Genomic DNA, 82,271 nt, shown 5'->3' with positions numbered 1-82,271 from the left:
GTCCATATGCGAGGTTATGTGGCCTTCGTCGGGGATGACGACGTCCATATGCGAGGTTATGCGGCCTTCGTCGAGGACGACGATGTCCATATGATAGATTATGCTGTCATTGCTCAGGCTAACGGCGGTCAGAAATCTGTGTTTACAGATCTTTATTTATATAATCAGTAAAATATAAGTGTTAATTTACAATATGATTTGTTGATTTAACAGGCTTTTCAATAAAGATGTTACTTTTTACTATTTTATTTCACCGAACAAAAAATCAAATCAGCTGTTTTTACCTATATATAGGAAAGGAGTTTTTTATTTAAGGGGGGGCAAAGCCGATGTTTTTAAATGAAAGATTGAAATCCAAAGAGTTGCATTATTACGAAGCGCTTAACCGAAGGTGTGAATTAACCAGGGAAGAAGCCAGAAAATTATCGATTTTAAGAAAAGGATTTGACGGCGAAGTAGGGTATGATCGGATTTTTGATGAAGCCGGACATGACAATTTATTAATTTATAGGGATTTATGGATGAAAATTGAAGGAGGCATTCTCCAGATCGACTCATTAATCATCACGGAAAATAAACTTATAGTGCATGAAATAAAAAATTACAGCGGTCTTTATTCTTACGAAAACGATGGATGGTTCATAAATGGCATACAAATTTCAGAAGAGCCTGTGGCCCAGGCGGTGCGAACTGGTAATAAACTGTTGAAGCTTCGATCTTTGCTCCATCATAATTTTGAACGGGATTACAAAGTGATTTTTGTGAATCCTAATTTTAATCTGGAGATTAAACAGGAAAAGCCAAAAAATATTGTACAACGATCAATGCTTCGTCATTATATGAAGGAATTGAATAAAATGCATGTCGGCCCCCGCGCACACGAAACGGCTTTAAGATTAAAAGACTATTTTATAGATAATCCCATGGAATTACCGGAAGTGGATCCTGAAAGAGTGAAAGCTGGTAACTACTGCTGTGCCTGTGGAAAATTTGAAATGATATTTGGAAGGTATCATACGAAATGTGTTCAGTGTGGTAATAAGGAAACGATAGAGAAAATGATCGTGCGGGCAATGGTAGATTTTAATATTATATTTCATAATACGCCAATGACTAAAGAGAAATTAAAACGGTTCGCAGGAATGGACAAGAATGAAAGGTCAATACGGAGACTGCTGAATAAATATGCTGAAAAAGTGGGAGCTGGAAGAAAAACTGCATATACTTTAGAAATGCAGGATCTGATCACACTTTTAAATAGAAAAAATTATAAATCCAGATATGATACTGATAATAAGTTGAAAACTCAATGATATATCTATTAATGGCTGTCGTCGCCCAAACTAATGCCAGCACCCGCGCCATATGGCCATCGTCACCCAAACGAATGCCAGAAACTGCGTCATATGGCCATCGTTGCCTCCGCGAATGCCAGTAACCACGCCATATGGCCATCGTCGCCCAAACGAATGCCAGAAACTGCGTCATCCGGCCATCGTCGCCTCCGACGAATGCCAGCACCCGCGCCATATGGCCATCGTCGCCCAAACGAATGCCAGAAACTGCGTCACATGGCCATCGTTGCCTCCGCGAATGCCAGTAACCACGCCATATGGCCATCGTCGCCCAAACGAATGCCAGAAACTGCATCATCCGGCCATCGTCGCCCCTGACGAATGCCAGAAACTGCGTCACACGGCCATCGTCGCCTCCGACGAATGCCAGCACCCGCGCCATATGGCCATCGTCACCCAAGACAAACATCCCCTGTAAAAAAACAACCCCTCCACACCGTGGAGGGGTTTTCAAATCAAATATGAATAATTATTATTCACCGCTGCCGAGTCTGAATGTCTCGGAAACCTGCCACATACCGTTTTCCAACTGGAAGCAGAGGCTGATTTTATTGAGTGTTTCTGAATGGTCGATGCCGATCATGCTCAAGTGTCCGAACATGTCTTCATATTCCTGTGAAGTCTGGCCCTGTGCGATAGTGAAGTGGGGAACGAATGGATGCTGGTTTTCGCCGTAGAAGTCCCCTTTGTTAAGGTCGTCATGGATGGCGTTCAACTTTTCGTTCTTTTCAACTTTGAAGTAGATTACCTGTGAATTCGGCACAAAGCTCGAAACCTTTTTGATTTCGATATCAACAGGATCGTGTTTTTTAGCCACATCTTTCAGATATTCGATGATTTTTTCTTTTTCCGACTCATCGGCTTCGAAGCTTTCTTTCACCGTGATGTGCGGCGGGATGAGTGCATAATGCGCATCATATCTTTTTCTGTACTGGTTTACTTTGTCTTGCAGTTGTTTGGATGGAAACATTGCTACCCCAAAATTCATCTTGATTCCTCCCGTTTATTTTAATTCAATTATATCAGACTTTTTGGAAAAATACATAATATTCTAACCCAGGTAGTGTTTCAGTATCGTGTCGAGCTCTGGTTTCCACACTTTCCAGATGTGCCCGCCGTCAAGCTCATGGTATTCATATTCGAGCGGTTCGCCCTCAAGATATTCATTCAGCCTGCGGTTCGGCGTCAGGAAATCGGCCTGATTGCCCGAGATTGTCTTAAAGTCGTCCTCTTCCAAACCGATCGTATGATACAGGTCCAGATGCATCAGCATCATCTGATCCTTGAATTTCTGAATAAAGTCATCATCGACAAACGGGCTGAACGCCACTGCCTGCGAGAACGTCGCCGGATAGGTGACCGCCACCGAGAACGCAAAGCTTCCTGCCAGCGATTCACCCATTAACAGGCGTGAAGTACCAACCTTCAAAGTAGGGAAGGTGTTGTCGACCCAGTGGATCAGCTCGCGGGAGACGAATGAAACGAATGCTTCATGATGTTCGCCGTTCGGGCTGAAATAGTCGTTGCGCCATTCGACCGACGGATACGGCACGCCGACGATGATGGCGCGTTCGACCTCGCCCGCCTCCCACAGCTTCTCATACTGGCGCTCAATCTGCCCGAATTTGAAGAAATCCTGGGAATCGAAAGTGAGCACCACATGATGCTTGTAAAGATCAGAAAAATTTTTAGGAAGATAATATTGTATTTCATAAGTTTCACCAAGTGTCTCCGATTCGAAATCGATCGTGTGCACTTTGCCTGGTGTCATGTCCATAAGAAAACCCCCTCATGATGATTCTACCAATAAGGGGGCGTGGATTAAACAATTTTATAATTTCGGATCCCGGCCATTATCCGGCTTGGGAATCTCCTCGCCGGGATACTGGTAGTTTTCCTGTCTCAGGCGTTCCGGATAGTCATAGTGCCAGAAATCGGCATTTTTGACTTCGCCGGGTTCAGGCCTGTAGATCGCAAACTTCCCGGAGCCCTTCTCCTTCTTCTGCCGCTCGTAATCTTTGAGTGCCTGGAGTGCCGGTTTCTGCAGGATGAGTATGGCAATCAGGTTCAGCCATGCCATCATGCCGACACCGAGGTCACCCATATCCCAGGCGAGCTGGGCGGTGCTGACCGTCCCCACATAGACGGATCCGATGAGCACCAGACCCAGAACAATCTTCAGCCAGCCAAATCTTCCCTTCGTCAGATAGACCAGGTTGGTCTCGGCCATATAATAGTAGGCGAGTATGGTCGTATAACAGAAGAACAGCAGCGCAAAAGCGATGAAGTAGGAACCGAATCCTACGAAAGTCTCGTCAAAAGTGGATTGGCCGTGGAATGCGGCATCAATACCGCCCTGCGTAAATGCGGTCGTGCCGGAAACATCCTGCTCACCCTCGGCATTCGTCACATACACGCCATTATCGACAAGAAGGCCGCCTTCGCCGTCAGACACGTTATACATGCCGGTCATAAGGATCATGAGGGCTGTCGCCGTACAGACAAAAAGTGTATCGATATACACCGAGAATGCCTGCACAAGCCCCTGTTTCGCCGGATGCGACACTTCAGCGGCACCCGCCGGATGGGCCCCTGTACCCTGACCTGCTTCGTTGGAATAAAGACCGCGTCTGACCCCGATGGCGATCATCGCACCGATAATACCGGCATACTGTGCCTCGAGCCCGAATGCACTGCGGAAAATCAGACCAAGCAGCGGAAGCACTTCATCGATATTGATAAATACTATGATAACTGCAACTATAATGTAGATGATTGCCATTATCGGAACGACTGCAGTGGCGACGTTGGCGATGGACCTGATGCCGCCGAAAATTACAAGGCCGACGAAAACCACCATCATGACGCCGACCATCCATGAATCGACCGGAAAGGCATGGATGAATGAACTTGCCACCGAGTTGGATTGGATACTCGGCAGGAGAAGCCCTGTTGCAACGACCGTTACAAGGGCGAAAATTGCGGCATAGATCTTGCCGAATTTATTCCCGAACCCCTTTTCAATGTAGTATGCGGGACCTCCGCGATACTGGTTATCCTCATTCTGCTTGTAGATCTGGGCGAGAGTGGATTCGACGAACGCGCTCCCTGCGCCGATGAACGCAATCAGCCACATCCAGAAAACCGCCCCCGGCCCCCCTATGAAGATTGCTGTGGATACACCGACGATATTACCGGTTCCCACACGGCCCGCAAGCGATACTGCGATCGCCTGGAAACTTGAGATTCCGACAGGTGAGCGTTCACCCTGGAACATCAGGCGGATCATTTCCTTGAAGTGACGGATCTGGAAGAAGCGCATACGGATTGTAAAGTATGCCCCTACGATGATGAGCAGAATAACAAGCGCGTTACTCCACACCAGTCCCATCATGAAATCAACGATACTCTGCATATTTAATTTTCCCCTTTCCCCTTCGTCCCGAACATTCGGACAATATAATATTACTTCGAATGTCACCATTTGTCCACATATTTATGAAAGCGTTTTCTGTCGCATATATTTTCTTGCTGAATAAAAATTATGGTACACTGTAAACAACTTTAAATTAGTGAGAAGGAGAACGTGAGAATGACTAGAAAAGTTTGGTTCCAGACCGGTATCGCAATCATCATCACACTTTTGATCATCATGCTGACGATCAGGGTACAGGTGATTTTCGAACCGATCTTCACAATTATCGCAACCATATTCATCCCGCTTCTGATCGGCGGACTCCTGTATTACATTACAGAACCCATACAGCGCTTCCTCGAAAAGCGGAAGGCCGGGCGGATTACGAGCATATTTGCGATTTTCATCATCATACTGCTCGTCATTACGCTGCTTTCTATGATCATCGTTCCGATGGTCACCCAGCAGGTGCAGAACCTGGTGGCAAGGGCGCCGATGATCCAGAGGGAAATCCAGGAACTCTTCAATTACCTGCTGTCCCAGCGCGACAGGCTGCCTTTCAATCCGGATACGTACGTGCAGGATGCCCTGAACCAGGGGTCCGAGATGATCTCCAATCTGATGGGCAATGCGATCACGATCGTCTCCGGTACAGTAAGCGTGCTGCTCACGATCGTCCTGGTGCCGTTCTTCTACTTCTTCCTGTTGAAAGACCATGAGAAGTTCATTCCATCAATGACTTCTCCGTTCAAGGGGACGTTCAAGCAGTTCCTCACCGAACTGCTCAGTGACATCGACAACACGCTCCGGGCGTTCATCCAGGGTCAGATGCTGGTCAGCTCGATCCTGTGTGTCATTCTCTATATCGGCTACGCAATCGTCGGACTCGATTATGCGCTGCTGCTCGCAATCTTCGCACTGTTCATGAACCTGATACCATTCATCGGGCCGTGGATGGCATTCGTGCCTGCGGCACTCCTCGCAGTCATCCAGGATCCGATCATGCTTGTATGGGTATCACTGATCACCCTGATCGCGCAGCAGATCGAAAGTAACCTCATCACGCCGAACGTCATGGGTCAGACGCTCAAACTGCACCCGCTCACAGTCATTACAGTGGTGCTTGCAGCGGGGAACATCGCCGGATTCATCGGCATGCTGATCGCGATCCCGACATATGCAGTCACGAAAACGATCATCCAGAATATCTGGCGGTACCGCCGCAACATCGGCAAGACGATGTTCGCAGATGCGGGAGGACCGTCCTCCGAATAACAAAAATATCCGCAGCTCCCGAATCAGGGGGCTGCGGATTTTCTATTAGCCGATATCTCTCTGTTTGAAGAGTGCCGCACCCGCGATGCCAAGAGCAATCCCGATTGCAGTGATGGCGGCCCATGCAATCCAGTCCATCTCCTCAGCCGGCATTTCCGCCAGGAAATGGAACGGCGTCACGATGCGCCATGCATCATCAAGGCCGATGATGAGGCCCAGATAGTTGACGAAGAACGAATAGAGGTAATACACCCATATCAGCGTATGGAGTTTTTTTGAAATCCCTATCAGCAGCATGGAAAGTCCGGTGAACAGGACGACAGCGGCTGTGTAGTTCAGTGCAGTAAGCATATATTCACCGATTGTCACCCCGATATCCTCGACTCCGATGCTCGCAGCATACATACCAATGACAGCAAGCACAAGACCGAGCGCACCGGTGACGACGCCGAAAATGCCATGAGTGAGCAGCATACGCCCACGGCTGATATCCGCACTCACAAGCATTTCCAGCCTTTCGGATTTCTCCTCACGCAATATACGCGCTGACACCATCAATGCAGGGATGATGCCGACCACAGCCGTCACCATCATCAAAGTACTCAGAAACTGCAGAATCGGATCCATGCCCGACTCACTTTCCATTGCCTGAGCCAAAAACTGATTCTCATTGATGAAAGTATCCAGTTCACCGAAAATCGACCCGTATGACAGGCCGATCAGCAGCATCCCGGCCAGCCAGCTCGTAATCAGCACCTTCATCCCAGTCAGTTGCAGGCGGGGGTAAGAACCGATACGCCGTGTTTTATTCTTGAAGTCAAGCGTAATATAAGCATCATCCAGATCCCTTTTGGCAAATAAAAACCAAGCGAGCCAGGCGAACACGGCAATGATTAAGAACGGTGACAGCCAGACAAAGTCATTCACACCGAAGGGTTCTATCCGTGAGAGCCAGTGGTATGGGAAAATCACAGAATAGTCGGTATTGACGACATCAGTGATGGCCCGGCCCAGATAAAAGAGCAGCAGGAGTGAAAGTGCAATGCCGAATGACCAGTCGGAAGACGGCAGAAGCTGGGCGAGCACCAGTGTCACCATATAGAACAGGAGACCGAACAGCGCTGTGCCGAGTGCGTAGAGCATGCTGCCTTCCAGACCGAAGGATTCAATATCCATCACAACTAATCCGGTGAATATCACGGCACCGAGCGCAATATTCATCAGTATGCCGATCAAAAGCTGCGTGCCGAAAATATTGCTGCGCGTGATGCCTGTGCTGCTGACATATTCCAAAAGTCCCTGGTCTTCCATTTTGCGGCTTACTGCATTGGCAATCATGACGCCGAAAAGGCCGTGGACAATCGCCATGAACACGAGCATTTCATGGGAGAACATTACAGCAATGGTATACGTGCCTTCAGGTACCGGACCGACCATCGCAACCATGGCCGGATTGGCCAGTGTTTCCTTCAGGACTTCACGGTCAGCTGCTTCGCCGTAGAGGTTCGCGAACGCAGGAGGGACGATGAGCGTCAGTGCCGAGATGCCGATGATCCACATGAGTATGCGGAACCGCACATCCCGGAGTACTATCCCGAAAAATTGTTTCATGATTGATCACTCCGGTCTTCATAATAGCGCATGAAGATATCTTCCAGACGGGGCGGCCGTGTTTCCAGCTGCATGGGCTGGAGCGGGTGAAGCGCCTCAAGGAACTCAGGTGCCTTGTCGTTGTCCACAAGAATATGTGTGCTGTCATGATCTTGTGTGAATTCGTGGACAAAAGGCAGTGATTTCAATGTTTCCAAATCACCTTTGGCCTGTACAACATATTCGATCCGGGTGATATGGCGGAGATCCGCCAGTTGTCCCGTTTCGATAATCTGTCCGTCACGGATGATGGCAATTCTGTCCGCCAGTTTTTCTACTTCGGAGAGGATATGGCTGGACAGAAGGATGCTTTTACCTTCATTTTTGGCGCGTATGACTTCTTCATGGAATGAACGCTCCATCAAAGGATCGAGTCCCGTCGTCGGTTCATCGAAGATCAGCAGATCTGCATTTGAAAGGAATGCACTGATGAGCGCCACTTTCTGACGGTTCCCTTTGGAGTACGCCTTACATTTCTTTTTAGGATCCAGTCTGAACTTTTCTATCAGCTCATCTTTGCGGTCCGTATTTGTGTAGCCCCGCGTTTTCATGAAGAAATTGATCACTTCATCCCCTGTGAGATTCCCCCACAGGTTGACGTCGCCCGGGACATAGGTGAGTTTATTCTTGTAGTGCGGGTCTTTCGAAATGGGCTGATCGTCTACGAAAATCTCCCCGGAATCAGGTGTCAGTGCCCCGATGATCATGCGGATCGTTGTGGATTTTCCGGCACCATTCGGTCCGATGAATCCAAAAATCTCTCCTTTTTCTATATGAAAAGAGACTTCATGCGCAGCGATCGTATCACCGAAAGTTTTAGTCGTATTTTTCAGTTCGAGTATGCTCATTGATATTCCTCCTTATAATAAAGTTTGCGTAAAGCTGCAAGATAGTGGTCAAAATCCTCAAAATATTCATCAAAATGCTCGAAGTCCAGTCCTTCGGCTTTCATCATATGTTCCATTTCCTGGGTATAGCCGTTTATCGTCCATGACACGAGTTTTATGGCTGTCTGATGATCAATGTCATCGCGGAAGCGGTCCATGTCCAGATTGTCGAAAAGAATGCGCTGCCGATTTTCAAGGAAAGCCGCATTCCGTTCCTGCTGTACTTCATTTAGATCGTCAGAAAAATAAACGGATGTGATGAATTTCGAGATTTCTGGGTGCGCCTTGAAGTATACATATTTGATATGGGACAGCCGGGCACATCTTTCGATGAAACCTTCTTTCTTTGTCGTAATGTCATACAGCATATAGTTTTCGATATGGTCGAGGGCAAAATCAAGTGCATCGTCAAATATCGACTGCTTGTTGTCAAAATAATAGTAGAGCATCCCTTTGCTCATGCCCGCGCGCTTTACGATGCGGTTCGTCGAAGCCTTCTTGAAGCCGTGCTCACCGAATTCAGCCATTGCCGCGGCAAAGATTTCATACTGCCTCGAGCCATCCAGTGATTTGAACGCTTCTTTCATGGAATGTCCCCCTTTTACTCATGATTTGAATTCATATTGACCACCCTGGTCAATCCCATTCTATTCTCTTTGACCGGAGTGGTCAATAGCTTTTTTGAGATTTTACACGATATATCAATTGGACGTGATAAAACATGGGGAGTGATCATTTTGAATCCAATTGAATATTTGAAAAAACAGGGTTTCCGGGTGACGTCGGATCCGACCCGTTACAAAAGCGGCATCTGGGGCAAGCGGGATTATACCGTCGGCGGCTACAACTACGATACCTACTGCGGCGGCTATCACCGTGCGTACGATCTGGCAAAACAGCATCTCGCTCCGGTGCCGTCGGTGTGCGACGGAGAGGTCGTTGCGGGCACGTCGGCATACGGAAACTTCGGCGGCACAGTCGTCGTTGCGAACAAAACGCTCGGCATCCAGGTGATCTACGGACATCTTGCGCGCAATCTGCCGGTGAAAATCGGGAATAAAGTGCGGCAGGGCACAACGGTCGGACATCAGTCGAACACCAATTACGACAACGTGCATATGGCATCACACCTCCATATCCAGTTTCAGAAATACGGCTATCTTGCGAGCGAACGGGCATTTGTGTGCAACGGAATCAGCCCCCTTTCGATCGATATCGGAGGCGGATCTTTATTGAAACAGAAAACAAGTTATGAGGCGGCCTGGTTCTGGAAAGGGAAATTCAGGGCAGCGGCGAGAATAAAGAAGCGCTCGTTCCCGTCGCTGGGAGCAGGCGTTGAGGGGATTGCAGGAATAGGTGATGTATACAGTTTCGACAAACTTTATTACAATGACGGCCACTGGTGGATCCGGATACTGGATGGAAACACACGGCTGTTCATCGCCGCCGGTAAAAAGGAGACAGGCGTCACATTCAGGGCCGCCGCCTCCCGTGGAAAATTGTGGGGTGCCGTCACCCGACTCGACGTCAGCGGCGGAAAGGAAAAAGGGGAGAAAGCATTGTAGTCGCGCCGACGAAGGCCAGATGATGACGCATCCGGCCTTCGTCCGGGGTGACGACGTCCACAAGACACGGTATCCGGCCTTCGTCCGGGGTGACGATGTCCACAAGACACGGTATCCGGCCTTCGTCCGGGGTGACGATGTTCACAAGACACGGTATCCGGCCTTCGTCCGGGGTGACGACGTCCATATAAACAACAATCGATATATATTTCAATAAAATAACCGCTCGACCCAAAAATTTTACAGGGTCCAGCGGTTTTTATTTGCTAATGTCCCCCAAGATAGTCATCCATCTTGTAAAGGAGTTTGTTGATCTCGACCTGATTGACAGTCTCGACGATGAAATAGACGAAGATGGTGAATACGAAAATGCTGCCGAGAAGTAAAATATTGTTTTGGAATACGCTGATCAGGATGGCCGGAAGGAAAACGAACACCATGTAGAAAATCAGCATGACGAGTCGGTTTCCGTTGATGGAACGCTGGGCATCGCGGAGGTCGTCGCGGTATTTTTTGTTAACTGCTTCCAAATCGACTTCAGGTCCGTCATCATACACTTTCGTGATTGTGGGTTTCGCATCGTACTTGTTTTCTGTGTACCGTAGATCCATATGCTTATTGTCCCAGAACAAATACTTGAAAAAAGCCAAATAAACCACATCCCCTTCTTTAATTTTCTAAATATTATGATATCATTATATAATGAAAGTATGTTTTATTCAAAGGGGGATTATCATATGGCTAAAGAAGATCAGAAAGAGAAAAAGTTTTCCAGGCGTGATTTCCTGAAAACGACTGGTGTGGCAACCGGGGGGATCATTGGTGGATCCCTGCTTGGCGGCTCAGTCGGAATGAACCTCAATTCTGTCATGCCTGCACAGGAGGAGGAAACCTCGCAAACCGAAGAAACCGGCGGAGAAGAGACTGGCGGCAATGAAAATCCGGGCAGGATGTTCTTTCACAATGATGCCGATTTCGAAACGATTTCTCAGGCGATGGAAAGGATATTCCCCGAGGATGACCTCGGTCCGGGCGCCATCAAACTTGGCGTGCCCTATTTTCTCGACATGCAGCTCGCAGGTGCCTACGGAAACAACACCAAAGAGTATATGCAGGCGCCTTTCTACGAAGGCGAAACGACGCAGGGCTACCAGTCGCGCCTGACACGGGCTGAATTGTTTACGCTCGGCATCAAGGCGCTGAACACAGAGTCGCAGAATGATTTCGACAACGATTTCTCAAGTATCGAAGACGGGCAGAAGGATGAGATTCTGACGAAATTCCAGGATGGGGATGCAGATCTCGGCATCCCGAGAGCGGCAGGGAAGCCCGAGGATTTCTTCAGGCTGCTGCGTTCTGCGACGCTGCAGGGTGCATATGCAGATCCACTGTATCGTGGAAACCGGGGCATGGAAGGCTGGAAGATGAAGAACTTTCCGGGCCACCAGCATGCCTACATCCAGCAGATCGATACAGACAGCTTCCAGGAAATCGAACCACAATCACTTTACGGGGGGAAATAGCATATGGTGACAGAGTTGGATAAAGTAGACGTTGTAACTGTAGGAGTCGGCTGGACCGGCGGCATCATCGCTGCGGAAGCGGCGAAGGCCGGCCTCAATGTGATGGGGCTTGAACGCGGACATGAGCGCGGCACTGAGGATTATCAGAATGTCCACGATGAATATAAATATGCAATACGCTATGAACTGATGCAGAATATGTCGAAGGAGACCATTACCTTCAGGAATACGCGGGACCAGCGTGCGCTGCCGATGCGGGAGATGGGTTCTTTCCTTCTCGGCGACAACCTCGGCGGGGCGGGGACGCACTGGAACGGACAGACGTGGCGGTTCCTGCCGTATGATTTCGAAATCCGTTCGATGACCGAAGAGAAATACGGCGAAGAGAAACTGAAAGATGATGAAGGCTACCGCATCCAGAACTGGGGAATTACTTATGATGAACTGGAGCCGTACTTCGATAAATTTGAAAAGACCGCCGGCATTTCCGGCGAACCCAACCCGCTTGGCGGCGACCGCTCGGATGACTATCCGACACCGCCGATGATCAAGACGCGGTCTCTCAAGATGTTCGAAGAGGCCGCGAACAGCATGGGCTACAGCCCGATCATGATGCCTTCGGCCAACTTGAGCGAAGCATATGAAAATCCGGACGGCCAGTCGATCCAGGCATGCCAGTACTGTGCATTCTGTGAACGCTTCGGCTGTGAATACGGTGCGAAATCCTCGCCGGAAGTGACCGTTATCCCTGCAGCCAGGGAAACCGGCAATTTCGAAGTGCGCCCGCACTCAAACGTCGTCGAAGTCATGAAGGATGAAGATGATGACAGCAAAGTCACAGGCGTGCGCTTCATCGACACGCAGACAGGGGAAGAGTTCTTCCAGCCGGCGGATGTCGTCGTGCTCACGAGCTATTTATTCAACAACTACAAGCTGCTCAGAGTGTCCGAAATCGGCGAGCAGTACGATCCGGAGACGGAAGAGGGTACACTTGGCCGCAACTACTGCTACCAGATTTTCGGCGGTGCAGTCGGATTCTTCGACGAGCAGTTCAATACATTCATGGGAGCGGGCGCACTCGGTATGGCGTTTGACGACTTCAACGGCGATAACTATGACCATTCCGACCTCGACTTCCTCCACGGCGGCAACATGGCGATCACCCAGACCGGTGCACGCCCGATCGCGACCAACACAACGCGCGAGGGGACGCCGTCATGGGGCGCCGAGTTCAAAAAGGAGTCGATCGAGAATTATACACGCACGCTCCGGGTCCAGGCCCAGTGTGCAACTTTGCCGCATAAAAATAACTATCTCGATCTCGATGAGGAGTACACGGATGCATACGATATCCCGCTCGTCCAGCTGACATACAACTTCACAGATCAGGACAGGAGTGTCCAGAAGTATACAATCGACCGTGCAGCGGAAGTGATGGAGGAAATGGGCGCGAATGAAATCAAGAAGGACACCGTGGTCGAGGACTACGACATCGTGCCTTACCAGTCCACACACAACACCGGCGGCACCGTCATGGGCGATGATCCGGAGAAAAGCGTCGTGAACAATTATCTGCAGCACTGGGACCGCGACAATCTTTTCGTTGTCGGCGCTGGAAATTTCGCGCATAATGGAGGATATAACCCGACAGCAACAGTAGGGGCGCTTGCCTACAGATGTGCAGAAGGCGTCATCGAGTATGCGGAGGACAACAGGCGCCTCGAATAGGAACAGGTGATTTAAATGGATCCATATGAGGATTTGAGCATCAGTCCGGTGCATAAGCGTACGAAGGAAAATGATAATGGGAATAAAAACCCGTCAGCCGGTGGAGCGGGCGGCGACCCGGGTGGTCCGGGGAAGCCGGAAAAATGGGAGGAAGAGGATCCGTTCGAGCCTCTGACAGAGCAGCTTGAAGCGCTGCGCAGCCTCCTTATAAAATCCGCAGTCACGCTGGCACTGTGGTTCGTCGTCATTTTCTTCACAGTGGAATGGTGGTTCCCGTTTGTGTCAAAAGGATATGAAATCGTGATGATGGGGCCGTTTGAAGTGATCCGGTTCTATGTAAGGACCGCGGCTGCGATCGCTCTGGGTGTCTCCATTCCGTTCATCTTGTACTATTTATGGCAGTATGTCCGGAAGGTGACGGGCCTCGGGGGCATGAAAGTCAACATCAAGATGCTCAGGGGATCGGTGCCGATGATGATTGGCCTGTTCCTAGGCGGGCTTGCCTTCGGATATTTCGTCGTCCATCCGATCAGTTATTTCTTTTTGATGCAGATGGGTGAACAGAACTTCGATGTGCTGGTGACGGCGGACGAATATATGTCTTTCCTTCTGATGTCGACAATACCGATGGGGCTGATATTCCAGCTGCCGATGGTCGTTTTATTCCTGAACCATATCGAGCTCCTGGATTCGGCGCTGATGATCAAATTCAGGAAATATTCCTATTTTGGACTCATGGTGCTCACGGCATTGATTGCGCCGCCGGACTTGTTTACGCACATCATCATCCTCTCACCGATGATCGTCTTATATGAATTCAGCATCATACTTGTAAAAAGAAAAGAAAAAAGAGAGGCACGGAAAGAGGGCCGGGAGTAGATTCCGGCCTTCTTTTTGTTATAGTAGTGTCTAGAGGGACAGTAGGAGGAAAACTTATGCAAAAAGTGAAGAAAGCAGTCATTCCGGCAGCCGGGCTCGGCACCCGTTTCCTGCCTGCAACAAAAGCGATGCCGAAGGAAATGCTGCCGATCCTGGACAAGCCGACAATCCAGTATATCGTCGAAGAAGCGGTGGCGGCGGGCATCGAGGATATCATCATCGTGACCGGCAAGCATAAACGGGCGATCGAGGATCATTTCGACCAGTCGATGGAACTCGAGACTATCCTTGAGAATAAAGGGAAGCATGACCTGCTTGAAAAAGTCGAGCATGCGACAGGCCTCGCTAATATATTCTACGTCAGACAGAAGAAGCCGAAAGGTCTGGGGCACGCGATACATACAGCCAGACAGTTCATCGGCGAAGAACCGTTCGCAGTGCTGCTCGGCGATGACATCGTCGATAACGAGGGCGGCACACCGGCCATCGGCCAGCTGATCGAGCATTATGAGAAGCATCAGAGCTCGGTCATCGGTGTGAAAACTGTTCCGGAAAAAGACGTTTCAAGGTATGGAATCGTCGAGTACGACAGCCATGAAGGCAACTGTTACCATCTGAACACCATGTATGAAAAACCGGATCCGGGTATGACGGACTCAAGGCTTGCAATCATGGGCCGCTACGTCCTGACACCGTCGGTATTCGACCACCTGGAAAAAGGCGAGATCGGTGCCGGCGGCGAAATCCAGCTCACCGACGCCATCCGTGCAATCGGTGACAGCGGCGAAGACGTCTATGCCGTCGATTTCGAAGGCCGCCGCCATGACGTCGGTGCCAAGCGCGGCTTCGTGAAGACGACGATCGAATATGCGCTCAAATCCGATATGAAAGAAGAGCTGCTCGATTTCATGGAAGAGATGACGAAGAAGCACCGGGGCTAGTGCTGGTTTTATTCCAATTTTCTTTTGACGTGAACCAACAGCACCTCCTGGAAAAAAAGCTGCCGTCTTTTCAGTTTATCGGGGTCTGCCTTTCCCGCCAAAAGTTTTCTCGGCATAAAAGAATTTAAGAATTATTACACCTCCTGTTATTGATATATAAGGGTTTATGTGCTGGTGGTTTCTTTTTACAACATTATGTAAAATCAAATCGGCACTTTTCCCCTATATATAGTAAAGGAGGTTTTTTAATGTTTTTGAACAACAGGGAAAAACCAAGGGAACTTCTGTACTATGAAGTGCTGTCCCGGCGTGCTGATCTGACCCGCGATGAGCAGTGGCGCATGCGGAATCTCGCGAGAGGTTTCGCCGGTGAGGCCGAGTATGACAGACTATTCGATGCCGCGGGCCACGGGCGTTTATTAATATACAGAGATCTGTGGATGAAGATTGATAAAGCGGTGCTGCAGGTGGACAGTCTGATTGTGACGGATGATACGCTGATCGTGAATGAAATCAAGAATTACAGCGGAAATTATTTATATAGAGACGGCCGGTGGTTCCAAAACGGCAGGCCGGGCGGCGAGGATCCGTTGGCGCAGGTGTCCCGCACCGCCGGTAAGCTGGTGAGGATGGCCTTCCATCTTCCGTACCGGGTGGCGGTGGAAAAGAAGGTTGTTTTCGTAAATCCGAATCTTGATTTGGAGGTCGGTTCCGACGATGCCGCACAGTTTGCAGTGGGGCGTCCAAAACTGATGCGTTACTTTTCGGACCTCAATCAGATGTACGCGGGAGCTGCAGCTTATAAAAATGCGAATGCACTGCGGAAGTTCTTCATCGACGATCCGATGCCGCTGCCGGTGACGGATGTCCGCCGGCTTAGGGCGGGGAATTATTGTTACGGGTGCGGGAGTTATGAGCTGGAGCATTCGAGATATACAGCAATCTGCAGTCAATGTAATTATGAGGAAACACTGGAAAGGCTTGTGGTGAGGGCTTTAATTGATTTCACTATACTGTTTCCCAAAGAAAAAATGACCAAAGCGAAGATGATTTCATTTACTGACAACCAAATTCATGAAAAACTGCTGAGAAAAGCACTTGTTAAATACTGCAGTAAAACAGGAAGCAGCAGGTCTACATCTTATATTGTGAAAAATCGGGATCTGCACCAATTATTAAAAAATAATGGCTACTCATCAAAATATGAAAAGGATATCGTTTTTAAATTAGGTGAAAATGCTGTTGGCGGGTCTTTTTAAACATATTGGGCAGTTTGCCGGACGTCGGAATTTCCGCGAAGTACAGCAACGTCATTTGCCGGACGTCGGAACAACTGCGAAGTACAGCAACGTCGTTTCCTGGACGTCGGGACATGTGCGACGTCCACATAATCGCAAAACACACAAAACCCCCTGCAAATTTTGCAGGGGGTACACTTTTTATTTTGCGGCTTTCGCAGCCTTCTCTTTTTTCGCAGCTTTCTTCGCCGCACGCCGCTCACGGATCATGACGATGTAGATGCTGATTTCATACAGCACAATCATCGGGCTGACTGTTATCAGATGAGTGAAGAAATCGGGCGGTGCAATCAGTGCGGTGACCACCAGCAGTCCGAAGTATACATATTTCCTCACTTTTTTCATGAGCTGGGCGTCGAGCAGCTCGATGTGATGCAGGAACAGCACGATGACGGGCAGCTGGAATATGAGTCCCATCGGCATCGTCGATATGAGCAGGAAGGCCATGTATTCGTCCGCCGTCACCAGCACCTCGAAGTTCTGTTCGCCCATCTGGATCAGGAAGTAGTAGCTGATCGGGTGGACGACGAAATAGCCGAATGACAATCCGCCGAGGAATAAAATGAACATCAGCGGGAAATAGGCTTTTAAAAACTGCGTCTCTTTTTCAACGAGGCCCGGCCGCATGAACTGCCAGAGGAAGCGGCAGATGAACGGCAGGCTGAGACCAATGCCGAGGGCGCCGGCTGTCCGTATGTAGAACCGGATGACTTCGAACGGTCCCCGCACGATCAGATCATGTCCCTTCGATAGATAGGGGAACCAGTACTGGATGGTCAGAAATATAAGCAGAAAGAAAAACACAAATACGACTGCCGACTTGATCAGCATGCCGCGCAGATCATCCAGGTGTTCAACCAGCGTGGCGTCCGGATCGTCCACAGTGACCCTGCTCCGCTCTTTCGTCTCTTCATAGCCGTCATCGCTGATGGCTTTTATCGTCTCTTTCCTATCATGTCCATTGTCATTTTCATTCGATGCCATTACGTTCACCTTCTTTATCCGTTAAGTTAGCAAAAAGGCATATACGAAAATCTTACGTATATGCCTCACTATACACTATTCCATTTTACTAAATAAAGTTAAGCCTCTACAAGGGGCCGTTATCATCGAGATATCTTTCAATGCCTTCTGCTGCACGGTAGGAGAGTGCACCCACGGTGCCCGTCGGGTTATAGCCGCCGTTGTGCGGGAAGTTCGATCCGCCAATGACGAAAACGTTATCCTCGTCCCACATCTGCAGATAGTTGTTCACAACACTCGTCTCGGGATCCGCACCCATGATGGTACCGCCGACGATGTGATCATTGTGCGCCGGAAGGATGTCGAAATGTTCGCCTAGCGTGGAACGTGTTTTGGCCACCGGATTCATCTGATCGATGACCTCTTCGATGCGGTCTGCGATGAATTCATGCACATTCCTGTCATGATCTGTAATATCATACGTCAGACGCAGAAGCGGCCGGCCGTATTCATCCTTGTAAGTAGGGTCGAGGGACAGGTAGTTGTTCACATACGGCAGTGTGATCATCTGAGCCCATGCACCTGCTGAGCGGTTGTATGCCTTGATGGATTCTGCCTTGAATTCCGCCCCCCAGTTCTTGACGCCGTCAGGGACCGCGTTTTCCAGTATCGGGCGTTTACCCTGCTGCTTCATGGAAATCGAACCGCCGTGGATGAAGTCATGGTCCGTATGGTCGAAATTATCATTGTTGTAGTCATCGATCGTCACGCCGAGTGCACCGGCACCCATTGACATGTTGTACTCCTTATCAAAGAAGCCTGTAACGGACGGCGTGATGTGAAGGCAGTAGTTCTTGCCGACAGATCCTTCTCCGGTTTCCGGGTCATATGCCGTACCGAGGTCGGAGTGAAGGAGCAGTTTCGTGTTGTTCGTCGTATGGCTCGTGATGACGACAACATCCGCCGGCTGGATGTATTCCTTATGCGTGGCCGTATCCACATACAGCACACCGGTCACCCTGCCGCCTTCTTTGATGATCTCAACGACATTGGCACCGGTCTTTATTTCAAAGTTGCCTGTCTCTTTGGCAGTAGGGATCGTCGTGACAATCGGTGAAGCCTTCGCGCCCCATTCACAGCCGAACTTCTCACAGAAACCGCAGTACTGGCACGCAGCGAGCGTCTGTCCGTCGGGATTCGTGTATTCCTCGGACAGGTTGCCGGACGGCGTTCTGAACGGTGTTGCACCCGCCGCCTCACAGGCTGCCTTGAAGTCGGATAATAAAGGCGTCATCTTCATCGGTGGAGTGGGGTACGGTATTTTGCGTTCCGGTCCCATCGGGTTCTGTTCACCGCTGACCCCTGTCGTCTGTTCATACTTTTCATAGTAGGGTTCCAGTTCCTCGTATGTAATGCCCCAATCCTGGATCAGGTAGTCATCCGACAGTTTATCTTCCCCATACTTTTCATCGGTCATGGATTTTATTTCAAAATCATATGGATTGTAGCGCCATGTGTCACCATTCCAGTGGACACCGCCGCCGCCGACATCCGTACCGATCAGGAATGCTCCGAAGCGGCGCATCGGAAGTGCTTCCTCATCCAGTGTATTGCGGTAGGTGATGGTCTCTTTGGAGAGATCCTGCATCATCTCATGGCCGACCACATATCTGTATTCATCGTGGGCGGTCAGGTAATCCTCAGTCGTCTTCTCCTGTCCGCGCTCAAGGCCCAGTACATCTTTGCCCGCTTTGGCAAGCTCAGCCGCAACAATGCTGCCGGCCCAGCCGAGTCCGACAACGACGACTTCTCTTTTATCCAGCGTTTCAGCCATTCATTCGTCCTCCAGTCAATTTTAGTGTGAGATATGTGAAGAAAGGGGTTGCTGCTCTTTGTCGATGAATTCTTCGCTCTCGATTTCGTTTGCATAGCTCATGTAGGCACCCGGGAATTTCTTCATTTCCCAGCCCTTCATGTCGATGTTGCCGCGATACAGCGGGTCTGCATAGGCACCGGACAGTGTGACAAGTCGGAGTTCTTCGAAGAAGTCGCTCGCCTTGAGCCCCGGAATTTCGATTTCATCCTGCTCTATCTGGGTCAGTATATCATCCTGCTGCCCTCCGTCGAGCTCAGGGAACGTTGCATCGAACTGTTCCTGTGCCTGTTCGTTCATCACGCGGATGCCCTCGGAGAATATGTCCATGCGGAGCATCGCATACTGCGGCCCCTGGAAGTCTGTGCCTTCCTTGAAAGGTCCCTTCATATACTCCCGGCTGTTCGAACCGTACCCGGCGGAAAGTTCATGGTCGATGAACCATGCCACGCCGAGTGTTTTGGCACCGGGACCGTTGTCATCCTCAGGGAATATGCGTTCAGCCGCCGCTTCAATCGTCGCAAAGTCCTCCTGCCTCTGGAAGAATTTATATGCTCGTGTATAGTCCGGTGATTCAGCCGCCTGTTCGCCGCCTTCAGATTGCTGGCCTTCGGTGTCTGTTGCGGCCTGCTCCGGTGCTGCCGGATCTTCTTTCAGCAGGGAGCCCAAATATGTCCCGGCAACAAGTGTACCCGTAGCCACACCCGACATCTTCAGGAAATTCCTTCTGGAAAATGATTTTTCCGTTTCATTGTTAGACATATCTTCACCTCTTTAAAATATTGAAATTTTGTGTCATAATAAAGTTGGATACTAAACTAATAATAAATCAATATACTTTTGTAAGCAAGGAGAGAACGAGATGAGAGTGCCGTTGACAAAGATCTCCCGTTATCTTTTCAAGCCGAATCCGAATGTCGACATCAGATATCTGGAAAATGATATTGACGGCCGGATAAAAACCACGGAATTCCTGACGAGGGACGCTGCGGAAGGACTTGATGAGGCCGGCCGTGAGAAGCACCAGGAGTTCATAAGGGACATCGACGAAGAGGTCCAAAAGCAGATGAGACAGGCGAGCTTCTACCGCTATTTCAGCATCGCAGTGATCCTCCTACTGCTGATCCTGCCGACCGTCATACTCGGTTTCTTCGGTGCAGGCAACCTGACGATCATCGTTGGCATCTACTATGCATTCTTCACATACCTGATTGTCGAAGGCTACATCCAGGCCAACCGGAATTATTTCGAAGACCAGCTTTACGCCAAGTTCCAAAAAGAATATTTATAAAAATAAAACCACTTTCCTGCATAACACGGGGAAGTGGTTTTTTGAAAGCTTACATGAAACAGGTATATCACACTGAAAATACCGACAAAAAAACCGGAGCCCCTTCAAAAAAGGATTCCGGTTTCCGCATTTCCACGGCTATTCCGCAGCACTCCGCCATCTCAGTCCGAACAGCACGGCGTAATAGACAAACAGCAGCACGAAGATCAGTCCGCTTGCGAGCAGTGTGGCGTCGACGGTGCCGAACAGGTCGGCCGTCAGTCCGCCGAGCGCCGGGCCGATCATCGCACCGATGCCCTGCACGGAACTGATGACGCCCCATGATTCGGCGCTCTTGTCCTGCATGATCGTGCCGGCGAGATATTTATTCCAAGCAGGCAGCATGATGCCGTAGGACAGCCCGATGAAGCTCGCGATCGCAAAGATCAGCCAGATCGTCTCAAGCGTCGAAAACCACATGATGCCGACGGCATATATCAGGAATCCGCCGCAGATCACAGCAAACGTCAGCCGCACCGAATTGGTGTCGAGCGCCCGGCTCAGCACGGTCATGCTGAAGCCGACCAGGCCGAACACGATGAGGATGAAGAACGTGTACTGGAAATAGTTCAGCGACAATTCAGAAGTGATGTATGTCGGCAGCACAGGCAGCAGCATGCCGACGCCGAGACCCTGCAGCATGATGCCCGGCATGTTTTTCGCATGGTGTTTCAGGATGAACCACGTATCACGGAGCGGCAGACGCTTCTTCCGGCCGCTTCTGTCACGGCGTTTCGAAGATGAGCCGCTATCTTCCGGATCGACGCTGTACACATCATTGCCGACTTTCGCACCCACCGTGTCATCGGCGACCGCCTCCACGACTTCCTTCCGGTTGCCCGGCAGCACGAGGAAGACGAGCAGATTGACGACGAACACGCCGGCCATCGAGAACACCGCTTCTTCCGCGAATATGCCGATCAGGAAGTTCATCGTCACCATCCCGGCGCCGAGCCCGGTCAGCCACGAGAAGAACACGAGACCCATATCGCGCCCGCGGCTCTTCTCCTCGACATTGGACAGTGCCATGATCCATATCGGACAGACGCTGATGCCGAGCAGGCACGCTGCAGCGAGCAGCGTCCAGAAACTCTGGTCGAAGCCGACCGCAACCATTGCGCCGATGCCGATGAAATAGCTCAGCAGCATCGTCCAGACCTCACCGATCTTCCGTATCAGGAAACCGAGCCAGACGTTCGTGACCGAATCGAGCACATAGTGCATCGTGATCACGATCGAGCTCAGTCCGATCGAAATCAGCCCGATCGTCGGCAGGGCGGGCAGATAGCTCAGAATGAACATCCCCCGCACCATCTCGGTCAGGAATAATATTAAAGCGAGTTTCCAAAATCTTTTTTTCTTCAAGTCATTTTTCATCATTTTCACCTTCGTCAATCAGAATTGACACCCCAATCAGATCATGTATAACAATACTTTCCATAAACCGCATCTGTCAATTATCTCTGTCAAACACACCATTAATATTGTATAATATAAAAGTTGAAAGGTGGCAGGAAACATGAATTCGAAGACGCTGATTTCTTTACTGAAAATAAAAACCGCATATGGCGAATTTCCGGACACTGTGACGAACATTACGACGGACTCGCGGGAAGCGGATGCCCGTTCCGTTTTCGTTGCACTGCGCGGACACCAGGTCGACGGATACAACTTCATCCCGAAAGCAGTCGAAGCCGGATGCCGCTTCATCGTGACGGACCGCTACATCGGCCTGCCTGAAGATGCAGGACTGCTCATCGTCAAAGATCCGTCCAAAGTGGCGGCGCTTTTTGCCGAGTACATCTTCGGCTTCCCGCACGAGAGCCAGACGATGATCGGCGTGACGGGCACGAACGGCAAGACGACCGTGGCGACGATGATCCACAACCTGAGCCGCTCGCTCGGCAAGAACAGCGCGTACCTCGGGACGAACGGATTCATGATCAATGAAGACCGCTACGACAGCATCAATACGACGCCGGAAACGACGAAGCTGCACAAGCGCTTAAAAGAAGCCAACGACGCAGAGACGGAAGTCTTCACGATGGAAGTCTCATCGCATGCACTGAAGCTCGGCCGGACGTTCGGCATCGATTACGACATCACCATCTTCACGAACCTTACCCAGGATCACCTGGACTTCCATAACACCATGGATGAGTACGGCTACGTGAAAGGGCTGCTGTTCTCCCAGATGGGGCAGAACGTGCGCGACCGTAAATACATCATAGTGAACAACGACGACCCGTGGTCGGAACGCTACAGCGCCATGACGCCGCATGAAGTCATCTCCTACGGCATGGACAGCGGGGCGGACTTCTGGCCGTCGGACATCGAAGGGACGCTCGAAGGGTTCAACTTTACACTCAATACCCCGGACGGGCCGTTCCATATCAATTCGCCGTTCATCGGCTACTTCAACATCCAGAACCTGATGTGTGCCGTCATCAGCGAATGGCTGCAGGGCTATAAGCTCGCCCGCATCGCGGGGGCGGTCGCCCATATGGAACCGGTCGAGGGCCGGCTTGAAGTGCTCGATCCGGAACTGCCGGTCGACATCGTCATCGATTTCGCCCATACACCGGACGCGCTGGATAAAATCATCGACACGATAGAACCCTTCGTCACCGGCCGCCTGATCTTCCTTGTCGGCATGACGGGGGAGCGGGACATGACGAAAGCAAAAGAGATGGGACAGATCTCAACCCGCGCCGACTATGCGATATTCACACCGGACAATCCGGCCAACGATGACCCGGAAATGCTGGTCAAAGCGCTTGAAGCAGGCGCGGTGCACGAGAACTACCGTTCCTTCACCGACCGGGAGGCGGGCATCCGGCACGCCGTGGAAATCTCCGCACCCGGAGACACGATCGTGCTGGCTTGCAAGGGCCGCGAACCGTACCAAATCATGGAAGATTACGTTAAAGTGCCGCACCGCGATGACCTGATAGCACTGGACGCCGCGTACCGCAGATACAGGAGCGATGAATATGCAGCAGACGAAGATTGACATCGGCGGCGCGACCGCACCCGCCTATATATACGACAATGATAAAGAGACATACATCATCAGCATACCGTACATCAATTTCAGCCTGGAACTGAGCCAGGCACTGCCGCGTGAAGACGCCGAGGACGAAATCATCGCACATCTCTTCCATATGATGGACGAGGACGAGTGCGCCGAAATCGCCGGCACGCTCATGGACGCAGCAGACAAACAGTAAGGAGATTTTTATGAATTTGACACAGGAAATAGAAAAAAGGAAGACGTTTGCCATCATCTCCCACCCGGATGCCGGGAAGACGACGCTCACGGAGAAGCTCCTCCTGTTCGGCGGCGCCATCCGCGAAGCGGGGACCGTGAAGGGCAAGAAATCGAACAAGTTCGCAACTTCCGACTGGATGAAAGTCGAGCAGGAACGCGGCATCAGTGTGACAAGTTCCGTCATGCAGTTTGATTTCGACGGCTACAAGATCAACATCCTCGATACCCCGGGGCACGAGGACTTCTCGGAGGATACATACCGTACACTCATGGCGGTGGACTCCGCCGTCATGGTCATCGATGCGGCCAAGGGAATCGAGCCCCAGACGCTCAAGCTCTTCAAAGTATGTAAAATGCGCGGTATCCCGATCTTCACGTTCATCAACAAGCTCGACCGCATGGGCAAAGAGCCGTTCGAACTGCTTGAGGAGATCGAATCGACACTCGAGATCGAAACGTATCCGATGACATGGCCGGTCGGAATGGGCCAGAGCTTCTTCGGCATCATCAACCGCAAGGATCGTACCATCAACCCGTACAGGGAGGAAGAAAAGCTCCAGTTGACGGATGACTACGGACTAAAAGAAAATCATCCGATCGAAGCGGATGAAGCATTCCAGACAGCAGTGGAGGAATTCATGCTGGTTGAGGAAGCGGGCGACGACTTCGATAAGGAGAAAATCTCGACAGGGGACCTGACACCGGTCTTCTTCGGTTCCGCACTCTCCACGTTCGGCATCGAGGAATTCCTCGGTACGTATGTCGACTTCGCACCGATGCCGACGTCAAGGCAGACGAAGGAGGATACTGAAATCGAACCGCTGGATGATGCATTCACCGGCTTCATCTTCAAGATCCAGGCCAACATGGACCCGCGCCACCGCGACAGGCTCGCATTCATGCGCATCGTGTCCGGGAAATTCACGCGCGGCATGGACGCCACACTCGCGCGGACCGGCAGGAAGTCGAAAGTGTCGAGAGCCACGATGTTCATGGCCGACGACACCGAAACGGTGAACGAAGCCTACGCGGGCGACATCATCGGCCTCTATGATACGGGCACCTACCAGATCGGCGATACGCTGTACGGCCCGGGTGCCAAAAAGGTCGAGTTCGAGGCACTGCCGCAGTTCACGCCGGAACTGTTCATGAAAGTGTCAGCCAAGAACGTCATGAAGCAGAAGCACTTCTACAAGGGCATCGAACAGCTCGTGCAGGAAGGGACCATCCAGTACTACAAGACGATGCATACGAATCAGCCGATACTGGGCGCGGTCGGACAGCTCCAGTTCGAGGTGTTCGAACACCGCATGAAGAACGAGTACAACACGGACGTCATCATGGAGCCGGTCGGCAAGAAGATCGCCCGCTGGGTCGAAAACGAGGAAGACATCAGGGAATCGATGAATTCGCCTCGGTCCAACCTGGTGCTCGACCGCTACGACCGGAAGGTATTTTTATTCGAAAATGAATTCGCCACACGGTGGTTCACGGACAAATATCCTGAAATAAAATTATACAGCATGCTGTAGTGAATTCACTTTACTTTTATGGGCGTTTGCTTTATATTAAATGATGACTTATGAAAGTGACAAAAATAAGCACAGCACCTTTCCCGGCAGCGGACGGAAACCACGGGTTTTCAAAACCTGCCATCGGAGAAGGGGAGTAACGGATGGGGCGACCCATCAATGCATCGTCATTACGGAGAAATCCCGGTGCATTGAGCAATGTTGATGCATTGTATCGTGAGACCTTGGCCGAATCTGCACGCAGACGTGCGCGGATTCCGGCTCCGGGTCTCTTTTTTGTTGCAGTCAATAATTTTTCAGGAGGAATTTTTATGGATTTTGCAGTATTACTCGAGTATTCATGGGTACTTATCGTTCTTATCGTGCTCGAAGGCCTGCTCGCGGCGGACAACGCTGTCGTCCTTGCAGTGATGGTCAAGCACCTGGATCCGGAAAAGCGTAAAAAGGCGCTCTTCTACGGACTTTTCGGTGCGTTCGTATTCCGTATGATCGCAATTCTTTTACTTGTCTTTCTCGTACAGTGGTGGTGGATGCAGGCACTCGGTGCACTGTACCTCTTCTACGTATCAATATCGCATCTCGTCAAGATAAAACAGGGGCAGACCGATCAGGAAGAACTGGAGGAAGTTGCGCAGAAGCAAAAAGGCAGCGGCTTCTGGATGACAGTGTTCAAAGTCGAACTCGCCGACATCGCGTTTGCGATCGACTCCATCCTGGCAGCCGCGGCAATCGCGCTTGCACTGCCTGAAATCGGCGGCGACATCTTCGGCGTCAATGCCGGACAGTATACGGTCATGCTCATCGGCGGTCTGATCGGTGTCATCATCATGAGGTTCTTTGCGACATGGTTCGTCGAGATCCTCCAGAAAAAACCGGGCCTCGAGATAGCGGCATTCGTCATTGTCGGGTGGGTCGGCGTAAAACTGGCAGTGCTTACACTGGCGCATGATCAGATTGGCATCCTCCCGCATGACTTCCCGCATTCCACAACATGGAAGCTCATCTTCTGGGCAGTCATGATCATCATCATCGCTGTCGGCTGGTTCTCAAGCAAGAATGACGACGGTGGCGGCAAAACAGTGGAAAGCAACTATTAAAGCCTTTATAATGTAACTTAAGTTCATTTTTTTGACAGGAGGCGTCGCACTTGGAAAGAGGAGAGAAACACATTATTCCGAGAGAACAGTATCGCCGCAAACGCAGAGTGTTTTCAGAAGAAGATAGCCGTCCGGCGGACGGAAGGGAATTCGGACCGGATGAATCCCCCCGGGAGCAGGCGCGCCGCCAGCAGGAAGCAGAGCGCATGCGTGAATCCCAGAGCGGCCCCGAAGCCCGCAGGAATGGTAACGGGAATGAAGACCGTACAGCCGGAGACAGCGCATCTGCCGGCAGTTCCGGAAGGCCCGGAGATGACGATCTGAACCCGCCGCTCGGCACCGGCAATGCACGCGGTGACAACCCGGACGGGCGTGGGAGCGCTATTCCGGAGGAGGATCCGAATCTGGAGCCATATACCGATCCGGACTTGAACCCGAACCAGAATCCGCAGCCGAACCCGGATGCGGGTCCTGACCGGGAACCCGGCACGGATCCTGCAAAGAACGCGAGTCCGACCCCCGACCCGAATCGGCCGACCCAGGAGCAGAAGGGCGAAGCTGATCCCGATCGTGACTACGGTCCGGGGGAGAGCGGCTACGAAGACCGCTCCGCACCGGCCGGCGGCGTTGGTGTGATACCGGCGGGCAACGACGGCGGGGACAATATCGGCCCGAACGAGCCGGACCGCACCCAGAGAGACGGCGACGGCAATCCGCCGGGGAATGACGGAAAAGGCTCAGGCGGCGGACGACGCAAAGGCTGCCTCGGTGCACTGCTGCTTCCGCTCATCATGGGGGCGCTCGGCGCCCTCGCTGTAATCCTTTTATTCAACTTCTTCGGTGACGGGGGCGAAGACGGCGGCACCGGCATCCAGGAAGGCGAGCAGACGGCCGTCGAATCTGACCAGGAGGCAATGTCGGATCAGGCCCGCGAAGAGATCGACAACATCAAGGAGCAGATCCAGGAAGACAGCGGCAACACTGAAAAAGAAGTGACGGATACGACTGCTGCCATCCAGAAGGCGAAGCAGTCCGTAGTTTCGGTCATCAATCTGCAGAAGGCCGGCCAGTTCATGCCGGGGATGACGGAAAATTCGGAAGCAGAACCGGAGGAAGCGGGCACAGGCTCGGGTGTCATCTACAAACTGACGGATGACAAGGCATACATCGTCACGAACAACCACGTTGTGGAAGGTGCCGAAGAGCTCCAGGTCAACCTGGAATCCGGTGAACAGCTTTCCGCGTCAATCGTCGGCGCTGACGTATGGACCGATCTTGCGGTGCTTGAAGTCGACCGCGGTGAGATCGACAGCGCGATCGAGTTTGCCAACAGCGATGAACTGCTCGTCGGCGAAACTGCCATCGCAATCGGTTCACCGCTCGGAGAAGCGTTCTCCGGCTCCGTATCCCGCGGCATCGTTTCCGGCCTTGACCGCAGCGTGCCTGTCGATATCGACGGCGACGGCAACTATGACTGGGAAGCCAACGTTATCCAGACCGACGCGGCGATCAACCCGGGTAACTCCGGCGGTGCACTCGTCAACGCCAGCGGCAACCTGATCGGCATCAACTCGATGAAGATCAGCATGCCGACCGTTGAAGGCATCGGATTCGCGATCCCGTCCAACGAAGTCAAGGAGATCGTGACGCAGCTCGAGGAGAACGGCGAAGTCACACGCCCTTATCTCGGCATCCAGCTGCAGGACCTGTACACGGTGCCGGCTGAAATACTGGTCGGTGAGATGAACCTCCCTGAAGACGTCACAGAAGGCGTCATCGTGAGCAACGTCCAGGAAGGCACACCGGCGGCAGACGCCGGACTCCAGCAGTATGACGTCATCGTGAGCCTAGACGGCGAAGCGATACCGAACATGCTGGAACTCCGTAAATACCTGTACTATGAAAAGGAAAAAGGCGAAGAAATGACGATAGAGTACTACAGAAACGGTGAACTCCAGGAGACGACAGTCACTCTGGAGTAAGCTTTCAGACCGGCCGGGAGGCCGGTTTTTTCTTTTGTTGAAGAAAATCCGGGTATCCGCGCGAAAACGGGTATGGATGTAATTAGCGGGATGTCCAGGTTCTCTTCAAAATTGGGATGTTTTTTGAAATTATTTTTTGTATACTGGATGTAATCGAAAGAAGGTGCATCGATGCTTAAATGGTTTAAAGAGTTTTTCTACAAGATGAGTCCCCAGCGATGGATATTCGTCTACTACCTGCTGGCTCTGTTCATCGCCACGATATTTTTAAGTTTTCCTCTATTCTACCGTGGTATAAAAGACATCCAGCTGATCGACACAGTATTCGTGGCCGCCTCGGCATTATCCGTGACAGGGCTCACTCCGGTGAGCATTTCGGAAACATTCAACGGCGGCGGATACATCGTGATCATGCTGATCATGAACCTCGGCGGCATCGGCATCATGGCGCTCGGCACACTCATCTGGGTGTTCTTCGGCCGCCGCATTGGTCTCCGTGAACGCATGCAGATCATGGTCGACAACAACCAGGTAAAGATGGCCGGCGCCGTCAAACTGGTCGTGGAAATATTCAAGACACTGATTTTCATCGAGGTCGTCGGCGCATTCATATATGTCATCTATTTCATGAATATTTCCGGCGACATCGGCTATTCACTCATGACGGGAATCTTCCTGTCCGTTTCCGCCACGACCAATGCCGGTATGGCACTGTTCGATAATTCATTGATAGAATATACGGAAAGCTATTTTCTGCAGTTCGTCGTCATGCTGCAGATCATGTCAGGCGCCATCGGGTTCCCCGTGCTGATAGAACTCCGCGAGTATTTCAGCAGGCGGCAGAAAAAGTTCCGCTTCTCGCTGTTCACCAAGGTGACGACATCGACATACGGCCTGCTGCTCGCGGTCGGTACGTTCTTCATATTCGTCATGGAATCACAGAATTATTTTCAAAACGATTCATGGTTCAAAACGCTCTCGAACAGCTTCTTCGCCTCGTCCACCACCCGGAGCGGGGGACTGACGACGGTCGATCCTGCATTTTTCGCCGACGGCACACAGGTCGTCATGAGCGGACTCATGTTCATCGGCGCGAGCCCGAGCTCCGCCGGAGGCGGCATCCGGACGACGACATTTGCGCTGCTGATTTTGTTCCTGATCGCATTCAGCCGTGGCCGCGAGCGGGTTAACGTATTCAACCGGGAGATTGCACAGGAGGATATGCGTCGCGCATTCGCCGTCGTATCACTCGCAGTGCTGCTCGTATTTTCAGGCATCGTGTCCATCGTCGTGATTGAGGACAGCAGATTCGACCTGATCGATGTCATATTCGAAGTCACCAGCGCCTTCGGGACATGCGGACTGTCCACCGGCATCACCGATGACTTGAGCGCACCGAGCAAAGTCATCATCATGATGTTCATGTTCATCGGGCGCATCGGCTTCATCTCATTCCTGTTCAGCATCGGCGGCCGCCAGCACGAACTGCCTTACCACTACCCGAAAGAGCGGATTTTGATCGGCTAGGGGTTTTTATTGGCAGAATGGGTTTTGGATGAATAAAAGTCCCGCAGGAAACGGGACGTAGTTTTGAATGAAAGTTTCGGAATACGAAGTCAGGAAAGGAGCATTCCATGCAGGAGTTTTTCAGCATCAGCCTCATCATCACCCAGCACCTGAACCGGTCGCTCGGCGGCCGGCAGGGGGTCAGCCTGTCCAAAGTGTCGAGGTACAAACGCGGTTTGTCGCACGAAGAGAATACGCACATTCTGCTGTGTGATCTGGGCGGCTCGCTCGGCATCGACCAGGATTTTTCAAAACCCCGCAATCCGGCCATCACATGCATGAACTATATGATGTACGATTTCGGCGTGTTCAACCATCAGGATCTCTCAAACGTGTCGAAGCTGCGGCGCGCGCTGAGTTTTTCCAGTTTCCCCTGGATGAACTGCAACGTCACCCATCCGATGACAAAAGAGCCCTTTTTCGGCGAACCGTATAATGTTTTCAACATCAACGGCATGAAACTCGTCGTCCTCTCCGGCTACGGCGGGACATTCATTCCCGAGGAGAAGGCCAAAAATCCGAACCTGCACATCTCAGGCCTCGGCAGTTCTGTGAAGCGGTGGCTCCGTTATATATATGACTCGGTCGACCCCGACTATGTCATCGTCTGCATCTCTGACTGGAGCGATGAAATCGACGAAGTCCTCCAGGATATGGAAGGCGTCGGCATGCTCGTCACCGGCAGCCATCTTCAGGAAGCGGGCGGTGATGGTGAGGAATCCAGTGACGCCGGCGGTAATGGCATGACCGGCAATGCCGTCCTCAGCCCGAGGATCAGCGCCTCCCAGTACGAAACATACAGTGTACCGGAAGAGGGAACCGTCCCGCTTTACCACCACCGTCACAACAGCCAGGTCATGCACATCTCATTGAACTTCAAAACCCGCACCAGCACATACGAATACTTAGGCCACTCCGTTTCCCTGATCGACCAGGAAGTCTCTCAGCTCAGCGAAGACTATAACCTCCTCGATCTGGTGCATTACCATCTGTAGGAGTGGGGCGACCGCAGACATCCTTATGGAGTCTGCGGTTTTTTGGTGTTCAGGCTTCGAGCGCGGCAGGGTGTGCGGAATTTGCAGGTTTTGATGCAGGGCGTGGGGGGTTGTTTCCTGGAAATCCCGAAAAAACGGCGTGCCTTACTATCGATTTTTGATCGAAACTAAGAGCAATGCTCTCTCTTATTATTGATTGCAGATCGACAATAAGACAATGGGCGCTCTTATCATGGAAAACTGACCGATAATAAGAGGCACTCTCTCAATTGTTATTGATTTTGAATCGACGATAAGGCAGACGTTTCTCTTATGATGGAAAGCCAATCGATAATAAGAGACGCTATCCCAATTGCCTTTGATTTTAAATCGAAGATAAGCGGGAGTCATCTCTTATCATTGAATAAAAATCGTCAATAAGAGAAAGCTTGTACCTCATCAAAGATCTTAAATCGATAATAAGGCAGCATTCCTTTACAGGAAATTCGCCTGCAGTTTATGCGCTCTGGGATGCGTTTCGAACATAAAGTCGGGGTCATGTTCATAATACGAAGAATAACCGCCTGCCTTTAAAATTTTCTTTGAATCTTTGTCCGTAATCTGATAGTAGGTACGGGAACTGTTAGGCACAATTGAAAAATATTTCTTCATCAGCCGCTGTGTTCTCTGCAAATTAACTGAACCACCCAAAAAATCTGCAATCCTTTTCTTAGTCACCACTTCATCCGGAAATAAAACGGCATACTCAACGACAGAACGCACAATCAGCCTTTCCACTGTTTCGGAATATCCGCATTCCCGGCATACGGTATTGAATCTTTTCATTTCAATATCATATCCCCCGCATTTCCAACAGTTCACCCCAGGTTTCAACCGGGTATAATCAGTTTCCGGAACAGGGTAGGGATCCTCTATGATACGCCCCGAAATTTCTTCGGCGAGAACTTTGGCGGAGCGCCCGGATGTATTATTCCCCAGGCTGCGGAAGTACTGTTTCAGCCGGTTCCGCATTACAAATAGATTCATGCTGCCGGCGCCGGCGTCACCGGAACTGAAGATGAAATACGGATTGATGAAAATGATCTCTTTTTGAATTACAAACTGGAAGCCGGATTCATTGCGAAGCTTCACAAGCTTGCCGGCGGCACGGTTAACCTGGCTGACCGGATCCTCGGAGATCTGACGCCCCCGCACTTTCCAGACCGAATTTTCATATGAGTAATTGCCGCTGTAATTTTTGATTTCGTTGACGATGATGGTCGCATCGGCAATAATCAGCGTATCGAATTGGACATCGCTATTGTCAATGCGGAGCCAGATATCGCGGAAAACATGCAGACTATCGTGTCCCACTTCATCCAGCACGCCATCATAATCACACTCGCCCCGGAATCCGGAGCGGTACCGCGCAAGATCCGCCGCCTCTTTCTTATCGAGTTTCGTCCTGCCTGCCAAAGTTTCCAAGTATAGATGCTGTTTCGATTTGTTCCTCTCTGTGATAAACATGACTGCCTCCCTGATTTTCAGAATAAAAAACCCTTCACCCTATATATAGGTAAAATTGGCCAATTTGATCTTTTCAGAAATAAAAAAGCAGATTTCGCAAATCCGCTACACTTTCGACCGATGATCGCGGGGTTTTTGAAAAATCTGGAAAACATCACAGGAACCCCGCTATTGACAAATGCAATCCAATATAAAAACACCCCGGCCTCTCACTTAAGAGAAACCGGGGCGGTCATCAGAATCACAGATGCAAAGACTACATCCATGAATAACTTCAATATAAGAAAATATTAATTACTCTTCTATGATAGTGTAGCGCTTATGGTTGACTACTGTCTTTTCGAACATCTCATGCTCGTCGAAGTTATCGTTGATCGTGATGTCGACAATAACGGAATTGTCGTTCACTTTATCAACCTTTCCTTTCATACCATCAAATTCAACTATGTTGCCAACTTTAGCTGCAATGATTTCTTCTTCATCTTTTACATCTGCCATGCGTCATACCTCCACAACAATGATGTAAGACATTATACTACTTTTTGCGTCTTTTGTAATCAACATTCTGACGGATTTACAAAATAAATAGTAGCCACTTACACTTTGAGTTCGCAAAATCCAAACTACCGTGAGGATAAAAACCCCTCGCCGCATGATACCACACCGTCCTTTACCCGCGCAGCGCACCCAGTTTCGCACGGGCACTCTTCCGCCAGTTCTTCACGCTCGACACGCTGAATCCGGAGGCTGCTGCGATTTCGACAACGGTGTAGCCGTCAAGCGTCAGCAGCAGCCATTTCAGTTCACGGTCGTCGAGCGTCCCCAGCATATCGCGGAGCTCGGCACGAAGTTCGGTGTCCGCACCACATCCGCCGGCACTCTCGATCAGCAGGTCGTCCTCCGTTGCACTGACAGTGCTTGTATAGCGGGAGACCCGGCGGATTTCGTCGATCATCCGCTGATAGATTCGCGTATACACAAACTGGGATTCCGTTGCGCCGCGGGCGGCTATGTCGTCATAGGTGGACAGTGCATTGTACACAGCAAGCCTGCCGACCTGCATATAATCGTCCTGATCGAAGCGGATGCTGAGTCTGCCGATGATGCTCTGGATCATCGGTTCGTAATTTTCAATGCGTGTGTCGAATTCCGGATTTTCATTTCCGGTCTCCTCGACTAACTCCTCATTTTTTCTTCTACTATCAATCTTGCCGTCAAATTTCACATTTTCATTATCTTCTATTGCTTTGAAACGTGTCATCACAATCACCCTGTGATGTATCGATACATCTGAAAGTATTTCCGGATGCATCCATCATAGCCGCGGTCGGCACACAAAAACGAACGCAGCAGCAATCCAAAATAACACCTAACTCTCAATTAAGTTAACTATTTAAAATATTTTGTTAATAATGTGTTAAATAACTTTAAGTTGGGTTATAATAAATTCGAGTATAGGGTTAGACATAACGACATAGAGGTGAACCATGAATCTAGAAAATCCGTTGAACGCCGGCGTCTTCTACATCGAACCGGTGCAGCATCCCGAATTCCTCTGCCACATGGTGTATCAGAAAGGCCGCACCCTGCCATCCGCCAAACCGTCCGAAGCACTGATCGACACGCTTTTGCTCCATACATACGGCACAACCATCAAAGCACGCCGCACGCAGCTTAAAAAAGCACACGACATCCACAGGCTCGGTCCCATCATCATCGATGAACAGCTGCACTTCGTTTTATTCCCGATTACAGTGAACAGACAGAAAAATCCTTTCTGGGTGAATCTGCACCATTGCTTGAAGTTTACACCGGGAGACGCGCGCGACACATCCATCATCCATTTCAGCGACGGGTCACAAAAGCAGGTGGCGGCCGATTTCGCATTCTGCGAAAAGCAGTACGGCAAGGCGCTCGTCGTCGCGGACCGTTCACGGAAGATAAAGGCACAGAGCGCGATGTACCTGACTTCAAATTCATACAGCCTGCCGCTGCATCAGCGATATACATAGACCAAGTATTAATATCGTGTAAAAAATATTAAACTTTCTGTCAAATTGCGTGTAAACTCTTTCATTTTTCCGGCTTGTTTAGGATAATGGGAGCATGAACGGGGGAAGTGCGATGAAGATACTGACAGCCGGCGGCATCTATGTAAATACGGAACACGCGCGGCACATCGAACTTGCCGGCGGATTCAAAATAGCAGGCCTCGTCGGCAGCCATTCCCGTCACGACGTTTATATACATACGAATTTCAGCACTGAGGAAACGAAGATCACGTCAGCCGTCAAAAAGTCCCTCCGGTCACAGGGTGTGGATCCGCGCTATGCCGGCAAGGTGTCGGCAGCATACGGGCGCATTTCAAAAGAGGGTTTCGAGTCCGGCAGCAACCTGTATGAAACGGTGAAGGCTGACGTAAGGTTCCGCAAAAAACTCGAAGCTTTCGACCTGTTCATACTGACGACGGACATCGCCGAACGGGATTTCAGATGGCTGCTGGCATTTGCGAATAACCATCAGATCGAGACGCACGTCTTCACCTGCGGTGAATACAGTATCCGAAGCGGTGGTGATATGGTACATGTGCATCCACTTTACGACACAGAGGCAGAGGACGCGGAACGCACGCCGCACCCCGACTACCACGCCCGCATCGACACCATAAAGGATATACTGACAGCCGGCGGAGTAATCGAACGCGCACCTGTCGAGCGTACATTCACAGAACAGCCGAAGACGCCGCTGTATGACGCGGGGCGGTTCATCGCCCAGATTGCGGCACTTGCGGCAGCTGCGGCACTCATCATCGGCGGTGCGGTATTTCTGCTGCAGAAGCTCAGCGGTCCCGGAGAAGAGTACGAAACCGATATCGACTGGCAGGCGCCGGTTGATCACGGTGGCTGTGCCACAGTGGAAGAGTGCCGGGACCTTGGTGACCGGTACCTCAGGGAACTCGGGGAATACGTCGACATACAGGACGAGCCGCACGTCTTCATTGAAAACAGGAACCGCTATGACTACATCACCTACGCGGTCGATGATGATTTCGAGCTTGTAAATGCGGAGCATGAAAACGAGCTGCCGATAGGCACTGAGGAAGAGTTCATGGAAATCTGGGAACGGTTCACGGCAATCATTCCTGGTGAGCGGATCACTTCCGTCAGCCATTTCAATCTTTTTTCAGACGGGGAGGGCAATACGCTGGCCTATGTCGACATACAGCCGGAAGGGACGACGCTTGGGGTCGACATCCGGGACAATACGAACCGCGCGAGCCAGTACCGCACGCTCATCCATGAGTACGGGCATATCCATTCGCTGCCTGCAGAGGATTTCACCGAAGGGTGCGGGGGCACGGAGCTCGACTGTCTGAAGGATGGTACACTGATGGCGGAGTATACAGAGCGCTTCTGGAGCCAGTACGGTGAGAAATGGATTGAGAATAAATTCAAGTCGGATCCGGAAAAAGAGGCGTTCTTCAACAACAACGCCGGTGATTTCTATGTGCCTTACCAGGCACTGAACCCGAAAGAGGACTTTGCCGTGACGTTCGTCGCATTCATCACGGATCGGATACCGCAGGGGGAGGGACAGCTGAAAGATGTGAAAGTGCGTGCATTCTATGAAGATCCCGACCTTGTGGCACTCCGTGTGGATATACTGGAAAATCTTTTAGCATACGAAAAAGAGAGGGCATCAGATGAAGCTTAAAGTGAAGATCAAAGATACAGGGCTGACAATCGAAAAGATAAAGATTCCGTCTGACGCAACAGTGGAAACACTCATCAAAGAGCTGATCCAAAAAGACCTGATGAATACCAATTTCGCTGAAGGACTGACTGTCAAGGGGCACGGATCAGCTCCACTTGCCGCGCTCAGGCTGCAAAGTTTGTTTGCAGAGGACGGGAAAATGGAAATACACAATACGGATATGAAGATCACAGTGACACATAAGAAAGAGGAACAGAACACGCTTGCCGGCCAGAAACTCCTGGATTACTCGAAAGTCATACTGACGACGGGAAAACTCTGCGGGATGACTGAAGAAATATGCGTCAATGAGGGGACTTTATTCTATATTCAGCAGCACCATCAACAGTATCTGGTGCGGTGGGAGGATACGGGCATCGAGTTCTTCCATTTCAGGAACCAGTACGATGATGCGTTCCGGGAAGCGGACAGGGAGCCTTTCCTCAGGGTGGAACTGAAAACACGCGCGGCCCTGACACCTGAAGAGCTGAAATGGATCCGGTCCATCATGTTCCCTTCCCGGGAGAAGCGGAATCCGCTTATCCATATCGACAGGAATCTTCTCAGCCAGGAACTGCTCGATGACATCGCCATGCTCATCCACCGGCTCGTCGTCATCACTGGGAAGTTCAAAACCAATGAGGAAGCCCTGGACGGACGTGTTCATCATATGCCTGCATATGTCCAGGTCGGGGAACAGTGTTCGGTAGGATACATAACACGAGAACAGCTGGACGCAATTAGAGGGTAAATTGACTGAAATTTTTAAAAGATTTCGGATATAAGTGTTTTTTTGTGTATACAGGTTGTGTATAATGATAGTAGAGTTATCACTAGTAATAAGTAAAGAAAGTCGGGAAGCACATGGACGCTACTAATACGCGCAATGTATGCAGATACATTTATCTGCTGAACGCTAAAATTGACCATCTGGCGGAATTTGAAACAGAAGAAGGCACCCTTACAAGGGATCAATTGTACATCATAGAAATGATTGCCGAAGAGCCCGGCATCACACAGAAGACACTGGTGGAACGGTTCAAGAAGAAACAGACATCCGTTTCCCGTGCCATCACGAGGCTGATTGAGAGAGGCTTCCTGTTGAAAGAGCAGGATCCGAGTGATATGCGGGCAGCTCATTTGAATCTGACGAAGCTCGCTGCAAGATCATTGGACGAGCTTGAAGATTCAATATGCAGCTTGTCGGATGAGATTGTGGAGCAGCTGAATGAGGAAGAAAAAGAAGTTTTCATCAAAGCATTGAAAAAGATCCATCTATAATGCAGTACCCCGGGAATAAAATTCCCGGGATTTTTTTATTACTTTTACACAAAATTCATTTAATGTTGATTAATTTTAATTGTATTTTCATTCACTGGCGTTGCATAAATAGAGTCACGATGTTCAGATGCCAGCCTTTCTTGAAAAGTGACCAAAAAGCAGGTGTATGAATAAAGGAGACTGCCCATTTGGTGATGATTTCCAATTAGACTTGAGTGACATGTTTGTTTGCGTGTCAGGGAGCGGTTCTGCCTTTGATCTTCCGTCACCAGAGATGGACAGGCTGCCATAAAGCGGCCCGCAGGCAGCGGCTGATCTGCAGGAGTGTCCGTCTGCTGCCTGTCTCGATATCAGTGACATTTGCTTCGAGTGGCTATATCAGAGCACCTGTCCACAGATTGACGGATAAAGCGATTGGAATACGGTGTGCCCAGCTTGAAGAGAAAGAATTGATTTAACCTCTGACCAATGACTGGATACCCATTTGTCAGTTTCTTCTCTATTAAAAATGTGATACAATGTGTTACACAGTATAGGAAATCAGAAAGGATGACTGATGATGGGTACAATTACAGTGCGATTGAATGAAATGGAACAAAAAGTATTTGAGGAATACGCAAAAATGTACGATGTGCCTTTATCCACCCTTATGAAGCAGACGCTCGAAGAAAGAATAGAAGATGAATTGGATTTAGACGCGATTAAAGCGTATGAAAATCAGCTTGAGACCGATGATGTCACGGTTTATGAGCATGATGAAATGAAGAAAATGCTGGGTCTGTAACATGATGTATCGTGTGGTATACGAGAAAAAAGCCGTTAAGAGCCTGTCGAAAATTGACAAACGTCAGCAACGCATGATTGTCTCTTGGATTGAAAAGAATCTGCAAAACGCCACCAATCCGAAGCAACACGGGAAAGCATTGCAAGGTCAATTAAAGGATTACTGGCGCTACCGTGTCGGGAATTATCGAATCCTGGCAGATATTGACCAGGATGAAATCAAAATCATAATTGTTAATATTGGACATCGTAAAGATATTTATAAACCATAGCCGATCCCTTTAACTAGGAGATCGGTCTTTTTTTGACACCAGACCTCCATTTTCCTAAACCACCAGATATCCACTCCGTGCCGACTCCCCGGCGCGTCAAAGGTCTTTGTTGTCCGTTTCCGTCACCGTCAACCACAAATGAAAATGTTCCCCTTTTCTATGGGTTGTGGTGACTTCATTTATTATAGAGCTTGAAAATAGAACTCAGAAATTAAATTCCTGAGTTCTTTTAAAAATTTTTGTCGAGAATCACGAAAAGTAAGACAGCATAGGATTCCATGACATTGAACATGGAATCAGGATAAGATTTATCAAGTTAATATAGCAAGATGAATGTAGCGGTGAAAACAGATTTCAGATAAGCGATTGTAAAGATTGTGTAAAGGAGTGCGAATTGGCCGGATATCAAATGACAATCAAATATGAATAATGATAAAATTTATCAAGTTGAAAGTAATCGTACCGATATGAATATATCATCATAAATGAACGGAGTAATGATCATGGCAGGAAAACGGATAGAATGGCTGGATATCGCGAAGGCGCTCAGCATCATACTTGTTGTGCTCGGTCATGCGGGTCATGCTTATCTTGATGTTTATCTGGGCTGGTTCAGGATTCCTTTATTCTTCTTCCTATCCGGCATACTGTTCAAGCCGGTATGGATAAAGGACTTTTTCTCATGGGCCTGGGCAAAGGTGCGTCGCTTGATGCTTCCCTATTTCATGTACGGCATACTGATTTTCGTCGTCTTCAATTTACATAATCTAGATATGATATTCGGGCACATCGCAACGCTTTTCTACGGCGGCAGGGTGCTGCAGGGGCCGTACGGTGTGTTCTGGTTCATAACGGTTCTGCTGCTGACCCAGATTCTACTCGGACTCCTGAGCCCGCTCAGGAAACGGGTGCAGATTTTCATCATCCTGGCACTCTTCACAGCGGGGCATATCCCTGTCCTTGCATCATTCGATTTCTTCTGGAACATGGATGTCGTGCTTGTGGCGGTATTCTACTACTCGCTCGGGTACTTTGGCAGGAATTTCATCGTAAAATACAACAATTCACTTCCGCTGGCGGCCGGCTCAGCTATGATCGCGATCTTTTTCATCGTGCTCAATGCGAATGGCTTCATGGACCATTATCTGAATCTGAAGATGACCCGTCTGAACAACGTGTTCATGGATATCATCATTCCGCTCACGTTCTTCATGCCGGTCATCTACCTCAGCACACTGCTGACACACTACAGGATCAAAAGTATTCTGGAAGTGGTGGGCAGATACTCGATCGTCATCATGTACCTGCATCTGCCGGTGAACATATTCTTCAGAACAGTGCTCGATTATGACGTGACCACGTTCGAGTTCACTTTCTTCGGGGTGGCGATTCCGGTCATGATCGGCGCTTTGATGTCACGCTCGAGAATCACGAAAAAACTGCTTCTCGGTCAGAACACCGGAATTCCAAAAACTGCGGGCTGAAGTGGAGAAATGCGCTTCTGTCCGCTTTTTTACTTTACTGCGTTATCATATGACACCCGCAGGCATTCGTTCTATAATAGAATAGTTAGTGAAACAGACAGGAAATTGTTAAAATCAAATTTCAGAATAAAATATCTTTAGGCTTAGAGGGAATAGAATGAACCATGTAATCAAACTCTTAAATGAACAATACAGGAATCTCCATCTGATATGGAAGCTTTCCCTGTACAACATCAAAAGTGAATACTCGAACCATTATCTCGGCCTGTTCTGGAATATCCTCCAGCCGCTGATGCAGGCTGCCATCTACTATATGATATTCGGGCTCGGACTCCGCGGGGCGACGGCACCGGATGCGGAGATTCCGTTCATCATCTATCTGATTTCGGGCCTTTTCCCGTGGCTGTTCATTTCCCAGGCGATCAACATTGGTTCAAATTCGATATATGCCCAGCTGGGGCTTGTGACGAAGATGCGGTTCCCGTCGAGTGTCCTGCTGTCGATTTCGTTTACGAACAGCCTGATCAACCTGTTCTTCATGACGGTCATCATCGGCCTGATCTCTTTATTCAACCAGTACAGCAATCCAATCTACTTCCTGGGGCTCGTCTACTTCCTGGTTGCGTCATTCGCACTGATCTTTGCGATTACGCTCGTGATGAGCACGCTGATCATACTGGTACGGGACTTCAGGAACGTCCTGCAGAACTTCATCCGCATGGGATTCTTCCTGACACCGATCTTCTGGCAGGCAGGGGAGCGCGGCGGACTGCTCCAGATGGTCTCCGATCTGAATCCGTTTGCCTATCTGGTCCAGACTTTCCGTAATGCGCTGATCTACGGCGACGGATTTTTATACGGTGACGGCATAGATCATCTGTATTTCTGGAGCATTACTGTATTCCTGCTCATGATTGGAAGTTATCTCCACATGAAATTCAGATATAAACTGATCGATTACTTGTAAAGGTGGTATTTTAATGCAGAAGTATCTGCTGGTCTGCAATGCATATCCGACGGTGGAGAAAGTCTACGCCAACGGATTCCTCCACAGGCGCGTCAAGTCCTATCAGAAAGCGGGACTCGATGTGGATGTCATCGTGATCACGACCAAAGTCCTGAAAGATAAATTTTATGACGGTGTACATATCAAGTACATGGATGAATATCAAATTGCATCGCACTTGAAAGATAATGAGTACGGAACGGCACTGTTCCATTTTATAAATCCGAAAATGTTCCACGGCATAAAGGAGCTGCCCGAAGAAGCGCGCCCGAACATCGTCGTCTGGCTGCACGGGTTCGAAGCAGAGGCTTGGCACCGGAGATACTACAACTTCCTCGATGACATCAAGAAGCTGGATGCACAGCTCGAGAAGAAGGATACCGTGTTTGAAACACAGCGGGAATTCCTGCGTGAGATCATGACGAGTGATGCCTACAATATAAAATTCGTCTACGTTTCAAAAGAGTTCAAGGAGCTGTATGCCGACCCCTATACAGGCGTCGTGCCGGAGCGGTACTACATCATCCCGAACATAGTGGACGAGGAGCTATTCCCATACCGCAGGAAGGAAAGGCGCGACCGGCTCTCGATATGCAGCATCAGGCCGTATACCGCACGGAACTATGCGAATGACCTGACCGCCGACTTCATACAGAAGATCAGCAAAAAGCGTTATTTCAAAAAGCTGACATTCAATCTCTACGGCGATGGTCCTTTATTCAATAAAATAAACCAGCCGCTGAAAAAGTATGACAATGTCCATCTGCATAAGAGATTCGTCCCGCAGAATGAAATCCCGGAGATCCACCGCGCACACGGTGTATTCCTCGGACCGTCGAGGCATGATTCACAGGGTGTATCGATCGGCGAAGCGATGAGCAGCGGCCTTGTGCCGGTATCGAACGCCATCGGCGGCATCCCGGAGTTCGTCGAGCACGGCAGGACGGGCATGCTCGCCACAAGGGATGACGTGGACGAAATGGTGGCCCACTACGACAAATTGTACAAGGATCCAAAGAAATATTTGGAAATGTCCGAGGCGGCGTCAGTCAGCATCCAACAGCAGGCGGGGCTCGATACAGTGATTAAAAAGGAACTGGAGGTGATTACAAGTGGCTGGAGTTAACTGGGAAAAAGCATATCATGATCTGGAAAGCCATATCGGGCAAATTATGAAAGAGACGAGTGAACTTGTAAATAATGCATCCCCAAAGCTTCGCATCAACGATGTCCATACGGAAGATAAAGGGGGCGTGCTGCAGGTGATCATAGATGCGACCGGTCACAAAATGACCTATGCAGTCTACCTGGTCGACCGCACCGGGAAGACTGAAACGCTCAAACTGCCGTACCAGCTGTCCAACACTTTCAATCTGGATGTCCCGGCAGGCAGGTATACTGTCCAGGGGTTCGCGCGCCAGCATGAAAACGACCTTGATATCGTTTCGGAAAAAGTGAGTGTCAATTTTAAGAAGGTGATGCAAAATGAGCAGACTGATTAAAGTGACGGACCTCGATTCCAGAGACACCCGTCATATCCTGGAAGTGGATGCGCCGGATACGTTCAAAAGGGACCTTGAGGCAGCGCTCAGTGAAGAGGGGCAGATCCATATCGATGTGGATGTGCTACGCGATACAGAAATCGTGCAGATCGCGCAAGAAATTCCGCCGGAAAACCGGGACCGCGTCCAATTGATATTCAGCCCCGAAATACTGACAGAAGCACTGATCGACAGGCTCGAAGTCAGTGATATCGCGGTTGAAGCGGGAAAGTTCATCCTCACGCCGGGGGAAAAGAACGCGGCGGCTGGCGCACGTTTCCGCACACTCAGGCACAATATGAAACTTAAGAATAAGACGTACGAAATGGAAATCATAGAAAGCCTGCTGACGGATGCGAGTGCAGAGACACAGAAATACCAGGAGCTGAAATCCCGGTATGACAACCTGAAAGCAGCAGCCAGCGTCAAGCAGGATGCAGACCTTGAAGAACGTTACCTGAACGTGATGGACAAGTACAAGCAGGCACTCGAGCGGCTTGACCGTCTGAGGAAATCCAAACTCGGCCGGCTGCAGATGGCGTATTGGAATAGAAAGGGGAAACATTAGATGAAGATTGATTTCAAGATCAACATGCAGGATGTGAACTCTGACTATATCAATAAGGAAATAGAGCAGTTCGGCGCCGGACATGAACCCGGTGTTTCCGTAATCCAGGCGGTGGACGTGTGGCATGAGAGTGTCGTACACAATATCGGACAGGTCGCGTCCAATACACAGCTCATCGTCGCTACAACGGATGAAGCGGTATATGAGAGAATCCCCGAAGGGGAGAACCTCCTTGCCGTCAGAGGGACGGTTGAGGATGCGAAACTCTATGTGAAATTCTCGCACTTCATCATACTCGCGGCACACCAGAAGATCGATGTTGACAACTATGATTTCTCCTGGCAGAAGCAGGATGTCATATTATGCGGCTTTGAAGAAGCGCGCGGAGTCGACAGCAGAATCTACAAGCATTTCTACGACACATTCGATCATCTGGAAGAAGCAGGATCCGGTTACGGACTCTATGATAAACTCGTCAAGGAGAACACGGTCCTCCTGCCATCCGCAAAGCTGTTCGTCCATGAATTCAGCGGAAGCCTGAATTTGCGCATGAACATATGGCTGCAGCAGCTTCTGGCCATCGCCTCGCTCAGAGGAGAACTTAAAAAATCCGAATCAGTAACAGTCTGTAAAGAGCTCGACAGAGGATTTCCGGAGTCGGCGGAAGAACTGCTCATCATGATCAGCCGCATAGACGCACAGCTCCAGAAGAGATACGATTCCCGTCTCACAGATATGCTGAACCATTTCAACAAGCAGCTTACGGTGCCGCTTAAAAACAAGCTGGACCGCGGTGAGCTGGAAAAAGAGACGCTCATCAGCGACATGAAAAAACTGGGCATCAAAAATATCTTCTACAAGGCGCTCAACAAAGGAGACGCCAAAAAGCTGGTGCTCGCGTACTGCTTCCCGCCGTACAATGATACGAGCGGCAACGTCATGGCCAAAAGGATCCATGAGTCGGGGGAGATTGTCGATATCATCTCCAACAACATGGACCGCATCCGGACAAAAGACGAAAAACTGCTGAATCTGGTTTCCGAACTGCTGGATTCGCAGATCATGCTGGACGGGCCTCAGGCATTCAGCAGCTGGGGCAGCATAGAAAGCTATATGCATAACGGATATCAGCAGTTCCTGAACCACCGCTCGAAGTACGAAGAAATTTATTCACGGGCGATGTTTACGCAGTCTCATTTCCTCGGCTACGAGATCAAGAAGAACAATCCGGAGCTGAAATGGGTCGCGGAGTTTTCAGATCCGCTCCATAAGGACGTGAACGCCGAAATGCGGTATGCACCGGTGGAGGACGACGACTACATCGGACAGCTGAAAGCGGACCTGGATCCGAAATACCATGCGCTGATTAATGACAATGTATTCAACCTGTGCGAAGTGCTGCCGTTCATCTATGCGGATGAACTGATATTCACAAACACGCATCAGCTGCAGTATATGATCGAGCGGTTTGATTCCGATCTCCGGGAACTGGTGCTTGCCAAGGCGACAGTCAGCCAGCATCCGACACCGCCGAAGCCCATGTACAGTCTGGTGCAGTCCTACTACAAGCTGGACGCAACGGCCATCAACCTGGCATACTTCGGCAACTTCTATGATACACGCGGTTTCAGGCAGATCGAACTCGTGGCCAAACAGCTGTATGATCAGAACATCAACAACTTCAGAATCCATGTATTCACGAACCTGCGGGGCAATACGATGCGGTTTTACAACGGCAGTGATTTTAAAGACTACATCACGCTCAATCCATACGTCTCGTACTTCGAGTTCCTGAATCTGGCCGAACGTTTGGATATACTGATGATCTTCGATGCGGAGACGGTCGGCATCAAGCCTTATAATCCGTATGTGCCGTCGAAGCTCAGTGACTACCGCGGCAGCTCGAGCTTCGTCTGGGCGTTCACCGAACCCGGCAGCATACTGGATGCTACGGTGGAGGAACGGATCGCAATCACACGCCAGCATGAATACCACGAGTACGTGCCGACATTCAAAACGCTTGCCGGCCGGCTGAATAAAGATCTATACAGAGCGGACATGATTACATGCTCTAAATAATTTGGATGTGAGAATATGGAATATAAAGTACGTGTACACAACGTATCGAAAGTCTACAATGTGACCAAGAACAAGAAGAAGTTATGGAATATGATTGTGCCGTTCATGGAGAAGAAGACGGAGTACTATCAGGCACTGAGAGCCGTCTCATTCGATGTTGAGCCCGGCGATTCCGTCGGCATCGTCGGACTTAACGGCTCCGGCAAATCCACATTGTCCAATCTTCTCGGCGGAGTATCCGAACCGTCCACCGGCAGCATCGAAGTGAACGGCGAGGCCTCCCTCATCGCGATTTCCGCCGGCCTCAACATGGAACTCACCGGCAGGGAGAACATCCGCATGAAATGCCTGATGCACGGCATGAGCGAGCGTGAAATCGATGAGAAGTATGACGACATCGTCGAATTCAGCGAGCTTGAAGATTTCATGAACCAGCCGATAAAGAACTACTCGAGCGGCATGCAGTCGCGTCTCGGTTTCTCCATCGCCGTCCACACCAATCCGGACGTGCTGATCGTGGATGAGGCACTCTCCGTCGGAGACGATACTTTTGCGAATAAATGCATCAAAAGGATGGAGGAGTTCCGCGCGGAAGGCAAGACGATCTTCTTCGTCAGCCACTCCATCGGACAGATCCAGAAGATGTGCAACAAGGCACTCTGGATCCATTACGGAGAAGTGCGGGAATACGGCAGCTGTATCCCGGTCGTCGGCCTTTATGCCAGATTCGTCCGTGGCTATAACCAGAAGCCAAAGCATATCCAGCAGAGATATAAGAAGGCGATGACGGAAGGCCAGCGGATATTCGAGTTTGAAACACTCAAGGACGATACTAAATTCGGCATCGGGAACAGCATCCTGCTCGGCGGTGTGACGATTGCGATGGCCGTTGCTGCATATTTCCAGGTCATCGGGCATCTTTAAACAAAATATTGCATAATTTCTTGAAATTGCCGGTGTATTTTAATTAAATATTAATGTTCGTATATTATACTGTAGTAGCAATATGGCACAGGTATGCCTAAAAAAGGATGGAAGTGAGTCAATATGGACCAGTTGAGTTATGAAGAGTTGAAAAAAATTGCCCTCGAGAGCCTGGAGCAGGAGGAACGTGTACTCAGCGAGTTCAAAATAATTGACCAGGAAATGTCGGCACTCAAAAATGATAACGCCCGGCTCTCCCGCGAGCTCCAGAAATATAAAGAGTTCCTCCCGATAAAAGCCGCCTTAAAAGCAAAAAAGATGATGAAGAAGTAGGGATAAAATGTCTGAACTTAAAATTCGCAAGAGATTGCAGGAAATTGAAGAGATCAAGAAGCACATCACTTTGGGGAAGAAACCGTCCAAACAGCCTGAAATTCATGAATTTCCTCTATCTGAAGGCATCAGTGTCATCATCCCTGTCCATCGTGGTGAGGAGTACATCGAACGGCTGATTTCCTCACTGGAAGAGCAGACCCTGGACAAAGACCAGTTTGAGGTCATCATCATATTCAACGGCGAGTACGCCCGGACCGAAGAGATATTCACCGCTTTGGAAAAAGAAAAAAACTACAGAGTGCTCTATACAGAGCAGGGTGTGAGCAGGGCGAGAAACGAAGGGATAAGGAATGCATCCTACTCCAATATCGCCTTCCTCGATTCCGACGACACGCTGTCGGAGGATTATCTGGAGCATTCACTCTCGGAATGCGAGCCGTTTACCATACTGCTCAACAGACTCTATGATGTGAGAGGTCAGAAGAGCGACGGCGGTTCCAACCATATCAACCGGGAGCTGTCCAAACAGGGAACATATCCCGAGAGCTATTACAGCGTCGTCAAAAACCTTTCGCTGAACGGCGGCAAAGTCCTCCCGACACATCTGCTGAAAAGGACGAAGTTCGACGAGACGCTCAACAACGGTGAGGATGTGCTGCTCTATATGCAGCTCATCTCCGAGCACAAGCCCATCGTCAAAGTGAATCCGAATGAAGCAATCTACTACAGGCATATGGTGGACAATTCACTTTCCCGGACGAAATCCAATTATGAGTTCAGCATCACGGACCGTGTCAAAGTGCTTGAAAAACTGCAGGACATATTGAAAGTGGAGGATGATGAAGAGGTGCGGACGCTCATCATTGACCGTATGCGTGCCCAGGCCGGCTTCATGAACAGATACTTGAAAGAGCATATGGAGGACTATGGCCAGGTCGCTTCCGAAGTGGCGCACTTCACCGATGAATACTTCCCGTATGCGCGCATGAACGAGGATCTGGCGAAGCGGCTCTACATCAGCTACTGTTTTCCGCCGTATTCCGATACGAGCGGCATCGTCATGGCGAAAAGGATCGTCGAAGCGGGCGTGCCGTGTGACGTCATCCACAACAATATGTACGACGTCAGGAACATGGATCTGACACTCGAACGCCTGGCGGAGCCGTATATCGCAAACCGCAGGGAGATCAATACGACGTCCTCCTTCACCAACAGCAAATACATCGGTCTGTTCGTCGAACGGTCGATGGAGAAGCTCGATATCTACAAATATAATGAAATATACTCGAGAGCACTGTGGCCGGCTTCCCACGTCCTTGCCTACGAGATATTCAAGGAGAGCAGGAACATCAAATGGATTGCGGAGTTCTCTGATCCACTGTACAGGGATATAAAGAACAATATCCGCCAGTCTCCTTTCTATACGAAAAAGGACATCAAGGAGATACGTAAGCATACCGCATCCAACTACCAGAAATATCTGGATGAAAATCTGTTCAATATGACAGAAGTCATTCCGTTCCTATTCGCCGAAGAACTGGTCTTCACAAATGAACGGCAGCTGGAAGCGATGATTGAACGCTTCGATGAGGATTTCAAAGAAATGGTGAGAAGAAAATCAGCCATTGCCAAACATCCGACTCTGGATGCGGCATACTACAGCTTCCAGAAGAACTATGTGGAGCTGGATAAGGATAAGATCAACATCGGCTATTTCGGAAACTTTTACGAAACGAGGAACGCCGAAGAAATCATGAACATCGCGGGCATCATCAAAGCGGACGGACTTGATGTAAAGATTCATGTATTCACGAACAGCACCCGGCAGGTGAAAAGCCAGATCTATTCGAACGGCCTGAAAGATGTCGTGGAAGTGAACCCTTACCTCAGATATTTCGAATTCCTGAGTGCCTCAAAATCATTCGACTACCTCATGCTGAGCGATGCCCGCACAAGCGAATATAAGAGACGTAATCCTTACCTGCCGTCGAAGTTCAGCGATTACACCGGCTCCGGGACAAACATATGGATCCAGTATGAAGAGGGCAGCACACTCGAAGAAATAAGCAGAGAAGAGCCGGACAGGATCATTTCCAACGCATTGAATGATCTTGATAAAATCCGGGAAAACCTGCATCTCATCACAAAAAAACAGGAGAATCCAGTTTCTTAATTGGATTCTCCTGTTTCTGTTTATATTATATTTCCCGTTCCATATAGACGTGGGGGATGCCTGCATCTTCAAACTCATCCGATACGATCTTGTACCCCAGTTTTTCATAAAAGCTTGCTGCGTGCGTCTGGGCACCCAATCTGGCTTTTTCATAGCCATAGTGTTTTGCATGTTCATGGACGAAATCCATCAGTTTCCTGCCGAGCTTCAGTCCTCTCGCCTCCGGCATCACTGCCATGCGTTCCACTTTGACCGTCTCTTTGGATAACGGCCTGTATCTGACAGTGCCGAGCGGTGTGTCGTCCCTCAGAAGGATATGTGTCGCAAAGTCCTCATGCTCATCGATTTCGCGGTCGAGGGGGACGTTCTGTTCTTCTACGAATACGCGCTTACGGATATCCAGACACTGTTCATAAAGTTCTTTTGTCTCTGCAACTACAATTTCCATGATTTCACCTCTACATCGCATTTTTACGGCGGATTGCCGTGAACTGCCAGAATACCTTCAGCTGCTCGAGGTTCCAGTAGTTGAGACCGAGAGACAGGGAAGGCTGGGTATTGAAGCGGATGTTGCTCGCTTCGGCTGCTGCCAGTGCAAGGTACTGCATGTGCGGTGTCAGCTTCTTGAACGGCTCGGACAGCTTACCGTCCTCCTTCACCCAATCCATGGGGAAAGTCAGCTCGAATATGTCCACGTACCTGTATATTTCAGGAATCGCCAGAATGTAGCATGCGCCATCCACTTCAGGATTGCTCAGTGATTCGCTGAAGTACCCCTTGATGGAGAGATACATCTCTTTATGCTCATGATTGAAATAGAAATATTCATCTTCGATTTTTGGCCGGCCGCTATTCTTGATCTGATCTTCAAGGTAGTCGAACATTTCGTTGATGTTCGTTTCCTTGTCATAAGTCTTCCTCATTAAATCAGCTCCTAAACTCCGTTATAAGAACGGGTATTGCCTTCGAATCCGCCTGTGCCACCATTATACTCTTCCTGTGCCGGTTGTTCATCATATTGGCCGCCTGTGCCGTCGTCATAGTTCTGACCGGATCCATCATTGTAGGGTGCTTCGGAAGATTCCTCCTGAACGGATTCTTCCTGAGTCGGTTCTTCAGAAGACTGTTCCTCTGTTGATTCCTCATCCGATTCTCCTTCAGGCATTGCTTCAGGGTTGCTCTCAATGTCACCTTCGCCTTCGATGCTCTCCTCAGGGTTGGAATCAGGGATCTCGAAACCATCACCGAACTGCGGCTCGTAACCCTCCTGCATGAAGTAAGGCGGTACTTCCGGTTCAAACTCCTCCAGATAGTAGTCGTCCACATACTGGTAAGGTGTAATGTAGTCCGCCAGTCTGACATTGATCAGATCATAAGGTTCCGGTTCCTCAAGACCGAGCGTTTCCCTCAGTGTCTTGGAAATCGTATAGAGGTGTTCCTCGTTCGCCCAGTAGAAGTAGGCGCCGTTGCCCGGGTTCCAGTAATCACTGCCGCGAACCTGTGTTGAATTGAACTCGATGTCGTTGAATGAATAGTACGCCGCAAGACTTCTGATCGTCTTGGCTTTCATGTTGTGCTTCGTATTATCCGCAACAACTTTGATCAGATCATCCAGTTTTGTCAGTGCACCGGTCGATTTGGCTTTGCCGAGAATGGCTTCCACCATCTCCAGCTGGCGCTGTCCGCGTCCGAGGTCGGTATCCACGCGGCGACTCCTGACTACAGCAAGTGCTTCCTCACCGTTCAGCGTCTGCTTGCCTTCTTCCAATTTAGTACGGCCGTCATCGTTCGAATTCGGTTCGTTCATATCGAAAGGAACATCGAACTCAACACCGCCGATTGCGTCAACCACATCGACAACAGCAGACATGTTCACACGCACGTAGAAATCGACAGGCACGTTGAGCAGTGACTCCACAGCTTTCATGGAGCCGTCAGGTCCGCCCTCACGGTGCGCATGCGTAATCTTGTCGAAGTAGTTCTGTTCAGGGAAATAAGTCAGCGTATCCCTCGGGATGCCCGTCAGCTTCACTTCGTCCGCGTCCTTGTCGAAAGTCGCGAGCATCATGGTGTCGGTACGGAAATCATCAGTGTCCATGTTGTTCTTCTCTTTGCGGGCTTCATTCTCGTCCACCCCGAGTATGAGCACGGTGAAGCTGTCCATGGACGGATCTATGTCCCCCTCGCGGAGTTCGGACCCTTCCCGGTCAGTCCCCTCGAAAGAGCTGTTTACGCCACTTTGGAAAGCATTGAACAGGTTGAACAGATAAGCACCGATGACAACCAGGGCAATGACCAGGACGATGATTGCGCCGTATAAAAATTTTTTCATAAATTAGTAACCTACTTTAATTGGAATTTAGATGTAATGACTTTATACATAACTTTCATTATAATATGATGTAACGGTAAAATGAAATACATATGGATGACGATTACATTTATTTTTGAAAACTGTCATCCATGATATCGAAAAACGGGATCAATCACAAGGAATTGTATGTTTACAGCATGATGAATTTTTTATGAAAAACGATAGAGGTGCAGTATGAAGCAGGTAACGATGTTCGTCTGGAACAACTTTGTAAACGATGCGCGCGTGCTCAGGGAAGCGACCGCACTCACAGAAATGGGATACACGGTCACAGTCATCGCCAAAAAGGAGATGGACGAGCTGTATCTGCCGTCAGCCGAAACAGTGGCGCCGGGCGTAATCGTCAACCGCCCCCTGAAACTCGAACTGCCTAAGTTCATAACTAGTAGAATAAAATCCGGTGTCCTGAACAAACACATCCCCAATATGCTCGAGATGCTCAAGATGATGGCACTCGGCAGAAAACAGAATGCGGATGTGTACCACTCACATGATCTGAACACACTGCTGCAGGGGATTGCGAGTGCCAAACTCAGACGGAACCGAAAGCCGCTGATCTACGATTCCCATGAAGTGCAGACTAGCCGGACACATTACAGCTTCAAAAAAGTGTACAGGATAGAGAAGTTTTTGTTGAAATTCGTCGACCATGTCATTGTGGAGAACGACACAAGAGCCGATTATCATAGAAGACTGTACAAGGATCGCCCGACACCTGTGCACAACTATTCGGAGTTCTATGAGATTGACGAGGTCGAAGCCTATCCGATCAGACAGGAATTCAATATACCGGAGTCAGAGAAAGTCGTACTCTATCAGGGCGGCATGCAGGAAGGCAGGGGACTGTTCAAACTGCTCGATGCATTCAAAGAAGTTGAAGGCGCAAGACTCATCATGATCGGCGACGGCAAAGAAAGACTCAACCTCATCGATCATCACAAGGAGCTCGGACTGGAACATAAAGTCGACTTCATCCAGAGAGTGCCGTATAAGGAATTGAGGCGCTACACGAAGGCAGCCGACATCGGCATCCAGTTCCTGGAGAACACAAACTTCAACCACTATTCAGCCTCCAGCAACAAGCTGTTCGAGTACATCATGGCACATGTGCCTGTCATCGGCTCCAGACTGCCGGAGATAGAAGCGGTCATTGAAAACGAGCAAGTCGGACTGACAGTTGAACCGGAAAGCACGAAGCAGCTGAAAGAAGCCATCCAGAAACTGGTGGATGATGACGAACTGCGAAGGCAGTTCAGTGAAAATACAAAGCAGGCAAAACAGAAGTATAATTGGGATAATGAGAAAGATGTTTTGAAGCGGGTTTACAAAAAAATAAAATAATAATAAAGACCTCCGGTGAATTTGCCGGAGGTCTTCATGTTTAGAAAATATGTTTCGTATAATATCTGCCTTTAATATCGAGTTGATTATAGTAGTTTTGAAGGTTTCTGGCAGTTGCGTATGCCCAGTTGACATCAGTCGCGTATTGATAAGTCCCAGGATTAAGTGGGTTCCATCTCATGGAATAGAGTGTCGTCTGCCCTCTGTTGAAATAACTTTGAGAAATGAAGCGTGCACCGCCTACGATAGCTTTGGCAGGTGTATCCCAGCCCATCTGCTGTGCATAGCGTGCACCGGCAAGAACAGGATTGTAGTCATATGCTCCAATGCCGTACATGTTGTAGTACTTTTTACCATTGGAAGAAATATTTCCGTTGGAATCCAGTCTTACACCCTGTGCCAGTGTGCTTGTACCATTGCCTGTTTCATGTATAGCATGTGAAATGAGATAAACTTCATTGATACCTTGTGTATTGGCTGCATTTAAAAATGCACTTCCCTGGTTGCTCAATGTACCCTTACCACTCAGTAGTCTGTTATTGAGTGTTGAGCTGGCTATATTTTGAGAACGATCCAAATCAAGGAAAGTATACATCCAAGTTTCTGAAGTCTGATTAGAAGTATCCAGGAAGCGGGCAACTTCGCTACGTGTTGCATTTCTCCAGCCACCACCGTTTGCCCATGCCTGCGGTTTGGATGAAAGATTCATCTGAGTGTTGAGCACCTGATTAAATGACTGATTATATCTGACTGTTTTAACAGAAGGAGAAGGGGCTACAGGTTTATCAGGTGCAGGCTTTACTCTGGATTCTTCCAACCAACCATAATCATTTCCAATTTTCCCGTAATAGTAGGTATGCGCACCAAGTTTCATAGATTTTTCAGCTTTAAATAACGAGTTGCCATACGTGCTTAATTGCTTAATATATTGATTGGCAGTGCCCCATGGATCAGTGAGCAAGTAGTGACCTGGCTGGTAAATCGCATAATCTTTTTTGTGTGCGACAGGATTAGTAGTGTCGAACAGTCTTAAATCTTGGGATTTAACCCAGCCTTGCATAGGTCCATCTATTCCAGAATGAATTTTATAGAAAGTGGTACCCTGATATTTCGCCTGCTCAGTAATAAATAGTGTCCTATTTTCCAACCATCCGAGTGACACACTATTTTTGCTGGTAACGGGGCTGTACCTGCCTGAATTTTCACCACTTTTTACGCGGGCAGCAACTTTCATATCCCTGTAAAATGGTGTCCTGGAAGTATCGACTAGTCTTGATTCTTCCAACCAGCCGTGATCATTTCCAATTTTTCCATAATAATATGTGTGAGCGCCCAACTCTAAATATTTTTCAGCGTGGAATGGCGTATCACCGTATCTATCCAAACGTTTTACATATTGATTGGCAGTTCCCCACGGATCTGTTAGCAAGTGATGTTTATCTAATTTAATATCATAGGTCTTCTTATGATTTTTAGGTTTTGTCATATCAAACAAACGCAGATCTTCTTCTTTGACCCATCCCTGCATCGGACCATCAATTCCAGAATGGATTTTGTAGAAAGTAGTACCGTTGTATTTAGCCTGCTCAGAAATGAATAGTGTTCGATTTTCAAGCCATCCCAATGATTCACTGTCATCGCTGGTGACAGGACTGTATCTACCGGAGTTTGGTCCAGACGATACTTTGGCCGCATAATAGGCATCGTCATATTGAGGTACAGCATCTACAGATTTTTTGAAAGTTTCAGCCTTAAGAGTAGCTGAAGAAGGGAGGATGAATGTTCTTAAACCAAAAATTTCTGCTTCACTTTCAACCACTTCTTCTTTTTCCTCTTCTATATTATCTGGATCAAGTTGAGCTTCTGTTGATGTATCCACGACCTGTTCTTTGGCCTCTTCAGTATTTTCACTTTCCGATTTATTCACATCAGATGTATTTTTCTCTTTGCCGATTGCGGATTCATCATTAACCTGAATGTCTTTTTCTCCATCAGGAAGTTGCTTTTCTTGTGTACTTTCAATATTGTGTGAAGGTATATTTTCTTTATGATTACTTATTTCAGTATTCTCGGATTCCAGATTTTCAAGTTGGTCTTCCGAATTTTCTTTTTGTTCTAAAGCATTTTTTTCATCGCTATTATCCACCTGTGTTTCTTCAGGTCTATCATTGTTACTTTCTGATGGCCGAACTTTGGGAGCCTGTGATTCAGCAGCTGATTCTGAAGCGGGTGTGTTTTTACTTTCACTGCCATCGTCAGAAACATCATTTACATTAGGTTCTGTGCTTTTTTTTGTTTCATCTGTAATTTCAGCTGCAGAAGTTTTGACTTCTCCCTCCTGTTCAGATCTGTCATGGCTATTTTCCGAAGAGGAAACATTGGAAGCTTGCGATTCGTCTTCTGATTCTGAAACAGATATCTTTTTACTTTCACTGAGATTACTAGAAATATCATTAGTCTTATATTGCTCATCGGAATTATGTATTTGATCATCAGATTTTTCATTTACTGGTTGTGATATCTGATTTTTTGTACCTTCAAATTCATTAGATGTAGTAACCTGGGCATTTTCATTCACATCATTAGCATCGGTTGATGATTCAGAAGTGGAGATGCTTTCTTCGGTGGCAGTCTCAAAAGAGGGGGAATCGTTGTTCTTCTCATCTGCACTTGTAACATCAGAAAGTCCAAGTAATGAAAGAGTGACAACTGTAGGGACAATTAAACGGTTTTTGTACTTCATAGGAACCTCCTTATGTTATATAACTTTATTATATAACTATATAGGTAAAGAAGGAATTGCTATTTTGTAAAGTTTGTAGAAAAATTTATAAGTTTTTCTTACAACTTTTAAATTGATGAAATATAGACTATTATGAATGAATAAAGAACGATATTAATAAGAAATAAAAAATGGTATAATGGCTAAGTTATGAATAAAGTTTGGATGGATTGAGGCATCAAAATGAATAATATATTTAAAATTTTAAAAGAGCAATGGTTACATAGAAGATTAATCATCGGACTTAGTGTCTATAGTTTGAAATCTCAATATGCAAACCACTATCTAGGATTATTTTGGAATATTTTACAGCCTGCTATGCAAGTCTTCCTTTATTATGTGGTGTTTGGTCTGGGATTACGGGGAGATCGCGGAGACGTTGGAGATTTGCCATTTATTGTCCATTTAATTAGTGGATTATTCCCATGGTTATATATATCCGCAGGAATCAATGCGGCATCTGGGGCAATTCAAAGTCAAATAGGTTTAGTGACTAAAATGAAATTTCCGTCTAGCACTCTAATTTCAGTGTCTATTGTAAACAGTTTGATAAACCTATTCATTACCACGTCAATCTTACTAGTTATTAGTATTATTTATGGTTTTTCCTCGCCTATTCATTATCTTAGTTTTCTATATTTTGTAGTTGCTTCTGTAGCTTTGATATCCAGTGTAGGGTTAATCATGTCTACATTAGTGATATTAATTAGAGATATGAAAAATGTTTTGCAAAATGTAATTCGCATGTTTTTCTTTCTTACACCAATATTCTGGTCTCTGTCAGAAGCAAATGCGCTTATGCACACCATTTCCTCATTTAACCCGGTTGCTTATTTAGTAATGAATTACAGGACTGCTCTCGTTCTACAGGAGGCACCATTATATGGCGGCATGTCCGATCATATTTACTTTTGGTCGATTACATTATTCCTGTTCTATGTAGGTGTCAATGTTCATTACCGATTTAGAGATAGACTGGTGGATTATTTATAATCTGAATTGATCACTCAAAAAGGACGATTTAAATGGACTATAAAGTCAAAGTTAATAGTGTCTCTAAAATTTACGACCTGAACAGAAGTAAACTATCTAAAATAATTTCATTGTTTACATTAGGGCATTTTAATAAAGAGAAAGCTTTCTATGCTTTAAGAGATATTGATTTCGAAGTACAAGCAGGAGATTCTGTAGGGATTATCGGATTGAACGGCTCCGGGAAATCGACTTTATCTGATTTGTTGGGAGAGGTTACTGTTCCCTCCGAAGGATCAATAGATATTCGCGGTAAAAGTTCATTGATTGCCATCAGTGCCGGTTTGAATCAGGACCTTACAGGTGAAGAAAACATTCGTATGAAGTGCCTCATGCACGGAATGACTAATGCTGAAATAAAAGCCAAATATAATGATATTGTAGATTTTAGTGAGCTTGGAGAATATATATATCAACCCATAAAATCATATTCCAGTGGAATGCGTTCAAGGCTTGGTTTCGCTATTGCAATCCATACAAATCCGGATGTCCTGATTGTGGATGAGGCACTCTCTGTTGGTGATCAAACTTTTGCGGATAAATGTCTAGATCGTATGAAAGAATTTCAACAGCAGGGAAAAACAATATTCTTTGTTTCACATTCTGCCGGACAGATTGAAAAAATGTGTAATAAGGCGGTCTGGATTCAATATGGAGAAATGAAAGAGTTTGGTGATGCATTACCAATCGTAGAGCGATATAATGAGTTTATCAATCAATATAAATTACTTACCAAGGAAGAACAGTTACAATATAAAGAAAAAATGATGGAAAAACAGAAGGAAAAATCAAGAAGAGCAAAACCAAAGAAAGATAAGGCGCCGTTATCAAGTTTGATTCCAGCATTTATACTCTTCTTATTTGCGCTTTTTGGTATATTTCTTCAAATCATTAATCTTTAAAAATATTAGATAAGTTAGGATTTTTATGAAGATACTACTGATTACTCAAAATTTCTATCCGGAAATCGGTTCAGGAGCGAACAGGTTCAAAAATTTATATTTACAGCTCTCTAAAACCCATGATGTAAGAGTTGTAACTACCATACCGAGTTATCCGAATGAACGTATGTATAATGATGAGAAGTATTGGAATGAAGACGCGATAACAAATTCCAACGATATTCTGAGAATACCGATGAGGAGTAACAAACAGTCTAAAAACATGTATTCCCGTGTCGGATATTATCTTGAACTTGCATATAAAGTCAGGCATTTTGTGAAGAGCTATCAACAGGAGTTCGATGTCATATATGTTACATCTCCTAATATCTTTCTGCCATGGGCAACGTTCTTTTTCCAAAAAAATATTAAATCGGTTACTAAAGTGTTGGAGGTAAGAGATTTATGGCCGGACAGTGTAAAAGATATTGATAAGCTGCCGGTCGATACTTTTTGGCCAATCTTGAAGTTTATGGAGAAACTCATGTATAAAAAGGCAGATAAAGTAGTAATCAATAATGAAGGTTTTAGAGATCATATAATGGACATGACTCCCCAAAAACCTGTATTTTTCCTACCCAACGCTTTTAATAATGAAGAAGTTGCTTTTGAATTACCAAGTAATGACTTTCAAGTGATATATACAGGTAACATCGGCCATGCTCAAAGCTATGATCAACTGGTTGAAGTTGCAGAAATGTTGGAGGAAGAAAAAATAACATTCAATATAATTGCATATGGAGCAAATGCACCAAAATTCAAAGTTTTTATTGATAAAGGTGATTTCAGTTTTATTAATGTCCATGGAGAAAAAACGAGAGACGAATGTCTTTACCTGATAAGACAGCATAATGTTCAATTATCCCTTTTAAAAGAAACAGATGTTTTTCTTAATGTCCTTCCAGGGAAAGTGATTGATGGAATAGGCAGCGGAGTGCCAGTGGTAACTAATCTTGGCGGATTTACTAATGCTTTGATAAATGACAACGAAGTGGGCATTGCAGTTGAGAAAGGTTCTTCCTCACAAATAGTAGAAGCCATAAAGCGAATAAGAGATGACGAACTGCTCGAGAATAAATTCAGATTGAATGCAAAAAAACTATTGGACGAAAAATTCCTTTGGGAAAACAATATTAATAGTCTCACCAGTTTCATCCAAAATAAATAAAGCTTCTGACAATGTGATAAGTACAGTCGTCAGAAGCTTTATTTTTTAGAGTTGTGTTGTAAATATTAGGGTTTCTATGTATATAATAATGTATTATGCTTATAATATAATAAAGTATAGAATTGATATAAAAGTGCGCGTGTAATAAGGGGAAATATTATGACATACATCTTAGGGATAATTGCTTATATTGCTCTACAATTAAATTTTCAATCTGTATCAAGGTTTGTATTACGTAAGAGCCTGACAAAAAAGATTGGCAGTAAAGAGGGCGGCATAAGCATTTATCTGAGGAAATCAAACCATTCAATGTTATTGCATCAGATTAACAATATGAATTTGAACAGTGATTATAAAATGTTTCTCAATGCGCTCATCCACAGGCACGAGAAGAAATATACAGAAGCATACAGGTTGATTGAGAACATTGAAAATCCCAATGTTTTGAATTTGAAAGTCAAATTACTTTATGATTTGAAGCTTTTGGAACCCATCATAGGTCTTTCAAATAAGAATATTGATGTGCTTAAATATTTGGAAACTGATCAGCAATTCAATCTGATCAGTTATTTAGTGAGCAGAAATCTATATGACGAAGCAGAGCAGCTGATTCAAATCACTGAGCAGGACAAGGACTTACTGATAGAACAATTTGAAGACGATAAGAGCGATATATATTACAAGTACAGCTGGAGACAGTATGCACTGAACTTTTTAGGACTCAAAGATATTAATAAGGTGGACCTTCAGGAAATTAAATTCAAGATAGACACCCTTAATCCGCAAATGAAAAAACTTGGATATACTTTTGTGGTTAATGAATATTACAGGAATGCGGATAACTTGGAGATTTTAAAAAATGATTATGTGCCTTTTCTGAAAGAAAACAAGGATTTGTTCCAATACCTTGAATTCGAAGCGCTCCATACATTTAACATCACTGATGACTCCAACGACGATAAGAGCTTAAAACTGCAAAGAATACTTAATTATTATCATTCCAATAACTTTTCAGAACAGATGCTGAAAACTGTTTATCAGCTGATTCCCCAGGTTAATTTGAATACGCAGCACATCATGTCTCTCAGAAGGATGATAATGGATCAGCAGCTTGTTTTGGAAGATGAAAAATTTAGTAGATTATTAAAAAGGGATCGCCGGCTGCATGTAATATTCCATTATCCCCAATTTTTCATAAACAGCGCATTGAATAATGAAGTGGATAGCTTCATACACCATCGATTTACAAAGCGTGAACAGAAACGCATTTATAATATCATAATAAAAAAACTGCTTCATTTTAATATGAGAATCGACTTGCCGCATTATTTAATAGAGCACCTGAAAATCACATCATCAAAAAGAATGTCCAATGCACTTGCACTGGGAAGATACTATTGTTCAATAAGCGATCAGAAAAACTTGGATTGGTTGGTGAACAGTAAGCAAAAAGATAAGCAATTTAAGCTCAGGACACATTTTGCCAAATACTATTTCCAGCTCAAAGAATATAAATTGTCGCTGGGAGAAACAGAGAAGGCAGCGAAAATCAGACCGTATCACCATGATGTACTAAGGTCGTATATCAGAAATTATCATGTTATGGGGAATATTACAGAGAGATATAAAAACATCAAGTTGATGAAGAAGTATTACCCTGCACGATTATTTCCGGGTGAGTATCAAATGGCATTACAGGAGTTTCAGTTGTTGAATAATGAATGGCAGATGCCTATATCATTGAGGGATAACAGGGACATTGAAAAAAATGATAAAAAAATACTCTTTGTACTTAATAAGGCACTGCCGGTTACTAATGGATATACAATCCGTTCAAATGAAATAGTCAAAAGGGTTAGTGAAAGAGGCTATGAACCTGTTCTTACGACGAGACTCGGATGGTCTCCAAAACACGAAGGTTACGCGGTTCCGGATGCAGATATTAACGATATCAAGACATACTATATAGACAAGTCGGATAAATATTTGACGAATAAAACACCAATGAATGATTATTTTAATGTATATGCAGAAGAAATTCTCAATATCGTTAAAATGGAGAAACCGGAAATTATTCACGCTGCTTCCAACTTTCAGAATGCACTGCCTGCATTGAAAGTGGGGGAAATGCTGGGTTTGAGAACTATTTATGAAGTGAGAGGGTTGTGGCATCATACTCAAACATCTAAAAATCCTTTGTTCTATAAATCAGACAGATTCAATCTTCAGGACAATTATGAAGTATTATGCTGCAGAATTGCTGATGAGGTACTGTGCATCAGTGAAAGCCTTAAAGAATATCTGATTAGCAAAGGTATTGATGAAAAAAAAATAACAGTAGTACCCAACGGAGTGGATACAGAGAATATGGCTCCCTCTAAAGCAGATGACTCTATAGTTGAGAAATATGGTCTTGAGGACAATATCGTTTTAGGGTTTATAGGTTCTATCACAATATATGAAGGTATTGATTTCATATTAAAAGCAATCAAGAATATCAATGACTCCAAAAAGCTTAATAAAAGATTAAAGTTTCTGGTTGTTGGAGAAGGCCAGTATCTGCCGCAATTGCAAGCACTGGTCACAGAGTTCGATATCAGAGATGATGTCATCTTCACTGGCAAAATTCCGCATGAGCAGGTGTCAAAATTCTATTCTGTCATAGATATCACTCCATTCCCGAGAACGAATGAACTGGTATGTCAACTGGTTACGCCTATAAAGACATATGAAGCGATGGCAATGGCTAAAAAGGTGGTTGTAAGTGATGTTGCCGCCTTGAAAGAAATGGTAATAGATGGAGAAAACGGTACGTACTTTGAAGCGGAAAATACAGAGGCTTTGGAGAAGGCAATAATAGAGATATCAAAAAATGAGGAAATTGGAACTCATGCGAGAGAATGGGTTGAAACGAACCGGGATTGGGAAGTACTTCTAAAAACCATCATAGGCATATATGAACAAAAAGAGAGCTGATCAGCTCTCTTTTTGTTCGTTCAGGATACTCTAGTTTTTCTCAGATAAATATCTTTTCATAGTTTTTAAGAACATTTTCTTCGGCTGAGTTTCTTCAGTATCCATATAATCCGATGTATTATCATCAATCATTTTATGAAAAACATATTCAAATAATTCAGGTTTAGATAGTATTAAATCCTCATCTAAACCAGTTGATTGTATAACAGCAGTTTCATTATATCCTTCCGGATATTTGAAAGGATTGCCTATTATTGCTTTGATATTTTCGTGCTCCAAAATATAATCCAGCAGCCATATATCAGAGAAAGCCGGCATTTCAACGTAATCAATCTGCCTCTTTACGAGGCCGGTGGAAGGATTGAAATTATAAGTTTCAGAGAAACGAGGATTGACTGACTCATCTGTCAAGTTTACCCGGATGCGGTATTTCCCTTTTTCGGTCAAGTAGAATTTATAGAACCTGGACGTGGTTGGTTCTGAGATTTTCCATGAATGTCCATCTTTATACAGCTCATATACATATTCGCGTTCTTCGATGTGGTTGATGAAAACGGAAAGCTGGTCATCTTCCAGTTTCTCATCGAAAAGCAGCTGATTGAAGTAATTATCTGATGTAAATTTCTTCAGATTGAAATTGATGGAATCATAGTATTCTATAGGCGAATTAAAGTGAGTTTTTCCTTCCGTTGGATTTGGAAGTGTCAATACTAAATGGTTATGAAATTCTTTTTGTATCATCTCGTAAAGAGCATTCAGGAAATCTGAATCTATCCCCTCCAGATTATCAGGCTTAATAATGATGATTTTTTCATACTTATCCAGGAAACTGAAAATCTCTTCTTTGCTATTCTGAACTGCACGAAATTTTTCTATGTGTGATAAATTAGTATAGTCAGGTGTTTCTTTCAAGAGCTCAAGAGATGACTGATTGAAATATGCGCCATTGAACTGGCACACTGTATTGAGTTCACTTAACAGATCGAGAACCAGTATTTCTGATTCAGATGTTTTGAAAGATGTAAAAAGAGATTTATTGAAGTCTCTGTAAGCTGTAGAGATGATATGAATATCATCTGTTTCAAGATCGATCATGTCTACCGGATAAGGAGTAGAAATCAAAGACAACAGACTCTGGCCGCTGGTAAAGTTATTTATTTTGTATGGGAAATTTTTAAATTCGGTAAGCTTTTTGACCAATTCACTTCCGATAATATCCACTTTCATATTTGCACCTCTTAATTATTGACTATGAATTTTAAAAAGACATATATAATAGTATAATATATTATGAATGATGACTAGGGGAGAAATACAATGTACTTTTTCAAGAGGAATTTCAAAACTATTATTTTGTATATTCTTGCTATGGGCATAATTGGTACGATGATTGCTTATTTCATGGCTGGAAATACATATGATTACGAGGAATACTATTCATTATCCGAGCCGCTATCAACGACTCAGGAAGACGAACTTGCGATTAAATTAAATCAGGAAGTCAATGCTGAATTGGGTGAGCGCGCGGCGTCAATTCAATATTCCCCGGAATCACAATATTTGTCGCTTGATGTAGAATCGGTGTCTGAAGATGAGGTGTCGAACATAAAAAACCAATTCGATGCTCTTCTGGATGACAGTGGCATAGGGTATGAAGAAGGTGTCAATATTACAATTGATGCTAACTCTGACATCGTGATGAAAGTCATAATCATTGCAGCGTCAGTGATTCTTGGCTTTATCTTTGGCATAATTCAAGGAATCCGGAATCGACGCATCTTGTCAGATGAAGATGTTAAATATTACTTGGATGAGAAAACAGTCGGAACATTTTAGGAGGCAGGCTGATGAGAAGAACAGATGGGACAGTAAAAGAAGTACAGGATCTGGAACCTCAAATATTGGATGCTTTATATAACTCTGCCAAATCAATACTTAATGTGTCAGAGCAGAAAGAATTAGGCGCAGTATTATTCACTTCTGTCAATGATGGCGAAGGAACAATGACAGCCGCTTCACACATCAGTTATATACTGACACAGCTCGAAAAAAAGGTGTTACTCATCAATTTGGACTTGAATAATCCCCAAGGCTTGAATAATTATTTCGAGGTTAGCGGAGACCAAAAGCTGATTGAAATAATCAATGCATCTCCATACTTAAGTGAGGCAATCCAGCAGACACAATATGAAAATCTGGATGTCATATCTCTTGAAGAGGTGGACGAAGAAGATTTCATAGAAGTTTTGAATACTAAAAACATCAAGACAAAATTGAATCCATTGAAAAATTATTATGATATGGTATTTTTGATTGGCCCTGAGGCAGAACAGTTTGAGCACTATTCCAATATCTTCGAACTTGCAGAAGGTGCGGTAACGGTTTCAAGGGATAAAACGAGCGATTATAGGAAAGTGAAACGCCATATTGATAAATTAGGGCTTTTTAATATGGTGTCTTTTGGTATAATAAGAAACAGCAAATAATATTCAGAAAGCAAGGTGTCTTTAAGTGAAATTAACTACTATTGGTCTTGGCTATATTGGTCTTCCAACTTCAATCATGTTTGCAAAACATGACGTAGACGTACTTGGCGTAGATATTAAACAGGAAGCGGTGGATAGCCTTAACAGTGGTAAAATCCATATCGAAGAGCCGGGTCTACAAGAAGCATTGGAAGAAGTGATTGAGAAAGGTACTTTCAGGGCAGCAACTGAACCTGAAGAAGCAGATGCATATATCATTGCTGTACCTACGCCGAACAAAGACGATGAGTTCAAATCATGTGACATTTCAATTGTGATGTCCGGTGTGAAAAGTATCGTTCCACTTCTGAAAAAAGGCGATACTGTAATCGTTGAATCTACAATCGCTCCAAGAACGATGGATGATCATGTTGCTCCATACCTTGAAGAGCAAGGTTTCAAAATTGGAGAAGACATCTTCCTTGTACATTGTCCGGAACGTGTACTGCCGGGACAGATCATGCATGAACTGATCTATAACAACCGCATAGTTGGCGGAATGACACCTGCTTGCGTTGAAGCAGGTAAGAAAGTATATGGTACTTTCGTACAGGGTGAAATGATTGAGACAAATGCAAAAACTGCTGAAATGTCCAAACTGATGGAAAATACTTATCGTGACGTGAATATTGCATTGGCAAATGAACTCGCCAAAATCTGTAATGCTCTTGATATCAACGTGCATGATGTCATTGAAATGGCAAACAAGCACCCACGTGTAAACCTTCATACACCTGGCCCTGGTGTCGGCGGTCATTGTCTTGCAGTAGATCCTTACTTCATCATTGCTGAAGCGCCTGAAAAATCACCGCTCATTAAACTGGCTCGTGATATCAACGTCTCCATGCCGCAATATGTTGTAGATTACACTAAAGAGATTCTTGAGAAACTTGAAGGAGACAAAGTCACTGTATTCGGCCTTACATATAAAGGTGATGTAGATGATATACGTGAATCTCCAGCATTCGATATTTATGAATTACTCAGAAAAGACGGCAGCATGAATGTTGTAGCATATGATCCTCATGTGAAACTTGATTGGGTGGAAAAAGATGTTAAGAAAGCAGTGGCGGACAGTTCACTTGTCCTTGTTCTCAGCGATCACAGTGAATTCAAAGAAATGTCCGATTCTGACTTCTCCACTATGAAGGATAAAATCATCTTTGATACTAAGAACGTCATGAAAGGTGATTTTGAAGAAGTACAGTACTATAACTACGGAAATATCCAAAAATTATAATCTTAAGGGGATAATGTTTTTAAGATTAGTTAAAACTGCAGGCAAAGTTCATAATGGAACAGGTCTGCAGTTTTTTTATAGAGTTTTATAATACATATAAGAGGTGCAAACTATGGAGCATAAGGTCGATAAATTTTTCAGGCATGTCAGAGATTTTGATGTCAGCCATTATGTATGGATTTATGAGAAAGGTAATAAGCCGATACTTCAATCTGTTCAATCCATGAGAAAAACAGGAGAACTCAAGGACTTTCAGAAACAGATTTTAAGAGTTCTGTCACATCGTAAAGTGGGTAATAAAGATTTCTATTATCTTGAGCATGAAGGACATGAGCTGGGCTGGGCAGAACTTAAGACGTCAATTGTTGTCTACTCCAAGCCGAGAGAGCATGTCAGGCTGGATTTGGATAAATTCATGCAGGAACAGGAGAAACAGATATTTGTAGTCTCTAAAAATAACCTGCGCCTTCTTAAAGATCAGATGCTGGACTCCAGATTTATCATGGTCAAAGACGGTGTCGAGTATGAAGCATTATTCAAAAAACATAGGCTGCAGGGATGGTTCTCTTCGGATACACTTGTACGATCTGAAAAAGCGGCGATCCCTGTTACAGGTTATACAGAAGAATTTAAATTATTCGAATTTAACAACTTGACAAGTGAAGTTCGGATTGATGAGAAAAAAATATATCCGATTACCATTGTCCATATGTTCAGGGATATTCAGCTTGCGAAAGTAAAGACTGGCATGGGTAACTACTGGACTGATATGAGTCATTTAGAGTATGACAGAGAAAGCATGCCAGATTACGAGCCACCGTACACATTTGATGAGACAGTGGTTTATGATTTGATTCAAAACGTTTCAGAAGAAAGACAGATGGCTCTTTCATTGGTAGAACGTCTGAAGAGTCAGTTCAGAGATACGGATATAGAGATAGAACCTCAAAATAATGAAGAAGTAAATGAACTGACGGTAGATCAGGATCTCGAAAACCTCAGGGAAGATCTGGCAGCTGAAAGAGATAAAAGGGAAAGAATCGAAAAAAGGTATAAAAACCTGAAAAATTCATTCTTTGGAAAATTACAGACGAAATATTGGCAAATGAGAAAGTAGGTGGCAGTGTTGTCTTCAAATAGTAATGAATCCGTATTACCTTATGTGAGCATGTCTGATAATTATCTGCTGGGTCTGTATCAAATGGCAAAACACTACGATGTGGATACATATCATGATCTGTTCAATAAGGATGTATCGACTTCCACTCAATATCACGACTTATCATTAGAAGAATATTACAAACTCTTCAATGAAGAAGGGAAGCCTCAGTTAGCAGAAAAACTGGAAAAGCTTTCGGAGCATGTTGTAAGTTCCAACGGCTCAAGAATATTTAAAAAGATCGACTTGGATGTCGGTATTATTTGTGATGAGTTCCTATATGAATCATATAAAGATGCAGTGAACCTTCACTATATAAATTACAATAAGGATCACATCGATATCGATTTTGATTTTGTCATTATTGCCACTACCTGGAAAGGGATAGACGGCAGCTGGCAGAATGTTTCCAAAGATAAATCTGAGGAGCGCCACCATTTATATGACTTGATCCATGAATTGCAGGAAAGGAATATTCCAACATTATTCTACTCAAAAGAAGATCCGGTCAACTACGATCAGTTTGTCGAAATCGCCAAAGAATGTGATTATGTCTTTACATCCGCTGAAGAAATAATACCCAGGTATAAGCAGGCAGTCGGCCATGACAGGGTTTATAAACTGGAATTTGGCATAAACCCGCATTCGAATAACCCAATTGGCATTGATAGGCCGGAATTTAAAAACTATAAAGATGATGTCATTTTTGCAGGCAGCTGGATGGTTAAATATCCTGTCCGGAATCAGGAGTCTGCGATGGCATTTGACGGAGTAATCGAGGCAGGGCAAGATTTAACAATTATTGACCGCAACTTGAAATTGGAAAACAAGCGGTATCATTTCCCGCCATCTTATATCAAATATCTGTCCTATCCATTACCGCATAGTTTGTTGATGAAAGCTCATAAGATATATAAAACTGCAATCAACGTCAACTCAGTAAAATATTCAAATACTATGTTTGCAAACCGCGTTTATGAATTGCAGGCTTTTGGCAATATACTTTTATCCAACTTCTCGGTTGGTGTCAACAGTAAGTTCCCGCATGTTTTCATCTATAATTACAAAACAGATGTGCCTCAGTTCCTGACTCACACAAATGAGAAAACGTTGAGAGAAATTTCTTCGGCGGGGATACGTCAGACGATGAACCACGAGACAACTTATCATCGTATTAAATACTTATATGAGATTTTGGGGAATAATCTGGATGTTGACGATGCGAAAGTACTGATTGCTGTAGAGGAAGATAGTGCAGAAGTAAGAAAGATGATTGAAGCACAATCATATAAGGAAACTGACATCGTGACTATAGATGACCTGACTTCTGCGGACCTGTCTGATTATCGCTTCCTAACACATTTTGATACAGATTATTATTACGAAGAGTATTATATTGAGGAACTCATTAGTGGATTCAAGTATGCAGATGTCGATTTTGTGACAAAAGACGGCGATCAGGAGAAATATAATTTTACAGATCATTTCAGCAATAGGAATCTGACTTTGTATGATCTTAGGGCGGTGACGTTACACCAAATAGAAAATGGTATTTACGATGATTTGACTGGGTTGAATATCGATGATACAGAAGTCGAACTGGTCAAAGATCTGCCGGTAAAAAGCACGAGTATGAAGAAATTGAGTGTCATCGTTCCGATACACAACAACGGTAAGTACCTTGAGAACAAATGCTTCAGAAGTCTTCAGAGATTATCCATTTTCGAAGATCTGGAAATTGTATTTGTCAATGATGGTTCCACAGACGAGGAAACGAATCAGATTGTACAACGCTTAGTACGTCGTCACCCCGACATAGTCTACTATGAGTTTGAGGAAGCTTCAGGCAGTGCATCAACACCACGCAATAAGGGTGTTGAGTTGGCCACAAGTGAATTGATTACATTCCTGGACCCAGATAATGAAGCCACAGGTGATGGCTTTGCGAGACTTCTCTCAGAAATGGAAAAAGATGAAGCACTTGATATGGTTGTTGGAAACATGGTCAAGGAAGACCAAAATGAAAAGAGTGTATTCAACTACTATAAGACGGTTCAGCATTATAACTTCAAGAGCGATATAATTGAAGATACCAAGAAATTCCTGAAACGCTCATTCCTAAAAGCGCAAAGTATTCAGGCCATGATTGTCCGTAAACGTGTAATATCAGACAATAATATCAAGATGGTGGAAGGGGCAATAGGCCAGGATACGATATATTATCAGGAGCTCCTGCTTCACTCAACCAGAGTGAAAGCTGTGGATGAAGTCATCCATATGTATTACGGGGCAGTTGCAGATTCAGTAACAAACACAGTCGGGTTGTCCTTTTTTGAGAAATACTTGAAGCTTGAAACTTACCGCATCGATTTTTTAACAAATAATGATCTGATCAATGAATATATTGAAGATAGATTGGAATATTATTTGATGAATTGGTATTTACCGCGGCTTGAAAGAGTTAAACGGGAAGATCAGCATGAAGCGGCTGAAAAACTACATGAAATATTCAATCTATATAAAGAGTATATAGGGGATGACTATACTTTGGTTGAAGATAAAATTATTGAATTTAAAAAGTGATATTTCTATTAGACAAAGGGAAATGGTGGAGGGTTTGAGTTGTTAGTTAAAGACATAGAAACAAGATATTCATATGTATTTATGCATCAATCTATGCAATCTGACTGTATTAGTAATACACATAGTATGAACATTCACGATTGGACATTGTTTTACAGTGACGATTTAGATATCACGATCCATGAGAAAGGTGAAAATTCCATAGTGGTATTAGGGTATATGCTGGATATAAGAAACGGTGACCTTTCCACCGCGAATATTGCAGCGAAACTGGTTCAGGCAAATGCACCTGAAAATGAGTTGGATTATATCAATGGACGGTATGTAGTCATCATCCACAGGAATAATGATTTGAACATTTATACAGACGCCAGTGCACTCATGCCTATAAACTACTGTCAGGCTGAAAAGATAATATCATCACATGACGTATTGATTGAAGAGATTCTAAAATACAATGGCAGAACTGTAAATGATGTCAGGGATGAACTCCTCGGATCCTTCGACTTCACCCGCTACGAAGGGATCTTCAAATTCAACCCGAGTTTGAAGTTGAACTTGAATGAGTACACCTTTGAAAGATATTATCCGGCTAAAGAGATTAGTCGGAAAAGCATTGATGATATTTTAAAGGAACTGGATTTATATTTCAGAGAAATGACCAAATGGCTGAAGAGATGGGATAATGATATAATCCTTACTCTCACTGGAGGTTATGACTCAAGAGTCTCTATGGCACTGACAAATGAGTTGAGTGAGAGAATAGAATATATTACTTACCTGCATCCAAATTTGAAGCGTTTGTCCGAAGCGGCTCAAAAGATATATGAAGTGGATTTATTCATTACGGAAGCTTTGGAAAAGAACTTCAGGATTAATCATACACAAGTCGATCTTGCTGATTATGACTTGAAGAACGATGAAAGGGAGCACTATAAAAGTATTCTCCAAACAGCTCATTCGTTTCCTTTAATAGATTACTTTAAAAATGACAGGAAGTTCGAAAAAGCTCTGCATATCAAATCTACTGTTTTTGGTATGGGTAAATCAGACTTCCCTCTGAATAAGAATCATAACCCTGAAACATACGAAGAGATGAGCGAGTTCATCCATGGTGTCTCCAATGCCGCATTAAAACTGCCAAATTACAAAGACATTCTCAACGATTATTACGAACGTAATCTTCAAAAGGAAAAAGTAGGTAAAGGCAGACATTTCTTTGAGATATTTCATCTGGAGAGCCGTATGGGGAATTGGCATAGCAATGTAACACAGGAAACGGACCCGGAATTACTGGAATTTATTTTTGTGAATACACGCAGAATTCTGGATCTGCTGCAGTCACCATCGATCCAGGAACGCAGAGACAAAGTACTTTATAAGCATATTATAAATGAATATTGGCCCGCATTATTATTTGTAGGTTTTAATGAAGAAACATTCAATCTTGACTATGATAAACTTGGCATAAATACTACGAAATACTTTAACGGAATTACTATTTATGAACATACAAACCTATCAGTCACTGAGTTGGATGAAAGTGTGATTGAAATTAAACCTGATAATGAAAAAGTAGGGCCGGAATTCCAGTACGTTTTCAAGGCTAAGAACAAGACGAACCATTCCCGAAAATTGAAGCTCAAAAGCTTATTCAACAAGGAGAATGCCCGCCAATATATTAATGTTTCAACCATGAAACTTAATGAAAAATCAGTGGTCTCCATGGATATTGTTGATCTTTTCAAAGGTTATGATACAACATTAAGACCTTTCGAAGAATTTATGATAGAAATCAACTATAACCATAGATTTGATAAATTATCCTGGCAGCAGGCCGGAAGAATACAGATTAGCATCGTATAAAATACGGATATAGCTAACGGAGGTTACCATGTTAAACAGATTTGAAGTTTCTCAAAATATAAATGAGGATTATACTTACAGTTATCAATTTGAAGACAACTTAGTTTTTAATTATCAACATGAACATATTTTCAATATTGTAAACAAAAACGATATGACAATCGCATGTTATGGCTATTGTTTCGATACCAGAGAACCTAAAACTACGACACTGGCCACATTAGATGAAGTATTAGAACAGAATAATTTTGAAGAAGATATAAAATATCTTAACGGTCATTATATATTGCTTTATAACATTTCTGGTGAATGGAAGCTATCAACAGATGCAGTAAGTATTACTCCTGTTTATGTTGATTCTGAGAAGAAACTAGTTTTTTCATCCTCAGATGAAGAGGAAGTAGTGTCTTTAAACAGTAACATAGAATTAAATTTAAAAGATTTCACTTTTACACGAATGGAAAAACCAACAAACAAACTAGCTGATGAACGAATTGAAAGAATTATATTAGATGCTGTTAAAAATCAGTATAAATACTTTGAAGATAAAGATTTAACTATCAATTTTCGACGTAATAAAATGAATAAAGCTTTGATTTCAATATTATATCGAGCTCTGCGCGATAAAGCACTCAACCTGCGTCAGAAAGATGAAATTTCCCTTAAGGTTGGAAAGTGGTTGGAGCGGGATTATCAAATGCACTTAATGGAGCAAGAGGAGCCTTCATCAGATTATATCTGTAACGTACATCTTATGGATTATCAAGCATATAGGAACAATGAAGTTGATTTGAGTGAAGATGAACTGGAACAGTTCCGAGAAGAAGGTCTGCTTAAAGATGAAGAAACAACTAAGTGGTGCAATATTGAATACAATTTGAAAAACAATTTGAAGTATCGTCAGGAAGATAAGCCACAATTAATATTTGATCCTTTCAACGTTCGAATTATTCAGGAGTGTATATATCACTACGATGATATTAAAACATTCAATCCTTTAAACCGCATCATTAAAATATTACATCCCATTATAGATTTTTATGATTTTGCATCAGGTATGACACTGTCGCAGAAGTACGACCGACTTTTAGCGAGTAATAAAAAATTAAAAGAAGAAGCCAGAAATAGTATCAAAAATTTTGAATTTATACAGGAAGCGAAAGAAGAGGGAATTAAATTATCAAATAATCTCGGTGGTCAACTCCAGGAAAAAGGTATAACTGTTTACCCTGCATCAATACAAATCTCGAAAGACGATATATTCGAGATTGAATATACTAAAAAAGGTCATGGATTAGTTCTATTGGAAACATTCTTTGATAATCCTAAAAATGCACACAGAATTAAAATAGAGCTTAATGAAGAAGTATTTAATATTAATGAATTCATGGACGGTAAATTCATTAATGTGGAAAGTACGTTACGGTTAAAAATGTATTATGAAAGAGATTATAATGCTGCTTCATGGCAAAAAGCGGGAAGAATTATGATTAAAGAAATAGATTAATTTCAAAGTGAAGAATAGGATTCTTCACTTTTTGTTAGTTAAATTTTACGATATTTTAATTTCTTTTGTTATAATAGCCTATATTGATTTTTAAATAAATTCAGCTTAATAGAGGTGCAGTATGTCATATCAATATAAAATTTGTGAAAAAAAAGATGAAGCATATGGTTATAGTTTTTCTTTAGATGAGAATCTAGTCTTCAATTACAATACAGATGACCTTTTTAGTATAGTCGAGGATAATAAGATTTCCATTATTTGTTATGGTTATTGTTTTGATGTTAGAGAGCCGGAATTATTAACGAGAGATACATTAAAATCGTTATATAGAGATATAAATGATATAGAAAAAGAAATACAATATTTAAATGGACAATACATATTAATTGTACAGAAGAATGAAGATATTTATTTGTATTCAGATGGTTCTGCTCTTGTTCCTGTTTATATTTTAAAAAATGATAATATTATCACAAATATAATAAGTAATAGTAATGAAGCTTATTATAGACTTAATCCTAATTTTAAGTTTAACCTTAAAACTTTTATGATTCAGCGTCTACAATGTCAAAATAATTACGAAAACCTTAATGATGAAAATTTAGTAAGTTATTTAATGTCATTAATATCAAATCAATATGAGTATTTTATAGATAAAAAAATTGATATTCGTTTCCAAGCCGATAATTACCATAAAGCTTTATTTGCTATTCTATCACCAATATTAGCTAATAAAAATATGATAGTTGAAGAGAATAGCACTACAATTAATGATTATTTTTCTGAACTATTTGCTAATGAATTTAGAATGAATATTATTCGAGATTTAGAAGTAACTGAAAAAAATAAAGAATCAGATAATAATAGGTTTATTGCAAGAAATAACTTAAGTAATTTTAAGGCTTTATATATTAAAAAGAACAAACAACTTAAAAATCAGAAGATGCTCACATTATACAATGATAAAAATGATTTAGAACTGTATAATTATGAAATGAATTTGATGGAGATTAATAATAAAAGTAATTTGGAACTGAGCGATAAATACCTCATATACGAGCCATTAAATGTGAGAGAAATATTAAATGTATTTATTGAATTACAAAATAGGACAAAGTTTAAAATACACCAAGAAGTTATTAATAAATTTAGGCCTTCTTTATATTATTTTAATTTTACAAAAGGTAAAACTTTGAGAGAGATAAATCAAGAATTAACTGAAGAAATTACAGATATAAAAAATAATGGAATATCTACCGAAAACCAAAAATTCTTATTGGATGTAAAAAGATCTAACTTTAGAACTTCCCAGAATCTCGATGGTAAAATCAAGAATAATGAATTAATAACCTTCCCATCTAACCAGAAAATTAAGAAGGGCAATGAATACATTATAGATTTTATAAATCATACAGAAGGTTTAGTTTATATTGAAGGCTTTTACAAGAATGAAAAAAATGCCAATCGTATTATTGTTACAGTAAATGGTGAAATTTTTAATATTTTTGATTTTTATAAAGGAAGATATTTCTATCATAATGGTAAAACAAGAGTAACTGTAAAATACATGAATGATTATAATAATCTAAGTTGGCAAAAGGCAGGTACTCTATTAATTAAACAAGCTTAATAAATGAATCTGAGAGGAGGTATACGAATTATGAGGAGCAATATGTTCACTGATGCGGGAGAATTAAGTTTTTTCACATACCTAGAAAATAAAAAGCGTTATATATACAGTGTTGATTTTAAAGAGAAAGAAAAAATTTCTCCGGATGAAGGAATTTATACAATATTAGATAAAAAAAATATTGATGGAGACTTGTATTGGGAAATCAAGAAGATTGATGAAGTTCCTATTCTTGGATGGATTAGTGCGGATAGTAGTATTAAATTCTTAAATGTTCAGACAGAGATGGTCAAAATTAATTATTCACAAGTTGATAACGTGATTAATAATAAACTTAGTATCGGAAATCAGTTGAAGGATGATGTGATTTACTCTGTTTCATACGCCTGTCTATATGATGGTCAAATTTATTATGGGATAAGTAAAGCTGATAAATTTTATGGTTTTGTTAACGCAACAGCGTTAGACTTAGGAGAAATTGAACCTATCAAGTTCTCTTTCAATGATAAAATAAGTAAAATATATCACGATCCATTGCTTAAATACGGTTATGATCTTCACCACTCGAATATTGAGTTGGAGTGTAAATACGTTTTAAATTCAAATAATAGAATTGCATGTGGGTTCAAACAAGGAGACACTGTTTTTTGGACTGACATTAGAGAAACAGATATATGCCACAGAAGCATTGCCCCCACTCAAGACAGTGAATCTTATATGAACGTTGAGGACTATCTTTTAAATACTGTCAAAGTCGACTCTGATGAATATTATACAGTAGTCCCTAAGATTGGAACGAATAATAAAATAAACGAAATCGTTTCAAGCTTCCATGAAACTAATACTGACACAAGCCTGTATCAAAAATTTGATATTACCATAGGAATTATTTGTGATGAATTCATGTACAATGCTCTAAAAAACAGCGCTAATATTGAATATATTCCATTTACTGAAGAAATTTCTATCAATGAAGAATATGACATGGTTTTAATTGTTTCGAGTTGGAGAGGTATAGATGAATCGTGGCAGTATATGGCGAACCCAAATGGTAATAAAAGAAAAGTATTAAACACTTTATTAGATGAGTATAACAAAGCGGGTATTCCAACAGTGTTTTATTCAAAGGAAGACCCTGTAAATTACGAACGGTTTATTTCCATTGCTCAAAAATGCAAGTATATATTTACGTCAGCTTCAGAAATGATTGACCAATATATTCATGATACTGACAATGAAAATGTTGATTACTTGGAATTTAGTATAAATCCCTTGTACCATAATCCAATAGGTAAGAATCTCAAAGACTCTGTTAACCAAGATCAAGTTATATTTGCAGGAAGTTGGATGAAAAAGTATCCTGTACGAAATAAGGAATCTGCCGAACTTTTCGATGGGGTAATTGAATCTAAGCATGACTTAAATATTATAGATAGAAATTTCGCTCGGCAACTCTACGCTTACCAATATCCAATAAAATATTTACCATATGTATCTGAAACTCTTACACATGATAAACTTATGAAACTTCATAAAGCGACCTCATGGGGACTAAACCTCAATTCGGTAAAGTATTCGAATACAATGTTTGCTAACAGAGTATATGAACTTCAAGCGATGGGAAATATAGTAATCAGTAACTATAGTATGGGTGTAAACAACAAATTTCCTAACGTACATATCGTTAGTGATAAAAATGATGTCAAGCAGATTTTAAATCACTCGAATCTAAATGATAATTCTGATTTGATTGCTAAAAGTGTAAGCAATGTGATGTTAAATCATACTGCCTATCATAGGATTGAAAAAATCATTAGAACTATTGGATGGACAAGTCATCACTTGCATGAGCCTAAAATATTAGTTATTGGTGAAAGTGAAAAATCAAGGGAATCTTATAGCAATCAATTGTGGGTTAATAAAGAATTTATATGTCTTGATGATTATAATAGAAATTTGAATGATGAGCGTTTTGATTATATTGCATATATGAAAGATGAATTTATTTATGAAGAATACTATTTGATGAATTTAATATCTTCTTTTGCATATTCTGATGCTTCCATAACAGAAATGAGAGGGCATGAATATACTTATACTAATATAACTGATTATAATAGATATAAATCTTTAATAAAAGTTGATCTAAGCAACAACAAAATATTAAACATACCTGAAACGGAGATATTAAGTGAAATCCCTAAGTTAGACGGCAATAAGGAAAAAGTATTATCTGTAATAATACCAATTCACAACAATGGAAAATATTTAGAAGATAAGTGTTTTAGAAGTTTAAAGCGATCATCTATTTTTAATAAGATGGAAATTATTATGATTGATGATGGGAGTAGTGATAGAGAGACTTTAAAAATCATTAATAGAATCCTGAGAAGACATCCGGATATAAAATTCTATAGATTTAGTGAAGGATCAGGTAGTGCTTCGAGGCCAAGAAATAAAGGAATCGAAATGGTAAAAACCAAGTATTTAACTTTCCTTGATCCTGATAATGAAGCAAGCGGTGATGGTTATAGAGAACTACTGGATGAGTTGGAAAGAAATAACGATTTAGATCTTGTGTTGGGGAACGTAATGAAGGAAGATAACACTAAGAAAGCATTATTGAATTATCACTATTATGTACTGACTAATAACGATGATAAAGCTATAGTGGAGGATCCAAAAGATTTTCTGATAAAAGCAAATTTAAGGGCACATAGCATTCAAGCATTAATTGTAAAAAGTGACATAGTTAAAAATAATAGTTTAAAAATGGTGGAAGGCGCTGCGGGGCAAGACACTATGTTTTTCCAAGATTTGTTGTTACATTGCTATAAATTTAAATCAATCCCTAAGTTGATTCATATGTACTATGCGGCAGTTGAAGGGTCAGTCACTACTACGATAAAACTATCGTTTTTTGAAAAATATTTGAAGTTAGAGAAAGAAAGGGTTCCATTTCTAAAGAAACATGGTCTATACAATATTTATGTAAACCAAAGACTCCCATACTATTTTAACAATTGGTATATAAAAAGATTACCAAAAGTGGAAGAAAGCGATTTTGAGAAAGCTAAAGAAATTTTACTAATTATATTTAATATGTATAAAGAGTCATACAATGGTGAAGATGCCCAATTTAATAAAAATCTTATTGATATTTTCGGGATTGAAGTTTGTAGTGACAAAAAGAAAGTAAATATTTAAGGAGCTTAAATACCCCCAGAATATTGAAATCTGGGGGATAATGCTTTGAATATTTTATGAATAATAAGAAAATTTAGTCTGGAAATCACAGAAATATCATTAATTGTTTTATACAGTGTTGGATTTTATTCATTGTATTCATTTCTTATTTTCAGAGTGTTACCAAGGATTAAAATTTGATATAAACTTAATAATTTTTCTTGTATTTTTTCGGAGTTAAAATAGTTATGCGCAATAGTATGAGAAAACTTCCCTAGTAAGTTGATATTATTTTTATCATCTAGTAAGAAATCCAGATCGGCTTCAATATTCCCCTCTACGTAATCATCAAATTTATTACCGTAGCCTCCAAAGTTATTGTAGACACCTTCAATCCAATTATCATATGCGATTAATCCTATATATTTTTTACTGCCGACTGCAATAGTAGGTTTACCCGACGCCATAGATTCTATTACTGAGCGGCCAGGCGCGATTACTATGTCACAGTCTAAATAAGCGTTTTTCAATTCGTTGTCTGTTAACCATCCATAAAATTGAATTTCGTGTGGTGTGCTATATAAAATATCGCGGCATTCCTCTAAGAATTCTTCTTTCAAACTTCCGCTACCTACAATATTGACAGTTATTTTATAATCAACTTTTGTTTGTAAATGTGTAAGAGCTATTTTAAATATATTTAGGATAAACTCCTTGTCTTTATCCAAACGCGTAAATAAGCCTATCTTCAAGTTGTTTTGTGTTTCGTCAAATGTAAGTAAATCACTATATATAGAGGGGTCGAAGCCGTTAGGGATCACATGAAATTTTTTAGAATCAGTAGATACCTGTGAACGGACAAAATCTTGTACACCTTCCGAAACACTTACTATTGCATCTACCCTTTCTATATATAGTTTAAGACTATCAGTCCACATCCCATGGTAGGTTATTATCAGAGGGATATTATATCTTTTAGAAAGATGTAATGCTGCTTTTCTGGAAGGCCCAGGATGGGTATGTATTATATCAAAGTTTATCCTTGTACTCTCCACAGCTTTTAAAGTGAGACTGATATATTTATAATCAGTAATGATTGTTTTTATTCCTCTCTCCTCTAATCGCTTTTGAAAATCACCTTCCTTCAATAAAACATAAACGTCGTGGTTTCTATTCTTCATAAAAACTGCAGAGTCGTATACATTTTCATGTAAGCCACCCATTGGAGCATTAAAGTGCAAAAGGTATAGTATTTTCATAGAATCTCCTTGAAATTATATTTTTGTATATATGGTAACTCTATTATGATACACCTAAAATTAGTCTATCAATTATTAGAATAAAACAGTAGATAATCTTATATATCCCATAGTTTATTTATTAAGCTTTTCACTTATTATACTATTAATAATTCCTCGAATTAATTAAGTATAGTGTTAGGATATGGTAAAATTAAGAAAAGTAAGCAAGTTGATATTTTAATATATTAAAGGTAATAAGAGGGGGATACTATTATGACTGATTTGGGAAAGTATCTGGATTCTGCAAATGTAACTGAAAGGAAATTAGATATTCATGATTTTGATGTTATTAAATTGACGAAGAAATCAAAATATACAAAAGAAATTGCTGAAAAAGCTATCGAAAATAAAATTATACCTTTTCCTAATTTCTCATCTTTTGATTTTGAAGGTAATGGAGGGTGGGAATTTAATTCAGAAAAATATGGAGACAGTTATCCTCTGTACATACATTCACTGAGATTTGTCAGTGAATTATTGACAATGTTTGAAGAAACTGAGGAAATTATATATCTTGATAAAGCTAGATATTATATACATAGTTGGATTGATTATGCTGTTAACAACGAAGGTGGCGCTATGGTTTGGTACGATCATCCAACAGCCAACCGGATTCAGGTTATTATTAACTACTTATACTTAGCTAAAGAAAGGCACGATGTAGATACAAAATTATATGGCAAGTTGCTTAGGTTCCACAGTCTTTATTTATCTGATAATAAAAATTATAGAAGAAACAATCATGGATTGATGATGGATCGATCATTAATGATATTGGGGAATATACTTAATGATCAGAATATTTTTAATATAGGATTTTATCGTTCAATTGATACTTTTTGGTATAGTTATAGCTATACAGGTTTACACTTGGAGAACTCACCAGAGTATCATAATATGGTAACAAGAATGTATTTAGAGTTGCAGACTTATTTGAAAAAGAACGGTAAAACTTATGGTACTACCATTGTTTCTTATTTAAGTAGAGCTGCCATATTAAAAAATATATTTGCTAAACCCAATAAATTAATACCTTCGATCGGTGATTCGGGCCAAGGTCAAGTTAAGGTAAATAAAGAGTATGTTAATTTCATAGATTATGCCGCAGGCCTCAGTATCATACAAGATAAAGAAATAAAAATGTTTTTATCATTTGTTTGTGGCTATTCCACTACTGTTCATAAGCATATAGATGATCTTAGTTTCAATTTATTCTTCAATGGAAAAGATTTCTTTGTAGACCCAGGGAAATTTAGTTATTCTAAACACCCTTACAGAGGATATATTAAGTCGTTTAAAGGTCATAGCGGCATCTTTATCAATGATAAAAATTATAAATTAAGTGAAGAAAACAGGTTTACAAGAAACGTAACTTTCATACATCATTTTGAAAATGACAATTACATGTTAATTAAAGGCAAGAATCACAGTTATGAGGAAGCAAATCTCTATAGAACAATTGTTTATATGAAAAAAGAGAGGCAGTTTATTATTTTAGATGAAATCAAGCCTAGTCAAGAAGTAAAAGTCCTACACAATTTTAATTTGCATCATGAGGTGAAAGTAGAACGATTAAACGATTTTTCTCATAAACTAACCAATGATTCTGTATCGATTGTTATTAGAAACCATACAGAAAATATGATTTTCGAAGAAGTAGTGGGAAATAAAGATAAAGAACCTTATATCGGTTTAAATAGTGTGGTGTTTAATGAAGTAGTAGAAACAACCCAGTTAAAAAACAATGAAAATCTTTTAACAAATCAACATACGTTTACGATATATAGTATTTCCGAGGACTCAGAGGATATAGAGATCAAATTAAATAGTGAGTCCTCCGTTTTACATGTTTTGACGAACGACAAAAATTATTATATAAACGTTTAGAAGGAGATTGAAATGGAACATTCTATCGAGACAATTAATGAAATTCACGAGTTGAAGTTGCCATATGGTACTCCAATAAAAATAAAATACACAACAAAGGAATTTGAATATAATTTATTAGTATATAATAAAAGAGATAGATTTGAAAATGCTGTTGTTCTTTCTAATGGTGCGGTTGATTTGAACAAAAAAAGACCGCCAATATTTATGAGAAGTAAATGGGCTAAAGAAATCGACGCAAGTCTGATTTACTTAGACGATGCGACCTTACATGGGACTGAATTAAAATTAGGATGGGGCCAAGGAAATAAAAATGAGTTTGTCTTAAAGGTATATAGTAAACTTGTTAAAGCTATCATCTCAAAAATTAATTTAGAAACAGACCACGTATTTTATTATGGCTCTTCTGCAGGAGGGTTCATGTCTTTAATATTGGCTGCAATGCATAATGGTAGTACGGCTATTGTAAATAATCCTCAAACAGATGTGAAGAATTATCATGAAGGACATTCGAGACCTTTATTGGAAATGAGTTATGGTACTATAGAGACTGCTTATAATAGTTTTAGAGAACGAGTTAATGTAGTAAATGCTTTTAAACATGTAGATAACGTTCCTCATATCTACTATATTCAAAATCAGTACTCGTTCCATGACCTAAAGTATCATGTAAATCCTTTCATAAAGTCTATGAAAGAAGACGAGTTAGAGATTGAGAAAGTCACATTTATAAATTATTTTGATAAAGAAAGAGGACATACACCATTAGATAAAGATCCTGCATTGAATTCTTTAAATTTATTGATTAAGAGAAATCTTTTTTAATGGTCACACTTCTAAAACGTTATGATAATAAATTCTATAGTTTGAGGAAACAGGGGTAAGAAAAATATTTTTCTGCTGTCTTATGATGTGAAAATCCAACAATAGTCCAGAGTTATTATTATAAATAGTAAAGAAGCTTATCTATGATAGGTATATCTGATAAGGTAAACTTCATATTGAAATGAACATTTTTTTAGAAAGGGACCGTCAAAAATTATGTGTAAATGAAGGCATGCCTTTTCTTGTAGTGTGCATTACCCGCTGAACATTTCAGCTAATTCTGCACGGGCCTGGTCAAAACCAATATGGCACCGTGTCGCGAACCGTTGGTTATATGCTTCAAATTGAGTGACCAGGAAACGGTCAAGGGAGTCCGCGTTCGGGAACTGCACTTTGCGCTTACTGTACCGTTTGATTTTCTTATTGAATGACTTAATCAGATTTGTGGAGTAAATGCTTCTCCTGATTGCTTCAGGGAAATCATAAAAAGTGAACAGATCCGGATTGGCTTTCAACGATTGCGTGACTTTGGCGTAAGATTTCTTCCACTTCTCGATAAACGCGTCCAAAGCCTGCTCAGCTTCGGCCTTATCCGTGGCGCGATACAGGGACTTCAGGTCCTCACAGATTGCCTTCCGGTCCGACACACGGACCTTGTGGGAAATGTTGCGTGCAACGTGAATGAAACATGTCTGGTATTTCGCTTTTGGAAACACCGAATGAATACTGTCTTTGATACCTGGAAGCCCGTCAGAAATGAAGAGCAGGACTTCCGTCACGCCCCGTGCATGGATATCTCCAATCAATTCTTTCCATACATACGCAGATTCCGTCGGCGCGACAGTATAGGCCAGCACTTCCTTGGAGCCATCCTCCCGGATGCCCACAGCGATATAGACAGCCTCTTTGGTCACTGTCTCCCGTTTGACGGGCAGGAATGTCGCATCCAGGTACACGCACACATACCGCTCGGATAACGAACGCTGGCGAAATGCCTCCACTTCTTCTGTGACCGCCTGGGTCATATTTGAAATGGTCTGGGGCGTATAGTGATGCCCATACATCCGTTCAATCAGATGGGAGATTTCAGACATCGTCACACCTTTTTGAAACATAT

At 44.3% G+C, this 82,271-nt stretch carries 72 protein-coding genes; 49 read left to right on the top strand and 23 right to left on the bottom strand.

The features are described from left to right. Positions 1-329: 329 nt before the first annotated feature. On the top strand, positions 330-1,313 hold the full coding sequence (locus tag BM271_RS08965; protein ID WP_046789554.1) for a nuclease-related domain-containing protein: 984 nt from the start codon (positions 330-332) through the stop codon (positions 1,311-1,313). Here BM271_RS08965 and BM271_RS08960 read toward each other — a convergent pair. The 4 genes from BM271_RS08960 to BM271_RS08945 all read right to left on the bottom strand — a co-directional run bounded on the left by BM271_RS08960 (position 1,246) and on the right by BM271_RS08945 (position 4,770). Further along, positions 1,246-1,755 (bottom strand): hypothetical protein, encoded by a 510-nt coding sequence (locus BM271_RS08960; protein ID WP_143544928.1) that lies wholly within the window; start codon positions 1,753-1,755, stop codon positions 1,246-1,248. The genes BM271_RS08965 and BM271_RS08960 overlap by 68 nt on opposite strands. 72 nt (positions 1,756-1,827) lie before the next feature. Further along, on the bottom strand, positions 1,828-2,343 hold the full coding sequence (locus tag BM271_RS08955; protein WP_046789555.1) for a 2'-5' RNA ligase family protein: 516 nt from the start codon (positions 2,341-2,343) through the stop codon (positions 1,828-1,830). A gap of 63 nt (positions 2,344-2,406) precedes the next feature. Beyond that, on the bottom strand, positions 2,407-3,132 hold the full coding sequence (locus tag BM271_RS08950) for an alpha/beta hydrolase (protein WP_046789556.1): 726 nt from the start codon (positions 3,130-3,132) through the stop codon (positions 2,407-2,409). A 54-nt stretch (positions 3,133-3,186) separates the two neighbouring features. Continuing rightward, positions 3,187-4,770 (bottom strand): alanine/glycine:cation symporter family protein, encoded by a 1,584-nt coding sequence (locus BM271_RS08945; protein ID WP_046789557.1) that lies wholly within the window; start codon positions 4,768-4,770, stop codon positions 3,187-3,189. Positions 4,771-4,947: 177 nt separating this feature from the next. Here BM271_RS08945 and BM271_RS08940 point away from each other — a divergent pair, with 177 nt between their 5' ends. After that, on the top strand, positions 4,948-6,045 hold the full coding sequence (locus BM271_RS08940; RefSeq protein ID WP_046789558.1) for an AI-2E family transporter: 1,098 nt from the start codon (positions 4,948-4,950) through the stop codon (positions 6,043-6,045). A gap of 45 nt (positions 6,046-6,090) precedes the next feature. Here the strand turns inward: BM271_RS08940 and BM271_RS08935 are convergent, their stop codons facing one another. The 3 genes from BM271_RS08935 to BM271_RS08925 are packed head-to-tail and all read right to left on the bottom strand — an operon-like array spanning position 6,091 to position 9,169. Next, positions 6,091-7,656 carry an ABC transporter permease gene (locus BM271_RS08935; protein ID WP_046789559.1) on the bottom strand — a complete coding sequence of 522 codons (1,566 nt, stop codon included), beginning with the start codon at positions 7,654-7,656 and terminating at the stop codon, positions 6,091-6,093. Continuing rightward, a complete protein-coding gene (locus BM271_RS08930) occupies positions 7,653-8,543 on the bottom strand; it encodes an ABC transporter ATP-binding protein (protein ID WP_046789560.1) in 891 nt (296 codons plus the stop codon). Before BM271_RS08930 ends, BM271_RS08935 begins: the two co-directional genes overlap by 4 nt. Continuing rightward, on the bottom strand, positions 8,540-9,169 hold the full coding sequence (locus tag BM271_RS08925) for a TetR/AcrR family transcriptional regulator (protein ID WP_046789561.1): 630 nt from the start codon (positions 9,167-9,169) through the stop codon (positions 8,540-8,542). Before BM271_RS08925 ends, BM271_RS08930 begins: the two co-directional genes overlap by 4 nt. A 150-nt stretch (positions 9,170-9,319) precedes the next feature. Between BM271_RS08925 and BM271_RS08920 the strand changes: the two genes are divergently transcribed. Together BM271_RS08920 and BM271_RS14285 are read left to right on the top strand one after the other, a co-directional pair. Beyond that, complete coding sequence (locus BM271_RS08920; protein ID WP_046789562.1) at positions 9,320-10,147, top strand: M23 family metallopeptidase; 828 nt, start codon at positions 9,320-9,322, stop codon at positions 10,145-10,147. Between the two features lie 47 nt (positions 10,148-10,194). After that, positions 10,195-10,338 carry a hypothetical protein gene (locus BM271_RS14285; protein WP_159430861.1) on the top strand — a complete coding sequence of 48 codons (144 nt, stop codon included), beginning with the start codon at positions 10,195-10,197 and terminating at the stop codon, positions 10,336-10,338. Between the two features lie 75 nt (positions 10,339-10,413). Here the strand turns inward: BM271_RS14285 and BM271_RS08915 are convergent, their stop codons facing one another. Further along, entirely contained in the window at positions 10,414-10,758 is a 345-nt protein-coding gene (locus tag BM271_RS08915; RefSeq protein ID WP_234960519.1) for a hypothetical protein, read from the bottom strand. Between the two features lie 126 nt (positions 10,759-10,884). Between BM271_RS08915 and BM271_RS08910 the strand changes: the two genes are divergently transcribed. The 5 genes from BM271_RS08910 to BM271_RS08890 all read left to right on the top strand — a co-directional run bounded on the left by BM271_RS08910 (position 10,885) and on the right by BM271_RS08890 (position 16,477). Further along, positions 10,885-11,670 carry a gluconate 2-dehydrogenase subunit 3 family protein gene (locus BM271_RS08910; protein WP_046789564.1) on the top strand — a complete coding sequence of 262 codons (786 nt, stop codon included), beginning with the start codon at positions 10,885-10,887 and terminating at the stop codon, positions 11,668-11,670. 3 nt (positions 11,671-11,673) lie between these two features. Continuing rightward, a complete protein-coding gene (locus tag BM271_RS08905; RefSeq protein WP_046789565.1) occupies positions 11,674-13,398 on the top strand; it encodes a GMC family oxidoreductase in 1,725 nt (574 codons plus the stop codon). Positions 13,399-13,413: 15 nt separating this feature from the next. Then, positions 13,414-14,277: a twin-arginine translocase subunit TatC gene (gene tatC / locus BM271_RS08900; RefSeq protein ID WP_046789566.1), complete on the top strand. Its 864-nt coding sequence runs from the start codon at positions 13,414-13,416 to the stop codon at positions 14,275-14,277. A 56-nt stretch (positions 14,278-14,333) separates the two neighbouring features. Beyond that, positions 14,334-15,218, top strand: coding sequence for a UTP--glucose-1-phosphate uridylyltransferase GalU (gene galU, locus BM271_RS08895; protein ID WP_046789567.1), 885 nt, complete (start codon positions 14,334-14,336; stop codon positions 15,216-15,218). A gap of 248 nt (positions 15,219-15,466) precedes the next feature. Next, the gene (locus BM271_RS08890; RefSeq protein ID WP_046789568.1) at positions 15,467-16,477 is read left to right on the top strand and encodes a nuclease-related domain-containing protein; all 1,011 of its coding nucleotides are present in this window, start codon (positions 15,467-15,469) and stop codon (positions 16,475-16,477) included. A gap of 180 nt (positions 16,478-16,657) precedes the next feature. Here the strand turns inward: BM271_RS08890 and tatC (BM271_RS08885) are convergent, their stop codons facing one another. From tatC (BM271_RS08885) to BM271_RS08875, 3 genes are all read right to left on the bottom strand, one after another. Beyond that, positions 16,658-17,500, bottom strand: coding sequence for a twin-arginine translocase subunit TatC (gene tatC, locus BM271_RS08885; protein WP_046789569.1), 843 nt, complete (start codon positions 17,498-17,500; stop codon positions 16,658-16,660). A gap of 106 nt (positions 17,501-17,606) precedes the next feature. Beyond that, complete coding sequence (locus tag BM271_RS08880) at positions 17,607-19,313, bottom strand: GMC family oxidoreductase (protein WP_046789570.1); 1,707 nt, start codon at positions 19,311-19,313, stop codon at positions 17,607-17,609. A 21-nt stretch (positions 19,314-19,334) separates the two neighbouring features. Then, positions 19,335-20,114, bottom strand: coding sequence for a gluconate 2-dehydrogenase subunit 3 family protein (locus tag BM271_RS08875; protein ID WP_046789571.1), 780 nt, complete (start codon positions 20,112-20,114; stop codon positions 19,335-19,337). 100 nt (positions 20,115-20,214) lie between these two features. Between BM271_RS08875 and BM271_RS08870 the strand changes: the two genes are divergently transcribed. After that, positions 20,215-20,643: a hypothetical protein gene (locus BM271_RS08870; RefSeq protein WP_046789572.1), complete on the top strand. Its 429-nt coding sequence runs from the start codon at positions 20,215-20,217 to the stop codon at positions 20,641-20,643. 138 nt (positions 20,644-20,781) lie between these two features. Here the strand turns inward: BM271_RS08870 and BM271_RS08865 are convergent, their stop codons facing one another. Continuing rightward, the gene (locus tag BM271_RS08865) at positions 20,782-22,047 is read right to left on the bottom strand and encodes an MFS transporter (protein ID WP_234960517.1); all 1,266 of its coding nucleotides are present in this window, start codon (positions 22,045-22,047) and stop codon (positions 20,782-20,784) included. 154 nt (positions 22,048-22,201) lie between these two features. Here BM271_RS08865 and BM271_RS08860 point away from each other — a divergent pair, with 154 nt between their 5' ends. Genes BM271_RS08860 through BM271_RS08850 form a run of 3 tightly spaced genes read left to right on the top strand, consistent with a single transcriptional unit; the run spans position 22,202 to position 25,485 of the window. After that, on the top strand, positions 22,202-23,695 hold the full coding sequence (locus tag BM271_RS08860; RefSeq protein WP_046789574.1) for a UDP-N-acetylmuramoyl-L-alanyl-D-glutamate--2,6-diaminopimelate ligase: 1,494 nt from the start codon (positions 22,202-22,204) through the stop codon (positions 23,693-23,695). After that, positions 23,676-23,912, top strand: coding sequence for a YueH family protein (locus BM271_RS08855; protein WP_046789575.1), 237 nt, complete (start codon positions 23,676-23,678; stop codon positions 23,910-23,912). Before BM271_RS08860 ends, BM271_RS08855 begins: the two co-directional genes overlap by 20 nt. A gap of 10 nt (positions 23,913-23,922) precedes the next feature. After that, positions 23,923-25,485: a peptide chain release factor 3 gene (locus BM271_RS08850; RefSeq protein WP_046789576.1), complete on the top strand. Its 1,563-nt coding sequence runs from the start codon at positions 23,923-23,925 to the stop codon at positions 25,483-25,485. Between the two features lie 31 nt (positions 25,486-25,516). On the opposite strand, the gene BM271_RS14165 is transcribed toward BM271_RS08850, so the two are convergent. Continuing rightward, positions 25,517-25,774 carry a hypothetical protein gene (locus BM271_RS14165; protein WP_143544927.1) on the bottom strand — a complete coding sequence of 86 codons (258 nt, stop codon included), beginning with the start codon at positions 25,772-25,774 and terminating at the stop codon, positions 25,517-25,519. A 22-nt stretch (positions 25,775-25,796) separates the two neighbouring features. On the opposite strand from BM271_RS14165, the gene BM271_RS08845 reads away from it, so the two are divergent. The 4 genes from BM271_RS08845 to BM271_RS08830 all read left to right on the top strand — a co-directional run bounded on the left by BM271_RS08845 (position 25,797) and on the right by BM271_RS08830 (position 31,125). Further along, positions 25,797-26,582: a TerC family protein gene (locus BM271_RS08845; protein ID WP_046791425.1), complete on the top strand. Its 786-nt coding sequence runs from the start codon at positions 25,797-25,799 to the stop codon at positions 26,580-26,582. A gap of 50 nt (positions 26,583-26,632) precedes the next feature. Continuing rightward, the gene (locus tag BM271_RS08840; protein WP_083413521.1) at positions 26,633-28,564 is read left to right on the top strand and encodes a trypsin-like peptidase domain-containing protein; all 1,932 of its coding nucleotides are present in this window, start codon (positions 26,633-26,635) and stop codon (positions 28,562-28,564) included. A gap of 171 nt (positions 28,565-28,735) precedes the next feature. Next, positions 28,736-30,091: a TrkH family potassium uptake protein gene (locus tag BM271_RS08835; RefSeq protein WP_046789577.1), complete on the top strand. Its 1,356-nt coding sequence runs from the start codon at positions 28,736-28,738 to the stop codon at positions 30,089-30,091. A gap of 107 nt (positions 30,092-30,198) precedes the next feature. Beyond that, positions 30,199-31,125 carry a bifunctional UDP-sugar hydrolase/5'-nucleotidase gene (locus BM271_RS08830; RefSeq protein WP_046789578.1) on the top strand — a complete coding sequence of 309 codons (927 nt, stop codon included), beginning with the start codon at positions 30,199-30,201 and terminating at the stop codon, positions 31,123-31,125. Between the two features lie 474 nt (positions 31,126-31,599). On the opposite strand, the gene BM271_RS08825 is transcribed toward BM271_RS08830, so the two are convergent. From BM271_RS08825 to BM271_RS08810, 3 genes are all read right to left on the bottom strand, one after another. Continuing rightward, positions 31,600-32,631, bottom strand: coding sequence for a nuclease-related domain-containing protein (locus BM271_RS08825; RefSeq protein WP_046789579.1), 1,032 nt, complete (start codon positions 32,629-32,631; stop codon positions 31,600-31,602). Between the two features lie 294 nt (positions 32,632-32,925). Further along, on the bottom strand, positions 32,926-33,102 hold the full coding sequence (locus BM271_RS08815; protein ID WP_162487927.1) for a YkvS family protein: 177 nt from the start codon (positions 33,100-33,102) through the stop codon (positions 32,926-32,928). A 199-nt stretch (positions 33,103-33,301) separates the two neighbouring features. After that, positions 33,302-33,892, bottom strand: a complete 591-nt coding sequence (locus BM271_RS08810; protein WP_234960515.1) for a sigma-70 family RNA polymerase sigma factor — start codon at positions 33,890-33,892, stop codon at positions 33,302-33,304. Between the two features lie 226 nt (positions 33,893-34,118). On the opposite strand from BM271_RS08810, the gene BM271_RS08805 reads away from it, so the two are divergent. The 16 genes from BM271_RS08805 (at position 34,119) to BM271_RS08730 (ending at position 48,831) form a co-directional block, all read left to right on the top strand. Beyond that, the gene (locus BM271_RS08805) at positions 34,119-34,643 is read left to right on the top strand and encodes a competence protein ComK (RefSeq protein ID WP_046789583.1); all 525 of its coding nucleotides are present in this window, start codon (positions 34,119-34,121) and stop codon (positions 34,641-34,643) included. A gap of 112 nt (positions 34,644-34,755) precedes the next feature. Continuing rightward, complete coding sequence (locus BM271_RS08800; RefSeq protein WP_046791427.1) at positions 34,756-36,345, top strand: hypothetical protein; 1,590 nt, start codon at positions 34,756-34,758, stop codon at positions 36,343-36,345. Beyond that, positions 36,335-37,135, top strand: a complete 801-nt coding sequence (locus tag BM271_RS08795; RefSeq protein WP_046789584.1) for a hypothetical protein — start codon at positions 36,335-36,337, stop codon at positions 37,133-37,135. The genes BM271_RS08800 and BM271_RS08795 overlap by 11 nt, the downstream gene beginning before the upstream one ends. Positions 37,136-37,248: 113 nt before the next feature. Then, the gene (locus BM271_RS08790; protein ID WP_046789585.1) at positions 37,249-37,665 is read left to right on the top strand and encodes a MarR family winged helix-turn-helix transcriptional regulator; all 417 of its coding nucleotides are present in this window, start codon (positions 37,249-37,251) and stop codon (positions 37,663-37,665) included. A 224-nt stretch (positions 37,666-37,889) separates the two neighbouring features. After that, positions 37,890-38,123, top strand: a complete 234-nt coding sequence (locus BM271_RS14085) for a hypothetical protein (RefSeq protein WP_143544926.1) — start codon at positions 37,890-37,892, stop codon at positions 38,121-38,123. A 101-nt stretch (positions 38,124-38,224) separates the two neighbouring features. Further along, positions 38,225-38,449 carry a type II toxin-antitoxin system RelB family antitoxin gene (relB, locus tag BM271_RS08780; RefSeq protein WP_046789587.1) on the top strand — a complete coding sequence of 75 codons (225 nt, stop codon included), beginning with the start codon at positions 38,225-38,227 and terminating at the stop codon, positions 38,447-38,449. 1 nt (position 38,450) lies between these two features. Continuing rightward, the gene (locus BM271_RS08775; protein ID WP_046789588.1) at positions 38,451-38,720 is read left to right on the top strand and encodes a type II toxin-antitoxin system RelE family toxin; all 270 of its coding nucleotides are present in this window, start codon (positions 38,451-38,453) and stop codon (positions 38,718-38,720) included. 485 nt (positions 38,721-39,205) lie between these two features. After that, positions 39,206-40,204, top strand: a complete 999-nt coding sequence (locus BM271_RS08770; RefSeq protein WP_082103644.1) for an acyltransferase family protein — start codon at positions 39,206-39,208, stop codon at positions 40,202-40,204. 157 nt (positions 40,205-40,361) lie between these two features. Next, complete coding sequence (locus tag BM271_RS08765) at positions 40,362-41,171, top strand: ABC transporter permease (protein ID WP_046789589.1); 810 nt, start codon at positions 40,362-40,364, stop codon at positions 41,169-41,171. A 13-nt stretch (positions 41,172-41,184) separates the two neighbouring features. Then, positions 41,185-42,336, top strand: a complete 1,152-nt coding sequence (locus BM271_RS08760; protein ID WP_046789590.1) for a glycosyltransferase family 4 protein — start codon at positions 41,185-41,187, stop codon at positions 42,334-42,336. Then, positions 42,323-42,712 (top strand): hypothetical protein, encoded by a 390-nt coding sequence (locus BM271_RS08755; protein ID WP_046789591.1) that lies wholly within the window; start codon positions 42,323-42,325, stop codon positions 42,710-42,712. The genes BM271_RS08760 and BM271_RS08755 overlap by 14 nt, the downstream gene beginning before the upstream one ends. Then, a complete protein-coding gene (locus BM271_RS08750) occupies positions 42,696-43,319 on the top strand; it encodes a hypothetical protein (RefSeq protein ID WP_046789592.1) in 624 nt (207 codons plus the stop codon). Before BM271_RS08755 ends, BM271_RS08750 begins: the two co-directional genes overlap by 17 nt. Then, positions 43,320-45,398 (top strand): hypothetical protein, encoded by a 2,079-nt coding sequence (locus tag BM271_RS08745; RefSeq protein WP_052749820.1) that lies wholly within the window; start codon positions 43,320-43,322, stop codon positions 45,396-45,398. A gap of 15 nt (positions 45,399-45,413) precedes the next feature. Then, positions 45,414-46,322 (top strand): ABC transporter ATP-binding protein, encoded by a 909-nt coding sequence (locus BM271_RS08740; RefSeq protein WP_046789593.1) that lies wholly within the window; start codon positions 45,414-45,416, stop codon positions 46,320-46,322. 123 nt (positions 46,323-46,445) lie between these two features. Continuing rightward, entirely contained in the window at positions 46,446-46,655 is a 210-nt protein-coding gene (locus BM271_RS08735) for a hypothetical protein (protein WP_046789594.1), read from the top strand. A gap of 7 nt (positions 46,656-46,662) precedes the next feature. Beyond that, positions 46,663-48,831: a glycosyltransferase gene (locus BM271_RS08730; RefSeq protein ID WP_046789595.1), complete on the top strand. Its 2,169-nt coding sequence runs from the start codon at positions 46,663-46,665 to the stop codon at positions 48,829-48,831. 25 nt (positions 48,832-48,856) lie between these two features. Here BM271_RS08730 and BM271_RS08725 read toward each other — a convergent pair whose 3' ends face one another. From BM271_RS08725 to BM271_RS08715, 3 genes are read right to left on the bottom strand one after another with little or no spacing between them, the layout of a single operon-like run. Then, positions 48,857-49,279 carry a GNAT family N-acetyltransferase gene (locus tag BM271_RS08725; protein WP_046789596.1) on the bottom strand — a complete coding sequence of 141 codons (423 nt, stop codon included), beginning with the start codon at positions 49,277-49,279 and terminating at the stop codon, positions 48,857-48,859. Positions 49,280-49,289: 10 nt separating this feature from the next. Further along, a complete protein-coding gene (locus tag BM271_RS08720; RefSeq protein ID WP_046789597.1) occupies positions 49,290-49,754 on the bottom strand; it encodes a DUF2538 family protein in 465 nt (154 codons plus the stop codon). A gap of 11 nt (positions 49,755-49,765) precedes the next feature. After that, positions 49,766-51,163, bottom strand: coding sequence for an LCP family protein (locus tag BM271_RS08715; protein ID WP_046789598.1), 1,398 nt, complete (start codon positions 51,161-51,163; stop codon positions 49,766-49,768). A gap of 216 nt (positions 51,164-51,379) precedes the next feature. Between BM271_RS08715 and BM271_RS08710 the strand changes: the two genes are divergently transcribed. Then, positions 51,380-52,546 (top strand): glycosyltransferase family 4 protein, encoded by a 1,167-nt coding sequence (locus BM271_RS08710; RefSeq protein WP_046789599.1) that lies wholly within the window; start codon positions 51,380-51,382, stop codon positions 52,544-52,546. Between the two features lie 40 nt (positions 52,547-52,586). Here the strand turns inward: BM271_RS08710 and BM271_RS08705 are convergent, their stop codons facing one another. Further along, positions 52,587-55,289, bottom strand: coding sequence for an N-acetylglucosaminidase (locus BM271_RS08705; RefSeq protein WP_052749821.1), 2,703 nt, complete (start codon positions 55,287-55,289; stop codon positions 52,587-52,589). A 222-nt stretch (positions 55,290-55,511) separates the two neighbouring features. Here BM271_RS08705 and BM271_RS08700 point away from each other — a divergent pair, with 222 nt between their 5' ends. The 4 genes from BM271_RS08700 to BM271_RS08685 all read left to right on the top strand — a co-directional run bounded on the left by BM271_RS08700 (position 55,512) and on the right by BM271_RS08685 (position 61,445). After that, the gene (locus BM271_RS08700; protein ID WP_046789600.1) at positions 55,512-56,321 is read left to right on the top strand and encodes an ABC transporter permease; all 810 of its coding nucleotides are present in this window, start codon (positions 55,512-55,514) and stop codon (positions 56,319-56,321) included. Between the two features lie 32 nt (positions 56,322-56,353). After that, complete coding sequence (locus BM271_RS08695) at positions 56,354-57,262, top strand: ABC transporter ATP-binding protein (RefSeq protein WP_046789601.1); 909 nt, start codon at positions 56,354-56,356, stop codon at positions 57,260-57,262. A gap of 25 nt (positions 57,263-57,287) precedes the next feature. Next, positions 57,288-58,469 (top strand): glycosyltransferase family 4 protein, encoded by a 1,182-nt coding sequence (locus BM271_RS08690; protein ID WP_046789602.1) that lies wholly within the window; start codon positions 57,288-57,290, stop codon positions 58,467-58,469. 333 nt (positions 58,470-58,802) lie between these two features. Then, the gene (locus BM271_RS08685; protein ID WP_234960513.1) at positions 58,803-61,445 is read left to right on the top strand and encodes a glycosyltransferase family 4 protein; all 2,643 of its coding nucleotides are present in this window, start codon (positions 58,803-58,805) and stop codon (positions 61,443-61,445) included. A gap of 30 nt (positions 61,446-61,475) precedes the next feature. Here BM271_RS08685 and BM271_RS08680 read toward each other — a convergent pair whose 3' ends face one another. Then, positions 61,476-62,672, bottom strand: a complete 1,197-nt coding sequence (locus BM271_RS08680; protein ID WP_046789604.1) for a hypothetical protein — start codon at positions 62,670-62,672, stop codon at positions 61,476-61,478. Positions 62,673-62,813: 141 nt separating this feature from the next. On the opposite strand from BM271_RS08680, the gene BM271_RS08675 reads away from it, so the two are divergent. The 9 genes from BM271_RS08675 (at position 62,814) to BM271_RS08635 (ending at position 77,162) form a co-directional block, all read left to right on the top strand. Then, the gene (locus BM271_RS08675) at positions 62,814-63,281 is read left to right on the top strand and encodes a hypothetical protein (RefSeq protein ID WP_143544925.1); all 468 of its coding nucleotides are present in this window, start codon (positions 62,814-62,816) and stop codon (positions 63,279-63,281) included. Between the two features lie 11 nt (positions 63,282-63,292). After that, a complete protein-coding gene (locus tag BM271_RS08670) occupies positions 63,293-63,931 on the top strand; it encodes a tyrosine-protein kinase family protein (RefSeq protein ID WP_046789606.1) in 639 nt (212 codons plus the stop codon). Positions 63,932-63,956: 25 nt separating this feature from the next. Then, on the top strand, positions 63,957-65,210 hold the full coding sequence (locus tag BM271_RS08665) for a nucleotide sugar dehydrogenase (RefSeq protein WP_046789607.1): 1,254 nt from the start codon (positions 63,957-63,959) through the stop codon (positions 65,208-65,210). Between the two features lie 112 nt (positions 65,211-65,322). Then, entirely contained in the window at positions 65,323-66,327 is a 1,005-nt protein-coding gene (locus BM271_RS08660) for a hypothetical protein (RefSeq protein WP_046789608.1), read from the top strand. A 9-nt stretch (positions 66,328-66,336) separates the two neighbouring features. After that, a complete protein-coding gene (locus BM271_RS08655) occupies positions 66,337-68,952 on the top strand; it encodes a glycosyltransferase (protein ID WP_052749822.1) in 2,616 nt (871 codons plus the stop codon). Positions 68,953-69,078: 126 nt separating this feature from the next. Beyond that, a complete protein-coding gene (locus tag BM271_RS08650) occupies positions 69,079-70,818 on the top strand; it encodes a hypothetical protein (RefSeq protein WP_074924561.1) in 1,740 nt (579 codons plus the stop codon). A 28-nt stretch (positions 70,819-70,846) separates the two neighbouring features. Next, entirely contained in the window at positions 70,847-72,325 is a 1,479-nt protein-coding gene (locus tag BM271_RS08645; protein ID WP_046789610.1) for a hypothetical protein, read from the top strand. A 121-nt stretch (positions 72,326-72,446) separates the two neighbouring features. Continuing rightward, a complete protein-coding gene (locus BM271_RS08640; protein ID WP_046789611.1) occupies positions 72,447-73,955 on the top strand; it encodes a hypothetical protein in 1,509 nt (502 codons plus the stop codon). Positions 73,956-73,997: 42 nt separating this feature from the next. Continuing rightward, positions 73,998-77,162: a glycosyltransferase gene (locus tag BM271_RS08635; RefSeq protein WP_158462221.1), complete on the top strand. Its 3,165-nt coding sequence runs from the start codon at positions 73,998-74,000 to the stop codon at positions 77,160-77,162. 125 nt (positions 77,163-77,287) lie between these two features. On the opposite strand, the gene BM271_RS08630 is transcribed toward BM271_RS08635, so the two are convergent. Beyond that, complete coding sequence (locus tag BM271_RS08630) at positions 77,288-78,400, bottom strand: glycosyltransferase family 4 protein (protein WP_046789612.1); 1,113 nt, start codon at positions 78,398-78,400, stop codon at positions 77,288-77,290. A gap of 255 nt (positions 78,401-78,655) precedes the next feature. Here BM271_RS08630 and BM271_RS08625 point away from each other — a divergent pair, with 255 nt between their 5' ends. Both BM271_RS08625 and BM271_RS08620 read left to right on the top strand, forming a co-directional pair. Beyond that, complete coding sequence (locus tag BM271_RS08625) at positions 78,656-80,329, top strand: heparinase II/III domain-containing protein (RefSeq protein WP_046789613.1); 1,674 nt, start codon at positions 78,656-78,658, stop codon at positions 80,327-80,329. A gap of 12 nt (positions 80,330-80,341) precedes the next feature. Next, positions 80,342-81,154, top strand: a complete 813-nt coding sequence (locus BM271_RS08620) for an alpha/beta hydrolase (RefSeq protein WP_046789614.1) — start codon at positions 80,342-80,344, stop codon at positions 81,152-81,154. Between the two features lie 254 nt (positions 81,155-81,408). On the opposite strand, the gene BM271_RS08615 is transcribed toward BM271_RS08620, so the two are convergent. After that, on the bottom strand, positions 81,409-82,271 hold an 863-nt coding region (locus BM271_RS08615), incomplete at its 5' end, for an IS256 family transposase (RefSeq protein WP_074924560.1).

This window comes from Salinicoccus halodurans (assembly GCF_900114445.1).
Classification (GTDB): domain Bacteria; phylum Bacillota; class Bacilli; order Staphylococcales; family Salinicoccaceae; genus Salinicoccus; species Salinicoccus halodurans.
Note: the sequence above shows the minus strand (reverse complement) of the source record. Positions and strands in the feature narration are given on the sequence as shown.

Coding starts and splice junctions, on each gene's coding strand:
- BM271_RS08725 (WP_046789596.1), bottom strand. CDS start 49,279: ATGGAAATTGTAGTTGCAGAGACAAAAGAACTTTATGAACAGTGTCTG.
- BM271_RS08830 (WP_046789578.1), top strand. CDS start 30,199: ATGCAGGAGTTTTTCAGCATCAGCCTCATCATCACCCAGCACCTGAAC.
- BM271_RS08910 (WP_046789564.1), top strand. CDS start 10,885: ATGGCTAAAGAAGATCAGAAAGAGAAAAAGTTTTCCAGGCGTGATTTC.
- BM271_RS08795 (WP_046789584.1), top strand. CDS start 36,335: ATGAAGCTTAAAGTGAAGATCAAAGATACAGGGCTGACAATCGAAAAG.
- BM271_RS08645 (WP_046789610.1), top strand. CDS start 70,847: ATGTTAAACAGATTTGAAGTTTCTCAAAATATAAATGAGGATTATACT.
- BM271_RS08965 (WP_046789554.1), top strand. CDS start 330: ATGTTTTTAAATGAAAGATTGAAATCCAAAGAGTTGCATTATTACGAA.
- BM271_RS08635 (WP_158462221.1), top strand. CDS start 73,998: ATGTTCACTGATGCGGGAGAATTAAGTTTTTTCACATACCTAGAAAAT.
- BM271_RS08940 (WP_046789558.1), top strand. CDS start 4,948: ATGACTAGAAAAGTTTGGTTCCAGACCGGTATCGCAATCATCATCACA.
- tatC (WP_046789569.1), bottom strand. CDS start 17,500: ATGGCATCGAATGAAAATGACAATGGACATGATAGGAAAGAGACGATA.
- BM271_RS08650 (WP_074924561.1), top strand. CDS start 69,079: ATGAACATTCACGATTGGACATTGTTTTACAGTGACGATTTAGATATC.
- BM271_RS08775 (WP_046789588.1), top strand. CDS start 38,451: ATGATGTATCGTGTGGTATACGAGAAAAAAGCCGTTAAGAGCCTGTCG.
- galU (WP_046789567.1), top strand. CDS start 14,334: ATGCAAAAAGTGAAGAAAGCAGTCATTCCGGCAGCCGGGCTCGGCACC.
- BM271_RS08640 (WP_046789611.1), top strand. CDS start 72,447: ATGTCATATCAATATAAAATTTGTGAAAAAAAAGATGAAGCATATGGT.
- BM271_RS08690 (WP_046789602.1), top strand. CDS start 57,288: ATGAAGATACTACTGATTACTCAAAATTTCTATCCGGAAATCGGTTCA.
- BM271_RS08750 (WP_046789592.1), top strand. CDS start 42,696: ATGAGCAGACTGATTAAAGTGACGGACCTCGATTCCAGAGACACCCGT.
- BM271_RS08955 (WP_046789555.1), bottom strand. CDS start 2,343: ATGAATTTTGGGGTAGCAATGTTTCCATCCAAACAACTGCAAGACAAA.
- BM271_RS08805 (WP_046789583.1), top strand. CDS start 34,119: ATGAATCTAGAAAATCCGTTGAACGCCGGCGTCTTCTACATCGAACCG.
- tatC (WP_046789566.1), top strand. CDS start 13,414: ATGGATCCATATGAGGATTTGAGCATCAGTCCGGTGCATAAGCGTACG.
- BM271_RS08620 (WP_046789614.1), top strand. CDS start 80,342: ATGGAACATTCTATCGAGACAATTAATGAAATTCACGAGTTGAAGTTG.
- BM271_RS08715 (WP_046789598.1), bottom strand. CDS start 51,163: ATGAAAAAATTTTTATACGGCGCAATCATCGTCCTGGTCATTGCCCTG.
- BM271_RS08875 (WP_046789571.1), bottom strand. CDS start 20,114: ATGTCTAACAATGAAACGGAAAAATCATTTTCCAGAAGGAATTTCCTG.
- BM271_RS08835 (WP_046789577.1), top strand. CDS start 28,736: ATGCTTAAATGGTTTAAAGAGTTTTTCTACAAGATGAGTCCCCAGCGA.
- BM271_RS08870 (WP_046789572.1), top strand. CDS start 20,215: ATGAGAGTGCCGTTGACAAAGATCTCCCGTTATCTTTTCAAGCCGAAT.
- BM271_RS08770 (WP_082103644.1), top strand. CDS start 39,206: ATGAACGGAGTAATGATCATGGCAGGAAAACGGATAGAATGGCTGGAT.
- BM271_RS08930 (WP_046789560.1), bottom strand. CDS start 8,543: ATGAGCATACTCGAACTGAAAAATACGACTAAAACTTTCGGTGATACG.
- BM271_RS08630 (WP_046789612.1), bottom strand. CDS start 78,400: ATGAAAATACTATACCTTTTGCACTTTAATGCTCCAATGGGTGGCTTA.
- BM271_RS08825 (WP_046789579.1), bottom strand. CDS start 32,631: ATGTTTATCACAGAGAGGAACAAATCGAAACAGCATCTATACTTGGAA.
- BM271_RS08740 (WP_046789593.1), top strand. CDS start 45,414: ATGGAATATAAAGTACGTGTACACAACGTATCGAAAGTCTACAATGTG.
- BM271_RS08915 (WP_234960519.1), bottom strand. CDS start 10,758: ATGGATCTACGGTACACAGAAAACAAGTACGATGCGAAACCCACAATC.
- BM271_RS08945 (WP_046789557.1), bottom strand. CDS start 4,770: ATGCAGAGTATCGTTGATTTCATGATGGGACTGGTGTGGAGTAACGCG.
- BM271_RS08745 (WP_052749820.1), top strand. CDS start 43,320: ATGAAGATTGATTTCAAGATCAACATGCAGGATGTGAACTCTGACTAT.
- BM271_RS08935 (WP_046789559.1), bottom strand. CDS start 7,656: ATGAAACAATTTTTCGGGATAGTACTCCGGGATGTGCGGTTCCGCATA.
- BM271_RS08925 (WP_046789561.1), bottom strand. CDS start 9,169: ATGAAAGAAGCGTTCAAATCACTGGATGGCTCGAGGCAGTATGAAATC.
- BM271_RS08670 (WP_046789606.1), top strand. CDS start 63,293: ATGAGAAGAACAGATGGGACAGTAAAAGAAGTACAGGATCTGGAACCT.
- BM271_RS08790 (WP_046789585.1), top strand. CDS start 37,249: ATGGACGCTACTAATACGCGCAATGTATGCAGATACATTTATCTGCTG.
- BM271_RS08800 (WP_046791427.1), top strand. CDS start 34,756: ATGAAGATACTGACAGCCGGCGGCATCTATGTAAATACGGAACACGCG.
- BM271_RS08810 (WP_234960515.1), bottom strand. CDS start 33,892: ATGACACGTTTCAAAGCAATAGAAGATAATGAAAATGTGAAATTTGAC.
- BM271_RS08730 (WP_046789595.1), top strand. CDS start 46,663: ATGTCTGAACTTAAAATTCGCAAGAGATTGCAGGAAATTGAAGAGATC.
- BM271_RS08695 (WP_046789601.1), top strand. CDS start 56,354: ATGGACTATAAAGTCAAAGTTAATAGTGTCTCTAAAATTTACGACCTG.
- BM271_RS08660 (WP_046789608.1), top strand. CDS start 65,323: ATGGAGCATAAGGTCGATAAATTTTTCAGGCATGTCAGAGATTTTGAT.
- BM271_RS08625 (WP_046789613.1), top strand. CDS start 78,656: ATGACTGATTTGGGAAAGTATCTGGATTCTGCAAATGTAACTGAAAGG.
- BM271_RS08855 (WP_046789575.1), top strand. CDS start 23,676: ATGCAGCAGACGAAGATTGACATCGGCGGCGCGACCGCACCCGCCTAT.
- BM271_RS08720 (WP_046789597.1), bottom strand. CDS start 49,754: ATGAGGAAGACTTATGACAAGGAAACGAACATCAACGAAATGTTCGAC.
- BM271_RS08710 (WP_046789599.1), top strand. CDS start 51,380: ATGAAGCAGGTAACGATGTTCGTCTGGAACAACTTTGTAAACGATGCG.
- BM271_RS08735 (WP_046789594.1), top strand. CDS start 46,446: ATGGACCAGTTGAGTTATGAAGAGTTGAAAAAAATTGCCCTCGAGAGC.
- BM271_RS08685 (WP_234960513.1), top strand. CDS start 58,803: ATGAATTTGAACAGTGATTATAAAATGTTTCTCAATGCGCTCATCCAC.
- relB (WP_046789587.1), top strand. CDS start 38,225: ATGGGTACAATTACAGTGCGATTGAATGAAATGGAACAAAAAGTATTT.
- BM271_RS08680 (WP_046789604.1), bottom strand. CDS start 62,672: ATGAAAGTGGATATTATCGGAAGTGAATTGGTCAAAAAGCTTACCGAA.
- BM271_RS08760 (WP_046789590.1), top strand. CDS start 41,185: ATGCAGAAGTATCTGCTGGTCTGCAATGCATATCCGACGGTGGAGAAA.
- BM271_RS08860 (WP_046789574.1), top strand. CDS start 22,202: ATGAATTCGAAGACGCTGATTTCTTTACTGAAAATAAAAACCGCATAT.
- BM271_RS08845 (WP_046791425.1), top strand. CDS start 25,797: ATGGATTTTGCAGTATTACTCGAGTATTCATGGGTACTTATCGTTCTT.
- BM271_RS08765 (WP_046789589.1), top strand. CDS start 40,362: ATGAACCATGTAATCAAACTCTTAAATGAACAATACAGGAATCTCCAT.
- BM271_RS08950 (WP_046789556.1), bottom strand. CDS start 3,132: ATGGACATGACACCAGGCAAAGTGCACACGATCGATTTCGAATCGGAG.
- BM271_RS08705 (WP_052749821.1), bottom strand. CDS start 55,289: ATGAAGTACAAAAACCGTTTAATTGTCCCTACAGTTGTCACTCTTTCA.
- BM271_RS08880 (WP_046789570.1), bottom strand. CDS start 19,313: ATGGCTGAAACGCTGGATAAAAGAGAAGTCGTCGTTGTCGGACTCGGC.
- BM271_RS08905 (WP_046789565.1), top strand. CDS start 11,674: ATGGTGACAGAGTTGGATAAAGTAGACGTTGTAACTGTAGGAGTCGGC.
- BM271_RS08675 (WP_143544925.1), top strand. CDS start 62,814: ATGGGCATAATTGGTACGATGATTGCTTATTTCATGGCTGGAAATACA.
- BM271_RS08700 (WP_046789600.1), top strand. CDS start 55,512: ATGAATAATATATTTAAAATTTTAAAAGAGCAATGGTTACATAGAAGA.
- BM271_RS08890 (WP_046789568.1), top strand. CDS start 15,467: ATGTTTTTGAACAACAGGGAAAAACCAAGGGAACTTCTGTACTATGAA.
- BM271_RS08850 (WP_046789576.1), top strand. CDS start 23,923: ATGAATTTGACACAGGAAATAGAAAAAAGGAAGACGTTTGCCATCATC.